120 protein-coding genes and 2 pseudogenes (1 of these 122 cut by a window edge) are annotated in these 108,204 nt (G+C 68.8%); 57 read left to right on the top strand and 65 right to left on the bottom strand.

Annotation, left to right across the window (positions count from 1 at the left end):
• The first annotated feature begins 217 nt into the window (after positions 1 to 217).
• Positions 218 to 721 (top strand): hypothetical protein, encoded by a 504-nt coding sequence (locus tag HWV07_RS00920; protein WP_178332491.1) that lies wholly within the window; start codon positions 218 to 220, stop codon positions 719 to 721.
• Positions 722 to 783: 62 nt separating this feature from the next.
• Here the strand turns inward: HWV07_RS00920 and HWV07_RS00915 are convergent, their stop codons facing one another.
• From HWV07_RS00915 to HWV07_RS00895, 5 genes are all read right to left on the bottom strand, one after another.
• A complete protein-coding gene (locus tag HWV07_RS00915) occupies positions 784 to 1,506 on the bottom strand; it encodes a bacteriorhodopsin (RefSeq protein ID WP_178332490.1) in 723 nt (240 codons plus the stop codon).
• Positions 1,499 to 3,088 carry a methyl-accepting chemotaxis protein gene (locus HWV07_RS00910; protein WP_178332489.1) on the bottom strand — a complete coding sequence of 530 codons (1,590 nt, stop codon included), beginning with the start codon at positions 3,086 to 3,088 and terminating at the stop codon, positions 1,499 to 1,501. The genes HWV07_RS00915 and HWV07_RS00910 overlap by 8 nt, the downstream gene beginning before the upstream one ends.
• Positions 3,089 to 3,688: 600 nt before the next feature.
• Complete coding sequence (locus HWV07_RS00905) at positions 3,689 to 4,774, bottom strand: ATP-binding protein (RefSeq protein WP_178332488.1); 1,086 nt, start codon at positions 4,772 to 4,774, stop codon at positions 3,689 to 3,691.
• Positions 4,775 to 4,857: 83 nt separating this feature from the next.
• Positions 4,858 to 5,037 carry a DUF7556 family protein gene (locus HWV07_RS00900; RefSeq protein ID WP_178332487.1) on the bottom strand — a complete coding sequence of 60 codons (180 nt, stop codon included), beginning with the start codon at positions 5,035 to 5,037 and terminating at the stop codon, positions 4,858 to 4,860.
• Between the two features lie 79 nt (positions 5,038 to 5,116).
• Positions 5,117 to 5,527 carry a hypothetical protein gene (locus HWV07_RS00895; RefSeq protein WP_178332486.1) on the bottom strand — a complete coding sequence of 137 codons (411 nt, stop codon included), beginning with the start codon at positions 5,525 to 5,527 and terminating at the stop codon, positions 5,117 to 5,119.
• A 119-nt stretch (positions 5,528 to 5,646) separates the two neighbouring features.
• Here HWV07_RS00895 and HWV07_RS00890 point away from each other — a divergent pair, with 119 nt between their 5' ends.
• The 3 genes from HWV07_RS00890 (at position 5,647) to HWV07_RS00880 (ending at position 7,930) form a co-directional block, all read left to right on the top strand.
• Positions 5,647 to 6,246, top strand: a complete 600-nt coding sequence (locus tag HWV07_RS00890; RefSeq protein WP_178332485.1) for a hypothetical protein — start codon at positions 5,647 to 5,649, stop codon at positions 6,244 to 6,246.
• Positions 6,247 to 6,326: 80 nt separating this feature from the next.
• Positions 6,327 to 6,560 (top strand): hypothetical protein, encoded by a 234-nt coding sequence (locus HWV07_RS00885; RefSeq protein ID WP_178332484.1) that lies wholly within the window; start codon positions 6,327 to 6,329, stop codon positions 6,558 to 6,560.
• An 86-nt stretch (positions 6,561 to 6,646) separates the two neighbouring features.
• A complete protein-coding gene (locus HWV07_RS00880) occupies positions 6,647 to 7,930 on the top strand; it encodes an MFS transporter (protein WP_246279804.1) in 1,284 nt (427 codons plus the stop codon).
• Between the two features lie 12 nt (positions 7,931 to 7,942).
• On the opposite strand, the gene HWV07_RS00875 is transcribed toward HWV07_RS00880, so the two are convergent.
• Entirely contained in the window at positions 7,943 to 8,125 is a 183-nt protein-coding gene (locus HWV07_RS00875; RefSeq protein WP_178332483.1) for a hypothetical protein, read from the bottom strand.
• Position 8,126: 1 nt separating this feature from the next.
• Positions 8,127 to 8,426, bottom strand: a complete 300-nt coding sequence (locus HWV07_RS00870) for a hypothetical protein (protein ID WP_178332482.1) — start codon at positions 8,424 to 8,426, stop codon at positions 8,127 to 8,129.
• A gap of 101 nt (positions 8,427 to 8,527) precedes the next feature.
• On the opposite strand from HWV07_RS00870, the gene HWV07_RS00865 reads away from it, so the two are divergent.
• The gene (locus tag HWV07_RS00865) at positions 8,528 to 10,141 is read left to right on the top strand and encodes an FAD-binding oxidoreductase (protein WP_178332481.1); all 1,614 of its coding nucleotides are present in this window, start codon (positions 8,528 to 8,530) and stop codon (positions 10,139 to 10,141) included.
• Between the two features lie 60 nt (positions 10,142 to 10,201).
• Positions 10,202 to 10,468, top strand: coding sequence for a hypothetical protein (locus tag HWV07_RS00860; protein WP_178332480.1), 267 nt, complete (start codon positions 10,202 to 10,204; stop codon positions 10,466 to 10,468).
• Positions 10,469 to 10,472: 4 nt separating this feature from the next.
• Here the strand turns inward: HWV07_RS00860 and HWV07_RS00855 are convergent, their stop codons facing one another.
• Positions 10,473 to 11,081, bottom strand: a complete 609-nt coding sequence (locus HWV07_RS00855) for a DUF2391 domain-containing protein (protein ID WP_178332479.1) — start codon at positions 11,079 to 11,081, stop codon at positions 10,473 to 10,475.
• A gap of 109 nt (positions 11,082 to 11,190) precedes the next feature.
• Here HWV07_RS00855 and HWV07_RS00850 point away from each other — a divergent pair, with 109 nt between their 5' ends.
• From HWV07_RS00850 to HWV07_RS00820, 7 genes are all read left to right on the top strand, one after another.
• A complete protein-coding gene (locus HWV07_RS00850) occupies positions 11,191 to 12,276 on the top strand; it encodes an SMP-30/gluconolactonase/LRE family protein (protein WP_178332478.1) in 1,086 nt (361 codons plus the stop codon).
• A 57-nt stretch (positions 12,277 to 12,333) separates the two neighbouring features.
• Positions 12,334 to 13,548, top strand: a complete 1,215-nt coding sequence (gene dinB / locus HWV07_RS00845; RefSeq protein ID WP_178332477.1) for a DNA polymerase IV — start codon at positions 12,334 to 12,336, stop codon at positions 13,546 to 13,548.
• A gap of 340 nt (positions 13,549 to 13,888) precedes the next feature.
• Positions 13,889 to 14,824: a hypothetical protein gene (locus HWV07_RS00840; RefSeq protein WP_178332476.1), complete on the top strand. Its 936-nt coding sequence runs from the start codon at positions 13,889 to 13,891 to the stop codon at positions 14,822 to 14,824.
• Positions 14,825 to 14,968: 144 nt separating this feature from the next.
• Positions 14,969 to 15,244, top strand: coding sequence for a hypothetical protein (locus HWV07_RS00835; RefSeq protein WP_178332475.1), 276 nt, complete (start codon positions 14,969 to 14,971; stop codon positions 15,242 to 15,244).
• A gap of 132 nt (positions 15,245 to 15,376) precedes the next feature.
• A complete protein-coding gene (locus HWV07_RS00830; RefSeq protein WP_178332474.1) occupies positions 15,377 to 15,811 on the top strand; it encodes an acyltransferase in 435 nt (144 codons plus the stop codon).
• 68 nt (positions 15,812 to 15,879) lie between these two features.
• Complete coding sequence (locus tag HWV07_RS00825; protein ID WP_178332473.1) at positions 15,880 to 17,880, top strand: helicase HerA domain-containing protein; 2,001 nt, start codon at positions 15,880 to 15,882, stop codon at positions 17,878 to 17,880.
• A 101-nt stretch (positions 17,881 to 17,981) separates the two neighbouring features.
• Entirely contained in the window at positions 17,982 to 18,605 is a 624-nt protein-coding gene (locus HWV07_RS00820; RefSeq protein ID WP_178332472.1) for an HTH domain-containing protein, read from the top strand.
• A gap of 49 nt (positions 18,606 to 18,654) precedes the next feature.
• On the opposite strand, the gene tpiA is transcribed toward HWV07_RS00820, so the two are convergent.
• The gene (gene tpiA, locus HWV07_RS00815; RefSeq protein WP_178332471.1) at positions 18,655 to 19,299 is read right to left on the bottom strand and encodes a triose-phosphate isomerase; all 645 of its coding nucleotides are present in this window, start codon (positions 19,297 to 19,299) and stop codon (positions 18,655 to 18,657) included.
• Between the two features lie 87 nt (positions 19,300 to 19,386).
• Positions 19,387 to 19,596, bottom strand: a complete 210-nt coding sequence (locus HWV07_RS00810; RefSeq protein ID WP_178332307.1) for a DUF7511 domain-containing protein — start codon at positions 19,594 to 19,596, stop codon at positions 19,387 to 19,389.
• A 120-nt stretch (positions 19,597 to 19,716) separates the two neighbouring features.
• Between HWV07_RS00810 and HWV07_RS00805 the strand changes: the two genes are divergently transcribed.
• Positions 19,717 to 20,856 (top strand): acyl-CoA dehydrogenase family protein, encoded by a 1,140-nt coding sequence (locus tag HWV07_RS00805; RefSeq protein WP_178332470.1) that lies wholly within the window; start codon positions 19,717 to 19,719, stop codon positions 20,854 to 20,856.
• 3 nt (positions 20,857 to 20,859) lie between these two features.
• Here the strand turns inward: HWV07_RS00805 and HWV07_RS00800 are convergent, their stop codons facing one another.
• The gene (locus HWV07_RS00800) at positions 20,860 to 22,602 is read right to left on the bottom strand and encodes a sensor histidine kinase (protein ID WP_178332469.1); all 1,743 of its coding nucleotides are present in this window, start codon (positions 22,600 to 22,602) and stop codon (positions 20,860 to 20,862) included.
• Positions 22,603 to 22,684: 82 nt separating this feature from the next.
• Between HWV07_RS00800 and HWV07_RS00795 the strand changes: the two genes are divergently transcribed.
• On the top strand, positions 22,685 to 22,873 hold the full coding sequence (locus tag HWV07_RS00795; protein WP_178332468.1) for a hypothetical protein: 189 nt from the start codon (positions 22,685 to 22,687) through the stop codon (positions 22,871 to 22,873).
• A 13-nt stretch (positions 22,874 to 22,886) separates the two neighbouring features.
• Positions 22,887 to 23,711: an alpha/beta fold hydrolase gene (locus HWV07_RS00790; protein WP_178332467.1), complete on the top strand. Its 825-nt coding sequence runs from the start codon at positions 22,887 to 22,889 to the stop codon at positions 23,709 to 23,711.
• On the opposite strand, the gene HWV07_RS00785 is transcribed toward HWV07_RS00790, so the two are convergent.
• The 4 genes from HWV07_RS00785 to hisC all read right to left on the bottom strand — a co-directional run bounded on the left by HWV07_RS00785 (position 23,695) and on the right by hisC (position 26,488).
• Complete coding sequence (locus HWV07_RS00785; protein WP_178332466.1) at positions 23,695 to 24,225, bottom strand: multiprotein bridging factor aMBF1; 531 nt, start codon at positions 24,223 to 24,225, stop codon at positions 23,695 to 23,697. The two genes, HWV07_RS00790 and HWV07_RS00785, sit on opposite strands and share 17 nt — an antisense overlap.
• Positions 24,226 to 24,291: 66 nt before the next feature.
• Positions 24,292 to 24,921, bottom strand: a complete 630-nt coding sequence (locus tag HWV07_RS00780; RefSeq protein ID WP_178332465.1) for a CDP-alcohol phosphatidyltransferase family protein — start codon at positions 24,919 to 24,921, stop codon at positions 24,292 to 24,294.
• Positions 24,918 to 25,424: an adenylate kinase family protein gene (locus HWV07_RS00775; RefSeq protein ID WP_178332464.1), complete on the bottom strand. Its 507-nt coding sequence runs from the start codon at positions 25,422 to 25,424 to the stop codon at positions 24,918 to 24,920. The genes HWV07_RS00780 and HWV07_RS00775 overlap by 4 nt, the downstream gene beginning before the upstream one ends.
• A complete protein-coding gene (hisC, locus tag HWV07_RS00770; protein WP_178332463.1) occupies positions 25,421 to 26,488 on the bottom strand; it encodes a histidinol-phosphate transaminase in 1,068 nt (355 codons plus the stop codon). Before hisC ends, HWV07_RS00775 begins: the two co-directional genes overlap by 4 nt.
• A gap of 93 nt (positions 26,489 to 26,581) precedes the next feature.
• Here hisC and HWV07_RS00765 point away from each other — a divergent pair, with 93 nt between their 5' ends.
• Positions 26,582 to 27,283, top strand: coding sequence for an SDR family NAD(P)-dependent oxidoreductase (locus tag HWV07_RS00765; RefSeq protein WP_178332462.1), 702 nt, complete (start codon positions 26,582 to 26,584; stop codon positions 27,281 to 27,283).
• Positions 27,284 to 27,289: 6 nt separating this feature from the next.
• Here HWV07_RS00765 and HWV07_RS00760 read toward each other — a convergent pair whose 3' ends face one another.
• Positions 27,290 to 28,210 carry a J domain-containing protein gene (locus tag HWV07_RS00760; RefSeq protein WP_178332461.1) on the bottom strand — a complete coding sequence of 307 codons (921 nt, stop codon included), beginning with the start codon at positions 28,208 to 28,210 and terminating at the stop codon, positions 27,290 to 27,292.
• Between the two features lie 241 nt (positions 28,211 to 28,451).
• On the opposite strand from HWV07_RS00760, the gene HWV07_RS00755 reads away from it, so the two are divergent.
• Entirely contained in the window at positions 28,452 to 28,904 is a 453-nt protein-coding gene (locus tag HWV07_RS00755; RefSeq protein ID WP_178332460.1) for a CopD family protein, read from the top strand.
• A 10-nt stretch (positions 28,905 to 28,914) separates the two neighbouring features.
• Here the strand turns inward: HWV07_RS00755 and HWV07_RS00750 are convergent, their stop codons facing one another.
• Positions 28,915 to 29,685, bottom strand: coding sequence for a fumarylacetoacetate hydrolase family protein (locus HWV07_RS00750; RefSeq protein ID WP_178332459.1), 771 nt, complete (start codon positions 29,683 to 29,685; stop codon positions 28,915 to 28,917).
• Between the two features lie 136 nt (positions 29,686 to 29,821).
• Here HWV07_RS00750 and HWV07_RS00745 point away from each other — a divergent pair, with 136 nt between their 5' ends.
• On the top strand, positions 29,822 to 29,998 hold the full coding sequence (locus tag HWV07_RS00745) for a DUF7836 family putative zinc-binding protein (protein ID WP_178332458.1): 177 nt from the start codon (positions 29,822 to 29,824) through the stop codon (positions 29,996 to 29,998).
• 39 nt (positions 29,999 to 30,037) lie between these two features.
• Positions 30,038 to 30,442 carry a DUF2267 domain-containing protein gene (locus tag HWV07_RS00740; protein ID WP_178332457.1) on the top strand — a complete coding sequence of 135 codons (405 nt, stop codon included), beginning with the start codon at positions 30,038 to 30,040 and terminating at the stop codon, positions 30,440 to 30,442.
• Between the two features lies 1 nt (position 30,443).
• On the opposite strand, the gene HWV07_RS00735 is transcribed toward HWV07_RS00740, so the two are convergent.
• Positions 30,444 to 30,869 (bottom strand): GNAT family N-acetyltransferase, encoded by a 426-nt coding sequence (locus HWV07_RS00735; RefSeq protein WP_178332456.1) that lies wholly within the window; start codon positions 30,867 to 30,869, stop codon positions 30,444 to 30,446.
• 101 nt (positions 30,870 to 30,970) lie between these two features.
• On the opposite strand from HWV07_RS00735, the gene HWV07_RS00730 reads away from it, so the two are divergent.
• The 3 genes from HWV07_RS00730 to HWV07_RS00720 all read left to right on the top strand — a co-directional run bounded on the left by HWV07_RS00730 (position 30,971) and on the right by HWV07_RS00720 (position 32,809).
• Complete coding sequence (locus HWV07_RS00730; RefSeq protein ID WP_178332455.1) at positions 30,971 to 31,690, top strand: metal-dependent hydrolase; 720 nt, start codon at positions 30,971 to 30,973, stop codon at positions 31,688 to 31,690.
• 49 nt (positions 31,691 to 31,739) lie between these two features.
• Positions 31,740 to 32,138, top strand: coding sequence for an OsmC family protein (locus HWV07_RS00725; RefSeq protein WP_178332454.1), 399 nt, complete (start codon positions 31,740 to 31,742; stop codon positions 32,136 to 32,138).
• Positions 32,139 to 32,344: 206 nt separating this feature from the next.
• Positions 32,345 to 32,809, top strand: coding sequence for a DUF5799 family protein (locus HWV07_RS00720; protein ID WP_178332453.1), 465 nt, complete (start codon positions 32,345 to 32,347; stop codon positions 32,807 to 32,809).
• On the opposite strand, the gene HWV07_RS00715 is transcribed toward HWV07_RS00720, so the two are convergent.
• From HWV07_RS00715 to HWV07_RS00680, 8 genes are all read right to left on the bottom strand, one after another.
• Positions 32,810 to 33,787 (bottom strand): isocitrate/isopropylmalate family dehydrogenase, encoded by a 978-nt coding sequence (locus HWV07_RS00715; protein ID WP_178332452.1) that lies wholly within the window; start codon positions 33,785 to 33,787, stop codon positions 32,810 to 32,812.
• The gene (gene leuD, locus HWV07_RS00710; protein ID WP_178332451.1) at positions 33,780 to 34,427 is read right to left on the bottom strand and encodes a 3-isopropylmalate dehydratase small subunit; all 648 of its coding nucleotides are present in this window, start codon (positions 34,425 to 34,427) and stop codon (positions 33,780 to 33,782) included. Before leuD ends, HWV07_RS00715 begins: the two co-directional genes overlap by 8 nt.
• Positions 34,424 to 35,848, bottom strand: coding sequence for a 3-isopropylmalate dehydratase large subunit (leuC, locus tag HWV07_RS00705; RefSeq protein ID WP_178332450.1), 1,425 nt, complete (start codon positions 35,846 to 35,848; stop codon positions 34,424 to 34,426). The genes leuD and leuC overlap by 4 nt, the downstream gene beginning before the upstream one ends.
• On the bottom strand, positions 35,841 to 36,086 hold the full coding sequence (locus tag HWV07_RS00700) for a DUF7989 family protein (RefSeq protein WP_178332449.1): 246 nt from the start codon (positions 36,084 to 36,086) through the stop codon (positions 35,841 to 35,843). Before HWV07_RS00700 ends, leuC begins: the two co-directional genes overlap by 8 nt.
• A gap of 14 nt (positions 36,087 to 36,100) precedes the next feature.
• Positions 36,101 to 37,096 carry a ketol-acid reductoisomerase gene (gene ilvC, locus HWV07_RS00695; protein WP_178332448.1) on the bottom strand — a complete coding sequence of 332 codons (996 nt, stop codon included), beginning with the start codon at positions 37,094 to 37,096 and terminating at the stop codon, positions 36,101 to 36,103.
• On the bottom strand, positions 37,093 to 37,725 hold the full coding sequence (ilvN, locus tag HWV07_RS00690; protein WP_178332447.1) for an acetolactate synthase small subunit: 633 nt from the start codon (positions 37,723 to 37,725) through the stop codon (positions 37,093 to 37,095). The genes ilvC and ilvN overlap by 4 nt, the downstream gene beginning before the upstream one ends.
• Positions 37,722 to 39,467, bottom strand: coding sequence for a biosynthetic-type acetolactate synthase large subunit (gene ilvB, locus HWV07_RS00685; protein ID WP_178332446.1), 1,746 nt, complete (start codon positions 39,465 to 39,467; stop codon positions 37,722 to 37,724). Before ilvB ends, ilvN begins: the two co-directional genes overlap by 4 nt.
• Positions 39,468 to 39,783: 316 nt before the next feature.
• A complete protein-coding gene (locus HWV07_RS00680; protein ID WP_178335953.1) occupies positions 39,784 to 40,986 on the bottom strand; it encodes a LeuA family protein in 1,203 nt (400 codons plus the stop codon).
• A 373-nt stretch (positions 40,987 to 41,359) separates the two neighbouring features.
• Between HWV07_RS00680 and HWV07_RS00675 the strand changes: the two genes are divergently transcribed.
• Positions 41,360 to 41,860 (top strand): gamma carbonic anhydrase family protein, encoded by a 501-nt coding sequence (locus HWV07_RS00675; protein WP_178332445.1) that lies wholly within the window; start codon positions 41,360 to 41,362, stop codon positions 41,858 to 41,860.
• Positions 41,861 to 41,863: 3 nt separating this feature from the next.
• Here HWV07_RS00675 and HWV07_RS00670 read toward each other — a convergent pair whose 3' ends face one another.
• Both HWV07_RS00670 and HWV07_RS00665 read right to left on the bottom strand, forming a co-directional pair.
• Entirely contained in the window at positions 41,864 to 42,565 is a 702-nt protein-coding gene (locus HWV07_RS00670; RefSeq protein ID WP_178332444.1) for a winged helix-turn-helix transcriptional regulator, read from the bottom strand.
• Positions 42,566 to 42,619: 54 nt separating this feature from the next.
• Positions 42,620 to 43,654, bottom strand: a complete 1,035-nt coding sequence (locus tag HWV07_RS00665) for a saccharopine dehydrogenase family protein (RefSeq protein ID WP_178332443.1) — start codon at positions 43,652 to 43,654, stop codon at positions 42,620 to 42,622.
• A gap of 100 nt (positions 43,655 to 43,754) precedes the next feature.
• On the opposite strand from HWV07_RS00665, the gene HWV07_RS00660 reads away from it, so the two are divergent.
• Together HWV07_RS00660 and HWV07_RS00655 are read left to right on the top strand one after the other, a co-directional pair.
• A complete protein-coding gene (locus HWV07_RS00660) occupies positions 43,755 to 44,753 on the top strand; it encodes a TIGR04024 family LLM class F420-dependent oxidoreductase (RefSeq protein WP_178332442.1) in 999 nt (332 codons plus the stop codon).
• Between the two features lie 153 nt (positions 44,754 to 44,906).
• Positions 44,907 to 45,569 (top strand): HTH domain-containing protein, encoded by a 663-nt coding sequence (locus HWV07_RS00655; protein WP_178332441.1) that lies wholly within the window; start codon positions 44,907 to 44,909, stop codon positions 45,567 to 45,569.
• 21 nt (positions 45,570 to 45,590) lie between these two features.
• Here HWV07_RS00655 and HWV07_RS00650 read toward each other — a convergent pair whose 3' ends face one another.
• Positions 45,591 to 45,851: a DUF8152 family protein gene (locus HWV07_RS00650; RefSeq protein ID WP_178332440.1), complete on the bottom strand. Its 261-nt coding sequence runs from the start codon at positions 45,849 to 45,851 to the stop codon at positions 45,591 to 45,593.
• On the bottom strand, positions 45,848 to 46,546 hold the full coding sequence (locus HWV07_RS00645) for a nucleotidyltransferase family protein (protein ID WP_178332439.1): 699 nt from the start codon (positions 46,544 to 46,546) through the stop codon (positions 45,848 to 45,850). The genes HWV07_RS00650 and HWV07_RS00645 overlap by 4 nt, the downstream gene beginning before the upstream one ends.
• Positions 46,547 to 46,666: 120 nt before the next feature.
• Between HWV07_RS00645 and HWV07_RS19875 the strand changes: the two genes are divergently transcribed.
• Positions 46,667 to 46,798 carry a hypothetical protein gene (locus HWV07_RS19875; RefSeq protein ID WP_281362324.1) on the top strand — a complete coding sequence of 44 codons (132 nt, stop codon included), beginning with the start codon at positions 46,667 to 46,669 and terminating at the stop codon, positions 46,796 to 46,798.
• 221 nt (positions 46,799 to 47,019) lie between these two features.
• Here the strand turns inward: HWV07_RS19875 and HWV07_RS00640 are convergent, their stop codons facing one another.
• From HWV07_RS00640 to HWV07_RS00630, 3 genes are all read right to left on the bottom strand, one after another.
• Positions 47,020 to 48,255, bottom strand: a complete 1,236-nt coding sequence (locus tag HWV07_RS00640) for an RNA-guided endonuclease InsQ/TnpB family protein (RefSeq protein ID WP_178332438.1) — start codon at positions 48,253 to 48,255, stop codon at positions 47,020 to 47,022.
• A 53-nt stretch (positions 48,256 to 48,308) separates the two neighbouring features.
• Positions 48,309 to 48,467 (bottom strand): hypothetical protein, encoded by a 159-nt coding sequence (locus tag HWV07_RS00635; RefSeq protein ID WP_178332437.1) that lies wholly within the window; start codon positions 48,465 to 48,467, stop codon positions 48,309 to 48,311.
• An 87-nt stretch (positions 48,468 to 48,554) separates the two neighbouring features.
• Positions 48,555 to 49,769 (bottom strand): LLM class flavin-dependent oxidoreductase, encoded by a 1,215-nt coding sequence (locus HWV07_RS00630; RefSeq protein ID WP_178332436.1) that lies wholly within the window; start codon positions 49,767 to 49,769, stop codon positions 48,555 to 48,557.
• Positions 49,770 to 50,063: 294 nt separating this feature from the next.
• Here HWV07_RS00630 and HWV07_RS00625 point away from each other — a divergent pair, with 294 nt between their 5' ends.
• The 4 genes from HWV07_RS00625 (at position 50,064) to HWV07_RS00610 (ending at position 54,626) form a co-directional block, all read left to right on the top strand.
• The gene (locus HWV07_RS00625) at positions 50,064 to 51,272 is read left to right on the top strand and encodes a cytochrome P450 (protein ID WP_246279803.1); all 1,209 of its coding nucleotides are present in this window, start codon (positions 50,064 to 50,066) and stop codon (positions 51,270 to 51,272) included.
• A gap of 44 nt (positions 51,273 to 51,316) precedes the next feature.
• Positions 51,317 to 52,834 carry a stage II sporulation protein M gene (locus HWV07_RS00620; protein ID WP_178332435.1) on the top strand — a complete coding sequence of 506 codons (1,518 nt, stop codon included), beginning with the start codon at positions 51,317 to 51,319 and terminating at the stop codon, positions 52,832 to 52,834.
• Between the two features lie 188 nt (positions 52,835 to 53,022).
• Positions 53,023 to 53,496: a helix-turn-helix transcriptional regulator gene (locus tag HWV07_RS00615; protein ID WP_178332434.1), complete on the top strand. Its 474-nt coding sequence runs from the start codon at positions 53,023 to 53,025 to the stop codon at positions 53,494 to 53,496.
• 428 nt (positions 53,497 to 53,924) lie between these two features.
• Positions 53,925 to 54,626 carry a hypothetical protein gene (locus HWV07_RS00610; protein ID WP_178332433.1) on the top strand — a complete coding sequence of 234 codons (702 nt, stop codon included), beginning with the start codon at positions 53,925 to 53,927 and terminating at the stop codon, positions 54,624 to 54,626.
• Between the two features lie 178 nt (positions 54,627 to 54,804).
• On the opposite strand, the gene HWV07_RS00605 is transcribed toward HWV07_RS00610, so the two are convergent.
• The 4 genes from HWV07_RS00605 to HWV07_RS00590 all read right to left on the bottom strand — a co-directional run bounded on the left by HWV07_RS00605 (position 54,805) and on the right by HWV07_RS00590 (position 57,213).
• A complete protein-coding gene (locus tag HWV07_RS00605; protein ID WP_178332432.1) occupies positions 54,805 to 55,863 on the bottom strand; it encodes an actin-like salactin in 1,059 nt (352 codons plus the stop codon).
• Positions 55,864 to 55,949: 86 nt separating this feature from the next.
• Positions 55,950 to 56,585, bottom strand: coding sequence for a FlaD/FlaE family flagellar protein (locus tag HWV07_RS00600; protein ID WP_178332431.1), 636 nt, complete (start codon positions 56,583 to 56,585; stop codon positions 55,950 to 55,952).
• Between the two features lie 101 nt (positions 56,586 to 56,686).
• Positions 56,687 to 56,989: a divalent-cation tolerance protein CutA gene (gene cutA / locus HWV07_RS00595; protein ID WP_178332430.1), complete on the bottom strand. Its 303-nt coding sequence runs from the start codon at positions 56,987 to 56,989 to the stop codon at positions 56,687 to 56,689.
• Positions 56,989 to 57,213, bottom strand: coding sequence for an HEWD family protein (locus HWV07_RS00590; RefSeq protein WP_178332429.1), 225 nt, complete (start codon positions 57,211 to 57,213; stop codon positions 56,989 to 56,991). Before HWV07_RS00590 ends, cutA begins: the two co-directional genes overlap by 1 nt.
• An 86-nt stretch (positions 57,214 to 57,299) precedes the next feature.
• On the opposite strand from HWV07_RS00590, the gene HWV07_RS00585 reads away from it, so the two are divergent.
• The gene (locus HWV07_RS00585) at positions 57,300 to 57,848 is read left to right on the top strand and encodes a YbhB/YbcL family Raf kinase inhibitor-like protein (RefSeq protein ID WP_178332428.1); all 549 of its coding nucleotides are present in this window, start codon (positions 57,300 to 57,302) and stop codon (positions 57,846 to 57,848) included.
• Here the strand turns inward: HWV07_RS00585 and HWV07_RS00580 are convergent.
• Entirely contained in the window at positions 57,845 to 58,297 is a 453-nt protein-coding gene (locus HWV07_RS00580; RefSeq protein WP_178332427.1) for a DUF7992 family protein, read from the bottom strand. The genes HWV07_RS00585 and HWV07_RS00580 overlap by 4 nt on opposite strands.
• Before the next feature lie 77 nt (positions 58,298 to 58,374).
• Positions 58,375 to 59,052 carry a helix-turn-helix domain-containing protein gene (locus tag HWV07_RS00575; protein WP_178332426.1) on the bottom strand — a complete coding sequence of 226 codons (678 nt, stop codon included), beginning with the start codon at positions 59,050 to 59,052 and terminating at the stop codon, positions 58,375 to 58,377.
• A gap of 1,380 nt (positions 59,053 to 60,432) precedes the next feature.
• Here HWV07_RS00575 and HWV07_RS00570 point away from each other — a divergent pair.
• The 4 genes from HWV07_RS00570 (at position 60,433) to HWV07_RS00555 (ending at position 64,349) form a co-directional block, all read left to right on the top strand.
• On the top strand, positions 60,433 to 61,938 hold the full coding sequence (locus HWV07_RS00570) for a TraB/GumN family protein (protein ID WP_178332425.1): 1,506 nt from the start codon (positions 60,433 to 60,435) through the stop codon (positions 61,936 to 61,938).
• Positions 61,935 to 62,585, top strand: a complete 651-nt coding sequence (locus HWV07_RS00565) for a zinc metalloprotease (protein WP_178332424.1) — start codon at positions 61,935 to 61,937, stop codon at positions 62,583 to 62,585. Before HWV07_RS00570 ends, HWV07_RS00565 begins: the two co-directional genes overlap by 4 nt.
• Before the next feature lie 55 nt (positions 62,586 to 62,640).
• Positions 62,641 to 63,627, top strand: coding sequence for a phosphoribosylformylglycinamidine cyclo-ligase (gene purM, locus HWV07_RS00560; protein WP_178332423.1), 987 nt, complete (start codon positions 62,641 to 62,643; stop codon positions 63,625 to 63,627).
• 179 nt (positions 63,628 to 63,806) lie between these two features.
• Positions 63,807 to 64,349 carry a CBS domain-containing protein gene (locus tag HWV07_RS00555; RefSeq protein ID WP_178335951.1) on the top strand — a complete coding sequence of 181 codons (543 nt, stop codon included), beginning with the start codon at positions 63,807 to 63,809 and terminating at the stop codon, positions 64,347 to 64,349.
• 2 nt (positions 64,350 to 64,351) lie between these two features.
• Here HWV07_RS00555 and HWV07_RS00550 read toward each other — a convergent pair whose 3' ends face one another.
• Positions 64,352 to 64,711 carry a DUF555 domain-containing protein gene (locus HWV07_RS00550; protein WP_178332422.1) on the bottom strand — a complete coding sequence of 120 codons (360 nt, stop codon included), beginning with the start codon at positions 64,709 to 64,711 and terminating at the stop codon, positions 64,352 to 64,354.
• A gap of 272 nt (positions 64,712 to 64,983) precedes the next feature.
• Between HWV07_RS00550 and HWV07_RS00545 the strand changes: the two genes are divergently transcribed.
• From HWV07_RS00545 to ligA, 4 genes are all read left to right on the top strand, one after another.
• Positions 64,984 to 65,181 (top strand): hypothetical protein, encoded by a 198-nt coding sequence (locus tag HWV07_RS00545; RefSeq protein WP_178332421.1) that lies wholly within the window; start codon positions 64,984 to 64,986, stop codon positions 65,179 to 65,181.
• A 117-nt stretch (positions 65,182 to 65,298) separates the two neighbouring features.
• Positions 65,299 to 66,540 (top strand): RNA-guided endonuclease InsQ/TnpB family protein, encoded by a 1,242-nt coding sequence (locus HWV07_RS00540; RefSeq protein WP_178332420.1) that lies wholly within the window; start codon positions 65,299 to 65,301, stop codon positions 66,538 to 66,540.
• Between the two features lie 60 nt (positions 66,541 to 66,600).
• Positions 66,601 to 67,320, top strand: a complete 720-nt coding sequence (psmB, locus tag HWV07_RS00535) for an archaeal proteasome endopeptidase complex subunit beta (protein ID WP_178332419.1) — start codon at positions 66,601 to 66,603, stop codon at positions 67,318 to 67,320.
• A 217-nt stretch (positions 67,321 to 67,537) separates the two neighbouring features.
• Positions 67,538 to 69,193, top strand: a complete 1,656-nt coding sequence (gene ligA / locus HWV07_RS00530; RefSeq protein WP_178332418.1) for an ATP-dependent DNA ligase LigA — start codon at positions 67,538 to 67,540, stop codon at positions 69,191 to 69,193.
• Here the strand turns inward: ligA and HWV07_RS00525 are convergent.
• Positions 69,190 to 69,438, bottom strand: coding sequence for a hypothetical protein (locus HWV07_RS00525; protein WP_178332417.1), 249 nt, complete (start codon positions 69,436 to 69,438; stop codon positions 69,190 to 69,192). The genes ligA and HWV07_RS00525 overlap by 4 nt on opposite strands.
• Positions 69,439 to 69,536: 98 nt before the next feature.
• On the opposite strand from HWV07_RS00525, the gene HWV07_RS00520 reads away from it, so the two are divergent.
• Positions 69,537 to 70,232 carry an MBL fold metallo-hydrolase gene (locus tag HWV07_RS00520; protein WP_178332416.1) on the top strand — a complete coding sequence of 232 codons (696 nt, stop codon included), beginning with the start codon at positions 69,537 to 69,539 and terminating at the stop codon, positions 70,230 to 70,232.
• On the opposite strand, the gene HWV07_RS00515 is transcribed toward HWV07_RS00520, so the two are convergent.
• The 5 genes from HWV07_RS00515 to HWV07_RS00495 form a co-directional block, all read right to left on the bottom strand.
• Complete coding sequence (locus tag HWV07_RS00515; RefSeq protein ID WP_178332415.1) at positions 70,221 to 70,487, bottom strand: hypothetical protein; 267 nt, start codon at positions 70,485 to 70,487, stop codon at positions 70,221 to 70,223. The two genes, HWV07_RS00520 and HWV07_RS00515, sit on opposite strands and share 12 nt — an antisense overlap.
• Positions 70,488 to 70,528: 41 nt before the next feature.
• Positions 70,529 to 71,356 carry a GAF domain-containing protein gene (locus HWV07_RS00510; protein ID WP_178332414.1) on the bottom strand — a complete coding sequence of 276 codons (828 nt, stop codon included), beginning with the start codon at positions 71,354 to 71,356 and terminating at the stop codon, positions 70,529 to 70,531.
• A gap of 122 nt (positions 71,357 to 71,478) precedes the next feature.
• The gene (locus HWV07_RS00505) at positions 71,479 to 72,585 is read right to left on the bottom strand and encodes a DNA topoisomerase IV subunit A (RefSeq protein ID WP_178332413.1); all 1,107 of its coding nucleotides are present in this window, start codon (positions 72,583 to 72,585) and stop codon (positions 71,479 to 71,481) included.
• 1 nt (position 72,586) lies between these two features.
• Positions 72,587 to 74,980 (bottom strand): DNA topoisomerase VI subunit B, encoded by a 2,394-nt coding sequence (locus HWV07_RS00500; protein WP_178332412.1) that lies wholly within the window; start codon positions 74,978 to 74,980, stop codon positions 72,587 to 72,589.
• 136 nt (positions 74,981 to 75,116) lie between these two features.
• Positions 75,117 to 75,905 carry a ZIP family metal transporter gene (locus tag HWV07_RS00495; RefSeq protein WP_211694269.1) on the bottom strand — a complete coding sequence of 263 codons (789 nt, stop codon included), beginning with the start codon at positions 75,903 to 75,905 and terminating at the stop codon, positions 75,117 to 75,119.
• Between the two features lie 116 nt (positions 75,906 to 76,021).
• Here HWV07_RS00495 and HWV07_RS00490 point away from each other — a divergent pair, with 116 nt between their 5' ends.
• From HWV07_RS00490 to gyrA, 3 genes are all read left to right on the top strand, one after another.
• Positions 76,022 to 76,567: a mechanosensitive ion channel domain-containing protein gene (locus HWV07_RS00490; RefSeq protein ID WP_178332410.1), complete on the top strand. Its 546-nt coding sequence runs from the start codon at positions 76,022 to 76,024 to the stop codon at positions 76,565 to 76,567.
• A gap of 165 nt (positions 76,568 to 76,732) precedes the next feature.
• Positions 76,733 to 78,652, top strand: coding sequence for a DNA topoisomerase (ATP-hydrolyzing) subunit B (gene gyrB / locus HWV07_RS00485; RefSeq protein ID WP_178332409.1), 1,920 nt, complete (start codon positions 76,733 to 76,735; stop codon positions 78,650 to 78,652).
• 25 nt (positions 78,653 to 78,677) lie between these two features.
• The gene (gene gyrA, locus HWV07_RS00480) at positions 78,678 to 81,227 is read left to right on the top strand and encodes a DNA gyrase subunit A (protein WP_178332408.1); all 2,550 of its coding nucleotides are present in this window, start codon (positions 78,678 to 78,680) and stop codon (positions 81,225 to 81,227) included.
• Positions 81,228 to 81,230: 3 nt separating this feature from the next.
• On the opposite strand, the gene HWV07_RS00475 is transcribed toward gyrA, so the two are convergent.
• Positions 81,231 to 81,692, bottom strand: coding sequence for a hypothetical protein (locus tag HWV07_RS00475; RefSeq protein WP_178332407.1), 462 nt, complete (start codon positions 81,690 to 81,692; stop codon positions 81,231 to 81,233).
• Between the two features lie 204 nt (positions 81,693 to 81,896).
• On the opposite strand from HWV07_RS00475, the gene trpB reads away from it, so the two are divergent.
• Complete coding sequence (gene trpB / locus HWV07_RS00470; RefSeq protein ID WP_178332406.1) at positions 81,897 to 83,060, top strand: tryptophan synthase subunit beta; 1,164 nt, start codon at positions 81,897 to 81,899, stop codon at positions 83,058 to 83,060.
• 26 nt (positions 83,061 to 83,086) lie between these two features.
• On the opposite strand, the gene HWV07_RS00465 is transcribed toward trpB, so the two are convergent.
• Positions 83,087 to 84,325, bottom strand: coding sequence for a hypothetical protein (locus HWV07_RS00465; protein ID WP_178332405.1), 1,239 nt, complete (start codon positions 84,323 to 84,325; stop codon positions 83,087 to 83,089).
• A 104-nt stretch (positions 84,326 to 84,429) separates the two neighbouring features.
• A complete protein-coding gene (gene rocF, locus HWV07_RS00460; RefSeq protein WP_178332404.1) occupies positions 84,430 to 85,329 on the bottom strand; it encodes an arginase in 900 nt (299 codons plus the stop codon).
• Positions 85,330 to 85,506: 177 nt separating this feature from the next.
• On the opposite strand from rocF, the gene HWV07_RS00455 reads away from it, so the two are divergent.
• Together HWV07_RS00455 and HWV07_RS00450 are read left to right on the top strand one after the other, a co-directional pair.
• The gene (locus HWV07_RS00455; protein ID WP_178332403.1) at positions 85,507 to 86,046 is read left to right on the top strand and encodes an HTH domain-containing protein; all 540 of its coding nucleotides are present in this window, start codon (positions 85,507 to 85,509) and stop codon (positions 86,044 to 86,046) included.
• Between the two features lie 93 nt (positions 86,047 to 86,139).
• Positions 86,140 to 87,303 (top strand): NAD(P)/FAD-dependent oxidoreductase, encoded by a 1,164-nt coding sequence (locus tag HWV07_RS00450; protein ID WP_178332402.1) that lies wholly within the window; start codon positions 86,140 to 86,142, stop codon positions 87,301 to 87,303.
• A gap of 320 nt (positions 87,304 to 87,623) precedes the next feature.
• Here the strand turns inward: HWV07_RS00450 and HWV07_RS00445 are convergent, their stop codons facing one another.
• The 4 genes from HWV07_RS00445 to HWV07_RS00430 form a co-directional block, all read right to left on the bottom strand.
• Entirely contained in the window at positions 87,624 to 88,451 is an 828-nt protein-coding gene (locus HWV07_RS00445) for a nucleoside phosphorylase (protein ID WP_178332401.1), read from the bottom strand.
• A complete protein-coding gene (cdd, locus tag HWV07_RS00440) occupies positions 88,448 to 88,840 on the bottom strand; it encodes a cytidine deaminase (protein WP_178332400.1) in 393 nt (130 codons plus the stop codon). The genes HWV07_RS00445 and cdd overlap by 4 nt, the downstream gene beginning before the upstream one ends.
• A gap of 46 nt (positions 88,841 to 88,886) precedes the next feature.
• The gene (locus tag HWV07_RS00435; protein WP_178332399.1) at positions 88,887 to 90,242 is read right to left on the bottom strand and encodes a phosphohexomutase domain-containing protein; all 1,356 of its coding nucleotides are present in this window, start codon (positions 90,240 to 90,242) and stop codon (positions 88,887 to 88,889) included.
• Positions 90,243 to 90,480: 238 nt separating this feature from the next.
• Positions 90,481 to 91,107: an RAD55 family ATPase gene (locus HWV07_RS00430; protein ID WP_178332398.1), complete on the bottom strand. Its 627-nt coding sequence runs from the start codon at positions 91,105 to 91,107 to the stop codon at positions 90,481 to 90,483.
• 179 nt (positions 91,108 to 91,286) lie between these two features.
• Here HWV07_RS00430 and pyrB point away from each other — a divergent pair, with 179 nt between their 5' ends.
• From pyrB to HWV07_RS00415, 3 genes are all read left to right on the top strand, one after another.
• Positions 91,287 to 92,189, top strand: coding sequence for an aspartate carbamoyltransferase (pyrB, locus tag HWV07_RS00425; protein WP_178332397.1), 903 nt, complete (start codon positions 91,287 to 91,289; stop codon positions 92,187 to 92,189).
• Positions 92,186 to 92,653 carry an aspartate carbamoyltransferase regulatory subunit gene (pyrI, locus tag HWV07_RS00420; RefSeq protein WP_178332396.1) on the top strand — a complete coding sequence of 156 codons (468 nt, stop codon included), beginning with the start codon at positions 92,186 to 92,188 and terminating at the stop codon, positions 92,651 to 92,653. Before pyrB ends, pyrI begins: the two co-directional genes overlap by 4 nt.
• A 231-nt stretch (positions 92,654 to 92,884) precedes the next feature.
• Complete coding sequence (locus tag HWV07_RS00415) at positions 92,885 to 93,751, top strand: hypothetical protein (protein ID WP_178332395.1); 867 nt, start codon at positions 92,885 to 92,887, stop codon at positions 93,749 to 93,751.
• Between the two features lie 3 nt (positions 93,752 to 93,754).
• On the opposite strand, the gene HWV07_RS00410 is transcribed toward HWV07_RS00415, so the two are convergent.
• Positions 93,755 to 94,999 (bottom strand): acyl-CoA dehydrogenase family protein, encoded by a 1,245-nt coding sequence (locus HWV07_RS00410; protein WP_178335950.1) that lies wholly within the window; start codon positions 94,997 to 94,999, stop codon positions 93,755 to 93,757.
• A gap of 93 nt (positions 95,000 to 95,092) precedes the next feature.
• Between HWV07_RS00410 and HWV07_RS00405 the strand changes: the two genes are divergently transcribed.
• Positions 95,093 to 96,151: a phosphotransferase family protein gene (locus tag HWV07_RS00405; RefSeq protein WP_178332394.1), complete on the top strand. Its 1,059-nt coding sequence runs from the start codon at positions 95,093 to 95,095 to the stop codon at positions 96,149 to 96,151.
• Between the two features lie 7 nt (positions 96,152 to 96,158).
• Positions 96,159 to 96,827: a 2-phosphosulfolactate phosphatase gene (locus HWV07_RS00400; RefSeq protein WP_178332393.1), complete on the top strand. Its 669-nt coding sequence runs from the start codon at positions 96,159 to 96,161 to the stop codon at positions 96,825 to 96,827.
• Here HWV07_RS00400 and HWV07_RS00395 read toward each other — a convergent pair.
• A pseudogene (locus HWV07_RS00395) lies at positions 96,828 to 97,395 on the bottom strand (NUDIX hydrolase).
• A gap of 148 nt (positions 97,396 to 97,543) precedes the next feature.
• Here HWV07_RS00395 and HWV07_RS00390 point away from each other — a divergent pair.
• Together HWV07_RS00390 and HWV07_RS00385 are read left to right on the top strand one after the other, a co-directional pair.
• A pseudogene (locus tag HWV07_RS00390) lies at positions 97,544 to 97,736 on the top strand (DUF1918 domain-containing protein).
• Positions 97,737 to 97,740: 4 nt separating this feature from the next.
• Positions 97,741 to 98,205, top strand: a complete 465-nt coding sequence (locus HWV07_RS00385) for an RNA-binding protein (RefSeq protein ID WP_178332392.1) — start codon at positions 97,741 to 97,743, stop codon at positions 98,203 to 98,205.
• Here HWV07_RS00385 and HWV07_RS00380 read toward each other — a convergent pair whose 3' ends face one another.
• On the bottom strand, positions 98,206 to 98,868 hold the full coding sequence (locus HWV07_RS00380; protein WP_178332391.1) for a helix-turn-helix domain-containing protein: 663 nt from the start codon (positions 98,866 to 98,868) through the stop codon (positions 98,206 to 98,208).
• A gap of 84 nt (positions 98,869 to 98,952) precedes the next feature.
• On the opposite strand from HWV07_RS00380, the gene HWV07_RS00375 reads away from it, so the two are divergent.
• Positions 98,953 to 99,165, top strand: coding sequence for a hypothetical protein (locus HWV07_RS00375; protein WP_178332390.1), 213 nt, complete (start codon positions 98,953 to 98,955; stop codon positions 99,163 to 99,165).
• Between the two features lie 39 nt (positions 99,166 to 99,204).
• Here HWV07_RS00375 and HWV07_RS00370 read toward each other — a convergent pair whose 3' ends face one another.
• The 5 genes from HWV07_RS00370 to HWV07_RS00350 form a co-directional block, all read right to left on the bottom strand.
• Entirely contained in the window at positions 99,205 to 99,945 is a 741-nt protein-coding gene (locus HWV07_RS00370; RefSeq protein WP_178332389.1) for a sterol carrier protein, read from the bottom strand.
• A 123-nt stretch (positions 99,946 to 100,068) separates the two neighbouring features.
• A complete protein-coding gene (locus HWV07_RS00365) occupies positions 100,069 to 100,446 on the bottom strand; it encodes a hypothetical protein (protein ID WP_178332388.1) in 378 nt (125 codons plus the stop codon).
• Between the two features lie 21 nt (positions 100,447 to 100,467).
• Positions 100,468 to 101,763, bottom strand: a complete 1,296-nt coding sequence (purD, locus tag HWV07_RS00360; RefSeq protein ID WP_178332387.1) for a phosphoribosylamine--glycine ligase — start codon at positions 101,761 to 101,763, stop codon at positions 100,468 to 100,470.
• Between the two features lie 81 nt (positions 101,764 to 101,844).
• The gene (locus HWV07_RS00355; RefSeq protein WP_178332386.1) at positions 101,845 to 102,618 is read right to left on the bottom strand and encodes a hypothetical protein; all 774 of its coding nucleotides are present in this window, start codon (positions 102,616 to 102,618) and stop codon (positions 101,845 to 101,847) included.
• Positions 102,619 to 102,653: 35 nt separating this feature from the next.
• A complete protein-coding gene (locus HWV07_RS00350; protein WP_178332385.1) occupies positions 102,654 to 103,004 on the bottom strand; it encodes a hypothetical protein in 351 nt (116 codons plus the stop codon).
• 126 nt (positions 103,005 to 103,130) lie between these two features.
• On the opposite strand from HWV07_RS00350, the gene HWV07_RS00345 reads away from it, so the two are divergent.
• Positions 103,131 to 105,239, top strand: a complete 2,109-nt coding sequence (locus tag HWV07_RS00345; RefSeq protein WP_178332384.1) for a thioredoxin domain-containing protein — start codon at positions 103,131 to 103,133, stop codon at positions 105,237 to 105,239.
• Between the two features lie 3 nt (positions 105,240 to 105,242).
• Here the strand turns inward: HWV07_RS00345 and HWV07_RS00340 are convergent, their stop codons facing one another.
• The 3 genes from HWV07_RS00340 to HWV07_RS00330 form a co-directional block, all read right to left on the bottom strand.
• On the bottom strand, positions 105,243 to 105,683 hold the full coding sequence (locus tag HWV07_RS00340) for a TlpA family protein disulfide reductase (RefSeq protein WP_178332383.1): 441 nt from the start codon (positions 105,681 to 105,683) through the stop codon (positions 105,243 to 105,245).
• Positions 105,684 to 105,776: 93 nt separating this feature from the next.
• Complete coding sequence (locus tag HWV07_RS00335) at positions 105,777 to 106,196, bottom strand: DUF488 domain-containing protein (RefSeq protein ID WP_211694195.1); 420 nt, start codon at positions 106,194 to 106,196, stop codon at positions 105,777 to 105,779.
• Positions 106,197 to 106,264: 68 nt separating this feature from the next.
• Complete coding sequence (locus HWV07_RS00330; protein ID WP_178332381.1) at positions 106,265 to 106,912, bottom strand: HD domain-containing protein; 648 nt, start codon at positions 106,910 to 106,912, stop codon at positions 106,265 to 106,267.
• A 141-nt stretch (positions 106,913 to 107,053) separates the two neighbouring features.
• On the opposite strand from HWV07_RS00330, the gene HWV07_RS00325 reads away from it, so the two are divergent.
• Positions 107,054 to 108,043 (top strand): PLP-dependent cysteine synthase family protein, encoded by a 990-nt coding sequence (locus HWV07_RS00325; protein WP_178332380.1) that lies wholly within the window; start codon positions 107,054 to 107,056, stop codon positions 108,041 to 108,043.
• Between the two features lie 30 nt (positions 108,044 to 108,073).
• On the opposite strand, the gene HWV07_RS00320 is transcribed toward HWV07_RS00325, so the two are convergent.
• Positions 108,074 to 108,204, bottom strand: the 3' end of a protein-coding gene (locus HWV07_RS00320; protein ID WP_178332379.1) for an alpha/beta fold hydrolase. 730 nt of this gene lie beyond the right edge of the window; 131 of the gene's 861 nt are visible here — the last part of the coding sequence; its start codon lies beyond the right edge, outside the window — the gene reads right to left on this strand; the stop codon is at positions 108,074 to 108,076.

Genomic DNA, 108,204 nt, shown 5'->3' with positions numbered 1-108,204 from the left:
CGAGGGTGATTCCCGCCTCCCGATCTGGGAGACGTGAAATCCAAGATACGGCCTCAGGAAGGGGTAGTCCGGCGGTACGGCGAGTTCGTGGATGGGTTCAGCGATAAGCTATCCCCTCCCGAAGTCCTATCGAACGCCTCAGTTCTCGAAGTGGGCTGATACATGAAGGGAAGCCCCCTCCTGACGACGGTAGAGGCCACATGGGGAGTTCTCGAGAATGATTCACGCGCCGAACGAGTTACGCGAGGTCGCCGTCGGAGCGCAGGTGAACCTGTTCGTCTCCGTCGGACAGACGTCGCGACGGCTGAAGGGTACCGTGAGCGCGACGCGGGAGCGCGGAACGGGCGACGAGGTCCTCGAGGTCCACGTCGCCGAGCGGTCGCCGGGGGCCGCAGAGATCGTCTTCTGGCTGGGGTTCACCGACGAGGAGACGTTCCTGCTGCCGCTCGACGACGAGGACGAGGCGCTCGTCTACGTCAAGTACAAGCACAACGGCGGGCAGACGGGGCTGTACATCGACAGCGTCCGGGAGGTCGGCGTCCGGGACCCGTCGGCGGAACCAGCCCCAACGGCAGACGATGCTACAGCGGCCGACGAGCCCGCCTCGCGGGACGTGACGGTGTCGGGTGAGAGCACGAAGTCGAAGGGGCCGGCCGCGGAGCGATCGCCCGACGACAGCGACGACCGGTCGCGGAAGAACGAGCGGAACACCCTCCAGTAGGACTCCGGCGGCAACTGCCGGGGCACTCTCCGTCGTGATTCAGAAACTGCTTCTCGCCGGATTCAATCCGCGGTAGCGACGTCCGCGGGAGTCACCCACTCGGAGCGCTCAGGCTCGTCTCCGGCCGCCGAATCGAGCGCCGAGATGTTCCCGATGAGGAAGCCGGCGAAGCCGACGCGGAGCAGCACGTCGACGTACTGGACCACGACGCTGCCGGTGAACGGGTCCAAAAGCGGCGTGAGGGACAGCAGGGCCGCGAGGATGAGCATCCCGATGAGGAACAGCAGCAGGTTCCGGAACTTCCAGAAGAGGAGCCGCCGGCGGGGCGACTGCCGGCTGGCCGTCCGCCAGACGGGGCCGAACAGCAGGTAGACGTGGCCGAAGAACCCGCCGACCACGACGAGCAGCATCGCGAGGCCGAGCGGTCCGTCGGTGAGCGCGCCGACCTCGTAGGCGAGGCGCTGGGCGATCGAGACACCGGCGACCAGGGCAACGACGCGGCGGGAACTCCCCGCGGTGAACGCCGCGAAGCCGAACAGCAGCGGATAGGCGATCAGGCCGTCGATCATCTGCGGGACGATGACCTCGCCGCCGCCGACGGCGATGGTACCGATCCCTACCGCGAAGACGGCCGACAGCAGCGCGGCGGCCCCGACCACGCCGACGAGCAGGTAGCAGTACGGCCGCAGGTGCCGGGGCTGCCGACGGGTCAGTCCGAAGTACGTCACCGCAGCGATGGCGTAGATCAGGGCCGAGATGGCGTAGATGCCGTGTTCGTCAATCATCGCTCGCCCCCTCGACGGTCGGCGCGGGGTCCGGTGCCGTCGCCGTGGCGCCGGTGCCACCCTGCGTCTCGAAGTCGTCGAGCTTCTCGCGGAGGTCGGCGGTGCGGTCCGCCAGCCCGCCGGCCGCGGTGCGGACCTCGTCCATCGTGGTGGCGGTCCGGTCGGCCGTCTCGGCGACGTCTCGGGATTCGTCGGCGATGTCGACGGCGGTGTCACGCGCGGTGTCGACCGTCGCCGCGACCTCCTCGGTGCCGGCGGCCCCCTCGTCGGTGGCCTGGGCGATGTCCTCCATCGCGACGTCGATGTCCTCGACGGTGCCCGTCAGCTCCTTGAGGGTCTCGCCGGACTCGGTGACGGTGTCGACGCTCGTGTCGAGCTGGTCCATCGTCGAGTCCATCTCCTCGGAGACGGCGGCGACGTCACCCTGGGCGTCGGCGACGATATCGTCGATCTCGCCGACGGCGTCCTGGGTCTCCTCGGCGAGGTTCTTGACCTCGTCGGCGACCACGGCAAATCCGTCGCCGGCGTCGCCGCCACCGCCGCCGGTGCTGGCGCGGGCGGCCTCGATGTTGGCGTTCAGCGCCAGGATGTTCGTCTGCTCGGCGATGTCGTCGATGAGCCCGGTCGTCTCGGAGACGTCGCCCATCTGGGCCTCGAGCTGCTCGACGAGGTCGCCGAGCTCCTCGACGGACCGGCCGATGTCGGTGATCGCGTCGATGGCGTCCTGGGCGCGCTGCTCGCCCGCCTCGCCGATATCGGCGGCCTCGGTGGCCTGCGTCGCGACCTCGTCGGTCGTCGAGGCGACCTCCTCGATCATCGCCGAGAGGTCGTTGGTCTCGTCGACGGCCGCGCGGAGCTGGTCGGCCTGGTCGCCGACGTCGGTCGCCAGCTCCCGGATATCCGTCGCCACGGCGCCGTTCATCTCGGCCACCTCGGCGGCCTGCTCGGCGACGGTGTCGCTCGTGGCCTCGACCTCGGCGGCGAACCCGGCGAGTTCGTCGACGGTCCCCGAGAGGTCCGCCACCATCCGGTTGTAGGCGGTCGCGATGCGGTCGATGGCGTCGACGCCGGTGTCGTCGTCGAGGTCGTGGGTGAAGTCCCCGGCGGCGGCCCGCTCCATCGCGGTGCCGACGGACTCGGCGTGCTCCAGCAGCGCGTCGTTGAGCTCCTCCGCCTCCACCCTCGCGGCCTCGGCCTCGGCCTCGGCGGCCTCGGACTCCTCGATGGCGTCCTTCAGCGAGACGCGCATCTCGTCGAAGGACTCGAAGAGCAGTCCGATCTCGTCCGAGCGGTCGGAGGAGGGCGAGGCCTCGAGGTCGCCGTCGCCGATCGCTTCGGCGGTGTCGGCGAGCCTGCTGAGTTCCGCGGTCACGTTCCCGGCGAGGACGAGTCCGAGCAACCCGAGGTTGAGGACGAAGACGATCGACGCGGCCACGAACCCGGGGACGGCGGCCTCGGCGGGGTTCTGGGCGACGTAGACCGCGAAGAGCCCCGTGAAGGCGAGGGTCCCGAGGAGCGTGAGTCCGATCGCGACGCCGAGTCGGCGACTGTACCGTGCTGCCACTGCATCTCTGAGGTGCATCTCTTGTCCGAGCCTTTCAGGGACGGTACATTAGTGGTTCAGACGGTTTCCACTAGTGAGGTTCGCGGGACGGCGAGGGCCCGGAGGGAGCGGCGGCACGTCGGCCCAGCGCTGAGAGTTGCACTTCAGGAGAGGGAGAGAGGGAGGGGGAAGCCCCTGTGGGGATGGGGGATAGGGCGTCGACCGACGGTGCGCCAGAGAGGTGGACGCCCGGTTCGTAGTCGCGACCGGCGCACCGTGGGCCTGTCGCCGGTGATGAACGGTCCTCTCAAGAACGTCGGTCGTCTGTTCCTCCTCCGATGTTCGAGTTCTCTGTGAGAGCCCATACGAACTACGAAGGAACTGACGGGGGCAATAGATGGACGAAGAGATCCCTCTATAGACGACCTCTCGACGCCATAATCGGCTGGTTACGTCTTGAGTACCAAATATATTAACCACTAAGTACTCCCTCCTCGGCGACGAACCATCGATTGCGCTGGTCGACGGACGGACCCTCAGACATGGTCCCCCGGGCCGTCGGCAGCGCGGCGGCGACGACTCCCCACCCCATCCCCACCCCCCTTTCCCCCATCCCCACCCCCGTTTTCCCGACCCCGTTCAGACCCGAGGCAGCCGTACCGTGAACCGCGTCCCCGACGGGTCGGTCTCCGAGACCGATATCGTGCCGCCGTAGGAATCGACGAGCTTTCGGACCAGGTAGAGCCCCAGTCCGTCACCCTCGCTGTCCGGGCGTCGCACGTCCGGGTCGAAGACGTCCTCGCGGATGTCCGCCGGGATCCCCTCGCCGTCGTCGGCCACCTCGACGACCGCCTCGTCGCCTTCGGCGCGGGACGACACCGAGATGGTCAGGCCCTCGATCGGGTTGTGGGCGATCGCGTTGTCGAAGACGTTCCGGAACAGTTCGTCGACCAGCGGGTCGACCGCTACCTCCAGGTCCGCCTCGAGGTCGGTCTCGACGGTGACCCCCTCGATGGCTCCGACGTGGTCGATCTGGTCGCGCAGCACCCGCGTGAGGTCGACCACTTCGGTCGATCGGCGGCCGGTCTCTGACTCGAGGATCGTCCCCGCGGTCCGGAAGAGGTCGCGCATCGACTCCGTCCGGCGCTCGATCCGGGCGAGGTGTTCCTTCCCCGTCTCGCTCTCGACGTGGTCCTCCAGGAGGTCGACGTACCCCGAGATGGTGGTGAGGTCGTTCTGGGTGTCGTGGCGGAGCAGCTGCAGCAGGAAGACGAGCGTCTCCTGCTGGTCGCCGTGTTCCGTCACGAGCCGTGCGTTCTGGACCGCCTGACCGCGGTTCAGACCGATGAGGACCCCCGCGGCGGCGCCGACGGAGCCGACGACCACCAGCTGGTAGAGGAACGTCAGGGTCGGGCCGTCCTCGAGGGTCGGCACCTCGGACCAGACGACGAGCCCGGTCATCAACAGCAGGCCGCCGAGACACCACTTCGCGGCGATCAGCGCCTCCTCGTAGGCCAGGTCGCTGCGGTAGATGGTGATCCCGGACATCACGACGATGTAGCCGAACAGGACGTGGACGACGATGCCGAGGACGACCTGGTTGGCCGCGGACGTCTCCGGGAACCCCCAGGCGAACCAGAAGGTCAGCCCCGCGGCGGCGAAGGCCACGCCGATGGTGATCAGGATGAGCCCCCAGTACTTCCGCCCCGGCGCGTCGCGCATCATCCCTCAGTCGGAGTCTCGGACGGTATAACTATGGTTTTCGAACTGTGCGCGCCCGTACCCCCCGGGATCGGTACCCGGGTCCGTCACCGCCAGGCGTCGAGCTCCCTCGCCTCCTCCACCGCGATGGAGAGCCACGCGTCGTCGCGGGTGATGTCCGCCACGAGGAACGACGGGGTCTCGTCGACGTCGTCGTACGCGCAGATGATCTCTTCGCCGTCTTCGATGCTCTCGGGTTCCGGGAGGTCCGGACGCTTCCCCTGCATTGCGCGTCCGTAGCACACCCATCTATACCCCTGTTCCGTCGGACTCAGCGACTGATTCGGCGGTCATGGTACCGGGAGGTCACCCGCTCCGCTGGTGGGCCCAGTTCGTGGCCGCCCTGAGCGCCGCCTCGAGGGAGTCCGTCGCCAGGATGCGCTCGCGGGTCCCTTCGAACCGGCGTCGCTCGAAGCACTCGACCTTCCCCCAGGGGTCGGCCATCTCGACCGGCTTCAGGACGAGCCGCGAGTCCTCGGAACTCCGCCGGACGACCAGCACCTCAGCCAGCGGTTCGTCGTCGAACGGGAGTACCTCCACGCCGACCCCCCAGCCGCCGGGGAGCCGTCGGCCGAACGCGGCCACGTCGACGACGTCGCCTATGGTCTCCGCCTCCGAGACGCCGTCGAGGCCGTCGTCCTCTGGGCTGGGCTCCGGTCTATCGCTCGGCTGGCTTCCCTCCTCTCCGTCGAGTCGCTCCTGATGCAGTCGGTCCATGGTCCTGTCGCCGGGTCCCGTCGAGCAGTCGTCGGCCACGTCCGGTCCGGCGATGCAGACAACTAAGGGGGTTGTGACACTCACGTCGAAACGACGGGTCGGCCCAGACCTCGCCTGACATGACCGACACGACCGATGCAGAACGGACGCGACACGTCGAAGACGAGGAGATAGCGGCCGTCATCGACCACTACGACGACCCGGAGCATCCCGACGCCCTGGACGTCCCCGAGGCCCGCGGGCTCCTGGCCAGGGTCCAGGACGCGATCGAGTCACGGTGGGACGACCTCCTGGCGGACGTCCGCCGCGGTGACCTCGAGGTGGTCCGCGACACCGGCGCGGTGGTCGTCCTGCAGGACCGCTCCCGCGGCGAGTGGGACCGGCTCCTCGACGCCGTCGAACGGTACGACCAGGTCGACCGTACCGTCCTCCGCGTCTCCCACCACCAGGCCGCGAGACGGCTGCTCGACCGGGAGTTCGACGGCGTCGACCCCGTCCTCGCGCGGAAGCCACCCGACGGGGACGCCGGCCAGCGGCTGGCGGAAGCGATACTGCAGCATCTCCAGCGCGAGGGCGTCCCCGCCGACGAGGCGTGGGCCTACTACGGCGTCGAGATCAGGGGGTACCCGGTCAGAGAGTGGGCCGACCGGAGCGGTATCGAGGACCGCGTACGGGTCGCCGACGCCGTCGACACCGCGCGCGACCGTCTCGGACGGTGACACGGATATTCCCGCCGGGGACGTCTCGGGACGCACACGCCAGAAAATCTTAACTATTTGAAACGACTAGGCCGTTGTAGATGGTCGACCCACTTCGCCTGCTACGAGAGCTCTTCACGGGCGGTGGCGACGACGAAGCCGGAGCGGACGCGACCGAGGAACGGCCGGAAGCTGCGACCGACGGCGGCCCGCCGGAGACCGGTAAGCACGTCTACGAGTGCCCTGGCTGCGGCGAGGTCTACCTCAACGACGCCCCGCACACCTGTTCGAACTGCGGGGAGACGACGTCGTCGGTGGCCCCCTCGGACGATTGACCGCGATCGGTGACGGCCTCTCGTCGGAGTGCTACGTTCCGACCGACTCCGAAACCGTCTTTACTGACTGACCGGTCAGTCAACACGTGCGGACGCTCCTCTCGAACCCCTTCGACAGGCTGGACGCCGACCACGCGACCATCGCGACGGTCATCGCCAGCACCTTCTTCGTCGGGTTCGGCGGCGGCGTCGTCTTCCCCATCCTCCCGAACCTCGGGGCCGTCCTCGGCATCTCGCCGTTCATGGTCGGGCTCATCCTCAGCGCCAACCGGTTCACCCGGCTGTTCGCGAACGCGCCGTCGGGCATCGTCGTCGACCGCGTCGGCACCCGGACGCCGTTCGTCGTCGGCCTCGCCGTCCAGGGGGTCGCCACCGCCGGCTACGTCGTCGCGGTCGCGTCGTCGTGGCCCTCTGCGTGGTTCCTCCTCGCCCGGGTCGCCTGGGGCGTCGGCAGCGCGCTCGTCTTCGCGACGGCCTACACCATCGCCGCCGACCTCAGCGACGATACCAGCCGCGGGACGAACATGGGGCTCATCCGCGGCGGCGTCATCTTCGGCTTCCCGACCGGCCTCGTCGTCGGCGGCGTCGTCAGCGAGTTCTACGGCACCGTCGCCGCCTTCGTCGTCGCGACCGCGTTCGCGCTGTTCGCCAGCCTGCTGGCGTACCTCGCCGTCCCCGAGACCCACGTCGAGGGCGAGCCCCGCCGGTCGGTCAAGCCCTGGGACGTCGACACGTCCGTCCCAGCCGTGACCGTCGGCCTCGTCAACTTCACCGTCCTCTTCGCCTACATCGGCGTCCTGTTCGCGACGCTCGTGCTGTTCCTCGAGGCCAACGATATCGGGGTGTTCGGCCTCGACGCCCAGGGCACCTCCGGGGCGTTCATGGCGGTGACCGTCCTCTCGGCCGCCGTCTTCATGTTCCTCAGCGGCTACGTCAGCGACCGCCGCGGCTCCCGGGTGCCCGCCCTCCTCGGATTCCTCGTCGTCACCTTCGTCGGGCTGGTGCTGTTCGCCTTCGCCGACACCGTCCCGACGCTGACCGCCGCCTGCCTGCTGATCGGCGCCGGTCAGGGTGGGACGAGCGGTCCCCTGATGGCGCTGCTGGCCGACCTGACGCCCGACGACAGCATGGGCCGCGCCGTCGGGACGAACAACGTCTTCGGCGACGTCGGCGGCGGGCTCGGCCCGATGGTCTCGCTGCCGCTCGTCGACGCCGTCGGGTTCTGGCCGGTCTACGTCGCCTGCGCCGTCCTGCCGCTCGTCGCGGGGGGAATCCTCCTCGTCGGTGTCCACCGCGTCACCGGACAGTTCGTCCCGCGGGTCGGCGAGGAGAAGACCGGAGCCAGGAGCGCGACCGAGTCGGTCGATTGAGGGCCCGTAGCTCTACCGGCGTTCGTCGACGATGATGATGATGCAGGCGAGCAGACACCCCAGCGCCGTGAGGTAGAGACCTCGCTCGACGACGCCCGGTGCGCCGAACTGGTACGCTACAGCCCGGCCGAGGAGGAGTACGATGGCAGCGACGAGCAGGCCGATCATCCGCTCGCGGGGCGTCTCCATGACCATCTCAGAGGTCGGTCGTGGTCGCGGACCGGGCGTCGAACAGCGCGTAGTACCCCGCCAGCGCGACGACGACCAGCGCGCTCAGTTCGAGCCCGTGGCCGAGGAGGTGGGTCGCGTCGCCGTGGACGCCGACGACGGAGAGGGCGAGCCGGCTCGCGCCGGCGCCGACCGCGACGCCGGCGAGCGCCCCGACGCGGGACCAGCCCTCGCGGGTGAGCGCGAAGGCCGCGCCGACGACCACCAGCGCGAGCGCGAGGATCACGAGCGACTCGGCCTCTCCGTGTCCGGAGTGGAGCGGGAACATACCGGGAGGTCCGGGGCCGCGATAACAACGTTTTCCCTTCGGCCTGCGACCCGTTAACGACCGGCAGCAATTTTAAGCCGGTCTCCCGTTTCCGTCGGACCATGACCGACGACCGCCGGCTGAGCTTCTGGGCGTGGGGCTACGAGGACCGGCTGCCCGACGACGAGGAGCGCCGGGAACTCGCCGCCCGCATCGAGGGGATGCTCGGCTTCCCGGAGCGCCCCGTCGTGGACTACCCGACCCTGGACGACGTCGAGATGCCGGCCCCGCGGATCGAGGTGCCCGACGACCTGTCCGAGTTCGTCACCGCCGACCGCCGTCCGCGAGCGAGTCACACCTACGGAAAGGGGTACCGCGACCTCGTCCGCGGCTTCCACGGCGACTTCTCGTCCGCGCCCGACGTCGTGGCGACGCCCCGCGACGAGGACGACGTCGAAGCGGTAATCGAGTGGGCCACCGGGGAGAACGTCGCGGTCGTCCCCTTCGGCGGCGGCACGAGCGTCGTCGCCGGCGTCGAGTGCGACGGCGACGGCTACGCCGGCGTCTGCTCGCTGGACATGCGCGAGATGGACCGGGTGCTGGAGGTCGACGAGCACTCCCGGAGCGCGCGCATCCAGGCCGGCGCGACCGGCCCGGAGATTCAGGAACAGCTCGCCGAGTACGGCCTCCAGCTGCGCCACTACCCCCAGTCCTACGAGTTCTCGACGTTCGGCGGCTGGGTCGCCACCCGCGCCGGCGGGCACTTCGCCACCCGCTACACCCACATCGACGACTTCGTCGAGTCGGTCCGGGCGGTCACGCCCGCCGGGTCGCTGGAGACCCGTCGGCTGCCCGCCTCGGGGGCCGGTCCGGACCCGAACCGCTTCCTGCTCGGCAGCGAGGGCGCCTTCGGCGTCATAACGGAGGGCTGGACCCGCGTCCAGCCACGGCCGCCGCACCGCGCCCGCGCGACGATGCGCTTCGACGACTACTGGGACGCCGTCGAGGCGACCCGCGAGATCGTCCAGGCGCGGCTCTACCCCGCCAACTGCCGGCTGCTGGACAGCGACGAGGCGATGCTGAACGAGCTGGCCTTCGACGGCAGCCACCTGCTGTTGCTCGGCTTCGAGTCCACCGACCACCCCGTCGAGGACGATCTCGAGCGAGCGATGACGATCGCGGAGGATCACGGCGGCACCTGCCCGGACGGACCGTCGGTCGAGGACCGCTCGACCGGCGACGTCGAAGAGGAGCGCGAGGACAGCGAAGAGGGGTCGTGGCGAGACTCCTTCTTCGAGGCCCCCTACATGTTCAACGCGCTCGTCTCGATGGGCGTCCTCGTCGACACCTTCGAGACAGCCGTCACCTGGGACCAGTTCTCCGACCTCCACGCGGCCCTGCAGGAGAACGTCGTCGGCGCGATGCGGGAGGAGTGCGGCGCCGGGTTCATGTCCTGCCGGTTCACCCACGTCTACGAGGACGGCCCGGCGCCCTATTACACGCTGCTGGCGCCGGCCGAGGTGGGTTCGGAACTGGAGCAGTGGCGACGGATCAAGGAGACCGCCTCGGACACGCTGATGGAGCACGGCGCGACCATCACCCACCACCACGCCGTCGGGCGCGTCCACCGCGACCACTACCACGAGGAGGTCCCGGAGAACTACCTGCAGGCGCTCCGGTCGATGAAGCGGACGCTGGACCCCGACGGCATCATGAACCCCGGCGCCCTGCTGTAGCGGGCCGCCTCGGCGGGCCACAGGACAGATTCATACCGGGGCCGGGCGAACACCGCGCCGATGAGTCGACTCGTCCGCATCCTCGGCGGCCTCGTACAGACGGTCGTGACCTTCGTGGTGCTGATCGTCCTCGCCATCCTCGCCTTCTACGTGACGGTGTTCGTCGTCTCGACGGGCGCCCACCTGGCGGGGTACGACCCCAGCGGCGACTACGTTGTGCTCTCGGCAGCGTTACTCGTCGTCGCGGCGCTGTTCGGCGGCATCCCGATCGGCCGCGCCCAGCGACAGCAGTACGAGGACAGCGAGCCCAGCGCCGGCTTCGAGTGACCTCCTAGACGACCTCGCTCAGGTCGCGCCCCTCGCTCTGCCCGGGGAGGATGTCGCCCAGGCCGGCGCCGAAGGACCCGGCCGTCCAGACGACGCTCACCTGACACAGCGAGAGGAACGGCTGCGTCGGGTTGAGCCGCCCCCACATCGCCATCGTCAGCGCGGCCGAACAGAAGGAGATGACGAGCACCGCCGCCAGGCGACGCGGGACGAACCCGAAGACGTACGTCAGCTCCACCTCGCGGAACTCAGCGTAGTACAGCAACCCCGCCGTGACCGCGACGACGAACGCGACGTTGCCGAGGAGGTACACCGGGACGCCGTAGACGAGCCCCGTCGCGAAGTGCTCGCCGATCTCGCCGACGCCGCCCTCGACTAACAGCGGGATCGAGAACACCGTCGACCCGACGAACGACTCGACGACGTCGCGGGAGGTGTACCGCTGGATGCGGCGCTCGACGTTCCCCAGCGCCTGCTGTTCGAGGTGGTAGAGCCCCTCTCCGAGTCGTCGAATCCGCCGGGCCTTCTGCTGTTCGTCCGGCGAGTCCACCGAATCCTCCAGGGACTCCAGCTTCTCGACCACCTCGGCGGCGGTCGCCTCCTCGTCGGCCATCGTCGACAAATCGGCGACGGGCGTGATAGGACTGTCGGCGGCTACGGTTCCCCGACCCGGCGGTGCCGGAATCCAAAGTTTTGACTCAGGGACGCGTGAGGTGTGGGCCATGGTACTCGGACGCATCCGGCGGCACCCGCTGGCGTCGACCGGCCTGCTGGTCGGCGCCGCGGCGGCCGTCGCCGCGAGGACCGAGCCGCGAATCGAACCCGAGGGGTGGCGGCCGGACGACCCGCCGGCGTGGGAGGGTCCCCTCGAACGGAACCGCGAACTCGAGGGGATCGACACCGTCGTCAAATGTGACGGCCCCGAGGACGTGGCCTTCGACGACGACGGGCGGCTGTACACCGGCGTCGAGGACGGTTCGGTCCTCAGGACGGCCGACCCGGTCGACGACGAGACGACCGACGCCCGCCTCGAGCAGTTCGCCGACACCGGCGGTCGGCCGCTCGGCATGGAGTTCGACGGCGACGACCTGCTCGTCTGCGCGGAGGACGCCGGCCTGCTGTCGATCTCGTCCGACGGCGAGGTGACGGCGCTGTCGACCCGCGTCGGCGGCCGCGAAATCGCCTTCGCCGACGACCTGTACGTCGCCGACGACGGGACGATCTACTTCACCGACGCGACGGAGCACGACATCTTCCAGGACGAGCTGTTCGAACTGCGGGACACGGGCCGGCTGCTCGCCTACGACCCCGAGACAGGGGAGACGTCCGTCGAGCTCGAGGACCTCGGCTTCGCCAACGGGATCTGCCCCCACGAGGACGGCGAGTCGGTGCTGGTGACCGAGACCTCTCGCTACCGGATCACCCGCTACTGGATCGACGGCGACCGAGAGGGCGACTCCGAGCGCTTCGTCGAGAACCTGCCCGGCTACCCGGACAACGTGGAGGCGGCCGACGGCGGCACTCACTGGGTCGCCATCCCGTCGGTCCGCGACGAGACCCTCGAGGCGCTCCAGCGGCGTCCCTGGGTCAAGCGCCAGCTCGGCAAGCTGCCGAAGTCCGTGCTCGAATCCGTCAGCGGCGACCCCTACGGACTGGTGCTCCACGTCGACGCCGACGGCGAGATCGTCGACAGCCTCCACGACCCGGAGGGCGGCGTCTTCGGGATCACCTCGGCGACGCCCCACGAGGGCTCACTGTACCTCGGGTCGCTGTTCGGCTACGGCGTGAGCCGGTACGACCTGGAGTGAGTTCCAGTTCCGCTCCGCTCTCACAACCTTATTACCGGTTCGTTCGAACCCTCCCGCATGGCTCGGCTCCCGGGCGTCGACTCACCCGAGCAGGTGGTCTGTCACGTCGACATGGACTGCTTCTACGCCGCCTGCGAGCGCCTCCGGGAGCCGGAACTCGAGGGTGAACCGGTCGTCGTCGGAATGGGTTACGAGGACGGCGAGAACCACGGCGCGGTCGCCACCGCGAGCTACGAGGCCCGCGAGTACGGCGTCGAGAGCGCGATGGCGATCTCCGAGGCCCTCGAACGCCTCCCGAGGCGGGCGACGGCGGACGACCCCGAGGACACCGGTATCTACCGCCCCGTCGACATGGAGTACTACGAGTCGGTGAGCCGGGACGCGAAGGCGGTGCTCGACGCGGCCGCCGAGACCGTCCGGAACGTCTCCATCGACGAGGCGTACCTCGACCTGGGCGACATCGCCTGGGACGACGCCGAGGCGTTCGGCCGTCGGCTCAAGGACGACATCGAGGACGCGGCGGGCGTGGTCGCGTCGGTCGGCATCGCGCCCAACATGACCACCGCGAAGCTGGCCTCCGACGCCGACAAGCCGGACGGCCTGGTCGTCGTCGAACCCGACGAGGTCCGGGGGTTCCTCGCGCCCATGGACGTCGCGGACCTCCACGGCGTCGGGCCGGTCACGGCCGGGGACCTCCGGGAGATGGGCCTGGAGACGGCCGGCGACGTCGCCGACGCCGACGTCGCGGAACTCGTCGACGCCTTCGGCGAGCGGGGCCGCGACCTCCACGCCCAGGCCCGCGGCGAGGACGACCGCGTCGTCGAACCCCGCGGTCGGCCGAAGAGCCTCTCCAGCGAGTCGGCCTTCGTCGAGGCGACCGACGACCCGGAGGCGAAGCGCGAGAAGGTGCGCGTCCTCGCCGCGGAGGTCGCCGAGCGCGCGACCGCGAAGGACGCCCTCTACAAGACCATCGGCATCAAGGCAGTTCAGCCGCCGTACGACGTCAACACGCGAGCGAAGTCGCTGTCCGGCCCGGTCGACGACCCGGACCTCGTCGAACGGGTCGCCCTCGAATTGCTCTCGGAGTTCGAGGGCGACCGCGTCCGGAAGCTCGGCGTCCGCGTCTCGAACCTCTCGTTCGACGACCGCCAGCAGGCCAGCCTCGACGCCTGGGAGGGGGCCGACGGCGTGGACGCGGGCTCGAGAGACGTCCGCGAACGGCACCGCCAGCGGTCCCCCACCGGTCAGGTCGACCTCTCGGAGTTCGAGTGAGCGGGAGCGTCGCTGGTAACCAACTACTACCCCGGTGGTTCTCGATGTAGCCGGGGGTCGGGATTTGCAGCACAGTGGCCTGGAAACTTCACGCGTCGAGACCGTCACCAGGGAAAGAGTGTAGACTGAATCGCGAGTGTGGATGGATTTGTTAATTACCTGGATAGCACCTACAACTATACATCTAGGAAGTGGCTTCGATATCTGATATTCTATACCCATTCGGTAGATAGGTCATATCGTCTGGCTCCTAATTCGTAGCAGGTCTATACTGAATACAAACTACCGTCTGGACTCATGCGTGACTTCCCCACTCGATACAACGGAACGACGTCGATTGGTGCTCAAACTACTGGGTGCGGCCGCGGGGGCCGCCACGTTCGGTTCGGTGGTCCACGCCCAGGAGTCGGACTCCGACCCCGAGCCCTCGTTCGTCCTCGAGCAGGGCGACGAGTGCGTCGAACTCACGCCGATGACCGGTGAGCAGCCTGTCGAGGAGCTCTACGACTACCGGTACCCCACGGACGACTACGACAGCGTCTCGGGGTCGGACGGTGACTCATACAGCTCCCACGGGACGACCCACCTCCAGAGGGACGCGACGAGCATCCTCTTCCTCTACGACGGGCCGGAGGGGCTGAGCCTGGTCGTCGTCCACGGCAAGTTCCAGGGCGACGATAACGGCGGCATCGTCTCGTTCACCTTCGAGGGGATGCCGGAGGACGCCTCGTGGTTCGTCAAGGACGACTACTACGCCGAGGACGGCGACCCGGCGGTAACTAACTACGATCAGTGGGACGGCGACGGCACCGACCACCAGGTCGACTGGGCGTACGCCGCTGGGCGGACCGACGGCGGCGCCGCCAGAGATCTCGGCGAGGAGTTCGAGTTCTCGATAACGCCGGCATTCAACGAGGAGGCAATCCTTGATGTGGATCTATCCGACGGCGGCCCGATCGAGGCCTGGGAGGCCCTCTCCGCGGACGGCGACTCGCCCGAGCGAGTCTCGCTCGAGATGGGCGCGCCGGTGACCATCCGCACGGGCACCTGCGAGGAGTCGACGGACGACGAGCCGGAAGAGGAGCCCGACGACGACGAACCAGAGGACGGGACCGGTGACGAGCCGGAAGACGAACCCGAGGACGACCCAGACGACGGGACCGAAGACGAGCCGAGCGACGAACCGGACGGTGAAGACGGGACCGACGAGGACGAACCGGACGACAAGGACGGCGAGAAGGACAAGGAGAAGGAGGACAGCGAGGACGGCTGCTGAGGTATCCGGCGACGGAGGTAGAAACTCGGCCCGCCGGTCCTCCACGAGCGGGACGGGGGCTGTGAGTAGCACCCCCGACGGCCCACCAGGGTGATCGGTATCCCGTGCGGAACGACTTTTCCGCTCGGGCGCGAACGTGTCGACGTGAACCACCTGGCCGTCGCGGGTGACGAGACGTGGCACCTCCCGCAGCACGCCCACGTCATCGTCCACGAGACCAGCGACGGCAACGAGTTCATCACCATCTACGACTGCGGCGCGGCCCAGAAACCGCCGTCCGCCCAGCTCATCGGCAACCTCGTCCGGGTCGACGCGGCTCACGAACTCCTCGACCAGCCGACGGGCTACATCGCCAAACTGCGCGAGGAGTCGACCCTCGAGCGGCAGGCCGACGACCACTGGGTCATCCGGGCGCGGTGACGGTCAGGGGCCGGTCCTGACGGGACGACGCCCCGGAGCGGATGCTGAACTATCCCCATATCGCCGAGTAGGAACCCGTTTACCCCACATCACGACCCGGACGTTGATAGGGGAACCATTCGAACCCGGGCCATGCACGTGGACGAGACGGCCCGGGTCGAGAACTCGACGGTCGACGGCGCGGAGCTCAGGGAGTACGTGACGGTCCACGATTCCACGATCGCCCCGGGGGCACGCATCTACGAACGGACCTCCGTGAAGAAGTCCGAGGTCGACGGCCCGACCGACGTGAACGCGAACTGCTACGTCGAGAACGCGCGCCTCGGCGCGGAGGTGCAGGTCGGGCCGAACACGGCCATCGTCGGCGTGACGCACGACCTCGACGACGACGGGATGACGTTCCGCGAGGACGTCTTCGAGGCGGTCGTCGTCGAGGACGGGGCGTTCGTCGGCGCCGGCGCCACCGTGCTGCCGGGCGTCACCGTCGGCGAGGACGCGGTCGTCGGCGCCGGGGTCACGGTGACCGACGACGTTCCGGCGGGCACCGTCTACCGCGGAAACCCGTAGTGGCCGGAACGGGCGCACGACAGACGTCTGACGGAGGATTATGTACGGCGACCGCCTGTGTGCCGACGATGGGCGAGGAAACGATTACCGTCGGAGAGGTGAGCCGCGGCGACGGGGCCGGGGACACCGTCGAACTGCCGATCGTCGACCTGCTGACCGGACGCGGGTTCATCACCGGGAAGTCCGGGTCGGGGAAGTCCAACAGCGCGAGCGTCGTCGCCGAGAAGCTGCTCGACCGCGGGTACAGCCTGCTCGCGGTCGACATCGACGGCGAGTACTACGGCCTGAAGGAGGAGTACGAGATCCTCCACGTCGGCGCCGACGAGGAGTGCGACCTCCGGGTGAACGTCGAGCACGCCGAGAAGATCGCCGAGCTCGCACTCGAGCAGAACGTCCCGATCATCCTGGACGTCTCCAGCTTCCTCGACGAGTCCGAGGCCCGGGAGCTGCTGACCGAGGTCACCAAGCACCTCTTCGCGAAGGAGAAGAAGATGAAGCAGCCGTTCCTGATGCTCGTCGAGGAGATCCACGAGTACATCCCCGAGGGCGGCGGCGTCGACGAGTGCGGCCAGATGCTCATCAAGGTGAGCAAGCGCGGCCGCAAGCACGGCCTCGGCATCGTCGGCATCAGCCAGCGGCCCGCCGACGTCAAGAAGGACTTCATCACGCAGTGCGACTGGCTCGTCTGGCACCGGCTGACCTGGAACAACGACACGAAGGTCGTTGGCCGCATCCTCGGCTCCGACTACGCGGACTACGTCGAGGAGATGGACGACGGCGAGTGCTTCCTCATGACCGACTGGCTAGACGACATCCGGGTCGTCCAGTGGGAGCGCAAGCAGACCTTCGACGCCGGCGCGACCCCGGGGCTCGACGACTTCGAGCGCCCGGAACTCAAGAGCGTCAGCGGCGACCTCGTCGAGGAGCTCGAGGAGATCACCGAGGAGCAGCAGTACCGCCAGAACCGCATCGAGGAACTGGAGCGCGAGCTGACGCAGAAGGACGAGCGCATCCGCGACCTCGAACGGCAGCTCTCGGAGGCCCGCGACCTCAAGCAGATGGCCGACCGGTTCTCCCGGGCGATGATGGAGCAGGTGACCGGCCGGCCGCTGTCGGTCGCCCCGGGACGCCAGAGCGAACTCGACGAGGCCGCACGCGGGAAGGTCCGGCGTGACCCCGAACTGGAGGCCGAACTCGAGGCCGTCCGCAACGGCGAGCGCGAACCCACGAGCGGACGGGTCCCCGACGCGAACGAGGAGTGGTCGAAGTCGACCGCGGCTGATTCGGACGATTCGACCGCGACCGACGAGGCCACAGCGAAGACGAGCGACGAGGCAGCGTCCCCGGACGGGGACGACGCCGACACGCTGGACGTCGTCGAGGCGATGGGCGGGAAGCCCGGCGAGTCGACCATCGTGGACCCGAGCACCGAGAGCCCGGACGATCCCGGTGCCGCGCCCGGAGCGGGCGTGGGTATCGTCGCGGACGCCGAACGGTCCGTCGACGGTCCGGACGCCGACGAGGACTCGACAACTACCGACGAGACCGCCGACGCCGATTCCGACCCGGAGGCCGAATTCGACGCCACGCCGTCGGTGGCCACGGTTGCCTCGGCGGGCGCGACGGCCGGTTCGAGCGACCCGCTGGTCGCGCGCCTCCGCGACGAGATCCACAGCCTCGACGACCTCGCCGTCGAGATGCTCCGGCACTACCGTTCGTACGGGCCGACGACGCCGATCGACGCCCACGCGGCGGCCGGCGGCTCCGGCGACCGCACGGCGGCGTACGCCACCAACCGGGCGCTCAGGCAGCGCGGCCTGGTCGAACACGTCGGCCGCGGCAAGCACGACTACGCGCTGCCGTCGCTGGTCGACGAGGAGGCCCGCGATCCCTTCGACCCCGACGCGGCGCTGCCGGACGAGGAGCGGGACCGACTCGTCGACGCCGTCGAATCGGTCTTCGTCGAGGACGTGGAGGCGCCGTCGACCGGTGACGCGGATACCCCCGCGGCGACCGACGGCGGGACCGGCGAGGACGCCCTCGCGCCCTGGCCGGATAGTTGCCGATAGCTACCGTCTCGAGGCCCGACGTAATTTTTTTCAGCCACGCGGCGATAATCCCTCCCGAACCAGAGGGACGTTTCCAGCAGTTTCCACAGGAGGGAGCCACAATGTACGATCCAGAGACAGAGACCACGGTCGTCTGTCACGCCAGGACGCCGCTGGTCTTCGATCCGGTCGAGGAACGCATCGAACGCGCACGGGACCTCGAGGACGGCGACCTCGTCGACACGGTCGTCCTCCGGAGCTGGCCCGAGACCGTCCGGTTCGACGACGACAGCCCCCACCGCGAGGTCGTCGAGGAGTTCGAGCGCTTCGACGAGTGGGCCGACCGCCGGGGAGTGTCCGTCCGCCCGCCGTTCGAGACGCGGACGCGCACCTCGATGGTCGAGGAGGGCGGCGTCGACGTCCTCGTCACGCCGGTCCTCTGCCTCGCGGTCTACCGCGAGGAGCGGCTCGTCTCGGTGTTCCCGCACTCGGACGGCGAGACGACCTACTCGGTCGAACGGGCGCTCGACCGCCTCGAGGCCGACCAGCTGCCGCGGCCGCTCATCGGGACCGCCGACGTCCCGGACGCGAGGACGTGCCCGGAGTGCGAGGCCGCGCTGGTGAACGGTCAGGGGCTGTTCGTCTGTCCGGACTGCGAGTGGTCCGGCACGCTCGCCGACGAGGGGTGGACGGAACTGGACGACGTCGAACTGGAGCCGACGACTGCACCGGCGACGGACGACTGACGGTCGGAATAGCGGGGAGGATGCCGCTTTTTGGTCGGAGTCGCGTCGCTCAGACGAGCGGCTCGACCAGGTCCTCCAGGGCCGCCTTCGGGTCGTCGGCCTTGGCGACGCCGGAGGCCAGCAGCACCCCTTCGGCGCCGAGTTCGCCGGCCGCCTCGAGGTCCTCGCCGGTGGAGATGCCGGCGCCGCAGAGCACTGGGACGTCGCCGACAGACGCCGCGGCGTCGACGGAGTCAGTGACGACGTCCGGGTCGGCCTTCGAGACCGGCGTCCCGGTGCCGATGAGCTCGGGCGGCTCGACGGCGACGGCGTCGGGTTCCAGCGCCGCGGCCGCGGCGATCTGACGGGGGTTGTTCGCACAGACGACGGTCTCCAGGTCGGCCCGCTCGGCGGCCCGGAGGCCGGCGTCGATATCTGCGAGCTTCAGGCGGTTCTCGGAGTGGTTGAGCAGCGTGCCGACGGCGCCCGCGTCGGCGACGGCCTCGGCGAGCGTCGACCCGGTGTGGGAGCCCTGCTCGACGGGCGAGACGTGCTGGGCCCAGGTCTCGACGCCGGTGTCGGCGACGCGGTCGAGGTGGGCGGCCTGCGGGGCGACCGCGATGCGGACGCCGGTGTCGTCGGCCACGTCGGCGGCCGCCTGCGCGACGGCGACCGGGTCGCACGGGTACGCCTTCAGGTTCACGAGGACGAACATACCGGCAGGGCGGCGCCCGCGGAAAAATAGCTGTCCATCCCGCTCGCCGTGCCGGGCGTCGCGGAGGGCCGAAGGGCGGGCGTCGGGTCAGCGCACGGCTGCGAGGTCGACGAACGCGTCGTCGTTCGCCGTCAGCCACGTCGACATGCGGGGGACGCCCGAGAGCCCCCGGGGATAGACCGTCCGCCGGTCCGGTCGCCGGTCGTACTGGACGAGCGTCGACTCCAGTCGCTTCGGGATCTCGCCGGCGTCCTCGAACTGGAACCTCGCGTCAGTCCGCTTGGGGATGCTCGTCATCGACAGGTGGAGACCGGTGCAGGGCGACCAAAACAGCTGCTAATTGACGTATCCAGCCCTCAATAGCAATCCGGAGCGGTCGGTCGATGGATTGACCCCCTGTCGGGCCCCTGTTACGGTATGACGTTCGAATTGACCCCCGAACAGGAGGCCGTCCGGCAGGCGGTCAGGGAGTTCGGCGACGAGGAGATCAGACCCGTCGCGAAGGAGTACGAGGCGGAGCAACGATACCCCGCGGACCTGCTGTCGGAGGCCGCGGCCCTCGACCTCGTCGCGCCGCACGTCCCAGAGGCATACGGCGGCGCCGGCATGGACGCCATCTCGACCATCGTCGTCACCGAGGAACTGTGGCGGGCCGACCCCGGGGTCGGCGGCTCCATCGCCGCCGCGGACTTCGGGACCGGGATGCTCCTCGAGTTCGGCGACGAGTGGATGAAGGAGGAGTGGCTGCCGCGGGTCACGGGCGGCGAGACGCCCATCGCCACCGGCATCTCCGAACCCGCGCACGGCTCGAACGTCGCGGGGATGGAGACCACCGCGGAGAAGGACGGCGACGAGTGGGTCGTCGACGGCACCAAGATGTGGATCACCAACGGCTCGGTCGCCGACGTGGCGATCATCATGGCGAAGACCTCACCCGAGGATGGCCACGCCGGCATCACCGCGTTCCTCACCGAGACCGACGTCGACGGCTACGAGGCGACGCCCATCCGGAACAAGCTCGGTATCAAGGCCCAGGACACCGCCGAGATCGTCGTCGACGGGCTCCGCGTCCCCGAGGAGAACGTGGTCGGCGAGGTCGACGAGGGCTTCTACCAGCTCATGCAGTTCTTCGCTGCGGCGCGGGCCGACGTGGCCGGCCAGGCCACCGGCGTCGCGCAGGCCGCCCTCGAGGAGGCCGTCGCCTACGCCGACGAGCGCGAGCAGTTCGACCAGAAGATCGCGGAGTTCCAGGCGATCCGCCACAAGATCGCCGAGATGGCGACGGACGTCGAAGCCGCCCGCTCGCTGGCCTACCGCGCCGGCGGGGCCCTGGAGGCCGGCGACGACGCGCTCGCGACGCGGCTCTGCGCGATGGCGAAGCTGTTCGCCTCCGAACACGCCGTCGACGTCACCGACGAGGCCATCCAGGTCCACGGCGGCGCCGGCTACGTCACCGACCACCACGTCGAGCGGTTCTACCGCGACGCCCGCGTCACGAAGATCTACGACGGCACCTCGGAGGTCCAGAAGAACATCGTCGCCGACTCGCTGCTGTAGGGGTCAGGTCTCGGCCAGCGGAAGTCGGACCTCGAAGACCGAACCGCGGGGTTCGTTGTCCCGGACCGCGACCTCGCCGCCGAAGTCGGTCACCAGCGACCGGACCAGGTACAGCCCGAGCCCCATCCCCGAACTGCGCTCGCCCATCGCGCCCTGCTCGAACAGGCGCTCGCGGACCTGCGGCTCGATCCCGGGGCCGTCGTCGGCGACGGTCACCGAGACCTCTCCGTTCTCGCGTACGACTGCGACGTCGACACGGGGGTGTTCGACGTCGCTGTGGACGATCGCGTTTCGGACGAGGTTCCCGAAGACCGACCCGAGGAGTTCGCTCGCCCGGACCGGCGCCTCGGGGACCGGGCCCGCCAGTCGAACCTCCGCGTCGGAGTACGTCGACCGGGCCTTCTCGACCTCGTGTTCGAGCAACGCCCCCAGGTCGACGACGTCCGTCGCCTCGACGCTCCCGCGCTCCATGGCCTTCGAGACGTCGGCGGCGACGTTCGTCAGCTCGACGATGTGTTCGCTCGCGGTCCGGATGCGATCGAGCTGCTCGAGCAGTTCCCCGGAATCCCCCCGTTCGGCGAGGTCCTCGGCCAGCAACTCGCTCCAGCCGGCCGCGACAGCGGCGTCGTTGCGGATGTCGTGTCTGAGCATCTGGTTGAGGAGGACGACCTGGCGGTTGTACCGCTCGAGTTCCGCCTCGTACTGGACGCGGTCGCTGACGTCGACGAGCGTCAGTAGCTCGCCGAGCACCCGACCGTCGGCGGTCTCCAGGGGCGCCCGCCGGACCTCGATCACGGGACAGTCGGAGCCGTCGTCGCCCAGGTGGATCACGTGAGGGGGTTCGCCGGTGTCGAGCTCTCGTGCGACCCGCGCCGCACGGTCCGAGAGTTCCGCCAGCGGCCGTCGTGCCAGCTTCGTATCGACGTCCAGGTACCGCCTCGCGACGCCGTTCAGCTGGTTCACGCGACCGTCGGAACCGAGGACGACGACGCCGTTCTGCGTCCCCTCGATGAGCGCCGTCGTCGGGATCGGCGCCTGATCGAGGAGGTCGTAGCGGTAGGTCCCCCAGGCCAGGGCGACCCCCGTGACGGCGAAGCCGATGGGGATCGTGTCGACCCGCGGGTGGACCACCGCCGCCGCGGACTCCGGAAAGAGGGTCCTGAGCAGTTCGGCGGCGAGCGGGACTCCGATACCCACGGCGACGACGCCGATCTGGCGGCGGTAGGCGGTCGTCGAGGAGACGGACAGCCGCAGCACCACCAGCAGACTCGCGACGACCACGGCGTAGGAGTAGAAGACGTCCACCGTGAGCCACGGCCCGTACGTCGGGTCCATGTACACCGCGTCGCCGACGGTCACCAGCGTCGCGTCCGCGAGGTAGAGATCGAAGAACGGGCTCATCGTCAGCACGACGCCGGTGACCGGGACGGAGAGTACCGCCGCCAGGACCGGGCGGGTGAGCCATGCCGCGTCGTCGGCGTACCGGACCGCGAAGACGAACAGCGACGGCAGGAGCACGTACCAGCCCAGCACCTGGACCCGCCACGTCAGGCGCTTGAGCGCCAGGGAGGTGACCGTCAACTCGACGGCGTACCCGGCAGCGTACAGCGCGCCCCCGGCCGCGAGGAGGGCCAGCGGCAGCCACGCCGGGTGGTCGCGACGTCGCCAGCCGACCCAGGCCACCGCCGCCAGGACCGCCGCCGAGAACGCGACGATCGGGGTGTACGGCGTGAACTGGACGGCCATCTGGACGGTCGACGCTCCCTCGACAGTTAACTCCCGCGCCGATATCGACGCTTACAGGGAGGCCGAACCGGAACCGCCGGGTATGGAAGGACGCCGCGTGTGGGTGCCGGTCGGCGGGGAGCCGCGCCTCGGAACCGTCGTCGAACGGACCTACGCGCCGAAGACGGGCGCGGAGTTGCTCGCCGTGGAACTCGACGACCCGGTCGATGACACGGAGAACGTCGTCGTCAACCCCCAGGTCGACGACGTGCTGTTCGAGAACGAACTGTAGGAGGGGTCCGACCGTGGAGACGATCACGCTGCCGGACGGCCGGACGCTCGCCTACGAGGAGTTCGGGGACCCGGAGGAGCCGCCGGTGGTCTTCTGTCACGGGACGCCCGGGTCCCGGCGCTCCGCCGCGGTCTTCGACGACCAGCAGATTCGCGTCCTCGCTCCCGACCGACCGGGAGTCGGCGGGTCCGACCCGGCGCCAGAGTCGTACGCAGAGCCCGGCGCCGCGCTCGAATCGTGGCGGCGGGACGTCGAATCGCTCGCGGCCGAACTGGGGGTCGACTCGTTCGGAGTCGTCGGCTTCTCCGGTGGCGGACCGTTCGCCCTCGCCGCCGGCACCGCGCCGTCGGCGAACCGCGTCGCCCTCGTCGCGCCGCACGGTCCGCCCGACACGCAGGAATCCAGCGGGCTGGCGCTGCTCGCCAGCTACGCGCCAGTCGTTCTGCGCGGGCTCTTCGCGATCCAGCGTCGCGTCGTCCGGCGCGACCCACAGCGGGCGCTGTCGCTGTACACCGACGCCGATCCCGAATCGCTGTCGCTCCCCCCGGACGTCGATCCCGTCGAGCGGCTGGCCGCGGACTACCTCGCCGCCACGGCCCAGGGCGGCCGGTGGCCGGCCCGGGAGACCGCGCTCTTCGTCGAGCCGTGGGAACTACCCGACCCGTCGGTGCCGGTCCGGATCTGGTACGGCGAGCATGACGGGAACGTCCCGCCGTCGACGGCCGAGGCTGTGGCCGACCGTGTCGCCGACGAGTCGGTGGCCCTCCCTACGGATCACCTGGAGACCCTCTGTGGGTCAAGAAGCAGCGTCGCGTCGTTCCTCAGTCCTTCCGCTTGACGACGTCGCCGAGCGTCGTCTCGCCGGTCGAGGACCCGCCGGACCACTCGCTGTCGTCGCCGCCGCCGCCCGCCGAGAGGGAGACGTCGAGGGCCTTCTCGAGCTTCCGCTGGACCTTGTCGCTCGGCAGGACGTCGCCTCGCTCCAGCTTCCTGATGAGGCTCGCCTTCTCGTTGAGCTGGTCGGCGAGTTCCTCCTGGGTCAGCCCCTGGCCCTCCCGGGCGTCGCGGATGCGGTCGTCGTAGTCCTGGACGACCTCGTCCATCTCGTCGAACATGTCGCGGCGGCTGCCGCCGCCACCGCCCGACGAGCCCCCGGACGGGCCCCCCGACGAAGACGACGACGAACTCGACGACGAGGACGTCGAGTACTTCGTCGACGACGAGGAGGTGTCCTGGGTCTGGACCTCCGTCCCGAAGTCCGCGCAGTCGTCGCAGACGTCGAGTTCGGCCCCCTCGATCTTGACCGTCTTCGGCGACCCCGTCTCGGCGCCGCACATCTCACACTGGACCATACCGGGTCCTTGCCCCTGGGACGCAAAAGGGTTTTCCCGCGCGGTTTCGCGGCGTTGGCTTCCGGTTCAGTCGAGCGCGGTCATGGAGTAGTAGAAGCGCTGCAGCGCGGTGACGTGTCCGACCACGGCGAGGAAGACCAGCAGCCACCCCACGAGCGACAGCCCGTAGAGTTCGGCGGTGTAGAAGGCCGCGACCAGGGTCACGCCCCCGATGATCACGAGGCGGTCGGCGCGGCCGACGACGCCGCCGTAGACGCGGTCGAGGCCGACGGCCTGGGCCTGCGTCCCCAGGTAGGAGGTCATCACGACGCCGGTGACCGCGAGGAACCCGAGGAGGTACGCCTGGACGCCCGCGGCGAGGCCGGCGATGATGACGATGTCGGCGTAGCGGTCGAGGACGTGGTCGAGGAGGTCGCCGGCCTTCGAGGCGACGCCCTGCCGCCGGGCGAGGGCGCCGTCGAGCAGGTCCAGCCAGCCGTTCACGAGGACGAACAGCGCGCCGAGCAGGTACAGCCGCGGGTCGGGCTCCCAGACGCCGGCCGGCGCGCCGGCCATCGCGTACGCCGTGGCGGCGAAGACGGCGAAGCCGAAGGCGACCACGCTGACGCCGTCGGGGGTCAGTCCGGCACGGTCGGCGGCGTCGACGAACGGTTCGAGCATCCGGTCGGCCAGGGGTCTGAATCTGTCGAGCGTCATAGGTAGTCGAGGAAGTCCACGTCTCCGGCGGACGGCTCGCGGTCGCCGGCGACGACGGCCTCGATGGCGTCGGCGACGGCCTCCGGGTCTCGGTCGGTCGTGTCGATCTCGTAGACGGCGTCGAGGCCGTGGGCGTCGACGGCCTCCGAGAGGACGACGTCCAGCGCCTCCGCCTCGGCGTTCTCGGCCGCCTTGGCGCTGTCCTCGCCGCGGTCGAGCAGGCGCTCGCGGAGCTGTCGGGGGTGACAGCGCAGGACGACCACGCGGTCGGCGTCGAGGTGGTGGGCGAGGTGGGACTCCACGAGGACGTCGTCGCGGTCCGCCATGCGCTCGCGGACGGCCTCGAGGTCGGCGACGAGGCTGCCGCGTTCGGGGTCCTCGCCCTCGGCGAGGCCCTCCTCGCGGATCAGGTCGTTGAGGTGGACGACCTCGAGGTCGGCGTCGACGCACTTCGAGGCGGTGGTCTTCCCGGTTCCGGGGGTTCCGGTGACGGCGACTCTCATAGGCAGTCGTTCAGCACCTCCACGGCCCGGCGGGTCTCCTCGCGGGTGCCGCAGGTGACGCGGACGCACTCCGGCAGGCCGAACGAGGAGGTGTCCCGGACGATGACGCCCTCGCGCTGGGCCGCCTCGGCGACCGCGCCGGCGTCGCCGACCTCGCAGAGGACGAAGTTGCCGGCGCTCTCCCAGGTGTCGCAGGCGAGGTTGTCGTACATGTACTCGCGGGCCCACGCGGCGGTCTCGACGCTCTTCTCGACGTGTTCGTCGTCCTCGAGTGCGGCGAGGCTGGCCCGGCAGGCAATCTCGGAGGCGGCGAAGGGGGTGTTGACCCGGGCGTAGGCGTCGGCCCACTCCCCTGGGACGAGGGCGTAGCCGAGGCGGACGCCCGCCAGCCCGTAGGCCTTCGAGAACGTCCGGAGGACGGCGACGTCGTCGCGTTCCTCGACGAGTGCGACGGCCGACGGCGAGTCGGCGAACTCCCCGTAGGCCTCGTCGACGACGACGAGCGTCTCCTCGTCGGTCCCGTCGGCGATGGCCTCGACCTCGTCCAGCGACACCTCGCTGCCCGTCGGGTTGTGGGGGCTGGTGAGGTAGACGACCCGCTCGCCGTCGTAGTGCGGCAGGACCTCGTCGGCGTCGATGGCGAAGTCGGTCGCCTTCCGGACGGGGTACTCGGCGACGGTGCCGTGGTGGTAGCGGGCGCTCATCCCGTAGTAGGCGAAGCCCGGCTCGGGTACGAGGACGCCGTCGCCCGGGTCGAGCATCGCGCGGGCGAGGTAGTCGAGCGCGCCGTCGCCGCCGTTGGCGAGCCACACCTGGGCGGAGTCCACGTCCCACCGCTCGGCGAGCCGCTCACGGAGGTCGGTCGCGGAGGACTTCGGGTAGGTGTGCACCCGCGGGGCGTACGCCCGGATGGCCTCGGCGGCCGCCGGCGACGGCCCGAAGGCGTTCTCGTTCGAGGAGAGCTTGACCAGCGAGTCGGGGTCGAGCCCGAGCTCGCGGGCCACCTCCTCTACCCCCCGGCCCGCCTCGTAGGCGACGTGCGCCGACAGGTCCCGTGGTTCCATATGCGACCCTCTCGGCGGCGTCGCTTAAGTAGCCGTCCATCTCTCGCCCCGGCGACGGCGAGCTTTCTTTGGTCCGTCGCCCCTAGAGGGCCTATGACGAAGACAGCAGTCATCGCTGGCGTCGGTCCCGGTCTCGGCGCAGCGCTGTCCGAACGGTTCGCGTCGGAGGGGTACGCTGTCGGCCTGCTCGCGCGGTCGGCGTCGTACCTCGAGGACCTCGCCGGTCGGCTGCGCGAGGAAACTGCGGGGGACGCCGTCGCGGTGCCGACGGACCTGGCGGATCCGGACGAGATCGAGACGGCCTTCGAGCGGGTCTACGACGCCTTCGGGCAGGTCGACGTCCTCGTCAACCACGCCAGCGCCGCGTCGTGGGACGGCCTGCTGGAGCAGGACGCCGAGGACTTCCGCCGGGCGCTGGCGGTCGGCCCGGAGGCCGCGCTGCACTGCTCGCAGGCGGCGGCCGCGGACATGCTCGACGGCGACGGCGGGACGATCATCTTCACCGGCGCGACGACGGCCGTCCGGGGGAAGGAGGGCGCCGTCGGGTTCAGCGCCGCGAAGTTCGCCTGCCGCGGGATGGCCGAGTCGATGGCGCGGGAGCTCGGTCCCGAGGGGATCCACGTCGCTCACGTCGTGATCGACGGCGGCATCCTGCCGCCCGACGGGGACGTCGACGACCCCGAGGAGTACCTGGACCCCGACGCCATCGCCGACAGCTACTGGCACCTCGTCGAACAGGACCGGTCGGCGTGGACGCTGGAGCTTGATCTGAGGCCGCACGTCGAGGAGTTCTGAGGCCACTCAGGAACGTATCTCGTAGGAGACCTCGACCTCCCGGGGTTCCCGCGGGTCGTCCGGCGGGCCGGACCACAGCTTGACGAGGATCACGTACGTCCCGTCCTCCGGGAGTTCGCTGACGTAGCCGTCCCCGGTCAGCACCGTGTCGAGGGGGTCGCCCTGGTCGAACTCCTCGGCGTCCGCCCACTGCTCGGCGACCCGCTCGTACTCGCTCTCGGTGTAGACCTTCACCCAGTCGCTGGAGTCCGCCCCGTCGACGGTGAACTGGACCTCCGAGCCGGCCGACGCCTCGAACGGGACGTCGAACAGCTCGTCGGGGCCGACCTCACGGCTGACGGTGTCGGACTGCGGCGACTCGCTGCCACCGTCGCTGTCGTCCGAGACCTCGGCCAGCGCCGCCGAGAACAGCCCGTCGCGGTGGGCGAGCGCGCCGGCGCCGACCAGCGTCGAGAGCCCGAAGAGGACCCACCGCCGGGACTTGCCCGACCCCGTCGACCCCGTCGCCGTCGACCCCGTCGTGGTGCCGCCTCGCGTCGAGCCGGTCGAACCCGCGGCCGACCGGCCCCCGGTCTGCCTCTCGTCGGCGTTCCCCCGTCCGCGACCGACGTACGTCGTCCGGTCGCCGTCGCCCGTTCGGCCGCCACCGCCGGCGGAGCCCGACCCCTGGTTCCGACCGGAACGGTACCGGTCACTGTAGTCGCCAGAATCGGTGCTGTCCGCGGCGCCCGCGGCGCCGTAACCCCCGGCACCGCCGCCCGTCCGGTCGTCGACGATCTTCCGGTAGGCCTCCTTGACGCGCTTGAACTCGGCGGCCGAGCCGCCGGCGTCGGGGTGGACCTCTTTGACGAGCTCCCGGTACCGTCGTTCGACGGTCTCCCGGTCCGCGTCGCGGTCGACTCCCAGGACGTCGTAGGGCGAGGCCATTCACCTACCCGTTGTGGAACGAAAACAATATATTCGTCGATAGTGGCCTCGTTCGGTGTGGTCAGACATTGCCTTATCACTATCATATAGTTGTATTTGGCTAGTTCCGGGGCCACATCGGTCGTAACCGTCTACCACGTTCCGGTCGCTCGTATGGTCGAGACCGCACGAGTTCGCCCGCGTCGGCGGACTCGTTGCCGATTGAGGTGCCTATTAGTGACCGGCGGGCGCCGACCACCACATGGTCGTCGACACCGTCGCCTACACCATCCACACCGGGTTCGCCGCCATCTGGGCGGGGTCGGTCCTGTTCGTGACCGCCGCCGTGCTGCCGCTGGCGATAGACGCCGACGTCACCCCGGCGGCGTTCGGGAGCGTCGTCACGAGACTGCAGTGGGTCACCCGGATCAGCGCCGTCCTGCTGTTCGCCACCGGGGGCCACCTTGCGGGCACGCGCTACACGGCGGGGACGCTCACCGGGACCCCCCGCGGCCACCTCGTGCTGGCGATGCTGACGCTGTGGCTGCTGCTGGCAGCGGTCGTGGAGATCGGCAGCGCGAGAGCCCAGCGGGGTATCGACGAGGAGAAGATCCGGGAGCCGGCTCGCGAGGCCCGACCGTTCTACCTGGCCGGCGCCGTCTTCGCCGTCGGGCTGCTCGTCGTCGCAGGGATGCTCGGGACGCCGCCGTTCTGACCCGCCCGAACTAGGGGATTCGGATCTCGTTCCTGAGGGTGCCGACGCCCTCGACCTCGACCTCGACCGTGTCGCCGTCGGAGAGCGGCCCGACGCCCTCCGGCGTGCCGGTCGAGATGACGTCGCCAGGCTCCAGCGTCATGTAGGCGGTGATCTCCTCGATGAGCTCGCGGACGGAGAAGATGAACTCGTCGCGCGAGGAGTTCTGCCGGAGGTCGCCGTTGACCCGGCACTTGACGGCCGCGTCCCGGGGCACCTCCTCGGGGGTCGCGATGACGGGGCCGATGGGCGCCGCGTCGTCGAAGGCCTTCCCCCGGACCCAGTTGGTCTCGACCGCCTGGTCGTCGCGGTTCGAGAGGTCGTTGACGCAGGTGAAGCCCGCGACGACGTCCTCGGCGCGCTCCGCGTCGACGTTCCGGCACTCCTCGGAGATGACGACGCCGAGTTCGGCCTCGTAGTCGAGGCGCTCCTTGTCCGGCAGGAGCTCGACGGTCTGGTCGTGGCTGGCGACGGCGTTCGGCGGCTTGAGGAACAGCAGCGGCCGGTCGGGGACGTCCTTGCCCTGCTCGGCCGCGTGGTCGGCGTAGTTGAGCCCGACGCAGACGATCTTCGAGGGCTCGCAGGGCGGCAGCACCTCGACCTCGTCGGCGCCGAAGACCTCGTCCTCGAGGGTGATCCGGCTGCCGTGGGTCGGGTGGGCGCGGATCTCCGCGCCGTCGTCGCCGGTCCACTCGCCGCGTCGGACCTCGCCGCCGGGGTCACGGAAGCGTACGTGTCGCATACCCGCCCGGACGGCGGGCGGCGGTATAAGCGTTTAACGACGGACCGACGGGCCGCCACGCTCACCCTCGGGCCCCACCGCCCTCCGGCGACTGCCGGCGTCATTTTTTGTGTTTCTGACGACGACATTTCAATGCATGGAGGCGTTTGTCGAGCTCGTGTGTCCGGCCTGCGAGAAGCACTGGGAGAAGGCACCGTCGGAGCTTCCGGAGCCGAAGGAGTCGTTCGACTGTCCGGACTGCGGCGAACGCCGACCGCTCTCGGAGTTCACTCGGTCCGACCGCGACCTCGAGGTCCTCCGGGAGTCGCTCTGAGAACCGTCGCGAAACCGACCCGTTCCACCAGTACGAACCATGAACTTCAGTGACTTCACCGGCGAGGTACAGCACCGGCTCGAACTGGGCACCGAGGGCGAGGCCGTCCGCGCGACGCGGGCCGTCCTCACCACCCTCGGCGAACGGATCCAGGCGGGCGAGGCGACCGACCTCGCCGCGCCCCTCCCGATGGAGATCGACTACTACCTCGAGAGCGTCGACCACGGCCAGGGGTTCGGCTGGGACGAGTTCGTCTCCCGCGTGGCCGACCGCGCCGAGGTCGAGGAAGGCGACGCCACCTACTACGCGCAGACGGTCGTCGCCCTCCTCACCGAGGTCGTCCCCGAGGGCGAGGTCGACGACCTCCGGGCGGCGCTGCCCGACGACTACGGCGACCTCTTCGAACTCGCCGAGGCGGACTCGACGCCGTGGCCCGAACCGTAGGTCAGAGCCGCTTCCGCATCTCCCGGTGTGGGATTCCGGCGTCCTCGAACTCTTCGCTCGTTATTTCGTAGCCCAGCCGCTCGTAGAACGCCACCACCGGCACCTGGGCGTGCAGGACCAGTTCCTCGTAGCCGCGATCGACGGCCGTCCCTTCGACTGCGTCCATCAGGTCGCGGCCGAGCCCCTCGCCGCGCCGCGACTCGACGACCGCGACCCGTTCGACCTTCCCGACGCCGTCCTCGTACTCGCGGAGCCGCGCGGCGCCGACGGGGTCGTCGGCCTCGGTCGCCAGGAAGTGGGTCGCTTCTTCGTCCTTCCCGTCGATCTCGCGGTGCTCGGGGACGCCCTGCTCCTCGACGAACACCGCCCGCCGCACCGCCAGGGCAGCCTCGAATTCCTCCTCGCTCGAGACGCGCCGTACGTCCATGTCCGGGGGTACGACGCCGCGGAGGTAACGCCACCGGTTTCGGGCCCCTCGGTCAGCCGACACTCACCATTAAGACGCGCACGCGAGTACGTCGACCCGTCATGGAGCTCACCTGGTACGGCCACTCAACGTGGCACGTCAGCGTCGACGGGACCGACCTGCTCATCGACCCGTTCTTCGACAACCCGAAGACGGACACCGACCCCGAGGAGCTCGACCCCGACTACGTCCTGCTGACCCACGGCCACGCCGACCACATCGGCGACGCCGACCGGTACTCCGGGGCCACGCTCGTCGCCGTCCCGGAGCTCGTCAGCTACGCGAAGGACAACTTCGGCTACGAGGACGCCGTCGGCGGGATGGGGATGAACCTCGGCGGCACCGTCGAGTGCGGCGACGCCTGGGTGACGATGGTCCGGGCCGACCACACCAACGGCATCGAGACCGACTACGGCGCCTCCGCGGGCATGCCCGCCGGCTTCGTGATCGGCGACAAGAAGCCGACCCAGGAGTCCGACGCGGACACGACCGCCTTCTACCACGCCGGCGACACCAGCCTCATGGTCGAGATGCGCGAGGTCATCGCGCCGTTCCTCGAGCCCGACTTCGCCGCCCTCCCCGCGGGCGACCACTTCACGATGGGTCCGGCCCAGGCCGCCATCGCCGCCGACTGGCTCGGCGTCGACTACGCCTGCCCGATGCACTACGACACCTTCCCGCCCATCGAGATGGACCCCGAGGAGTTCGAGCGCGAGCTGAAGGCCGCCGGCGCAGGCGCCGAGGCCGTCGTCCTCGAGGGCGAGGAGTCCTTCGACCTGTAGGGGCGAGCGACCCACCTTTTTATGCCAGCCGTGCGATAGTACGCCCGCAATGACCGACATCCAGACGACGACCGTCAACGAGGAGAAGTTCCACGCACTGAGTCGCGCCGGCGACTTCGAGCTCAGCATCGACGCGACCGGCGAGGACGGCCCCACCCCCAACGAGGTCCTGGTGGCCGACTACGCCTCCTGTTTCACCTTCGCGTGCCGCGCCGGCGCGAACCGCCAGATGGACGTCGACCTCGGGAAGGTCGAGACCGAGGCCGAGGCGGACCTCAACGACGACGACGACCTCACCGGCATCCGGTTCCACATGCAGATCGAGGCCGACCTCGACGACGAGCAGGTCGACCAGCTCCTCGAACTCGGCGAGGACATCTGCCACGTCCACGACTCCCTGAAGGAGGAGCTGTACGCCGACGTCGACGTCTCGACCGACGCGTACTGAACCCCGACTCGCCCGTTCTCTCCCGACCTCCGCAGCGCCTCCGCGACCATCCCCGCTCACCCCACGGTTCTTGTACCGGGAGGCGACCATACGGCGCGTGCCCAGCCGAGTCGCTGTCCGGCATCGGAACGCGCGCGGCCGCCGGGCAGTACCGAGCCGCCTGCACGCCACGCCACCTTAAGAGCCCGGCGTCCGTAGCCGCCGATATGAGCGACTGGCAGGACATGATCGTCGGCGACCGGATGGCAGTCGACGACGAGTTCTCGGCGCGCGTCGAGCGATCCGGGTTCTCCCGGCAGGAGTGGGGCCTCATCATGACGGCGACGGACTTCGACATCCGCGACCCGGCCGACGAGGACGCCGCGACGCTCGTCGCCGACACCTCCGAGCTCCCCGCGATCATGCCCGAACTGGAGAACGTGGTCCAGATGGGGCCGATGGGACAGCCCCAGCAACGCGATCAGTCGAGCGGCGGCATCGTCGACTCCGTCCTCGGCGCGCTCGGCCTCGGCGACGGCGGCGACAGCGGGGGCGAGACCGACCAGGAGCGGCTCGAAGAGGCCGAACGGCTGGTCCAGGCCTACGCCGACGAGCTGCAGGCGCACCTGGAGGACCAGGGACGGTGGGGAGAAGTCAGAGCCGCGGCAGCCGGCGGGGACGAACCGCGGTAGCTACAGCCGGTCGACGACGGCCGCGGTGACGTCCTCCGTGGACGCCGACCCCCCGAGGTCCGGCGTCCGGGGGCCGTCGGCGAGCACCGACTCGACGGCCTCGCGGACCGTCGCCGCCTCGTCGGCGTACTCGAGGTGCTCCAGCAGCATCGCCGCCGAGAGGATCGTCGCCGCGGGGTTGGCGACGCCCTCGCCGGCGATGTCCGGCGCGGAGCCGTGGACCGGCTCGAACAGCGCGTTCTCCGGGCCGACGTTCGCGCTCGGCAGCAGGCCGAGCCCGCCGACGAGCCCGGCCGCCAGGTCCGACAGCATGTCGCCGGCGAGGTTCGGACAGATGACGACGCCGTACTCCTCCGGCCGGAGGAGGAGGAGCATCGCCAGCGCGTCCATCAGCGCCTCGTCGTACTCGGCGCCGCGCTCGTCCCCGACCGAGCGGACCGACTCGAGGAACTGGCCGTCGGTCGTCCGCATCACGTTCGCCTTGTGGGCGACCGTGACGTCGTCGTAGCCGTTCTCCGCGGCGTACTCGAAGCCGTAGTCGGCGATGCGCCGCGAGGCGTCGTCGGTGATCACGCGCGTCAGCGTCGTGACGCCGTCGGCGATCTCCGACTCGATGCCCGAGTAGACGCCCTCGGTGTTCTCGCGGACGAAGACGAGGTCGGTCTCGGGGCGGAGCGCGTCGACGCCCGGGTACGCGCGGGCCGGCCGGACGTTCGCGAAGGAGCCGACGGCCTCCCGCAGCGGGAGGATGACGTCGGCGGCCGACTCGCCGGCGGCGCCGAACAGCGTCGCGTCCGCCTCGGTCGCCCGCCGGTAGGTCTCCTCCGGCAGCGCCTCGCCGGTCTCGACCTTCACGTGGTCGCCGGCGTCGGCCTCGACGAACTCGAAGTCGGCGACGGCCTCCAGGACCTCGACGGCCGCGGGGACGACCTCCTGGCCGATACCGTCGCCCGGGACGACCAGGACCGTCTCAGTCATCGCCGTGGCCCTTCCGCGGTTCGGGGTCGTCGACGTACGGCAGCGAGGCCGCCGTCTCGGCGATGGCCTGGGTGTTCGACTTCATCAGCGCGGTCGTGTCCCAGATGCCCTCGACGAGGGCCTTCCGCTGGGCGTCGTCCACCTCGACGTCGACGGTCTCGCCGCCGTAGGTGACGGTCTCGGCAGCGACGTGGACCTCGATCTCGCCGTCGGGGTTGGCCGCGACCCAGTCCTGCAGTTCCTCGATCGTCTCGGTGTCGGCGGTGACCGTCGGGACGCCGAGCGCCAGGCAGTTGCCCGCGAAGATCTCCGCGAAGGACTCGCCGATGATGGCGTCGATGCCCCAGCGGACGAGCGCCTGCGGGGCGTGCTCCCGCGAGGACCCGCAGCCGAAGTTCGCGTTGACCACCATGACGTTGGCGTCCTGGTACCGCTCCTCGTTGAACGGGTGGTCCTTCTCGTTGTCCTCGTCGTCGAAGCGCTGGTCGAAGAACGCGAACTCGCCGAGGCCGTCGAAGGTGACGACCTTCATGAACCGCGCGGGGATGATCTGGTCGGTGTCGATGTCGTTGCCGCGGACGGGGATGCCGGTCCCCTCGACGTAGTCGACGCTCGGGATCTCCTCGGTCGCGTCGCTCATGCTTCCACCTCCGCTTTCGGCAGCTCGCGCACGTCTGTCACTTCGCCGGTGACCGCCGCCGCGGCGACCATCTCGGGGCTCATCAGGACGGTCCGGCCGTCCTTCGAGCCCTGCCGGCCGACGAAGTTGCGGTTCGAGGAGGACGCGCAGGCCTCGTCGCCCACCAGCTGGTCGTCGTTCATGCCGAGGCACATCGAGCAGCCGGCCTCCCGCCAGTCGAAGCCCGCCTCGCGGAACACCTCGTCGAGGCCCTCGGCCTCGGCGGCGGCCTTCACGCGCTGGCTGCCGGGGACGACCATCGCGCGGACCGAGTCGTCGACCTGCCGGCCCTTCACGATCTCGGCGGCCGACCGGAGGTCGGGCAGCCGCGCGTTCGTACAGGACCCCAGGAACGCGACGTCGATGTCGTAGCCCTGCATCGTGTCGCCGGGCTCGACGCGCATGTGCTCCTGGGCCCGTCGTGCCGTCTCCTGCTTGTCGGCGGGCAGGTCCTCCGGCGCGGGGATGGGCTCTGTGATGCCGATGCCCTGTCCGGGGGTAGTGCCCCAGGTGACGACGGGTTCGATCTCGGAGCCGTCGATGGTGACGACGTCGTCGTACTCGGCGTCGTCGTCCGAGCGGATGGACTCCCAGTAGGGCTTCAGCCGCTCGAAGCGCTCGGGGTCGTCCGCGAAGGCGTCCGTCTCGGCGAGCCACTCGTAGGTGGTCTCGTCGGGGTTGACGTAGCCCGCGCGGGCGCCGCCCTCGATGGACATGTTGCAGATGGACATCCGGCCCTCCATGCCGAGGCTCTCGATGGCCTCGCCGGCGTACTCGTAGACGTAGCCGACGCCGCCGTCGGTGCCGAGCCGCCGGATGATGGTGAGGATGACGTCCTTGGCGGTGACGCCCTCGCCCAGCTCGCCGGTGACCTCGATCTTCCGGACCTTCTTCTTCTCCATCGCGACAGTCTGGGTCGCCAGCACGTCGCGGATCTGGGAGGTACCGATGCCGAACGCCAGCGCACCGAAGGCGCCGTGCGTCGAGGTGTGGCTGTCGCCGCAGACGATGGTCGTGCCGGGCTGGGTGAGCCCCTGCTCCGGCCCGATGACGTGGACGATCCCCTGGTCGCCGGTGGTGGGGTCGTCCAGTTGGATGCCGGCGTCGCGGACGTTGGTCTCGAGCTCCGCCATCATCTCCTCGGCGGCCTCGTTGTCCAGAGGCCGCGACTGGTCGGCCGTCGGGACGATGTGGTCGACCGTCGCGTGGGTCAGGTCGGGGCGGGCGACCTCGATGTCGCGCTCCCGGAGCATGCCGAAGGCCTGCGGGCTCGTGACCTCGTGGATGAGGTGGAGGCCGACGAACAGCTGGTCCTGGCCGTTCGGCAGCGTCGTCACCTTGTGCTCGTCCCAGACCTTGTCGTACAGCGTTCGCTCACTCATCGTCTACTCCGCGGTCGTAGGCGCGCTGTGCGCCGTCGTTCTCGCCGGGCGGGGTGTGGCTGACGTCCGCCAGCCGGTCGGAGTCGTCGTCGGACGCCTCCGCGTCGTCGACGGCGTCTGCCTCGCCCCCGTCCGCGGCGATGGTGTTCCCTCGGCTGTACGTCTGCGTGTCGCCGAACACCCGTCCCGTGTAGGGGTTGGTGTGGCTCATCGTTCCCAGCGTGTCGTCGTCTGTCATGTCGGTGTCGTCGGTCATTCCTCACCCCACGCGAACAGCGCGCGCAGGTCCTCACCCACGTCCTCGATGTCGTGGTTCTTCTCGGCCTTCCGCAGCTGCTTGTAGCTGGGGCGGCCGGCCTGGTTCTCGGTGATCCACTCGCGGGCGAACGTGCCGTCCTGGACCTCCTCGAGGACCTCCTCCATCCGCTCGCGGGCGTGTTCGTCGACGACCCGGTCGCCGCGGGTGAGCCCGCCGTACTCGGCGGTGTCTGAGACCGAGTCCCACATCTCGCCGTTCCCGCCTTCGTACATCAGGTCGACGATGAGCTTCAGTTCGTTGAGGCACTCGAAGTAGGCCATCTCGCGGGAGTAGCCCGCCTCGACGAGCGTCTCGTAGCCCTGCTTGACCAGCGAGGTGACGCCGCCGCAGAGGACGGCCTGCTCGCCGAAGAGGTCGGTCTCGGTCTCCTCCTGGAACGTCGTCTCGACGACGCCCGCGCGGGTGCAGCCGATGGCCTTCGCGTACGCGAGCCCGAGGTCGTGGGCCTCGCCGCTGGCGTCCTGGTAGACCGCCAGCAGGCCGGGCGTCCCCTCGTCGTTCTCGAAGTTCCGGCGCACGAGGTGGCCGGGGGACTTCGGGGCGACCATCGTGACGTTGACGTCCTCGCTCGGCTCGATCTGCCCGTAGTGGATGTTGAAGCCGTGGGCGAACTGCAGCGTGTCGCCGGGCTCGAGGACGCTCTCGATCTCCTCGTAGACGTCCGGCTGGACGGTGTCCGGGACCAGCACGCTCACGAGGTCGGCCTGTTCGGCGGCGTTCCGCGGCGTCGCCACGTCGAGGCCGTCGGCCTCGGCGGCGTCCCGCGAGGACGAGTCCTCGCGGAGCCCCACGACCACGTCCACCCCGGAGTCGTCGAGGTTCTGGGCGTGGGCGTGGCCCTGGCTGCCGTAGCCGAGGACGGCCACGGTCTTGTCGTCGAGTACGGTGCTGTCGGCGTCGTCGTCGTAGTAGATTGTCGCGTCTGTCATGTGTGCGTCTCGTCGACTCGTGCGGTCTCCTCCTCGCCTCGTGCCAGCGCCGCCTGCCCGGTCCGGGCGATCTCCCGGATGCCGAACTGCGCGTAGGCGTCGATGGCGTCGTCGATCTTCCCCTCGTCGCCGGTGATCTGGACCGTGATGGTCCGCGGGCCGGCGTCCAGCGTCTCGCCGTCGTACATCTCGGTGATGGCCTGGACCTTGTCCGGCTCGTCGCCGTCGACCTTCAGGATGACGAGCTCGCGGGCGACGGGCTCGTTGTCCAGTTCCCGGACGTGGACCACGGGCAGCACCTTGTTCAGCTGCTTCTTCACCTGGTCGATGCCGGGGTCCGGCTCCTCGACCACGAGGGTGATCCGGGAGTAGCCGTCGTTCTGCGTCGGCCCGACGGTCAGCGACTCGATGTTGAACTGCCGGCGGTGGAACAGCCCGGAGACGCGGGCGAGCGTCCCGGGTTCGTCGGCGACGTACGCCGAGATGATGGTCCGCCGCGGCTCGTGTTCGGCCTCGACCTCGGGGTCGATGCGGATGCCCTGGGAGTTCCGGCGGCCGACGGGACGCTGCCGTTCCTCCGGGGCGGGACCCTCCAGGCCGTTCCGGTGGGTGTCCTGGTTCCGGCTCATAGCTGCTCCTCCGAGAGCGCGAACTGGCCGTTGTCGCCGCCGCTCGGCACCATCGGGTAGACGTTCTCGCCGGGGTCGATGTGGGCGTCGACGACGCTCGGCCCGTCGTAGGCCAGCGCCTCCTCGACGACCTCCTCGACCTCCTCGTAGGTGTCGATGCGGAACCCACGTGCGCCGAACGCCTCGGCGAGCGTGTCGAACTCGGGGATCCACGGGTACTGGGAGGCCATGTGGCGCTCGCCGAAGAAGGCGTCCTGCCACTGCCGGACCATCCCGATGGCCGCGTTGTTCAGCACGACGATGGTGACGTCGAGGTCCTCACGGACGGCCACGGACAGCTCCTGACACGTCATCAGGAACGAGCCGTCGCCGTCGAAGCAGACGACGTCCTTCTCGGGGGCGGCGATCTTCGCGCCGATGGTGGCCGGCACGCCGTAGCCCATCGCGCCGAGGCCGTGCGAGGAGACCCACGTCCGGGGCTCCTTGTAGGTCCAGTACTGGCAGGCCCACATCTGGTGCTGGCCGACGCCGGTCGTGACGATGGCGTCGTCGGCCGTCGCGTCGTCGAAGGCCTCGACGACGTACTGCGGCTTGACCGGCTCGTCTTCCGGCGCCGCGTAGTCCATCGGGTACTCGTCCTTCCACTGCTGGCACTGCTCGCGCCACTCGTCGGCAGCCGGCGAGCGCGGCATCGCGGTCGCCAGCTGCTTGAGGACGGCCTTCGCGTCGCCGATCAGCGGGTGGTCGGCCTCGACGTTCTTCGAGATCTCCGCGGGGTCGATGTCGACGTGGACGACCTCCGCGTCGGGCGCGAACGTCTCGAGGCCGCCGGTCAGGCGGTCGTCGAAGCGCGTCCCGATCGCCAGCATGCAGTCGGTCATCGTGATGGCCATGTTGGCGTAGCCGGTGCCGTGCATGCCGGCCATCTCGAGGGATAGCTCGTGGTCCTCCGGGAACGCGCCGATGCCGGGCATCGTCGTGATGACCGGGATCTCGTGCTCGGTGGCGAACTCGCGGAGCTCCTCGCTGGCCTCGGCCTTGATGACGCCGCCGCCCGCCAGGATGACGGGCTTGTCGGCGCTCGCGATCGTCTCGGCGGCCTCGGAGACGGCCTCGGGTTCGGCGGTCTCCGGCGGGTTGTAGGTCTCCGGGAGTTCGGGCGTGCCGGGGTCGTCCTCGGCGACCCCCTTGGTGACGTCCTTCGGGAGGTCGACGAGCGTCGGGCCCTGGCGGCCGCGCTTCGCGAGCGCGAAGGCCGACCCGACCGTCTCGCCGACGGTCTCGGAGTCGTTGGCGAAGACGTTCGCCTTCGTGATCGGGCCCGTGACGCCGATGGTGTCGGTCTCCTGGAAGGCGTCGTTGCCGACGAACTCCGTCGGCACCTGGCCGGTCAGCGCGACCACGGGGTCGGAGTCCATGTTGGCGTCCGCGATGCCGGTCACGAGGTTCGTCGCGCCCGGCCCGGACGTCGCCATGCAGATACCCGGTTCGCCGCTGACGATGCCGTAGGCGTCGGCGGCGTGGGCAGCGCCCTGCTCGTGGGCCATCGTGATGTGGTTCATCTCCGAGTGGTACAGGGCGTCGTAGACGGGCATGATGGCCCCGCCCTGCACCCCGAAGAGGTGCTCGACGCGGGCGTTCTCGAGGGCGCGGACGACCGCGTCCGCGCCGGTCTCGATGTCCTCCGGGCCCGCGTCGGCCGCGTCGGTCTCCTGTGGGGTCTGCTGTGGAACGTCACTCATCGTGACGCACCCCCTGTGCGATACCGTCGATTGGTGTCTCGTGTGTACATTGTCCTGGCTGTGTGTCTCTCTGGATACGGTGCGAACTGCAGTGGAGAGAAATGTGGTGTAGGGGCTAGACGGCCCCTACGATAATGGTCGCGACGCTGACGGTGAGCGCGAGCGTGCGCCTGCCAGCGGTCGCGGGCCTCATCACTACGTCTGTAGACCGTCGGACCGCCATAAACGTTCCGCGTTCGCCGGACGAGCGGGGCGCTGCTGGCGTTGTCGCTCACCTGCCGCTCCGGCGAAAGCGTCGCGTCCGCGGGGGCCATCCCTACGCTCGGACCTCCTCGCGGCGGACGCCCACCTCTTTCGCGAACTCCTTGAGCCGCTCGAAGGTCACCTGCTCCTTGTTGGCGCCGTGGTCCTTGACCATCCGGGTCACCTCGCGGACCTCGGCGTCGGTCGGCTCGAAGCCGGCGTCTTCGAGTCGCTCGCGGACGGAGTGGGTGCCGGTGTGCTTGCCGAGCACCAGTTCGCGGGTCGCCCCGACCATCTCCGGCGTCATGACGCCGGGCTCGAAGGTGTCGGCGTTCTCGATGACGCCGGCGGCGTGGATGCCGGACTCGTGGGAGAACGCGTTGTCGCCCACGATCGGCTTGTTCGCCGGGACCGGGATGTCGCTCTTCTCCTCGACGACCCGGGCCAGCTCCGTGATCCGCTCCGTCTTGATGCCCGTGTCGACGTCGTACAGCGACTCCAGTGCCATCACGACCTCTTCGTAGGCCGCGTTGCCGGCGCGCTCGCCGATGCCGTTGACCGACACCTGCGCCTGGGCGGCGCCCGCCTCGTAGCCCGAGAGGGCGTTGGCGGCCGCCAGCCCGAAGTCGTCGTGGGTGTGGACGTCGACGTCGGCGTCCGTGTGCTCGCAGACGGCCTCCACCATGTCGTAGAAGCGCCGCGGCGTCGCGACCCCACAGGTGTCGGGGATGTTGATCCAGTCCGTCCCCGCGTCGGAGACGGCCTCGATGACGTCGATCAGGAACGATTCGTCCGTGCGCGTGGCGTCCATCGGCGAGTACATGCAGTCGACACCGGCCTCGGTGACGCGCTCGACGGCCTCGACGGACCGCTCGAGGGCCTCCTGTCGGCTGGTGTGCATCGAATCCTGCAGCTGTACGTCGCTCGTCGAACAGAACACGTGCACCAGGTCGACGCCGGAATCCAGCGCCGCCTCGATGTCCTTGTCCACGACGCGGGCGAGCCCGCAGACGGTGGAGTTGGCTGCCGCGTCGGCGATGTCCTGGACGGCCTCGAACTCGGCGTCCGAGTTCACGGGGAAGCCGGCCTCGATGACGTGGGTCCCCATGTCGTCGAGGATGGCGGCGATCTCTCGCTTGTCCTCGTAGCTGAAGGACGTCCGCGGGGACTGTTCGCCGTCGCGCAGGGTCGTGTCGAAAATTCGGGCCTCGCTTATCTCCGAGGTACTATCTAGCGTGCCCTGGAAGAACTCGATCCGCCGGCGAAGCCGACGTATCCTCGTGCTGTGTCATAGCAAGTGAGTCAAGTGCCCTACGTCTATTTAAACCTGTCCTTGCGACAGTTCTCGCTCCGGTTCGACGCGCCCCGCCGACCGACAGTATATCGGAGAATCGGGGGACGTAAACGCCTAATATCTCTATTCTCGTCCTTAGACTGTTGGGTATGCGAGCCCCTCCAAACGGCGTTTAAATAATCCTGACGTAGATTATTGCGGCCGAGATATGTAGAATCGGCCAGTCTTCCGGCTCGCGCGCGGTCCCGAACTTGACGAACATCCACCCGGCCGACGGTTCGGAGCGGCCGGTCCGGAGGAGCCACCCACCTCGGTACTCCGTAGGTTTAACTCGCCGCCTGCGGTGACTTCGGGTATGTTACGCAGTTTCGACGGCGTCGAGCCGGACGTCCACGAGAGCGCCTACGTCGACCCGGCGGCGGTCGTCATCGGCGACGTGACCATCGGGCCGGAGGCCAGCGTCTGGCCGAACGTCACGCTCCGCGGCGACCACGGGCCGATCACACTCGAGGAAGGCGCGAACGTCCAGGACAACGCCGTCCTCCACGAGGGCGCGACCGTCGGCCCGTACGCGACGGTCGGCCACACCGCCATCGTCCACAACGCCACCGTCGAGGAGCGCGCGCTCGTCGGGATGCAGGCGACCGTCCTTGACCGCTCGACCGTCGGCGAGGAGGCGATGGTCGGCGCCAACAGCCTCGTCACCGAGGACACCGAGATCGAGCCGAACACCCTCTACGCCGGCACGCCCGCGGAGAAGATCAAGGAGGTGGAAGACTCGCCGTGGGCCTACGCCGGCGACCGGTACGTCCAGCTCTCCCGAGAGCACATGGAGCACTCCGAGATCCTGGACTGAGCCTCAGTCGTCGGCCGGGACCGGTCGCTCGGCCGTGAGCGCCGCCCGGGTCGCCGGCGCGAGCGTCGTCACGACGGACTCACCGGCCCGTTCTCTCTCGACGAATCCGCGTTCCTCGAGCGTCGTGAGGTGGTGAGAGACCGTCGACGGCGCGCGGTCGGTTGCCTCGGCGAGCTCCGTCACCGAGACGGGTTCGTGCTTGGCGACGGCGTCGAGGACCGCGCCGGTCCCCGGGGCGTTCAGCGACGCGACGAGTTCGACGTCCGCGTCCGCCGGCGCGACCCGGAGTGCGCCCGCCGCCTCCGTCGCCTCGACCAGGCCCGCCTCCCGGAGGACGCGGACGTGGTAGCGGACGGTCGACTTCGTGACGCCGACGGCGTCGGCGATGTCGGACAGCGTCTCGCCGGGGGCCTCGTGGACCCGGTCGTAGACGGCCGCGCGGGTCGGCTGCGCGAGGAGTTCGTCGCGGTCGACCTCCCTCGGCGCGCGGTCGAGGGGGACGCCCGGGGAGCGTTCGCCGCCCCGGGCCGGAGCCGGCGCGGTGACCGTCGTTCGGAGTCGGTCGATGCTGATCACGTCGACGCCGTCGCCGAGGGTCAGCGCGGCGTTGTCGGCCGGCTCGTCCGCCGCGGCGACGGTTGCGGGCACGAAGAGGGCGGCGACGAACGCGGCGGCGAGCAACGCGAGGACGACCCGACTGGCCATACCTCGGCTGGGTCGGGGACCCGTGTATACCTTGTGCCGAGCCCGTCGAAAGGGCTAGTCGTCGAAGAACCCCTCGACGCCGTCGAGGTCGAGGACGAACTCGGGGGTGAACGCCGCCGCCGGCGTCTCGAAGCCGACGGGGGCGTCCTCGAGGATCCGCTCGGCGGCCGTCGTCGCCGAGTCGACGGTCAGCGCGTACGTCTCGGGGGTCTTCAGCCGCGAGGTGACGGTCGTCTCGCCGTCGGTGGCCTCCCCCCAGACGTAGCAGGCTCCCTGCTTTCGCTGGCGCTCGCTCGGCCCGGAGACCGTCGACCGGACCAGCGTCTGCAGGGACTTCTTGACGGGTTCGACGCCGAGGAGCGGCGAGACGAGGCTGCTGTACTTCAGTCCGTTCGCCGCCAGCGAGGGCATCGCGGTGTAGACCTCGATGTTCTCGATGCCGGTCGTGTAGTAGGCCGTCGAGACGTCGCCCCAGGGGATGGTCGCGGCGGTCCGCTCGCCGCGCCCGAAGTCGATCCGGCGGCTGTGGTGGGCGGGCGGCACGTCGACGATGTCGCCGTCGCGTCGGATCTTCCCGCCGCCGCCGGCGTGCTCGATGGCCGACGCGAGCGTCCCCCGGGAGATGCCGCCCGAGGGGTCGAAGCCGAGCCGGAGCTCGTCGGCCCCGGGGAGGCGGTCGTGGAGGTGGCCGGCCAGGCAGTCGGTGGGGACGACGTCGAACCCGACGCCCGGGAGGAGGCAGACGCCGGCCTTCTCGGCCTCGCGGTCCCGCTCGGCGACGGCCTCGAACACCTGCAGTTCGCCGGTGATGTCGAGGTAGTGGGTCCCCGTCTCCAGGCACGCCTCGACCAGCGGCTCGTAGGTCTCGACGAACGGGCCGGCGCAGTTGAGGACCGCGTCGACGCCCTCGAGGTTGACGCCCGCGTCGTCGACGGGGAACGCCCGGCCCTCGCAGTCGAGGGTCTCCGCGAGGTGTTCGGTCTTGACCTCGTTCCGGCCGGCGACGACGACGTCGACGCCGCGGTCGACCGCCTCCTCGGCGACGAGCTCGCCCGTGTAGCCGTAGGCGCCGTAGATCAGCAGTGTCATGTTGGGAGTGTCGACGGGGAGGGCCAAAAATCCCGACGTGGCCGGGACCGACCGCTGGCCCGCGGGTAGGCTTTTCCCGCTGCCGGACGCAGACCGCAGCATGGCGCAGCGCGACGTCGTCGTCCCCGGCGGCATGGACTCGATAACCGACATCGTGGAGATGGCCCAGCACGCGGAGGCCCACGGCTTCGGCAGGGTCTCGCTGCCGGAGGTGACGGGACGGGACGGCGTCACGTTGCTCGCGACGCTGGCCGAGCGGACGAACCACATCGGCCTCTCGAACGACGTCTTCTCGCCGTGGGGCCGGTCGCCGGCCGTCCTGGGCCAGACCGGCGTCACGCTCCAGGAGCTCAGCGACGGTCGCTACCGGATGGGGCTTGGGACCTCCTCGCCGGACCTGACCGAGCGGTGGCACCTCGCGGAGTACGAGCAGCCCCTGCGGCGGCTCCGCGAGACCGTCGAACTCGTCAAGCAGGTCACCGCCGGCGAGCGCATCGACTACGACGGCGAGTTCTTCGAGGGCGGCGGGCTGCAGCTCCGTGGCGCCGACGCCACGGAGGTCCCCGTCGACGTGGCCGCGCTCGGCCCGAAGGCCGTCGAACTCGCCGGCCGGTTCGCCGACGGCTGGGTCCCCCAGCTGTTCACGCCGGAGGCGCTCGCCGAGCGGATGGAGGATCTCGAGCGGGGAGCGGACCTCGGCGACCGCGACGCGTCGGACCTCCGGGTGGCCGTGACCGTCCGGTCGTGCGCGCTGGACGACGCCGAGCGGGCGCGAGACGTCGCCGCCCGACAGCTCGCGTTCATGATCGGCGCCTACGGGCCGTACTACCGGCAGTCGATCTCGCGGCAGGGCTTCGAGTCGGAGACCGACGCGATACACGAGGCCTGGGACGACGGCGACCGCGCGGCGGCCGTCGAGGCCGTCACCGACGAGATGGTCGAGGAGCTGGTCGCCGCCGGCACCCCCGAAGAGGTCAGGGAGACGGTCGAGCGCTTCGAGGCTGTCGACGGCGTCGACGCCGTCCGCGTCGGGTTCTTCGGCGAGATGACCGGCGACCAGCGACGGCGGACCGTCGAGGTGCTGGCGCCGGACGCCTGAGCCGAGCGGCCCTCCGGAACGACCCACCGGTCCGAACAGAGGGGCCGGTGACAACCAGTCGCCACCAACCGACACGTAACACCCCGTATCCGTAGAATAGACCTATCCGGGACCAGTAGTATTGCTAACGATACCCGAGGAGGGGGAGAACCAGTGTCAGAAGTGCATCCAGATCCGAGGCCCGAGGGGCAGGTCACCGTCGACTGCTACGTCCGCGCGGACGCCATCTCCGATCCGGTGGAGTCCAGCGTCGCGGCCGTCCAGGAACTCGAACGGGCGGGGATCGTCGACGAGTGCACCGTCCGGTCGTGGCCGTCGGAGGTCGTCGTCACGCCGCTGACCGAGGGGACGCTCGCGGTGCGGCGGTTCCGGACGTTCGAGGAGTGGGCCGCGCAGTGGGGCGTCTACATCGACCCGCCGTTCAGGCGGACGACCCGCAGTTCCGACCTCACCGGCGAGACGCGGGAGGTTCTCAGGACGCCCGCGGTCTGTCTGGCCGTCTACGTCGACGGCCGCCTCAGGGAGGTGTTCCCGCACCGTTCGGAGGAGACCACCTACTCGGTGGCGGACGCTGTCGAGACGCTCCGCAGCGGCGCCCTGGCCGTCGACGAGTCCGTCGCCCGGGAGCCTTCGCGCGCTGACCACTGCCCTACGTGTGACGTCCCGCTCTCGACCGGACAGGGGCTCTACGCCTGCCCGGACTGCGGCTGGGCCGGCATCGCGACGGGGCGCGGCGCGATCGAGCGCTACGACGTACCGGACAAAAGCAGGGACGAGCAGCCCGACGATACCGGGCGCTCGAAGCTCCTCCCGTAGCGCGGTTACGCGAGCGGACGGTCAGGCTTCATCGTCGGCCAGGTCCTCGGCGAGCTTGCGGGCTCGCGCGACACGGTCGTCGGCCTCGGTGTGACCCGTTCCGTCGATCTCTTCGAGGAGGTCGACCACCACCGAGGCGCGCTCCCGCCGGACGGCCGGCTCGCAGTCCCGGAGGTCGTCGGCGACAGCCTCGGCTTCTCCCAGGACGCGACTCGCCTGGCGTTCCACCGGGAGTTCGGCCGTCGCGGCGAGTTCGTCGTACAGCTGCTCGGCGTCGCTCATAGCTGGGCCTCCGCTCGTTCGACGTCTCCTCGCTCGTTGACGTTCACCCGCCAGCCGTCGAACCGGACCGTCTCGACCGTCCCGTCGTTCCGGAGCAGCCACCGGATCGCGTCGGTGAGTTCGTACTCGCCGCGCTCCGACCGGTCGACGGCGCGACAGGCCTCGTAGATCCGCGGCGAGAAGGCGAAGCAGCCGGTGGTGGCGAGTCGCGACGGCGGGTCCTCGGGCTTCTCGACGAGGTCGACGACGTCGCCGTCCTCGAGTTCGACGACGCCACCGCGGGCCGCGCGCTCGGGGGACACCTCGTCGACGAGCAGGGTCGCGTCGGCTCCGGACTCCCGGTGGACGTCGACGACCTCGTCGACGTTGCCCCGGAGGACGTTGTCGCCGTTGAGCTGCAGGAAGGGTCCGTCCACCAGCGGTTCGGTCTGCTGGACCGCATGCGCGAGTCCCTCGGTATTGGCCTGTTCGACGTACCTGACGGGCGTTCCCCGGTAGCTGTCGCCGTAGTGCTCGCGGATCTGCTCGCCCCGGTAGCCGACGACGACCGCCAGCAACTCGACGTGCGGCCGGAGCGTCTCGAAGACGTGGTCGAGGAGCGGACGGCCGCCGACGTCGACGAGGCCCTTGGGACGATCGTCGGTCAGCGGCCTGAGCCGCGTCCCGCGACCGGCCGCCGGGACGACACCGTGCATGTCGATGGCTCCGGCCCGAAGGCATATAATCCCGGGCGGTGCAGCCTCGCTTAACGCCTCCTTTACCGACGGCTAATACCTACATTATTATTAACCACCTTTCGCAACGTCCACCCGCCGATGTACGAGATAACCTGCGAAGACTGCGGGCAAGTTGGCTTCCACCCCTCGCGGATCGCCGCCGAGTCGCGTGCGGAGACGCACTCCCACGAGACCGGCCACGACTGCGCGGTCACCACGATGGACGTCTGACGGGAGGACTGGGGAGGCCGGGGATCTCCGATCGACCCTCGTAGCACCGCCGCCGGAAAACGAGCACCGCCTTCTTCGACGGTGACTCCGGGAGTCGTTACCGGTCGGCGACGAGGAACGTCCGGCCGCCCTTCCGCTCGAAGTGAACCGCCTCGGGGTCAAGCCCTGAGGCTTCCCGTGGTTTAGTCGGACACACCCATCCGACTATCGGCTTGGTGGCCTCAAACAGTTGGGTGGGTCACGGTCGGGGCGTCCACGGCCCCCGATGCCTGCCGTCGCACCTTCCGCACGGTGGGAAGGCTGTTGAGAGCAGGCACAGTCCAATCGAGTTTCTTCGCGCCTTTCACGGCGATATTGACGCTTGCACCACGGTCGCTGTGGTCTTGCTGCCCGCACGACCGACACTTGAACCGCTTCTTGTTGCGGTTCGCACGCTCCGTATGCCCACACATTGGACACCGCTGACTGGTGTACTCGGGGTTGATCCACACCGTCGGAATCCCCTCGAACGACGCCTTGTACGACGTATAAAACTGAAGCGCGCGGAATGGGATGTGGTGCAAGCGTCGGTTCATCCGCGTGCCGTAGTCGAGACTGTCGCGCATCGCTTTGAGGTCTTCAAAGACGATGCACGGCTTCTCGAACTGACAACTCCACTCCACGATGTGCCGAGACAACTTGTGGAGTCGGTCACGGACAAACCGTTCCTCACGCCCTTCCAAAGCATCCTGTATACTCGACTTCCCCGCGTTTTGTACGCGCTTCCGCATCGTGAAGTAGCGGTGACGCTCGAACTTGATTTCGGGGAAGTCGATAACGAGCGTGTCTTCGACGCCATCCTTGGATAGCGCCGTGAGGGCCACGTTATCCTCATTCAAGTCCACGCCAACGACCGATTGTGAGGCCTGTTTGTTCCGAACAGTCTGCTTGGTGTTGGTGACGGTGACGTGCAACTCAGCGGTGTCGTCGTGGAACAGGGCTTCTGCCGTCCCAATCTTCCACTCATTGTTCGTGAGCGCAATCTTGAGAATGTCGAGGTGAGCGTCACACCCGTCAAGGACCCCCTTGACGTGTTTGTACGGCTTCGCGCTAATGCGGAACGCCAAGCCACCGTCGTCGGTGAGCGACAGATTGTACCCCTCCTCGTAGTTCGCACGAAGCGGGTACGCGCCGTCCTTGGTATGGCTCGGTTGGCCGAAGTCGTCGTACTCGTAGTAGTTCTCCATCGCGCCGAGAGCCTTGGCGACGACGCGCTGAATCGTATTCTTCACGAGGTCGGCGTCGTCGGCCACGCGGTCGGGAATGATGTCCCAATCCACGCCTTGCTTGGCGAGGCGGATGGTTTCGTTGTACACCGATCGGGCTTCGAGGCAGGCGTCGTACAGCAGACTCTCGTTGTCACTCTGGATGTCGAGTTGGAAGTCCAGCGTCTTGACGAGAGCCTCTGCGTCGGTCATTCGTCGTCTTGTTCGGTGGGTTCTGAGGTTCGGCCTGTAGACTCCGGGAGTCGTTACCGCTCGGCGACGAGGAACGTCCGGCCGCCCTTCCGCTCGAAGTAAACCTCGCCGGCCTCCCGCGCGTACCGCTGGACGCGCGACGCGCGGAGGTCGCTGACGTCGAGAACGCCGTTGTGCGTCGGTTCGCTCGTCGCCTGGGTGTTCGCGGACATACGACGGGCTACGCAACAGGGTACTAAAGGCGCGAGCCAAGGCCGGAGTGAAAGTGAAACTACGAGACGAGAGCGGGTCGCTCCGGGTCAGTCAGTGAAGTCGCTGATGTCCCGGTCGTAGGGGATGACGCGGGGGAGTTCGCTCTCGTCGACGGTCCGGGGGTCGTCGCGCCGCGCCATCGCCTCCTCGATGTACGGCTCGAGGTCCTCGCACTTGCGGGCCAGCCGCTCTTCCTCATCGGCGTGGAACTCGGGCATCACCTCCTCGGCGAACAGCTCCAGGGACTCGCAGATGTGCTCGTGGCGGTTGTTGCCACCCTGCTGGACGAGGATGACCTGGTCGACGCCGGCGTCGGCGAACCCGCGGAAGTGCTCGCGGAGCTCCTCGGGCGTCCCGATGGCGCTGTCGACGACCTGGTCGGAGAAGGCTTCGGCGCCGCCGGCCTGCTGGAACTGCGCCCAGAGGTCCGTCTTGCCGGGTTCGTGGCCGCCCATCGCGTAGTAGTGGGCCAGCCCGTACTGGAAGAAGGCGAACCCCTCGGCGCCGCGCTCGACGGCGACATCGTGGTCCTCGTGACAGGAGAAGCCCGTCACCATCGCGATGTTCGGGTTCACGGCGTGGCCGATGGGCTCGCACTCCCGCTTGAACGTCTCGTAGTAGGTGTCGACCCACTCCTCGGCCTCGTTCTCGTCGGTGAAGGCGAAGCAGAGCGCACCGATGCCCTGCCGGGCGGCCTCCTCGATCATCTCCCGGGTCGAGCAGGCCATCCACAGCGGCGGGTGGGGTTTCTGGACCGGCTTGGGAATCACGTTCCGCGGCTCCATCACGAAGTGCTCGCCGTCGTAGCCCGGGTAGGGCTCGCCGACCATCATCTCGGTCACCTCGCGGGTGGCCTCGTGCCACATGTCGTACTTCTCCTCGACCGGGATGCCGAAGCCGCCGAGTTCGACCTGCGACCCCGACTCCCCGGTGCCGAACTCGACGCGGCCGTCGGAGACGAGGTCGAGCGTCGCCACCTGCTCGGCGACGCGGGCGGGGTGGTTGTACTCGGGCGGCATGAGCTTGATTCCGTGACCCAGCCGGATCTCCTCGGTCCGCTGGGCGGCGGCCGCGAGGAACACCTCCGGCGCCGACGAGTGGCTGTACTCCTCGAGGAAGTGGTGTTCGACCTCCCAGGCGTAGTCGATGCCGAGTTCGTCGGCGAGTTCGATCTGTTCGAGCGCCTCCTCGTAGAGCCGCTGCTCGTCCGTCTCGTCCCAGGGCCGGGGGAGCTGGTGTTCGTAGAAGATACCGAACTGCATGACGCCCACCTCGCCCAACACGACCATGTATCGTCTGCCGTTGATATGCGGCTCCATATCATGCGGGCCCATCATTCACGCCCACTTACTTAGTGAATTGTATGACGATGTCTAGCGGTTGCCTAGCAAATCGTCTAGCATCGTCATACATATCGACGTCTATCGGTTTTGTCCCGCGCTACCGTTCCCCTACCCGGCTTCGTCCGACGTGCAGTATCCTGCGCCACACCTCTATCCAGGCAGTTCGACGCCAGCGACGGAAGCTTGTAGGCGCGGGCCATCGTGGCACCGACCATGACCACCGCGGAACCGATGGCGTGGCCGAGCGCCCTCTCCGACCGCCGGGCCAAGCGGGAGCCGTTCGACTGGTACCGGCGGATGCACGAGGCCGGCGGCATCCGGTACGACGACGAGCGGAACTGCTGGGACGTCTTCTCGTACGACGCGGTGACCTCTGTGCTCACCGACGCGGAGACTTACTCGTCGGTGACGGCGCCGGAGGACAACCGGGGCGGCCTCCCCTCGATGCTCAGCGCCGACCCGCCTGAGCATACAAAGCTCCGCGAACCCGTCGAAGAGTACTTCCAGCCCGGCGCCGTCCGCCCGCTGGCCCCCGAGATCCGCGAGACGACCGAGTCACTGCTCGACGAGGCGGACGCCGAGACGGGAGGCGACCGCCTCGACGTGGTCGACGACCTCGCCTGGCCGCTGCCCATCCACACCATCGCGGCGCTGCTCGGCGTCCCCGCCGATGACCGCGCGCAGTTCAAGGCCTGGTCGGACGCCGTCGTCGCCGGGCCGCAGTTGACCGACGGCGACAGACTGGGGCTGGAGACCCAGCGCCAGGACGCGGCGCTCTCGCTGGCCGACTACTTCGCCGAGGTCTGCGCCGAGCGCCGCGAGGACCCCCAGGACGACCTCGTCTCGAAGGTGCTCGTCGAGACCGACCTCTCCGACATGGAGGTCCTCGGGCTGTTCCGGTTGCTCCTCATCGCCGGGAACGTGACCACCACGAACCTCATCACGAACACGCTGTGGTGTCTCGACGACGCCGGACTGGTCGAGGAGGTTCGAAAGGCAAGGCATTCCGGAGGGACGGCGGAGCGCCTCGACGACGCCATCGAGGAGGCCCTCCGCTACCGCTCGCCGGTTCAGCGGACGGTCCGTCGGGCCACCCGAGAGACCGAACTGCTGGGGCGGACCATCGAACCCGACGACCGGCTGTCGGTGTGGCTCGGCGCCGCGAACCGCGACCCGGAGCGTTTCGACGACCCGGACGCGTTCGACCTCGACCGCTCGCCGAACCCCCACGTCGCCTTCGGGCGCGGCATCCACGTCTGTCTCGGCGCGCCGCTGGCACGGCTGGAGGCCCGCGTCGCCCTCGATGCGCTTCTCGAACGATACGTGTCGATCGACCGTGTCGACGCCGACCCCGACCCCGTGGCGAGCCCCTTCATCTACGGCGTCCAGGAGTTCCCCGTCGCGGTCGAGCGAGCTCCATGATTCATCGCTGACGGTTTTATTACGCACCCGCCCACACCGGGTATATGGCCCTCGCCCCCGCCATCCGCGCGGCTATCGCCGTCCTCCGCAGCCGGACTGACGACGTCCTGCCGGCCTTCCTGCTGACGCCCGCCGTCGCTGCGGTCGCCCGCACCGTCGGCCTCGTCGGGGTCGCCCTCGCGTACGCCCACCTGGAACTGACCGGTGGGCTCGAGCAGTTCCGCAGCGACCTCGCCGACCGACAGCTCGATCCGCCCGATCCCAACGCGGAGCCCGAGGCGTTCGCCGAGTGGGTCGACGGCATCGCGCCGCTGTTCGAGTCGCTCCTGACGCCCACGACTGTCGGCATCCTCGTCGTGTCGGGGGTGCTCGCCCTCGCCGTCTTCGTCGCCCTATCGGCCGTCGCGACCGCCGCCCAGTTCGCCGCCTGTCGGGCGACCCTCGACGACGAGCGCGGTACGACCGCCGCGATCAGGGGAGCGAGACGCCACTGGCTCCCGATGCTCGGTGTGCTGATCGCCGAGTTCCTCCTCTGGGGCCTCCTGACCGGTATCGCGATAGCCATCGTGGCCGCGGTCGCCCTGGTCTCGCCGATCGCCGCCGCCCTCGTGGGGCTCCTCGTCGTCCTGCTCTGGTTTTTCGCCGTCGTCGCGGTCCGACTCGTCTTCGCCTTCGCGCCCGCCGCGGTGGTCGTCGACGACGCCGGATTCGCCGGCGCCGTCGGCAACGGCGCCCGGTTCGTCCGGCGCGCCCCCGTCGACGCCGTCAGCTACTCGCTGCTCGCCGTCGTCGTCTTCGGCGCGCTCGGGTCGCTCACCGCCTTCAGCGCCCAGGCAGGTGGCGTCGTCGTGGGGGTGCTCTCCTTCCTCCTGGTAGCCCCGGCGCTCTCGCTCACCAAGACGGCGCTGTACGCTCGACACGTGGACGGAATCGCGCCGCCGCCGACCCCGGATCGATCGCTCACCGACCAGCTCGGCGACGGCCTCCGTCGAGGGCTCGGGGAGATGGTCCGATTCGTCGGAGACTCGCCCGGTGCGAACCTCCTGTCGGCGGCCCTGTTCGTCGGCGGTATCGCCATCGGGTGGCTGCTCGCGGCGCCATACGAGGGCCTCATGTCGGCGTCCATCGCCGGCCGCCTGGAGGGACACTTCCCGCCGACGGCCGCACTCTTCTTCGGGGCGAACAACTGGACGGTCGCCGTCGGCGGCGCGCTGTCGGGGCTCGCCCTCGCCGTCCCCACCGCGGTCACGATGCTGTTCAACGGCGCGATGTTCGGCGTGTACGGCCGCCTCGAGGTCGACTTGCTGGAACTGGTCGCGTTCGTCGTCCCGCACGGGATCCTCGAGTTGCCGGCGCTGGTCGTCTCGGGCGGGCTCGGACTCGCCCTGGGTGCGACGGCCTGGCGAACACTCCGGGGCCGGTGGTCCATCTCTCGTCTCGCCGCCGATATCGAACGCGCGTTCTGGGTGCTGGTCGGAGTCGGCGTTCTCCTGGGTGTGGCCGCGCTCATCGAGGGGTTCGTCAGTCCGTACTACTCCCGGATCTTCCTTGCCGTCGTATAAGTTCTCGAATGCCAACGCGATGCAAAAACCGAACAGCGAACCGGGACGAAGCGCTGACGTAGGGCTATGCGGTTCGAGATTCGAGCTATCAGGTGATAGAGGCCTTTTTCAGCTCCGGAAAACGCTGTTCCTGACTTATAGGGGCTGGGGGAGACGGGTGTGTATGGACCTCAAGGGAGTGATCTCGCGTGCCTGCTGAGGGGGAGAGCGGAACCTCCATCGAACAACTCTATCAGGAGTTGACGGAAGTCGAGTCGTCGGGCTCGGCGAGCTCCGACCCCAGCCACCGATCGGCGGAGATCGTCGAGACAGTCACCGAACAGTTGTTTCCGGACTGGACGTCCCGGTTCGATGAGGACCTCGTGAAGTACTCACTCGACGAACTGCTGCTCGTGCTCATCTTGCTACGCGACGGTGAGACCCATGGGAAGGGTCTGATGGCGGACCTCTCGGATCTGTTCGACGCGCGGTTGAGCCCCGGGACCGTCTACCCCCGCCTCCACGACCTTGAGGAGGACGATGTCCTCGAGATGCACGAGCTCGTCCGGACGAAGGAGTACCGCATCGAGGATCATGATGAAGTCCGTGCCCGTCTCGAGACGGCGATGACCCAGCATCTCGCCCTCGGCTTCATATTCAGCGAGGCACTCGAAGAGTTCTGATCTTCATCCGGAACGTCTCCCACTTGATCTCTGCATCCTGCGTATCAGTACCAAGTGTGTGTCGCGGCTCGTTCACAAAATCCCATTATCGACCCTCTCGTCCGCAAGAACGCTGTATATGGTCCTGCACCTGAGTTAGGAAACCTTCTTCTCGTCCGTCAGTTGAACCCAAAATGGACAGGCAGGTAACGGCTATCACTGCAAAAACACGCCGGTGATCGACAGGAGGTAGCAAGACTGGTGGGAAGGTGTAAATATAGCGTCCATGCGAATCCATTGATAGTGGTCCACCCTTTGGTACGATATCTTGACGACCACCAGCAGTAAGAGACGACGACACATTCTGAACCACTCGGTGTAGTTGAGCGGTTCTAGATGGTTTTGAGGACCAAATTTTATATACCAGAGCTGCCAAGGTACGCATAGACATGAGCGAAAGCAACTCCCCCGTCGGCATCGTCTTCGACATCCAGCGGACCACCATCGAACAGACCCAGCGCGCCATCGAGACGGGCGTCGACCTCCAGAAGGACATCAACGCGACGGTCGTTGACACCGTCGGCCCTGCCCGCGAGGTCTCCGAGCAGAGCAACGACCTCGTCCGCACCGTCCTCGACAGCTACCTGAACGCCGTCGAGGCGGCCACCCCGCGCGAGGAGGCGGTCCTCGGCGACGTCCGCGCCAGCATCGACGAGCAGCTCGACTCCCTCGAGGAGAACCAGGCCGACGCCTTCGACGCCTTCGAAGAGAACCTCCAGGAGGGCTCCGAGTCCGTCGACGAGTTCCTCGAGGACTTCCTCGAGACGCTGGAGGAGCAGGTCGAGTCCATCCTCGAGGCCAACGAGGACCTGGAGGACCAGACCGTCGAGGCCCTCGAGAACCTCGAGGAGAGCCTCGAAGAGCTCCGCGACCAGATCGAAGAGCGCAGCGAGGAGTTCCAGGACGACGTCGAGACCCGCGTCGAGGAGCAGATCGACCGGCTCCAGGAGCAGATCGAGGACGGCGCCGAAAACCTCTCCGGCCAGGTCGAGGAGATGACCGAGCAGGTCGAGGAGGCCTCCGAGCAGCTGGAAGACCAGGTCGACGACGTGACCGACGCCGGCGACGCCGACCAGGCGACCGCCGAGTAACCGTCTCCCAGGGCTACACCCGGGACTTTCCGCATGAATCGCCGGATCGAAACCGACCCCTCGAGGACGTCAGGCTGAGCCAGCCTGCAACGTCCGTTTACCATTTTCACTGGGTAGCAATCGTTTCGATAGGCATCGAGTTGTGTCCCTGACCCAATGAGCGGCGAAGCAGTCTATCTCACTCGACCTCGATGAGACGCGCGGCGATTTCGTAGGCCCCTTGTGCAGCGGCAAGGTCCGGTCGTTCGGCGTGGGTCAGTGTGATATCGTGCTGAAGAGCCTGACCAAGGCGGGTCGCGAAGACATTTGCAAGTCCCGGGATACAAGCCATGCCACCGGTGAGCACGATGGGTCGATCAAGCGCCCGGTCATAGATGTCTGGATACGCCCGCTCGAGATCGACGAGGAACCCGGTTGTGATCGCTTCGACAGCCTGGTCGACATACTCATCAACCGCGTCCATGACGCTGCACTCTACGGTGAATTCGTGAGAGCCGCCTCCGGGCTGTTGAACAACATCTGTGAAGGGCTCATAGCTCTCAAAATCCGCGTGCCCTTCCTTATACTCCCTGGCGGTCGTTGCATCGATGTTCACACGGCCCTGCGTTTCAGCCTCGACGTAGTTGGCGATGCGTCGATCAACCCGATTGCCTGTAATAGAGCTGGTCGACCATTGTGCCAGCTGTTCGCCGTAGCGGTACGCACAGGCTTCGAAAATCGTCCCACCGAGGTTTACGGTCGCGAACACCTCATCGATGGCATCCAACCGCTCTTCAAACACTGGTAGTGCTCCACAAAGGGACTCGGGGTAACTGCGGACTGGTCCTCGTCCGATAGGGCTCTCCTCGACAACCCGCTCGAAGTGCCGCAACCCCGCCTCGTTGTCTATGGCCGGAATGGCGTAAACGACAGCGCTATTCCTCGGGATTCCGTTGCCCGCGAGCAATTCGGAAAAGAACGTCGACGCCAGATCGGTGCTCTCCGCATCTACTGGCAGTCCGTTCCGAATCATGAACTGTGATTCGTCCGGATATTCGGTCGCTGCATCCTCGCCATAGAGTCTACGCTGTTCATCGACGAGCACGTCTCGATAGGTGGTGAGGCAGGTCATCGACTCCACAGCGACCCTCTCGTCGCCGTCCGGATAGACGATGACCGTGCGGGTACTCCCGAGCTTGACTCCGACCGGCACCAGTTCCTCCGCTGGCTCACCGTCTGAAGCCTTGGTCACAGCCACGTCAGCTCACCACCGGCCGCCCCAATTGGAATGGACCCAGGGCTGGCTGTTCACAGTATTTCCGGTCGCTCGATGAAACGGAGTGGTCATTGACACCGTGCCAGTGTCGCGATGTACTGCAGACTCTCGCGGTGGTCGTCGATAACAAGCGGTCGCGAATCCGTACAGCCAGCCGTTCTCAACCCCTCTGCGAACTTCTCCAGCTGGTCGCGACATTCCGGTGAGAGCCACCCGATAGCTTCGTAGTACTTCAGAGCCTCCATCGTCCCCTGTGGCCCGCTCGCTGATAGCAGTCCGTCCATCCAATCGAGTATTTCCTGTTGGGCGGTGTAGGCGGTAGGTATCTGCGTGAGAGGGAGTACATCAGGATCGTCCGAATCAGCCGTCGGGAGAGGACGAGCCTGTGATCGCCCCTCATCGGCTTCATGCATCGAGGCTGTCGCTTCCGAGTGGCCCCTATCCGCTTGCCCACGGGCTTTCTCGGGGTGCCCCCCATCAGTCGCATTCTTGACCGGCTTCTGCGTCCGTTGCGCGCAGGTATCGCCTGCTGTCAGCCATTTCCCATCTCGTTCGAGAGCTGCCCTTTCCGAATCCGATTGGGGGACATACTGCTGCTCTAAAGCCTCTTCGCCAACAGGTTCTCTGTTCTCACCCCTGTTAGCCTGGAAGGCGGCCCGGAGCTCTTCTATATCGTAGTCCCGGGGATTCAACCGGCTCGACATGATTTACTGCTAGTTCGAAGATAACCCAGTTAAATGCCGGTTGCATTTCAGTCGATGTATCCTGCTGCGAACTGACCACCGTTCGAACGACCGGCCGGACGCTACCTGACGGCGTCGGCGATCCACGATTCGAACGAGTCGAGGGCGTCTGCCTCGTCGAAGCGCTCGATGCAGGGGACGTCGTATGGGTGGGCCTCCTCGACGCGCGCGACGAGCTCGTCGTATCGCTCGTCGGTCGTCTTTGCGAGCAGGACGACCTCGTCCTCTTGGACGACCTCGCCCTCCCAGCGGAACGTCGAATGGCAGTCGAATCGGTTGACGCAGGCCGCCAGGCGCTCCTCGACCAGCGCCGCGGCGAGGTCGGGCGCCGCCGAGGGCGGCGCCGTGATGTAGGCGGTCGGCATCAGGCGTCCGCGTCGGCGTCGGCGTCGGCGTTCACGTCCGGCTTTCCCTCGACGGGGTTGTACCGGCCGTTGATGTCCCACTCGTGGATGCAGTGTCTGTTGCCGACCAGCCGCTCGCCGTCCTCCTCGTCGATCACCCAGTTCTCCAGCTCCGCGTCCCAGACGTCCGTCCGTCCGCAGCGATCGCAGGTTCGTCGCTCCGGCGGGATGATGTTCACGCTCATAGGACGCCCCAGGAGCCCCACCGTAATCAAGAAACCGCTCGCGCCGAACCCGGAGGGGTCATGTGGACCGAGTGCCAAGCGCGGACATGCGCCGGCGAGCGCTCCTCTCGACGCTCTCCCTCGCGGCCACCGCCGGCTGTACCATCGGCGGCGAACCACCCGAGCCCGACGGCCTCACGTTGCGGTCGCCGGCCTTCGAGGACGGCACGATCCCGGTCCGCTACACCTGCGATGGCGAGGGCGTCTCCCCGCCGCTCCGCATCGAGGGCGTCCCCGACCGGACCGACTCCCTCGCCGTCGTCGGCGAGTGGCTCTACGAGTTCCTCCCCGGGACGTTCTGGCTGCTCTGGGAGCTACCGCCGGAGGACCCCATCGAAATCCCCGAGGGACTCCCCGAACGGCCGCGGCTCGACGACCCCGAGGGCGCCGTCCAGGGGACGAACGACGAGGGCGACGTCGGCTACCGCTCGCCGTGTCACGAGACGCCGGACCACGAGGAGTACCGATTCAACGTCCTGGCCCTCGAGTCGTCGCCGGACGTCGACCCCGCCGCGGACCGCGACGAGTTCGACGACGCGACCGAGGGCCTGGTGCTCTCGAGCACCTCGCTGACCGTCCGGTACGACCGCGTCTAGAACTCCGGGAGGTCGTCCGGGGCGCTGTAGTCGGCCTCCCAGTCAATGTAGTTCTCCTTCAGCGTCTCGCTGACCGTGTCGCCGAACTCCGCCAGCGACGCGTTGATCCCCGAGACGGTCTCCCAGGAGTCCAGTTCCGGGTGCAGGTCCCGCTCCCGCCAGTCCTCGGGGATGCCGGGCGCGTGGTAGCCGACCCGGTCGGCGAAGTCGTCCCAGAAGAAGTCGAACTCCTCGAAGAGGCCCAGTTCCTCGGCGATCGCGAACTCCGTCTCGTCGAGGTCGGTGCTCCCGGCCCACTCGTCGAAGGCGTCCGCCCACGCGCCCTCCGCGAGCATGTCCTCGAGTTCCTGGCGGCGGTACTCCTCGCCCTGGACCTCCACGTCGTCGTACGTCTGTGCGTCCACCTCGGGCAGTTCCGGCGGTTCGGGGGCGTCGACATCCAGTCCCATGCACGGCCCTACGAGCCCCGCGGGTAAATCAGCACGCCCGCGACGCCCCCGACCTGGAATCCCGCCCGTCCCGCTCGTCAGGGCGCCGGCGTCGGCGCCTCGGCGTCGGGGAGGACGCCGGTGAGGATCGTCGACTCAATCTTCCGCAGGTGCTCGCCGACGGTGCCCGCCGAGATGCCGAGTTCGTCGGCGACGTCCTGGTAGGTCACCCGCCGGGGTTCCTGGTAGTAGCCCGTCTCGACGGCCGCCCGCAGCGTCTCCTGCTGTCGCGGCGTGAGCTGCTCGTACAGGCTTTCGTTCGCCGGGCGGTACTCGCCCGTCGACAGGAGGTGCAGATCGACGCCGTCGGGGAGCGCGAGCGACGCGGCGCGGATATCCTCGAGTTCGCCGATGGCCGTGATCTCGAGGGCGCCGCCCCCGGTGTAGTACATCGGCGTGTCCACGAATATCTCGTACTCGTCGGTGACCTCGTAAAGCTGTCTGAGCCACTCGTCCGGCTCGAAGTGCGCGTAGACGAACACGCCGTCGTCGGACTCCGTGACGCTTGAGGAGACGACGTCGGATTGTTCGGCGACGACCCGCTGTAGCTTCTCGACCGGGCCATCGAACTCGACGAGGATGGCCAGCCCCTCCTCGGCGACAGGGTCGACCTGGTGGATCGCCCACCGGGAGAGCTCCGGGTCGTCGCGAACGACGGCGTCGAACGGGTGAAGTTCTCCGTTCCGGGGCGCAAGCTGGAAGGTGACGTGCCTCATATCAGAGGCCGCGACTCCGCGCACCCAAGAGGATTCCGCCGATAGCTACCGGGCGTTTATAGTGAGTCAAGGAAAAGCCCACGACTTCAGTCGTGGGAGGGTGCCACCTACACGCCTCGACGGCCGTCGGCGATTCGATTCTGCTCACTGGTTCCAGTCATCTTGAGACCGTCCGACACTTACCCATGAGGAGTTCCTGTTGTTCTATACTCATTGGCTTTCTCCCACTCCCTCTGGGGTGGGATTCCGCTCACTACGTGTCAACATATCCGAGATGATGAGCAGAGGTCGAAGATAGCGGATCGACAGGCGAACTACAGCGCGTAAAACACCGCTTAGAAAGAGTATACATCCCGTTCTACCGTTTTCCGCCAATCTGGATCATCCTTTCTCTGGGCAAACGCCAGAGACGCCATATAGCGGAGCCCCGAAACTACAGAGAGGCGGTCTCCCGCAAGAATACCTGCAGTAGCGCCCTGTAGTTGTGAGGAAAACCCCACTCGAAACCGTATCGAGACACCTTGCTCGAGATTCAGAGCAGAGGCCATCCCCGAAGCCAGATAGCGACGTTTCAGGCGCTGTACGCCCGATGCATGCCAGCAGGGGAACTCGGATTTCCTCGCTGTTGAACAACCCCGATCGGCGCCACTTTGCCTACTCCACCGTAACTGGCAGTGAAACGAACTACAGGGCCTTGCCGTCTTGCGATTTCTCGGTTCGAACTCGAACAGATCGGCGACCATTCGAATTCGAGAGAACGCCGGGTACAGTTGTTCTATCGGGCAGTTACGGTCAGAACGTCGGATTCCCATCGATGCTGATGCTATAACCAGACGTATGTTTCGGGACCTATCGTCGATATCTCGCCAACTACAGAGACTCTCCGTCAGGGGGTTTTCAGAAATGTGTAGTATCTATCAACTACCGTATCAGTCTGATTCCGACATCCGAGAACGCCCACTAGCGCGCCTCACACGTGAGTTACGTATCGGAGTGCGTGGCACCCAGCAAGAGATTCCGCGGGGTGAGTCGTAATCGATCCTATAACGGTGTGTAGAGCGTTTCTTCCGGGGATTTACTCGCTGTAGTTCGATATAGGGAGAGTTCACTCTACACGAATTTTATATTGAGAAACGACATGTAAGGTATGTGGTATAGTGATCCCAGTTCTCTGCGATGGTACAGATCTCGGTAGCAAGGGGTACGTCACAGCGGAGTCATGAGGGTCGGTACATCCACGACGCGAGTGCTTGTGGTCTCTGCACAGTAGTGGAGATATGTGACGATGCCGATTTGGGACGGTGTTTCTCACCATCGGCCACGTGGCTTCCCTCGCTGCGTCCCGATACACGTAAACCCCTCGCCCGTATGGTCCCGACAATGAGTGAAGACGTCGCGGAGGGCTCCGTCCGGGTCGTCGGGACGGCGCACGTCTCCGAGGCGAGCGTCGACGAGGTCGAGACGGTCATCGATGCCGAGCGGCCGGACGTCGTCGCCGTCGAGCTCGACGAGGGCCGGTACCGGCAGCTCAAGGGCGAGACGCCCGACGACCTCGACGCCGGCGACCTGCTGAAGGGGAACACGGTCTACCAGTTCCTCGCCTACTGGATGCTCTCGTACGTCCAGGCCAGGCTCGGCGAGCGGTTCGACATCGACCCCGGCGCGGACATGCGGGCGGCCATCCAAACCGCGGAAGAGCACGGTCTCGGCGTCGCCCTCGTCGACCGCGACATCCAGGTGACGATCCAGCGGTTCTGGTCGCGGCTCTCCGTCCTCGAGAAGATCAAACTCATCGGCAGCCTCGCCGTCGGGATGGGCAACCCCCGCGAGATCGGGATGGGCGTCGGCCTCGGCATCGCGCTCGTTTTCTCGATCCTCGCCGGCGCCGTCGGCGGCCCGTTCGTCGTCCCGGCGGGGATCGCACCCGGGTTCCTCGTCGGCATCGCCGACACGCTGATACTCACCCTCGGCCTCGGCCTCCTCATCGGCAGCCTCCTCATCCTGTTTCTCGAACGGTTGGCCCCCGAGGACGGCGAACTCGAGGAGTTCGACATCGAGCGGATGACCGACACCGACGTCGTCAGCGCGATGATGGAGGAGTTCCGGCGGTTCTCCCCCGGCGGCGCCGAGGCGCTCATCGACGAGCGCGACGCCTACATCGCCCACAAGCTCGTCTCGCTACGCGACCAGGGCCACGACGTCGTCGCCGTCGTCGGCGCCGGTCACCGCGAGGGCATCGAGCGCTACCTGGAGACGCCGTCGCTGCTGCCCGACATCGAGTCCATCTCCGGCCGCAACGAGGGCAGCCGGTTCTCGGTGTACAAGCTCCTCGGCTACCTGTTCACGCTCGGCTTCTTCGCGTTCTTCCTGCTGCTGGCCATCGCGACGTACACCGGCGTCGAGGGCGCCTCCAGCGAGCTGCTGTTCCGGCTGTTCGCGGCATGGTTCCTCGTCAACGGTCTGCTGGCGTTCGGCCTCGCGAAGGTCGCCGGCGCCCACTGGAGCTCCGCCGGCGTCGGCGGCGGCGTCGCCTGGCTGACCAGCGTCAACCCCCTCCTCGCCCCGGGCTGGTTCGCCGGCTACGTCGAGCTCCGCTACCTCGACGTCAACGTCGGCGACATCGCGACGCTCAACGAGATCATCTCCGACGAGGAGGCGCCGATCCGCCAGATCTGGAACGACCTCCGGGCGGTGCCGTTGTTCCGCCTCATCATGATCGTCGCGCTGACGAACGTCGGAAGCTTCGTCGGGAGCGTGCTGTTCGCGACCGTCCTGCTCCCGTACCTCTTCGCCGAGGCGAACATCGACGGCGCCGGCGGCGTCGCCCGACTGATGATCGAGGGCGCGCAGAACAGCATCGACCTCATCGTGGGGGCGCTCGCATGAGCGGCCTCCAGCTCGGCGGCATCCGGTTCTACGCCAGCGAACTGCGCGACCTGACCGTCGCCTGGATCGCCCTCGGGATCGCCTTCAGCGTCTTCTTCCTCCGGTACCTCGGGGTCCCCATCTTCCCGTACCCGGCCGACGTGCTCTCCTCGCCGCTGTTCGTCCGGCTGTTCCTCATCAGCCTGACGACCGTCGGCGTCGGGTTCCTCCTGCACGAACTCGCACACAAGGTCGTGGCCGTCCGGTTCGGCCAGGTCGCGGCGTTCCGGGCGGACTACCCGATGCTGGCGCTGGCCGTCGGCGCCGCCTTCGCGGGCTTCATCTTCGCGGCCCCGGGCGCCGTCCACCACCAGGGCTACATCACCGAACGCGAGAACGGCCTCATCTCCGTGGCCGGCCCGGTGACGAACGTCCTGCTCGTGGCGGTGTTCTTGCCGCTGGTCTCCTTCGACGGGCTCGTCGGCCAGGCCGGCCAGCTCGGCGTCATCATCAACGCCTTCCTGGCGGCGTTCAACATGATCCCCTTCGGCCCCCTCGACGGCCGGAAGGTGGTCGCCTGGAGCAAGATCGTCTTCCTGCTCACATTCGCCGGGACGGCCGCGCTGGCGGTCGGCGCGTTCCTGTTCGTCGGCCTCCCCTCGTTCTGAGCGGGCGGCCGCAGGAACCGACGCGCTTTTGCTCCGTTCGGCCACCGGTTGGCGTATGACCGAGGACGGAGACGACTCCGAGGAGGGGCTCACCTACGCCGAGACGGGCGTCGACATCGAGGCCAGCGAGGCCGCGACCGCGGCGCTGATCGGCGCCGTCGGCGAGTTCGAGGGCGACTACGCCGGCCTCGTCGAGATCGGCGACCGCTACCTCGCGCTCGCGACCGACGGCGTCGGCACGAAACTGCTCGTCGCCGAAGCCCTTGAGGACTACTCCACCATCGGCATCGACTGCATCGCGATGAACGTCAACGACCTCGTCGCGACCGGCGTGACGCCGGTGGCCTTCGTCGACTACCTCGCTGTGGAGACGCCGGACGACGCGACCGCCGAGCAGGTCGGCGACGGGCTCTCGGCGGGCGCCGAGCGGGCGGAGATCGCGCTCGTCGGCGGCGAGACGGCCGTCATGCCCGACGTCATCCGGGGACTGGACCTCGCCGGCGCCTGCGCCGGACTCGCGACCGAGGACGAACTGTTCGACGGCGAGGCCGAGGAAGGCGACCTGCTCGTCGGACTGCCCTCCTCGGGAATCCACTCGAACGGGCTGACGCTCGCCCGGGAGGCGGTGACGCGGAACCACGAGTACACCGACCCGTTCCCGTATGACGAGGACCGGACCATCGGCGAGGTGCTCCTGGAGCCGACCCGCATCTACCGGGAGGTCCTCGGGCCGCTCCACGCCGCCGAGACGCACGCCGCGGCGCACGTCACCGGCGGCGGCTGGACCAACCTCTCGCGGATGGGCGAGTTCAGGTACGTGGTCGAGGACCCCTTCGACGCCCAGCCGGTCTTCGAGTTCGTCCAGACGGAAGGCGACGTGAGTGACGAGGAGATGCACCGCACGTTCAACATGGGTACCGGCTTCGTCGCCGCGCTCCCCGAGAGCGACGCCGAAGCCGTCGCCGACGAACTGGACGACGCGCGAGTGATCGGTCGCGTCGAAGCGGGCGGCAGCGTCGAGGTTCGCGGACTGAGTCTCTGACAGGCGGAGCTCGCAGCGCTGCTGAACTTTCGGGTCTCGACCGTCCCTCGCCCCGCGCTCCCGCCTCGGGGGACGGCCACGATTCGTCAGATCACGACGGCGGTGGTCCCGTCCTCCTCCTTCAAGCCCCGGACGAGGGAAGCATTTTTAATAACCGATAGTTATTACCCTGCATGGGCATGGACCTGCCGACCCCGGCGGACCTGCGGGAACGGCGGACGAACCTGGAGCTGACCCAGAGCGAACTCGCCGAGCAGGCCGACGTCTCACAGCCACTCATCGCACGCATCGAGGGCGGCGACGTCGACCCGCGGCTCTCGACGCTCCGGCGCATCGTCAACGCGCTCGACGAGGCCGAGAGCGCCGTGATGCACGCCGAGGATATCATGCACGAGGGGGTCGTCACCGTGGCCCCGGACGACAGCGTCCGCACCGCCATCGACGTGATGGTGAAGGAGGGCTACTCGCAACTTCCGGTCGTCCGCGACGGCCGGCCGCAGGGTATCATCTCGAACTCCGACATCCGGCAACTGGACTCCGAGAACGCGGGGGAGCTACCGGTCGCCGACGCGATGCGCGAGGCCATCACCACGGTCGAGCCGAGCGCGACGCTCGACGAAGTGAACGCGCACCTGAACCACCAGGACGCCGTGATGGTCGTCGCGGACGGTCAGCTGAAGGGCATCATCACCGAGGCCGACGTCGCGGCCCACATCTCCTGACGTCAGTCCTCGTCTTCGTCTTCCATCTCCATCGTGTCGATGACCTTCAGCGGGACGTCGCGGAGAGCGCCGCCGACCTCGCTCTTGGCGATGCGGGAGGCGTGCTGGGTGCTGTCGGCGTTGAACACTTTCATCTCCAGGAGCAGGCCGACCAGCGCCGTGTCGGCGGCGATGAACGCCGAGTCGAACGCCTCGCCGCAGGCCGGACAGGGCGTCGCCCCCACCTCGAGTTCCACGTAGTCCATGTCCGCGTTGTTGAGGCGCTTGCCGGCCTCGCTGACGGCGACGCCGATGGCGTCGTCGATCTCCTCGACGTCACGAACCAGCCACGCGGCCTCCATCGCGACGAGGTAGTTGCTCATATCCGACTGCAGCGGCGCATCACGGATACCAGTATTGTTTCGGCCGCGAGCGTGCGCACGTCACCCCCATCATCGGCATAAGTTATGGCTATGGCCGCCGCGACATACCGGTCGTATCCGTTCCGGCACCGCCGGGTACAACTCCACCGACACTGGAGACAACGGAGACTGAATCGCAAGAGGGCGCCGGGGTTATTCTGGACGATTTATCATCCAGCCCCTCGATTCGAGAAGAAAGCTTATGTAACCCCATCGGCTTGACCTGGACCAAGATGGTAACCCGCCTGTACCGGGCGTTCGTGTTCGCCCTGTACCAGTTCAGCATCGTCCTCGGCATCACGCTACTCCCCGTCGCTCTGGTGGCGAAGCGAGCCGGCGTCCCGGTCCCCCTCGGCAGCGTCGTCGAACGGCTCGGCCGCGCCTACGAACGGGTGGAACAGGCGGACGCGGAAGCGGAATCGGCGGCCTGACCGGAAGGATTTATCCTAGTTACTGAGAGGGATATTCCGCCCACCACCGACGTCGATGAAGTCGGTACTTAGTGACACAAATCACTAAGTGAATACATTGTTAAATAATAGACAGCGGTGGAATACAGTCACCGGTACCGTGCTTATCCAAGCGAGGAAGTAGCGGAGCGACTGGAACATCAACTCGACGTCCATCGCCAACTCTACAACCACGTCCGATGGGATTACGAAAACAATCCAGAGGACAACAAACCGAGTGAGTACGACCAGAACAACAAACTTCCCGACTGGAAACAGAAATGGTCGTTGTTCGCTGACACCTACTCTAAAGCCGCACAAGCCACCGTCGCCCGCTTCCATCGAAACCTCTCAAACCTTCGCAAAAAGAAAGAAAAGGGATACGCCGTCGGTCGACTCAAACGACAAGCGCCCAGCGACTACCGGAGCGTGACGTACAACCAGTCTGGCTTCGACCTCGATGACAAGAGGGGCCAAGACGGGTATGCGTACGTCCGCTTCAGCAAGGTCGGGTGGCTCAAAATCCGTTACTCCCGCCCACTCCCCGAACACGCCTCCATTCAAGAGGCAACGTTCAAAAAAGAACGCACGGGCGAGTGGTTCGTCACATTTAGCCTCAAAACCGATGACGAACACCTTCCAGAGAAACCTGACGTGGACTCGCTTGACTCGAGCAACAGTGTGGGGATCGACCTTGGCATTCTGAACTATATCCACACTTCAGATGGAACGATTGTGAATTGGCTTGACCTCGAAGACGAATACGAGCGTTTGTCTCGCGATAAACGCGAGTTGTCGCGTAAAGACTATGGGAGTCACAACTACGAGAAGCAACGCCGGAAGGTAGCCTCCATTAAGCGTCGGATTCGGCGTAAGGTGCTGGATTTCCAGCACAAACTCACGACGTGGCTCGTCAACGAGTATGATGCCGTGTTCGTTGAAGACCTCGACGTTGTTGGAATGCTTCAGAGTGATGGTAACGCCCGGAAGAAGCAGGATGCGGCGTGGCGTCAGTTCCTTACGCTCCTGGAGTACAAAGGTGACCTGTACGGGACACACATCGTGCAGGTGGAAGCCGCTGGGACGACCAAGGAATGCACTCGGTGTGGTGTGGAGACAACGAAACCCATCTGGGTTCGGGAACACTCGTGTCCAGCGTGTGGATTCGAGATACACAGAGATGCTAATGCGGCGATGAACGTCCTCCAGCGAGGATTTTCAGAATTAGGGTTGGGATGGCCCGAATCAACGCCTGTGGAGACTGTGGCCGCTACGGATACCGAGGAGTTCTCCGAAGTGTCTGCAAGTCACGTCATAGAAACAGGAACTCCGTGCCCGTGAGGTAGCGGATTCCCCGCCCTAGGGAAACATTCAACAGCGGTCGGTCTGTACGAGATGGCAATGCGACAGCCAGATTCTCCGCTTCCACGGACCGGCCAGGACCACACCCTCTCGCCGTACGAACCCGAACTCGGCGAGACTCCCTCCAACGATATCTCCCAGGAAGACCTCGAGAACGTCAACAAGACGGGGACGACGACGATCGGCATCGCGACCGACGACGGCGTCGTCATCGCCACCGACATGCGCGCCTCGCTGGGCGGCCGCTTCGTCTCCAACAAGGACGTCCAGAAGGTCGAACAGATCCACCCCACCGCCGCCCTCACCCTCGTCGGTAGCGTCGGCGGCGCCCAGTCGTTCATCCGCTCGCTCCGCGCCGAGGTCAACCTCTACGAAGCCCGTCGCGGCGAGAACATCTCCATCGACGCGCTCGCGACGCTGGCCGGGAACTTCGCTCGCGGTGGCCCCTTCTTCGCCATCCACCCGATCCTCGGCGGCGTCGACGAGGAGGGCAGCCACGTCTACTCGATCGACCCCGCCGGCGGCGTCGTCAGGGACGACTACACCGTCACCGGCAGCGGCATGCAGGTCGCCTACGGGACGCTGGAGCGCCTCTACGAGGAGGGCCTCTCGATGGAGGAGGCCAAGTCCATCGCCGCAGCCAGCATCAAGGCGGCCGTCGAGCGCGACACCGGCTCCGGTAACGGTATCTTCCTCGCGGAGATCACCGACGAGGGCGTCGAGATCAACGGCCACAAGGACTTCGACGAGGTTCTGTAACGACCCCACTTTTTACTCCTCGGGTGTCCTCGCTCGCTACGCTCGCTGCGGGCACCACTCGTCGCAAAAACTTGGGGAAAAACGCTGCCGGCGACTCGGCCTGCGGCCTCGTCGCCGGTGAACCGCTCGCTCACTCCGTTCGCTCGCGGATGCTGGTGTCCTGTTTTCTTCTTCGATTCGAACCGTTTAATCGCACCTCCCGCATAGCCCGTCCAAGATGGAGTTCGCCGAGTTCGCCGAGCGGGCCGCCGAGATGGAGGAGGAGCCGGCCGACCTCGAGACCGTCGGGCTCGTGGGTGAGCTCTTCGCTGACGCCGGCGGCGACCTCGACGTCGTCGCGCGGTTCGTCCAGGGCCGGATCTTCCCCGCCCACGACGGCACGAAGCTCGACATCGGGCCGTCGCTCTGCTACGAGGCGCTGGCCAGGGCTGCCGGACCGAACGTCACCGCAGACGACGTCGAGGACCGCCTCGCCGACGTCGGGGAGATCGGCGCCGTCACCGAGGGACTGGACCTCGGCGGCCAGCAGGGACTCGCGGCCTTCGGCGAGGACGCCGGCGACGACGGACTGTCCGTCTCGGACGTGGACTCGGAGCTCCGGAACCTCGCTGCCGCCGAGGGCTCCGGCAGCACTGACACGAAGGTCGATACGCTGTTCGGGCTGTTCAACCGCGCGGAGCCGCTCGAGGCCCGCTTCCTCGCGCGGCTCGTCCTCGGCGAGATGCGCGTCGGCGTCGGCGAGGGGACCGTCCGGGACGCCATCGGCGAGGCCTTCGACGTCCCGGGCGCGGCCGTCGAGCGGGCGCTGCAGGTCTCCAACGACTGCGGGCTCGTCGCCGAGATCGCCCGCGACGACGGCGAGGCGGGACTCGAGGAGGTCCACCTCGATGTCGGTCGCCCGGTGAAGGCGATGCTGGCGCAGGCCGGCACCGCCGTCGACGCCCTCGAGGAGTGGGACGAGGCCGCCGTCGAGACCAAGTACGACGGCGCCCGGGTGCAGGTCCACTACGACGGCGAGTCCGCGCGGCTGTTCTCCCGGAACCTCGAGGACGTCACCGACCCGCTCCCCGAGGTCGTCGAGTTCGTCGAGTCGGAACTCGACGTCCCCGCAATCCTCGACGGCGAGGTCGTCGCCGTCGACGACGATGGCGACCCCCTGCCGTTCCAGGAGATCCTCCGGCGCTTCCGCCGGAAGCACGACGTCGCGGCCGCCCGCGAGGACGTCGCCGTGGAGTTGCAGGCGTTCGACTGCCTCCACGCAGACGGCGAGGACCTCCTCGACGTCCCCCTGGTCGAGCGCCACGACAGACTGACCGACCTGCTGTCGGCGGGCGTCTCGGAACTCGTCGTCACCGACGACCCCGACGCCATCGCGGCCAAGGAGGAGCGCGCGCTGGAAGCCGGCCACGAGGGCATCATGCTCAAGAACCCCGCTTCGGCGTACACGCCGGGCAACCGCGGGAAGAACTGGCTGAAGCGGAAGCCCGACGTGGAGACCCTCGACCTCGTCGTCACCGGCGCCGAGTGGGGCGAGGGACGGCGCGCCAACCTCCTGGGCACGTTCCTCCTGTCGGCCCGGGTGACCGACGGCGAGGGCTACGAAACCATCGGGAAGGTCGCGACGGGGATCACCGACGAGGAACTCGAGGACCTCCACGAGCGCCTGGAGCCGTACGTGCTCTCCGAGTCCGGGACGGAGGTCGACCTCGAGCCGGCGGTGGTCTTCGAGGTGGGCTACGAGGAGATACAGCGGTCGCCGACGTACTCGTCGGGGTACGCCCTCCGGTTCCCCCGGTTCGTGACGGTCCGGGAGGACAAGGACCCGGAGGACGCCGACTCCCTCGAGCGGGTCGAGCGACTGGCCGACGCCTAAATTCGGGTCTCGAGGTCCGCGATGCGGGACTCCAGGCTGTCGAGCCGGTCGAGCACGTCGTCCAGGGACGCCTCGTCGGCGGAACTGTCGTCGACGGCCTCGATCCGGCGGGCGAGCTCGTCGTGGATCTCCCCCGCGGTCGCCTTGTACTCGTCGAGCTCCGCCTGCACGGCCGTTCCCGTGGGGCCCCGACGGACGTCCTCGACTTGAGCGACGTGACGTGCGATCTCCTCGTCACTCGCCATACCCCCAGGCAGGCGCCGTTTGCCCATAAATGGGGGCAAGTAGTTTCAGCCAGTGAAAAATCGCCACACTGGAGGCCGCGGCCCGCCTACCGTCGACCGTGATCGAACACGACGGGCTCGAGCTCTCCTGGCTCGGCTACGCGACCCTGCGGATTGCCGACGACGACGGGACGGTCGTCTACCTCGACCCCGGCCGCTACGGCGTCCTCGACGGCTACGAAGGGAATGACGCGGACGTCGTCTGCGTCACCCACGACCACCACTACGACACCGACGGCATCCGGACCGTCGCCGGCGACGACGCCACGGTGGTCCTCTTCGAGGGCATCAACTCCCACCGCATCGAGCGAAACGTCGAGCGGCCGGCGGACCTTCCGTACGAGGTCCGCGACGTGGACGCAGAGTCGGATATCGCCGTCGACGGTGCCATCATCCGGACCACGGCCGCATACAACGAGCCCGACGGCCCGCACGTCCGCGAGAACGGCGAACCGTACCACCCGAAGGGGCTGGGCTGTGGCTTCCACGTCACCCTCGACGGCACGTCCGTCTACTGGCCCGGCGACACGGACGTCCTCGCGGGCCACGAGCACCTCGACGTCGACGTGTTCTGTCCGCCCATCGGCGGGACCTACACGATGGACCGCCACGAGGCCGCCGACCTCGCATCGCGGATGGACCCGGAGCTCGTCGTCCCGGTCCACTACGACACCTTCGAGGCCATCGAGACCGACGCCGAGGCGTTCGCCGCCGACCTCCGGGAGCGGGGCGTCGCCGTCGAGCTAGACGAGTAACACCAGCGCCAGGAGCGCGATCCCGAGGACGGACGCCGCGAGCAGGACGCGGAACGCGAGCGAGACGGCGGACTCCTCGCGCACGAGGCTCCGGTCGGCGTTCATCGGGTCGACCAGGCGCTCACGGAGCGCGAGCAGCGAGAACCGCGAGCGGCGGTCGCCCGGGTCGTCGGGGTCGACGTCGGCCGACCCGCACGCGCAGGTCTCCGGGGGTCGGTCGTAACGTCGCCCACACTGCCGGCAGCGCCACTCCATGCCGGTGCTACGGACAGGCCGAGTAAAACGGTTGGCGTCCCTCAGCGGGCGTCGGTGAGGATTCGCTCGGCCTCGTCGGCGTAGCGGGCGAGGCCGTCGAGCTGGAGGTCGGTGAAGGCGCCGGCGTCGTCGCGGAGCAGCGCCAGGGTGCCCACCGGGACGCCGTCGACAGACAGCGGACGAGCGGCGTAGGCGCGGTAGCAGTCCTGCTCGACGTGTGCGAGGCGCTCGTCGGTGCCGACGTCCTCGATGACGGTCTCTCCCGGCTCCTCGATGGCGTACGTGCAGGGCGAGTCGCCGCGGCGGAGCATCCGACGCCCGGCGTCGTCCCCTCCGGCTGCGAGCCAGACGGTGTGGTCGTCGACGACAGAGACGACGGCGGTGTGCACGCCGGTCTCGGACTCTGTCTCCGTGGTGAGTCCCTCCAGGTCCGCCCGGGCCGCCGCGAAGTCGGTCGCCTCGACGGTCTCGAGGCGCCGGTCTTCGTCGTCAGAGACGGGGTACGGCCGGTGGTACCGGCCGCGGACCGCGTCGGCGACGGCGTCGGCGACGGCCGACGGCGTCTGGCCGGTCGGGTGGAACTCACAGACCGGGAGGGTGCTGCCCTCGGGGATGGCCCAGAGGTTCCCGTGGAGGAAGCAGGCGACGTCGGGCCAGCGGTCCCTGGCCGCCCGGAGGACGGCGCTGCCGTCGCCGTCGGGGAGTGCGGGCGCGGCGACGACCGCGTCCGCCTGCTCGCCCTCCTCGGCGAGCGACTCGATGGTCTCGAGGGCGGCCGCCTGCGTGTTCGCCGTCCGGAGCCACACGGACCGGACGTCGTCCGGTCGGTGGTTGGGAGCGGCGACCCAGAGGACGCGAGCGGGAGGCATTGGTGTCGACGGACACCGTCAGACGATAAAAAGGGGCCCCGTGTTTCAGCCGGTGAACCCCCAGTAATCCGAGTCGACTTGTCTCCCAGGACCGCGCTCCCGGAAGTCGGTCGCTCGACCGCCTACAGCACGCCCATGTCGCCGAGCCGCTCGGGGAGGTAGGTATCCGTGACGAAGTCCAGGCCGCGGGAGGCCAGTGCCTGCTGTTCGGCCTTCTTCTCGATGTCGAGCTGGAGTTCGATCTGCTCGGTCCAGTAGTCGTCCTGGAACCGCGGGTCGTCGAGCTCGCTCTCGAGGGCGTTGACGTCGGAGTCCGAGAGCGGGTCGGTCGGCAGGTCGTACTCGACGATGTCCTCGGGCTGGATGCCGACGAACTCCGCCGGCGGCGTCGCGAGGTACTCCGAGAGGTGCGCGGACTTGATGGAGCCGTACGAGACCGACGCGTAGATCCGGTACGACCACGGGTCGCCGTCGGTGAAGACCACGACCGGGAGGTCGAGTTCGTCGTGGAGCCGCCGGGTGATGCGCCGGGTGGCGCGGGCCGGCTGGCCCTTCAGGTGGACGATGATGACGTTGTACTCCTCGTCGAAGCCGTTCTCGACGAGGCGGTCACGCATCCCGCCGGTCTCCACGCAGAGGACGAAGTCGGCGTCGTTCTCGAGGAACTCGATGGTGTCGGGGTTGTTCGGGATCTGATAGCCGCCCTCGCCGACGTCCTTCTGGCAGTGGATCTCCCGCTCGCCGCGGCGGGTCTGCTCGCGGAGGTACAGCGGCCCCATGATGGTCGCGCCGGACTCCTCGGGCCGCATGTGGAAGTCCTCGCGGGTGACCTCGCTGACGATTTCGAGGTCCTCGACGAGCTGGTTGGACTCGTCCTGGCTGTTGAACTGCGCGCGCTCCTCCTCCCAGGACTCCGAGAGGTAGTAGAGTTCACGCAGGGTCGACGAGCGGTCCTCGTCGAGCTGGTCGGCGAGGAACTCGATGGTGTAGACGGCCTTCAGCAGCTTCTGGGCGCCGCGGACGCTGTTGGCCGAGCGGGTGGAGTGGCGATCGCCGTACACCCACACGTTCTCGTCCTCGTCGAAGACGATGTTGCTCTTCGTCCGGGTGGGGATCTCCATCTGCGGGACGCTCCCCCCGGCGAACTGGTCGTAGAACTCCGCCGCGAGGTCGATGAGTCGCTCGCGGGCGAGTTCGTCCTTGACTTCCGGGTCTGATTCTGTGCTCATGTCAGGCGTTGACTGTCAGTTTCTCGGCTTCGATACCCTCGACGGAGACGTCGAAGTCGGCGTCGCCGTCGATCTCGTAGGCGAGGGTGGCCTTCTCGCCGCCCTCGACGGTCGGCGACCACTTCAGGAACCACTCGCCGTCCATCTCGACGACGGTGGCGTCCTCGTGGTCGCCCGGGTCGGCGGAGACGATCTCGGTGACGTCCGGGGAGACGTTCGCGTCCCCGAAGTTGTGGATCGTCAGTTCGACGGTCGACCCTTCCACGCTGCGCTCGACCAGCACGTTGTTCATGATGCGGGCCAGCGAGTCGTCGATGTCGAGCGGCTCGCGGCCGGTGACCTCCGAGAGCTTCTCGGCCATCTGCGGGAGGATCTCGGCGATGACGTTCTGCTTGCGGCGGCGCTTCTCGAGGGAGCGCCGCTTGTTCAGGTAGGACTTCAGCTCTCGGGCCGCCTCCCGGAGGGCGAGTTCGATCTCGTCTTCGATCTCCGGGATGTTCGCGACGGCGTCCTTCGACTCGCTGGTGAACGGGACGTTCGTCGACGCGATGTGGATCATCAGGACGGCGGGACCGTTCGGCATCCCGGTGCCGCCGGGCTGGTCGAGGCCGTAGTTCCGCCAGTTGATGTCCTTGACGACGTCGACGGTCGAACAGGCGCCGCGCTGGTAGACCAGCGGGACGCGGTTGGCGAACCGGAGGACCTCCACCTGGCCGTCCTCCTTGAGGTCGCCGCCGTAGGCGACGCCGGCCTCGACGACGAAGGGGTCGCCGCCGTGGACCTCGGCGTCGCGGGTCGAAGCGGCGTAGAAGTCGGCCTCGTACTCCTTCTCGAGGCCGGCGTGGACGAGCTCCTCGGAGATGGGGGCCAGACACCCGGTCGGCGGCGCGAGGATGTCCGTCTCGCGCATCGCCTCGAGGAGCCGGGCGGCCGCGTCGCGGTCGTCGGCGACGGCGCTGACCTTCGGCACGTCGTCGGGGACGGAGACGGCCCGCGACCAGACGGCGTCGGTGACCTTCTCGCGGGCGGTGTCGCCGAACGTGGCGTCGTCGTACTCCTCGGTGGCGTCGGCCGCGCGGTCGACGTAGTCGCGGAGCTTCTCGCGGGTGACCCGGTTGCGCCAGTCGTCCTGGCTCTCGAACTTGTCCGAGAGGCGGCTCGCCAGCCCCTCGACGACGGCGTCGTCCTTCCGGCTCGTGGTGGCCTCGTCGACCAGTTCGTAGCAGTCGGCGGTCCGCTCGTCGATGACCGCCTCCCAGGCGGCGTCGACGGCGTTCTCCCGGACGGTCGTCCCGAGCGTCTCGTCGAAGTCGTCCTCGACGCCGTCGGCGACGTTGCCGACGATCTCGTCGACCTCGGAGTAGGCGACCCGCGTGCGCCCCTCGACGACGTCGGCGACGCGCTCGGCGAAAGCCTTCGTCGCGTCGGCGCTCTTGTTCGCGACGGCGCCCCGGACCGCCGCGGCCACGTCCGCCTCCTCGTGGGACTGCGGGGGCTTCCAGGCGACCTCGCGGCCGAAGTGGCGGTCCCGGAGGTTCTCGATGACGCTCCCGGCCGTCTTGCTGCCGACGCGGGTGAACTCCTCCTGGAGGAAGCCGGAGACGGAGTAGGAGTCGGTCGCGTCCAGCATCTTCAGCAGCGTCCCGAGTTCGACGCCGTGGGGATGCGGGCGGATCTCCTCGGTCTCCGGCGGGAGCTCGTCGGTCGCTCGCTCGAACTTCTTGGACTCCTTCGGCTCGTGGAACTCGATGCGCGCGTGGGGGTTGACGACAGCCGTGTACTTGATGTAGTCGTGGAGCTGCTGGCGGGCGCGCATGTTCGCCTCCATCTCCAGTTCGATGCGGGTGCCGTGGGAGGGCCCCCACGTGGTGTCCTCGGCGACCTCGATCTCCGGCTCGTTGGTGTCGGTGTCGATGGTCAGCTCGAAGTACCGGGCGCCGCCGCTCTCGGTCTTCGAGGTGATCTTGGCGGGCTTACCGGAGGTGAGCTGCGAGTAGAGGACGGCGGCGGAGATACCGATACCCTGCTGGCCGCGGGACTGCTCGCGGGCGTGGAAGCGCGACCCGTAGAGGAGCTTCCCGAAGACCTTCGGGACCTGCTCCTTCGTGATGCCGGGGCCGTTGTCCTCGACGACGAGCCGGTAGTAGCTGCCGGCCTCCTCGATCTCGACGTAGATGTCCGGCAGGATGCCGGCCTCCTCGGTGGCGTCGAGGGCGTTGTCGACGGCCTCCTTGACGGCGGTGACCAGCGCCTTGGCCCCGCTGTCGAAGCCGAGCATCTGCTTGTTCTTCTCGAAGAACTCGGCGATAGAGATGGAGCGCTGGCTGGCGGCGAGCTCCTCCGCGATGGGCTCGCTGCCGCCGCCCTCCGCGAGTTGCGACTGATACGAGGTCATTCACTCTGAGGTAATCCCCCGGGGACGTAAAACCTCGTCGGCAGCAGGGTGAAAGTGAAAGACGCAGACGGCGCAGCGCCGATGACGCGCGTCTGACGCGGCCGATCGGGGGTGTTCGACGGTCGGACCCCGGCGGTCAGACCGCCACCACCGCGTCGACGACGACCAGCAGCACGAACCCGACGAGGAAGGCGGCGGTCGCGGCGTCGGCGTAGCCGTGACCGTGGCTCGACGGAATCATCTCTCGGAAGACGACGCCGAGCATGGCGCCGGCCGCGAACCCCGCGGCGACGGGGAAGACCCCCTCCGCGACCGCGACGAGCCCGTACCCGACGGTCGAGGCGAGGACCTGGGGGACGGCGCCCGACAGCGTCGTGTAGGCGACGACCTTCCGCGTGGAGACGCCCGCCTGGTGGACCGGGACGGCGAAGGCGAAGCCATCCGGGACGTTCTGGAGGCCGATGACGATGGCGAGGACGTAGGCCACCTCCTCCAGGCCCGAGGCGAAGGCGATGCCCATCGCCAGCCCCTCCGGCGCGTTGTGCAGCGTGATGGCGCCGCCGACGAGGACCGCCCGCCGGAGCCGGTCGTCGATGGGCCGGTGGTCGTCCTCGTCGTCGGCGCCGCCGTGGCCCTTCCAGCGGGCGTACTCGACGTGCAGGTGCGGGATGAGGCGGTTGCCGACCAGGAGGCCGAACCCGCCGACGAAGACGCCGGCCGACACCTGCCAGATGGTCCCCTGGTCCAGACCGGGGATGATGAGCCCGAACACCGACGCCGCGACCATGATACCGGCCGCCAGGCCGAGCGCAGCGTCGTAGACGCGGTGGCTGACGCGGGTCCCGAGGAGCGTCGGGACCGCCCCGAGGCCCGTCGCCAGTCCGGCCACGGACGTCACCAGCAGCATGGTCGCGAACGGGTCCAGCTCCATCGTCCCGGAGACCACACACGGGGAGGTAAAAGGCCATCCGGTGCGGGCGGTCCGGCTCGGCTGCCGACGGCTGACCGAACCCTTTTGGCCGCGCCGGGTGGCGTACCCGCATGGCCGTCGGATTCCTGGTTCGCGTGGTCGAGTTGACGCTGCGGGAACTGATCCAGGGGGTCGAGGCGGCGATCCCCCGGGCCGTCGCCGGCCTCGTCTTCGCCGCCATCGCTTACGTCGCCATCAGGGTCGTCCTGGCCGTCCTGCGCCGGCTGCTCGACCGGATGTACGAGGAGCGGCAGGCGCTCGTCGTCCAGCTGCTGGTCACCATCGCCGGGCTCTTCCTCTGGTTCGGCGCGGCGCTGGGCTTCCTGAAGGTCGTCGGCATGGGTCAGATCGCCGCCAGCCTCGGCACCGCGACCGGCTTCATCGCGCTGGGGGTCTCATACGCCCTCTCGGAGATGATCGAAGACACCGTCGCCGGCGTGTACCTCCTCCGGGACCCCGACTTCGAGATCGGCGACCGCGTCGAGGTCGACGGCGTCGAGGGGCGGATCGCCGCCATCGAGCTCCGGAAGAGCCGGTTCAAGCTCGACGACGGCGACACGACCGTCGTCGCCAACCGGGACGTCGAGTCCCGCTGGACGAAGCGGGGAGAGCCGTAGGAGCCCGACCGCGGCAGGGTACGGCTATCTGTGCGCCGTCTCCCGGTTACAGGGATCCTGCAGGCATCCACGACCACCCCTGGAGGGGCGCGAAACATGGAACACGCGCCCGCGCGTGCGGGGGATTTATAGCCGCCCAGTGGCAAAGGGCGGACAGGTACCCAGATGTCTCAGGATAGCGACTACAGTGCCGGTCAGATACAGGTCCTCGAGGGGCTCGAGGCCGTCCAGAAGCGCCCGGCGATGTACATCGGGTCGACGGACGGACGCGGCCTCCACCACCTCGTCTACGAGGTCGTGGACAACGCCATCGACGAGGCCCTCGCCGGCTACTGTGACACCATCGAGGTCGTCATCAACGACGACGGCTCCGTGACCGTCAGCGACGACGGTCGCGGCATCCCCGTCGACACCCACGAGGAGTACGACCGCCCCGCGGTGGAGGTCATCATGACCGTCCTGCACGCCGGGGGCAAGTTCGACAGCAAGTCCTACCAGGTCTCCGGCGGCCTCCACGGCGTCGGCGTCTCCGTCGTCAACGCCCTCTCGAGGGAACTGGCGGTCGAGGTCAAGCGGGACGGCGCCGTCTGGCGCCACCGCTTCGACCACGGCGAACCGCAGGGCGACATCGAGCGGGTCCGCGACATGGAGCCCGACGAGGAGACCGGCACCGAGGTCACCTTCTGGCCCAACGTCGACATCTTCGAGACCGGCGAGTTCAACTTCTCGACGCTGGAGTCCCGCCTCCGGGAACTGGCCTTCCTCAACCCCGGCGTCGCCATCACCATCCGCGACGACCGCCCGGAGGACCCCCAGGAGTCCACCTTCGAGTACGAGGGCGGCATCCGCGAGTTCGTCCACTACCTCAACGAGACCCGCGACGTCCTCCACGAGGACGTCGTCTACTTCTCCACCGAGGAGAACGACATCCAGGTCGAGGTCGCCATCCAGGCGACCGCCGGCGTCCAGGGCTCCATTCACGCCTTCGCGAACAACATCAACACGCGCGAGGGCGGCACCCACCTCACGGGCTTCAAGACCGCGCTGACGCGCGTCGTCAACGACTACGCCGCCGACAACGGCATGCTGTCGGACCTCGACGGCAACCTCAAGGGCGAGGACATCCGCGAGGGGCTGACAGCCGTCATCTCGGTGAAGCACCCCGACCCGCAGTTCGAGGGCCAGACGAAGACCAAGCTCGGCAACAGCGAGGTCCGCGGCATCGTCGAGGGCGCCATGCACGAAGAGCTCTCGACGTACCTCGAGGAGCACCCCGACGACGCCGAGGCCATCATCTCGAAGGCCGTCGAGGCCGCCAAGGCCCGGATGGCCGCCCAGAAGGCCGAGGAGCTCACCCGCCGGAAGTCCGCCCTCGAGTCGACCAGCCTCCCGGGGAAACTCGCCGACTGCCAGACACGCGACCCCGACGAGGCGGAGCTGTTCGTCGTGGAGGGCGACTCCGCCGGCGGTTCGGCCAAGCAGGGCCGCAACCCCGACTTCCAGGCCATCCTCCCGCTGAAGGGGAAGATCCTCAACGTCGAGAAACACCGGCTCGACCGCATCCTGGAGAACAACGAGATCCGGAACCTCATCACCGCCATCGGCACCGGCATCGGCGACGAGTTCGACATGGACGAGGCCCGCTACAAGAAGATCATCGTGATGACGGACGCCGACGTCGACGGCGCCCACATCCGGACGCTGCTGTTGACGTTCCTCTACCGGCACATGACGCCGCTCATCGAGGCGGGCTACGTCTACGCCGCCCAGCCGCCGCTGTACCGCATCCGCAAGGGCGGCCAGACCTACGACGCGATGACGGAGGCCGAACGCGAGCGGATCATCGAGGAGAAGTGCGACGGCAATCCGAGCCAGGTCCAGCGGTTCAAGGGCCTCGGCGAGATGAACCCCGAGCAGCTGTGGGAGACGACGATGCACCCCGAGAACCGCATCCTCAAGCAGATCACGATCGAGGACGCCGCGGCGGCCGACCGCATGTTCTCCGTGCTCATGGGCGACGCCGTCGAGCCCAGAAAGCAGTTCATCAAGGAGCACGCCGAGGACGCCGAGTGGGTCGACATCTGACGGACGCCGAGACACGAGTTCATCTATGAGTTCAGATCTACCCGACACGCCGGACGTCCCGGCAGAGGAGGTAACGCCCGTCCGTATCGAGGACGAGATGGAGCAGTCGTACATCGACTACGCGATGAGCGTCATCGTCGGGCGCGCGCTGCCCGATGCCCGCGACGGCATGAAGCCGGTCCAGCGGCGCATCCTCTACGCGATGCACGAGATGGGGATCACGTCGAACACCGGCCACCGGAAGTCCTCGTCGATCGTCGGCGAGACGATGGGTAACTACCACCCCCACGGGGACAGCGCGATCTACGACGCCCTCGCGCGGATGGCCCAGGACTTCTCGCTGCGCTACCCGCTCGTGGACGGCCAGGGGAACTTCGGCTCCGTCGACGGCGACCCGCCGGCGGCGATGCGGTACACGGAGGCCCGGATGGCGCCGCTGGCCGAGGAGCTGCTGGCCGACATCGAGAAGGACACCGTCGACTTCGAGCCGAACTACGACGACCGGCTCACCGAGCCCGCGGTGCTGCCGTCGAAGGTGCCGAACCTCCTCGTGAACGGCGCCTCCGGCATCGCCGTCGGGATGTCGACGAACATCCCGCCGCACAACCTCGGAGAGGTCGTCGACGCCGCGATCCACCTCATCGACGACCCGGACTGCTCGGTGCGCGACCTCATCGACACGCCGGAGACGGACGGCTACATCAAGGGGCCGGACTTCCCGACGGCCGCCAACATCGTCAACCGCGAGGGACTGTGGGACGCCTACACCGAGGGCCGCGGCCGCCTCCGCGTGCGGGCCGACATGGACGTCGAGTACGCCGACACGGGCGGCGACCGGATCATCGTCAACGAGCTGCCCTACCAGGAGAACAAGGCCCGGCGCATCGAGCGTATCGCCGAGGACGTCCAGGACGGCAAGATCGAGGGCATCTCGGACATCCGCGACGAGTCCGACCGCGACGGCGTCCGGATCGTCATCGACTGCAAGCGCGGCGCGAACGTCGACGTCGTGAAGAACCAGCTGCTCGAGCGACACCTCGAGAACACCTTCTCGGTCATCTCGCTGGCGCTGGTCGACGGCCAGCCGCGCGTGCTGAACCTGAAGGAACTGCTCGAGCAGTTCGTCGACCACCGCCGGGAGGTCGTCCGCCGCCGGACCCAGCACGAACTCGACGAGGCCCAGGACCGCGTCCACATCCTCGAGGGGCGGCTCGTCGCCCTCGACAACGTCGACGAGATGGTCGAACTCATCCGGAACAGCGCGGACCGCACGGAGGCCATCGAGGGGCTCCGCACGGAGTTCGACCTCTCGAAGGACCAGGCCGAGCACATCGTCCGGATGCAGCTGGGCTCGCTGACGTCGATGGAGGCCGAGGAGGTCATCGAGGAGTACGAGGACGTCGAGGCCGAGATCGAGCGGCTTGTGACCATCCTCGAGGACGAGTCCGTGCTGCTGGAGGTCATCAAGGACGAGCTCCGCGAGATCAAGGAGGAGTACGCCGACGAGCGCCGGACGCACGTCATCGAGGACGCCGGCTCCGTCACCCGCGAGGACCTCATCGCCGAAGAGGAAACGGTCGTCGTCGTCACCGAGGACGACTACGTCAAGCGGATGACCCTCTCGGACTTCGACCCCCAGCACCGCGGCGGGAAGGGCATCATCGGGACGCGCCCCAAGGAGGGCGACCGCGTCTCGACGGTGTTCACCGCCTCGACGCACGACTACCTCCTCTGCTTCACCGACCAGGGGCAGGTCTACCGGCTGAAGGTCTTCGAGTTGCCGGAGATGGGGCGGACGGCCCGAGGCACCTCCGCCGTCAACATCGTCGACCTCGACGACGGCGAGGAGATCACCGCCGTCGTCAACACCGACGACATCGACTCGGGCTACCTGGCGATGGCGACCCGCGGCGGCTACGTCAAGCGGACGGCAGTCTCCGAGTTCGAGAACGTCCACTCCGGCGGCATCCGCGCGGTCCGACTGGAGGACGACGACGCCCTCGTCGACGTGGAGGTCACCTCCGGCGACGGCGACCTGCTCGTCGGCACCCGCCAGGGGATGACGATCCGGTTCGCCGAGGCGGACGCCCGCCCGATGGGCCGGTCGGCCCGCGGCGTCAACGGCATCGAACTCGAGGGCGACGACCGGGTCGCCGGCCTCGTGGCCGCCGAGAGCGACGACGACCGCGACCTGCTGACGGTCACGCGGAACGGCTACGGCAAGCGGACGCCGCTCTCGGAGTACCGCCAGCAGTCCCGCTACGGGAAGGGCCTCATCGACATCAAGACCGACGAGCGCAACGGCGAGGTCTGTGCGATAAACGCCGTCTCCGAGGGCGACGGTCTCGTCATCATGAGCGAGGCCGGCCAGATCATGCGCAGCCACGTCGACGAGGTCTCGACGGTCGGCCGCAACACCAAGGGCGTCGTCGTGATGAAGCTGGACGACGACGACTACGTCGCCGGCGTTGACGTCGTCGACAACTCCGACGAGGAGGACCAGGTCACGGACGCCGAGGGTGCCGAGGGAGAAGCCGAATCCGACGGGAGCGAATCCGACGAGACCGCGGCGTAATCCTCAGAGCTGGTCGCCGGGAATCCACTCGTTGGGCCAGTCTTCTTCGTCGTCCGCCTCGCTCGCGAGCCGAGCCTCCGGTCCCGACGGATCGTCCCCGCCGTCGCCCGTCTTCACGGAACGGTCGGTCCCGACCGTCCGACGGTTCACGGCGCCGCCCGGCCCGACCGTCGATCGCCGGCCGGTGCGGACCCGCGAGAGCGGGTTCGCCTCGTCGAGCGCCCCGACCACCGAGACGCTGTCCATGCGAGCCACGACGATGGCCGTCGTGAGCACCATGGCGACGGAGAGGCCGACCAGGGCGACGCTGACGCTCCGGGGGAGGCCGAACCGGGCCGCCAGCGGTCCCCCGACGAGGTAGTCCAGGACGACGTACACCGGGAAGTAGACGGCCGCGAAGAGCCACGGCAGCCACCCGCGGACCGCGCGGTACTCCTCCCTGATCGTCGTCGTTCGTTCACTCATTGTCCGGTGACGTCTGGTCCCGCTCAAGGCGACGTTCGGTCGACACGGTCGACCGTGTCCACACACCTCCGGTACTTGTTTATGACGGCGCTAAACACCGTTTCAGGCGGTTTAGTAGCCGACAAACGGTCGGTAGCAACTGGATATCGGGTCACTCCCGGCCGGTCCCGAACAGTTTTGGCCATCTGTGTCCGTATCCGAACCATGGCCGACACCGGAGACCACGAGTTCGGAGAGTTCGGCGGCCGGTACGTCCCGGAACCGCTGCAGGAGCCGCTCGACCAGCTGGCGGGCGCCTTCGAGGAGATCGTCCCGACCGAGGAGTTCCAGTCGGAACTGCGCCGCCTCAGCGAGGAGTACGCCGGCCGGCCGACGCCGCTGTTCCACGCCGAGAACCTCAGCGACGCCTACGGCGCGGACATCTACCTCAAGCGCGAGGACCTCCTCCACGGCGGCGCCCACAAGATCAACAACACGCTGGGGCAGGCGCTGCTCGCCAAGGAGGCCGGCAAGGAGCGGCTCATCGCCGAGACGGGCGCGGGCCAGCACGGCACCGCGACGGCGATGGTCGGCGCGCTCCTCGGCCTCGACACGGAGATCTACATGGGCGAGAAGGACGTCCGCCGCCAGCAGATGAACGTCTTCCGCATGCGGTTGATGGGCGCGGAGGTCAACGAGGTCACTCGGGGTGACAAGGGGCTGGCCGACGCCGTCGACGCCGCCCTCGAGGACTTCGCCGGGAACGTCGAGGACACCCACTACCTGGTCGGCAGCGTCGTCGGCCCGGACCCGTTCCCGCGGATGGTCCGGGAGTTCCAGTCCGTCATCGGCGAGGAGGCCCGCGAACAGATCCAGGAGCGGATCGGCGGTCTGCCGGACGCCTGCGTCGCCTGCGTGGGCGGCGGTTCGAACGCCATCGGCCTCTTCGACGCCTTCCGCGACGACGACGTCGCCTTCTACGGCGGCGAGGGGGGCGGCGAGGGCGCCGACTCGAAGCGACACGCCGCGCCGCTTGCCGCCGGCGACGAGGACGTCATCCACGGGATGCGAACCCGCGTCATCGGCGACGACGTCGACGTCCACAGCGTGAGCGCGGGACTGGACTACCCGGGCGTCGGCCCCGAGCACGCTATGTTCCGGGCGGTCGGTCGCTGCGAGTACCGCGGCATCACCGACGACGAGGCGATGACCGCGTTCCGCGACCTCTCGGAACTCGAGGGCATCATCCCGGCCCTGGAGTCGGCCCACGCCGTCGCGCTCGCCGGCCAGCTGGCCGACGAGGGCGACCACGACACCATCGTCGTCAACCTCTCCGGCCGCGGCGACAAGGACATGCAGCAGGTCGCCGAGATGCTAGACCTCGGGTAAGCCCGCCGCGTCCCTTCTGCAGCCGTTCAGATGTAGCCGAAGGCGGGCAGCGCGAGCGCCGCGATCCAGCCGATCAGGCCGATGACCAGCGGCAACCGGTCGTCGTCCTCCGCGAGGAACGTGCTCCCGACCGCGATGAGGCCGATCGAACTGAGCACGGCGACCCGGTGGAGGACGACCGGCATCGGGACGACCGAGACGCCCATGACGGCGAAGTCGACGATGAAGGCGGTCCCGAGCGCCCCGACCGCGTGGGTGAACGCCCAGACGCGGTTCGTCCCCCGCCCGAAGTGGTAGGCGAGCCCGGGGAGCCCGACGACGAGCGCGACGTACAGCGGCGCCGCGATGATCTTCGGGTTGACCCAGGGGAGTGCGGTCTCCAGCCCGATTCCGGCCGCCCGGACTCCGAGGTAGAGGGCGAACAGCGTGGCCCCGAGCGTCACCTCCCGGCGGTGCCGTCTGACGAGCTGCTCGGCGGTCCGGAACGCCCGTTCGGAGCGACCCGAGAGCGCAAGCCCGAGCCCGGCGAACAGGAACGCCCACAGGCGGATGACGGTCACCCAGCCCTCGCTGTCGGCCGACCCGTTCTCGTAGGGCTTCCGGGAGACCTCCTCGACGAACGGCGCGTCCATGAAGTCCTGCTCGACGTCCCGCTGGGCGTCGGAGATGCCGGTGACGGTGTGGCGGAGCCGGAACCAGTCCCAGTGCTCGGTGTGGGCCTGCATCGCCGTCCACTCGCCCTTCGGGTCCTCGTAGGCCCGGACGTGCATCCGCTGGCCGAGGTAGGTCCCGGAGTGCAGCTGGTAGGACTCGTCGACCCACCGGCGCTGGCCCTCGACGATCACCTGCGTGTACCGGACCGCCCCGCGGGCCCGACCCCAGTCTATCGACTCGCCGAGCTGTTCTCGGTCCGGATTCGAGCGGTTCTGGGTCTCCTCGCTGCCGGTCTCGGGGTCGTCCGGGTCCCGCCACTCGAGTTCCGAGCGCTCGACCATCGCCTGGTGGACGTTCTCGGTGTCGCCGACGATGACGACGTTGATGCCGAGCGTCCGCTGGCTGTACGAGGTCCCGCGAGAGGTGTACGGCCACAGCTCCGAGCCGTTCTCCTCGGGCTGGACGATGTTGGGTTCGCTGGGGCCGCCACCCCCGACTCCCCACAGCGGCCATTCCGAGAGGACGACCGCGCCGGTCAGCGCCGCGACCAGCAGCACCGCGGCTGCGGTCCAGGCGGCCTTCGGCCCCGGCTCGTACTCGACGTCGGTCACTACACGGGATATGTTACAAGAGCTGAAATATATATTGGCAAACAGCATGGTCCACGGCGGACCGTTTGTCGACCGAGCCCTACCGAGCGGGGCGCCGTGCTACGTCAGAGGATGCGCTTGCCGAGACAGCTCGAGACGAGTTCCACCGCGAGGTCGGCGGTCCGGTTGTGGGAGTCGAGGATGGGGTTGACCTCGACGACCTCCATCGACCCGAGGGCGCCCGTCTCCGCGACGAGTTCCATGGCCGCGTGGGCCTCACGGTAGCTGACGCCGCCGCGGACCGGCGTCCCGACGCCCGGCGCCTCGTCGGGGTCGAGGAAGTCCATGTCGAGGCTGACGTGCAGCGTGTCGACCCCATCGAGGGCGGCCTCGATGGCCTCCTCGACGACCGGGACGAGCCCCCTCGTGTCGACGTCGCTCATCGTGTACGCCGTCACGTCGCTGTTCCGGAGTGCCGTCCGCTCCTCGCCGTCGATGGACCGCAGCCCGACCATGGCGACGTTCTCCTCGTCGACGTCCGCCGTCGCCCAGCTCATGTCCCCGAAGACCCCGCGGCCGAGGAACGCCGCGACGGGCATCCCGTGGACGTTGCCGCTCGGCGACGTCGCCGGCGTGTTGAAGTCGCCGTGGGCGTCCAGCCACAGCACCCCGACGTCGTCGGCGGCGCTGGCGCCGTTGACGCTCCCGATGGCGATGGAGTGGTCCCCGCCCAGCACGAGCGGGACCGCGCCGTCCTCGATGGCGTCCGCGACCGCGCTCTCGACGCGGCGGCAGACCCACCGGGTCTCCCGGAGGTACTTCGCGCTGCCCTCGGCCGGCCGCTCGACGTTCGGGTCGCGGCCCTCCGGCCGGGGGACCGGCAGGTCGCCGGCGTCGTCGTAGGACACGCCGACCGAGCGGACCGCGTCGGAGAGGCCCGCGTACCGCAGCGCGGAGGGACCCATGTCGACGCCCCGCCGGTCCGCGCCGAGGTCCATCGGCGCGCCGATCGCTCGCAGTTCCATGCCCCCGCTTTTCGTGCCGCCCCCTTAATGCAATCGTTGCCGCGACCGGTCTCCTCCCCTCCGGAGCCCACCCCGCGCGCGAACGGACGAGACGGCCGCAGACTACGGTCTGTGCCGGCGGAACCGCCGCGACGGGTCACCGTCGGGTTTAAGGACGGAACTACCAAATGATAGTTCATGTCATCGATAGAGCTCACTCCCAGTCAGAAGACGATTCTGCAGGAGCTCATCAACCTCTACCGGGAGTCCGAGAGCGCAGTGAAGGGCGAGGACATCGCCGAGAAGGTCGACCGCAACCCGGGGACCATCCGCAACCAGATGCAGAGCCTCAAGGCCCTGCAGCTGGTCGAGGGCGTACCCGGGCCGAAGGGCGGCTACAAACCGACCGCGACGGCGTACGACGCACTGAAGATCCAGGAGATGGACCAGGCCGCCGACGTCCCCTTCCAGCACAACGGCGACCTGATCGAGGGCGCCAACGTCCAGGAGATCGACCTCACGAGCGTCCACCACCCGGAGCTGTGCCGGGCCGAGATCAAGCTCCAGGGCTCCATCGCCGACTTCAGCGAGGGCGACGACATCAGCGTCGGCCCGACGCCGCTCTCGAAGCTCCTCATCCGGGGGGCCCTCGAGGGGAAGGACGACACCACCAACAGCCTCATCCTCACCATCGACGAGATGCGGGCGCCGGCCGGCGACGAAGACCCGCTCCACTGACCGCCGAGATCGCCGGATTGCGGCCGATTCGGCAAGTTTCGCCGCCCGGACAGTTCCAACAGCTTTGTATCGCAGGCCGTGCCAGCTTTTTGTATGACGGACGACGTCGTCGTGCTCGGGTCGGGTTACGCCGGCACGGGCGCGGTCAAGAAACTCGAATCGGAACTCGACGGCGAGGCAGACGTCACCTGGGTCTCTGACGTCGACCACCACCTCGTCCTCCACGAGTCCCACCGCTGCATCCGCGACCCCGACGTCAAGGAGAAGATCACCTTCGACGTCAACGAGATCAAGTCCCCCGCCACGCGCTTCGTCGAGGGCCGCGTCGAGTCCATCGACACCGACGACCGCCGCGTCACGCTGGCCGACGACTCCACCATCGAGTACGACTACCTCCTCGTCGGCTTCGGCTCCCGGACCGCCTTCTTCGGCATCGACGGCCTGGAGGAGCACTCCCTCACCCTCAAGACCCTCGAGGACGCCCTCGAGATCCACGACGAGGTCGGCCGGGCCGCCCGCGAGGCCTCCCGCAGCGACCCCGCGCAGGTCGTCGTCGGCGGCGCCGGCCTCTCCGGCATCCAGTCGGCCGGCGAGATCGCCGAGTTCCGCGACAACCACCGCGCCCCCATCGAGATCCACCTGGTCGAGGGCCTCGACAACGTCTTCCCGAACAACGACCCCGTCGTCCAGGCGAAGCTCCGGAAGCTCCTCGAGGAGAAGGACGTCGAGATCCACACCGGTGAGTTCATCGGCGAGGTCGACGAGGAGACCGTCTACGTCGGCGACGAGAAGGAACTCGACTACGACGTCCTGCTGTGGACCGGCGGCATCACCGGCCAGGCGGCCGCCGAGACCGCCGACGTCGACAAGGACGAGCGGAGCAACCGCATCGAGGCCGCCACGGACTTCCAGACCTCCGACGAGCGCGTCTTCGCCATCGGCGACGCCGCCATCGTCGACCAGCCCGGCGACAACCCGGCGCCGCCGACCGCCCAGGCCGCCTGGCAGGCCGCCGACGTCGCCGGCGAGAACATCGCCCGCAGCATCCGCGGCCAGCCCCTCGAGGAGTGGACCTACGACGACAAGGGGACGCTCATCTCCGTCGGCGAGAAGGCCGTCGCGCACAACGTCAAGGGCCTGCCGATCGACACCTTCGGCGGCCCCGCCGCCAAGGCGCTGAAGAAGACCGTCGCGGCCCGCTGGATCCGCCGGGTCAACGGCTTCGCCGACGCCGCGAAAGCGTTCCCGGACATGTAACCCCACTTTTTGCACGCGGAGCGCGGCAGGGCCGCGCTCCGCGGCAAAAACTTGGGGAAAATATGCGCGCCCTCCTCCTGTCGCGCGGCCTCACTGCGTTCGGCCGCGCGGTAGTCGTCGGGCGTCCTCAGAAGTGCGAAGCACTTCTGATGGGCTGCGAAAATCGCCAAGGGCGATTTCCGAACGCTACGGCGACTCGACGCTTCGCGCCTCGTCGCCGCGAACCGCGCTCGCTCAGGAAGACTCGCTCCGCTCGTCTTCCAACGCTCCCGTTCACTCCGCTCACGGGACCTCCGCTCGCGCGGATGCTTCTCTTTATCCTACCAGTCGTCGAGGGACAGGCCTGCGTGCCAGCGGTCGGCGCCGGCCTCCGCCTTCGTCCGGTCCATCTTCGCCAGCAGCGCGGCCGCCATCGAGGCGGTCTCCGCGGCCTTCTCCTCTCCCTCCGTCCGGAACTCGCCGGTGACGCGGTTGGCATAGACGGTGCAGACCGCGCCGGCGCGGAGCCCGTACAGGCCGGCGAGCGTCATGATGGCGCTGGCCTCCATCTCGAAGTTGAGGACGCCCGCCTCCTGGAGCTCCTCGAGGCGTTCCTCGGCGCGGGCACGCTGGAACCCATCCAGGCCCGGGCGGGACTGCCCCGCGTAGAAGGAGTCCGTCGAACAGGTGACGCCAAGGTGGTAATCGTAGCCCAGCCGCTCGGCGGCCGTCACCAGGGCGGTGACGACCTCGTCGTGGGCCGCCGCGGGGTAGTCCTCACGGACGTACTCCTCGCTGGTGCCCTCCTGGCGGACGGCGGCGGTCGTGATGACCAGGTCGCCGACTGCGACCTCCTCCTGGATCGCACCGCAGGACCCGACTCGGATGAACGAGTCGGCGCCGACCCGGGCCAGTTCCTCGACGGCGATGGCCGCCGAGGGCGCGCCGATGCCGGTCGAGGTGACCGACACCGGCTCGCCGTCGTAGCTGCCGGCGAGCGTCCGGTACTCGCGGTGGCGGGCGCGCTCCTCGTAGTCGTCCCAGCACTCCGCGATCACTTCCACGCGGTCGGGGTCGCCCGGGAGCAGTACTGGCCCGTCGACGTCGCCCTCCCCGAGTTCGACGTGGTACTGCACCTCGTCGTTCGGGTCCTCGCTGTCGCCCGTCATTCGAGGTGCTCCCGGGTGATGGTGTTCGGCAGCAGTTCCCCGAGGGTATAGCTCTCCGGCTCGTCGTCGCCCTCGCAGACGACGCGGAAGGCCCCGTCGCAGAACTCCGCCAGCGATTGCCGGCACATCCCGCAGGGCGTCACGCCGTCCCGGCGGTTCGAACTGACGGCGACGCGGTCGAACGAGCGGTGGCCCTCCGCGACGGCCTTCGAGAGGGCCAGTTCCTCGGCGTGGATGCTGTTCGAGTAGTTGGCGTTCTCGACGTTACAGCCCGTGTACACCGTCCCGTCGCCGGTCTCCAGGGCGGCGCCGACGCGGTACTCCGAGTACGGCGCGTAGGAGCGCTCGACGGCGTCGCGTGCGACATCGAGGAGCTCGGTGTCGTCCATACCGGCTCCTCGGGAGCCGGTCGCAAATACCTGGCCCTGCCCGACCCTATCCGGCGTCGGTGATCGCACCCTCGACGGCGGTGACGACCTCACCGACGAGGCCGTCGACGTCGTCGCTCTCGGCGTAGACGCGGACGTACGGCTCCGTGCCGCTCGGGCGGACGAGCGCCCACGAGGCGTCGTCGAACGCCAGCCGCACGCCGTACTCGGTGTCGACCTCGGCGTCCGGGAACGCCTCGGGGAGGCGTCGCTCCAGCATCGCCATCGCGGCGCTCTTCCGCTGGTCGGCGCACTCGACGCTCACCTTCCGGTACGGCCGCTCCGTGATGGGGGCTCGAAGCTCCGGGAGTCCGTCGCGTGCGGCGAGGGCAGAGACGACCGCGGCGCTGGCGACGCCGTCGATCCACGGGCCGAAGGCGGGGTGGACGTGCTTCCACGGTTCCGCGGCGAAGACGACCTCGGTCCCGGCATCGCCGCGGCCCTGGAGCGCGGCGATGCCCTCGTGCAGCGCACCGAGGCGGACGCGCTCGACGCGACCGCCGGCGGCATCGACGCGGTCGTCGATGCGGGCGGAGGCGTTCGGCGTCGTGACGACGACCGGGTCGGCGGCGTCGCTCGATGCCGTGTAGAAGGAGGCGGCGATGGCGACGACGGTGTCCTCGTGGACGACCTCGCCGTCGCCGTCGAGGACGACGAGACGGTCGGCGTCGCCGTCGTGGCCGATCCCGAGGTCGAAGTGGCCGTCGGCGACGAACGCCCGGAGGTCCGCGAGGCTCTCCGGCGTCGGCTTCGACTCCCGGCCGGGGAAGTGGCCGTCGACGTTGGCGTTCAGCGCGACGACCCGGGCGCCGAGTTCACGGAGGACCTGCGGGGTCGCGACGCTGGCGACGCCGTTGCCGCAGTCGACGGCGACGTTGATCCCTTCGCAGTCGCCGACGGTGCCGCGAACGTACTCGACGACCGCACTGCGGTAATCGTCGAGGACGGCCTCCCGGCTCCCGGCGCCCCAGGCGTCCCACTCCGCGGGGGACTGGTCGTCGGCGACGCGCGCCTCGACGGCGCTCTCGGCCTCGCGATCGTACTCGGTCCCGTCGACGAACAGCTTCAGCCCGTTGTCGGCCGGCGGGTTGTGGCTCGCGGTGACCATGACGCCGCGCCGCCCCCGCGAGGCGAACGCGAGGGCCGGCGTCGGGACCTGCCCGACGCGCGCCACGTCGGCACCGCCGCTCTCCAGTCCCGCTTCGACGGCGGCGGCGAGGGCGGGCCCCGTCTCCCTGCCGTCCCGTCCGACCACGAACTCGGCGCCGTCGTCCGCCGCGGCCCGACCGACCGCGAGCGCGAGCGAGGGCGTCACCTCCGACCGGGCGTCCCCCCGGATGCCGGCGGTTCCGAACAGTTGCATACACGGACCTGTGGGTGCCGACTACTTGACCGTTGGCGAACCGACGGCGCTGCGCTCGCGGCCGACGCCCGGCCGGGTCACTCCGCGCGGCAGTCCTCGCGCCGTACGAACGCCCAGGCGGACTGCCGGTGGTGGGTCAGAACACGGGTCGCCTGGCCGCGGTCCCGTATTTGAACCTTCGGCTGGGGGAGTGCGGGCAAAGTCGGGGCGGTGAGGACCTGGAACGCAGCGGAGGCGATCAGGCAATGTCCCGGCTGGTGTCGATCTCGACTTCGTCGGCCAGTTCGAGCTTGATGATGTCGGTGAGCGCCTGGCCGCCGCGGAACTTCGGGACGGCCAGCCGGTTCTCGATGCGGTCGCCCTTGACCGTCGTCTCCAGCTGGAAGACGATGTCGGCCATGTGCTCGGTGGTGTCCCGCATCTCCGGGACGTTCTGGCCGTCGAGGCAGTGGAGGATGGCGAGACCGTCCGTGTTGTAGATGTGGTTCTGGAGCTCGTTGAGGAAGTTGCGGTACCGCGTCGGTTCCTGTCGCTCCAGGACGTCCGCGGGGTCGATGATGAGGTTCGACTCCTCGGGGAGCGCCGAGACGAGCTTCGAGGCGTTGTCCAGCGGCGCGTCCCCGGTGACGTCGCGGACGGTGGGGTCGCCGGTCCGCGTCGGCGCGGAGGCGATGCTGTTCGAGACGGAGTCGCCCGTCCGGTCAAGCGAGATGTAGAGCGTGCCGCGGGTGGCCGTCAGCTCGTAGAGGAACAGTTCTGCCTGGCTCGCGGGCTGTGCCGTGAGCGCCACGATGCTGCCACCGGGGATGCCGCCCTCGAGCTTGCGGTCGAGCACGTCGATCCCGGTGTTGAGGCGCCCACTCATCGCTGACCACCCGTTTGTTGTCCAGGTGATTAAACTTTCTGGCAAACGCAGCCGGTGCCACCGAGACCGGATTCGGGGCACGAAGGCCGGCGTGACGACGGTAGCCCCTCCCGCGGGAGCGATTCGCGAACCCGGGGGCGGTCGGGAGATTCAAGAGCGTGCGTTCCGGGGTACCGGTAATGCGCCACGACCACCTCATCAGCGCCAAACAGTTGTCGCGTGGCGACATCGAGGCGGTGCTCGACCGGGCCGCCGAGATCGCCGACGACCCAGGCGCGGTCGCCGACGCGCGCGACGGCGCGCTGCTCGGGCTGTGCTTCTTCGAACCGAGCACGCGGACGAAGATGTCGTTCGACACCGCGATGAAGCGCCTCGGAGGCGACACCATCGACATGGGGAGCGTCGACTCCTCGTCCGTCAAGAAGGGCGAGAGCCTCGCGGACACCGCCCGCGTCATCGAGGGGTACGTCGACGCGATGGTGCTGCGCCACCCCTCCGAGGGGTCGGCGAAACTCGCCAGCGAGTTCGTCGACGTCCCCATCATCAACGCCGGCGACGGGGCCGGCCAGCACCCCACCCAGACCCTGCTCGACCTCTACACCATCCGCGAGAACGCGGGCTTCGATGACCTCACGGTGGGGATCATGGGCGACCTGAAGTACGGCCGGACGGTCCACTCGCTGGCCCACGCGCTGACGAACTTCGACGCCAGCCAGCACTTCATCAGCCCGGAGAGCCTGCGGCTGCCCCGGAGCGTCCGCTACGACCTCCACGAGGCCGGCGCGCAGGTCCGCGAGCACACCGAGATCGAGGACGTCCTCGAGACGCTGGACGTCCTCTACGTCACCCGCATCCAGCGCGAGCGGTTCCCCGACGAGAACGAGTACCGCCAGGTCGCCGGCGAGTACCGCATCGACGCCGAACTGCTGGAGCGGGCGAAGGAGGACCTGACGGTGATGCACCCGCTGCCGCGGGTCGACGAGATCGCGCCGGACGTCGACGAGACGACCCACGCGACCTACTTCGAACAGGCACACAACGGCGTCCCGGTACGGATGGCCCTGCTGGACGAGATGCTATGACAGACACCGACACCGAACTCCGCGTCTCCAAGATCGAGAACGGCACCGTCATCGACCACATCGCGGGCGGGCAGGCGCTGAACGTCCTCGCCATCCTCGGCATCGACGGCGCCTCCGGCGAGGAGGTCTCCGTCGGGATGAACGTTCCCTCCGACCGGCTCGGCCGCAAGGACATCGTGAAGGTCGAGGGCCGGGAGCTCAGCCAGAACGAGGTGGACGTGCTCTCGCTCATCGCGCCCGCCGCGACCATCAACATCGTCCGGGACTTCGACGTCGTAGAGAAGCACCGCGTCTCGCGGCCGACCGAGGTCTCCGGCGTCCTCTCCTGTCCGAACGCGAACTGCATCTCGACGGGCGACGAACCCGTCGAATCGCGCTTCGAGGTACTCGACGACGGCGTCCGCTGCGCCTACTGCGACACCATCATCCGCGAGTCGCTGGCCGCACACATCAGCGTTGCCTGAACTCCCGGCGAGGCCGAACGCAAAACGATTCCGCCGGAACGGGGAGAAAACCTATGGTAGTGCCCGTCATACAGTGGCACCGCATGTCGAAGAAGACCCTCGCTCTGGTCCTCGTCGCCACCGCAGTCCTGCTGTACGCACGGAAGCGATAACCAGACCCGGACGCCCGGCCGTATCGCCTCCCGACCACTCTTCCGAACGACTTACCCACCGCGAGCGACGACCCCAGGTATGTACGGCGTCGTGACGCGGAACGAGGAGGAGACGCGGTGGCCGGAGTTCGACCGCGCCTTCTACGAGGTCAAGGACGTCTCCGGCCGCTCCGCCGAACCCCTCGAGTCGGCGGTGAGCATGGTCTCCTGCTTCGGCGACAACGCCGCCGCCGAGTCCGACCCCGACCTCGTCCCCGTCGACCCGGAGGGCCAGCGGGCGACCCGCGACAGCACCTACTTCGACTGGGCGTACGTCTGCCCGACCCACGACGACTACCGCGCCGGTCTCCTGGAGATCGTCGAGGACTGCGCCGCGGTCAACCCCGACGTCCGCCTCGACGACGTCGGCTTCCCCCGGCCCGAGTACTGCTACTGCGAGCGGTGCAACGAGCGCTTCGAGGCCTGGGTCGACGCCCGCCACGAGGACGGCGAGGGTCCGCCGCCCGAGGAGACCACGGTCGACGACCGCCACGAGTGGCGCGCGGACGTCATCACGGAGTTCGTCGCCGACGCCGCCGACCGCATCCCGGGGCAGACGTACATGACGCTCTACCCCGACCCCTACGAGGGCCACCTCTACGAGCGGGCCGGCATCGACCTCGACGCCGTCGAGCCGTACGTCGACGAGTTCGTCGTCCCGCTGTACGACACCCATTACGGAACGACCTACTGGCTGGAGTCCATCGCCAGTGGCTTCGTCGACCGCCTGGAGACGCCCGTCAGCATCGAGCTGTACGCCGTGGAGGTCGACGTCGACGACCTCATCCACGCCGCCGAGGTGGCCGGCGAGTACGGCGAGTCCGTGCTGTTCGGCTACGACGCCTCGAACGCCCGGGCGGCCCTCCGGCGGATGGACGCCGACGCGCGCGACGGCGTCGAGTGGTGAGGTTCAGCGCTCGCCGAAGCGGGTGACGTGTTCGATCTCCTCGGGGACGATCTCCGCGTCGTCGAGCGCCGACCGCGCGATGGAGCGCTTGTGGACCTCGTCGGCGCCGTCGATGATGCGGAAGCAGCGGACGTTCTCGTAGAAGTCCGCCAGCGGGAGGTCCTTCCCGATGCCGTTGCCGCCGCATATCTGCACGCAGTCGTCGATGACCTCCTGGACGGTCTCGGCGGCGAACACCTTCGTCATCGCGACCTCGGTGCGGGCCTGCTCGCCGGCAGCGATCTGCCGGGCGGCGTGGCGGACCATCGACCGGATGGCGTGGAGCCGCGTCTCCGCGTCGGCGATATCGAACCGCAGCGCCTGCTTCTCGATCAGCGGGTCGCCGAAGGCGTTCCGCTCGTCCATGTAGGCCTTCGCGACGTCGAGCGAGCGGTCGGCCATCCCGACGAACCGCATGCAGTGGGTGAGGCGGGCGGGGCCGAGTCGCTGCTGGGCGATGGCGAAGCCGGCGTTCTCGGTGCCCAGCAGGTTCTCCTCGGGGACGCGGACGCCGTCGTAGAATATCTCGGAGTGGGCCAGCCCGGCCTCGCCCATGTGCGGGACGTCCCGGACGATCTCGACGCCGTCGGCGTCTGCGTCGACGACGAACAGCGAGGTGCCGGTGTAGGGGTGGGCCTCCTGGTCGGTCCGGGCGACGACGATGAGGAAGTCGGCGTCGCTGCCCTGCGTGGTCCACCACTTGTGACCGTCGATGACCCACTCGTCGCCGTCCTTCTCGGCGGTGGTGCGGATCTGCTTGGGGTCCGACCCGGAGCCGTCCATCGGCTCCGTCATCGAGAACCCGGAGTTCACCTCGGCGTTCGCCAGCGGCCGGAGATACTCCTCCTTCTGCGCCTCGGTGCCGGCGGCGTCGAGGACGTGGATGTTCCCCTCGTCGGGCGCGGCGACCTGCAGGGCCCGCATCGCGAGGATGCTCCTCCCGGCCTCCTCGAAGACGGGCAGCAGGTCGTCGAACGCCATCCCCAGCCCGCCGTACTCCTCCGGAATCTGGGGGCCGTAGACCTCGCGGTCTCTGGCCTCCTCGCGGAGGTCGTCGATGATATCGCGGGCCTCCTCCTGCCGATCGGCGGCGTCGCGCTCGTCGCGCTGGCCGAGCAGTTCCCGCTCCTTCGGCAGGACGACGTCGTCGACGAACTCCCGGGTGCGCTCCGCGACCTCGCGGGCGCGCTCGGAGTCCTGGTAGCCGATGTCCATGCCGTCGAGCCGCCCGGGAGTCGTTTAAAAATAGTGCCACGCAAAGAAGGTGCAAGCCTTTACCTCGCGGCCGCCGGCGTCCACGCCATGCCGAGCGAATCCGACCTCGTCGACCCCGAGCGCCTGCGGGAGTTCCTCGCCGGGTACCTCGACGAGGCCGACTCCTTCGACGTAGAGCGCCACGACCAGGGGTTCTCCAACGAGACGCTGTTCGTCGAGTGGGGCGACCGCGACCTCGTCGTGCGGCGGCCGCCGCCGGGCGAAACCGCCGACACCGCCCACGACGTCATGCGCGAGTACCGCGTCGTCGACGCCCTCCAGGGGACCGACGTGCCGGTACCCGAGACGATTGCCGCCTGCGAGGACACCGACGTGATGGGCTGTGAGTTCTACGTGATGGCGCGGCTCCCCGGAGACGTCCTCCGGTTCAGTGAGCCGGACCGCTTCGGGACGCCCGACCACCGCCGCGCTATCGGCGCGGAGATGGTCGACACGCTCGCCGCCATCCACACCGTCGACCACGAGGCGGTGGGGCTGGGCGACTTCGGCAACCCCGAGGGGTTCACCCAGCGACAGGTCGAGCGCTGGACCGACCAGATCGAGTGGGCCTTCGAGGAGACGACCGAGCGGCGGGAGGTGCCGCAGCTCCGCGAGGTCGGCGACTGGCTCGCCGAGAACGCCCCCGACGAGCACGCCTACGCGCTCGTCCACGGCGACTACAAGCTCGACAACGTCGTCTTCGGACCGGGGACGCCGCCGGAGCTCACCGGCGTCCTCGACTGGGAGATGTCGACGCTCGGCGACCCCCTCTGCGACCTCGGCTGGCTGCTGTTCTTCTGGCCCGACCGGTCGGACTCCATCCCGACCATCATGCAGACCGTCGCGCCGGTGTTCCTGGCGAACGACGACTACCACTCCCGCGCGGAGCTGATCGAGCGCTACGAGGAGGCCACCGGCGTCGAGGTGACGAACCAGCGGTTCTACCGCGTGCTCGCCGTGTACAAGATGGCCGCCCTCGGCGAGATGTTCTACGCGCGCTACCTGATGGGCAACAGCGACAGCACCTTCTACGCGATGATGGAGGACGGCGTCCCGGCGCTGGCCGAGCAGGCCGTCGAGATAATGGAAGGCGAGCAGCCGCTGTGAGCCGCCGATGACCGACCTCCGGACCGTCGACCGACTGGAGGACCTCCCCGAGCCGCTGCCCGAGGACGCCGACTTCGTCGTCGTCGACGTCATCATCTCCTCGACGAGCATCGTCCGCCTGCTGGAGGCCGGCGCAGAGTACGTCCGGCCGTTCGCGGACGTCGACCGCGCGCTGGCGTTCAAGGCGGAGACGGGCGCCGTCCTCGTCGGCGAGGAGCACGGCCAGCCCGTCGAGGGGTTCGACGGGTCGCCGCTGCCGTCGCTGGTCCGCCAGCGCGACCTCGACGGCGAACCCGTCGGCATCCTCACCTCCAACGGGACGCGCGCGATGGACCGCATCGGCCACGACCGCTCCATCTTCGTCGGCAGCACCGTCAACGCCCGCGCTGTGGCGGAGACCCTCGCCGGGCGCGACCGCGAGGCGTGGCTCGTCGCCGCGGGGCGTCGGGGCGAGCCAGTCGCAGAGGACCTCGCGGGCGTGGAACTGATCGAATCGCACCTCCGCGGGGAGTGCACCGACGACGTCCGGTCGCGGCTCGCCGACGACATCGAGAACTGCGGCACCGCGGCGTGGCTCTGCGACCTCGGCTTCGAGAACGAGGTCGAGGACCTCCTGGCGTTCGACTCCTCGGAGACGGTCCCGCGGCTCCGCGACGGCGTGCTCGTCGCGGAGTGACTACGCCACCGCCCGCGCGGCGGCCAGTACGTCCTCGCGGTCCCGAGTGTCCTCGGGGAGCGCCGTCGGGTCGAACCAGCGGGCGCTGCTGATCTCGTCGTCCGGATCCGCGACGGACGGGTCGGTCGTCTCGGCGCGGGCGCAGAACACCGGGAGGACGCCCCAGGTCTCGCAGCTCCCGCAGGTGATCTCGACGCGGTTGAGCATCGCAAGCCCCTCGTAGTCGGCGGCGATGCCGGCCTCCTCGCCGAGTTCGCGTTCGGCGGCCTCGCGGTAGGACTCCGAGCCGTCGACGCCGCCGCCGGGGGAGCACCCACATGTCGACGCCCTCGTGGCGGACCAGGAGGAGGTCGCCGCCGTCCCGGTAGACGAGCGTATGGGCGCCGTAGGGGGCGCCGCTGCACTGGATGCGCTCGGCGAGCGTCCGGAAGCGGCCCCGGGAGACGTACTTCTCGTAGGTCCGTTCCAGGGGGGCGTCGCCGTGGACGTCGGCCGTCCGGTGGTAGGCCTGCGCGGCGCGCTGGGCGGCCTCGTCGGCGAGGTACCAGAGCCCGTCGACCGCGGTCATGGCCGCCCCCGCTCCGTCGCGTCGGTCGGCGGTCGATCCAGGGCGTTGGTGGAGGTCGGGGTCATATCCGTCCGTTCGACCGGCGGCTGCAAAAAGCGTTCGAACGGGGAAGCGACGGGCTTTTTCCCCGGCGGCGAGAAGCGCGGATATGGCATTCGAGAAGGGAGACACCGTTGTCTTCAACGACAAGCACAGCGAGTACGACGGCGAGGTCGGCGAGGTGACGCAGGTCTCCGAGACCATGTTCGGCGACAACACCTACATCGTCCAGTTCGAGGAGGGCCAGGAGGCCGGCATCCCCCGAGGACGCCCTGGACGCTGCCGACGAAGACGAGGAGTGAGCGGATGAGCAGCGTCCCCTTCCACTACGTCGACCTCCGGACGTTCTGCTACGCCACGGAGGACGAGAAGCGGGTGGAGGCGGCGCTGCGGACGTTCCTCCCCGAGGACACCGAGATCGAACGCGAGGTGACGGAGGGCCACCACGGCGACCGCATCCTCGTGCTCTCCGTCCGCCTCGAGCGGGCCGACGAGGTCCGGTACGTCCTCTCGACGCTCGCCGGCCTCGAGAACTTCGCGGGCCTGATGGACGAACTCGAGGACCGCATCGACGAGAACTGCGCCTTCTACATCCAGCTCGACAAGCAGGCAGCCTTCCACGGCGACGTCGAACTCGGCTCCGGGCTCATGCTCCGCGGGAAGGTCGAGGCCTACCCTGCCAAGAAGGAGCGAGCCCTCGAGACCGCCGAGGAGGCACTCGCGGGGCTGGCCGACGAGACGCCGGGCGCCGACCGCGACGCCGACGCGTAGTCAGGGCTCCGGGTCTACCGCCGCTGCCAGCGCGGCCCGTTCGGCTTTCCTGAGGTGTTCCGACGCCGTGCCCGGCGCACAGCCCAGTTCGTCGGCGACCGCCTCCAGCGACCCGGACCGCGGCACGTCGTAGTACCCCACCTCGAGCGCCGCGGCCGCGGCCTCGCGCTGCCGGTCGGTGAGGTCGGCGCCGGTCCCGGGCGGCGACCCGTCGTACTCGCCGATCCGCTCGACGTCCACGCTGGCCTCGGCGGGGACGTCCTCGAGGGCCGCCTGCAGCGCCGCCGGTTCGCCCACGACGGTCAGCCGGGCGGTGCCGTCGCTGCGGAACTCGACCGGCGGCACCACGAGCAGCCCCGGCCCCTCGAAGGCCTCCTGCAGCCGGACGTCGAACTCCGACATGTCCTCGCGGACGTACGCGTAGCAGGACGACTCGTCCAGCGGCCTCACCTCGTGGTCGACGATGCGGTCGGTGGCCGCCAGGGCGTCGGCGAACGCCTCGCAGTCCCCCTCGGCGTAGAACAGCATCGTGTCGGGGCCCGCCTCCGACCGGTGGCCGAAGAGGAGCTGGTCGCGGACGAAGGCGTCGTCCTCGGCGATGCGGCGGTGGACCGGGTGCATCGCCGACTCCTCGAACCGGAGGGTACAGCGCATCGACTTCATCGTCGATGCTGGTGACCTGCTGGGTATAAATTCCCTAGGTCCTTCGGCGACATTCAGACCGGATTCGCGCCCGAATCCCCGCGTATGTCGAGCGACGCCGTGGCGCGACAGCCGCCCAAGTCCGACCGCCTCCCCGACGCCCTCCGGGAGTACGCCGTCGACACCGACGACCACCTGAACGCCCCGGCGGTGGTGGTCCGCGCCGACGAGGTGGCGGCCGGCGCCGGCGAGGTCGACCGAGGGACGTTCCTCCGGGCGTTCCTGCGTCGATGCGAGGGCGAGGAGACGAGGTCGTAGCTCGACCGCTCCGGAGCGGCTCCGGGTCGGCCCGGCCGGTCAGAACAGGTCGAACGTCCGTTTCAGGTGTCGGCGGGTCTGCCGCTGGACCCGCGCGTGGCCCCTCACGGCGGTGTCGAGGACCGGCGTCGACGACGCGCGTCCCTCGAAGAGGTGGACGGTCTCGACCTCGGCGGCGAGTTCGCCCAGGAGCTGGAACATGGGAGCGTACTGCACCCGCCGGACGGTGCTCCCCTCGAACGCCAGCTCCCCGGTCAGGACGGCCGCCGTCGAGGGGCGCCCGTCGACGACGGAGCGCCAGGTCCCGTATTCGCCCCTGAGCACGAAGCCGACGTCCGCGGCGTCGGGGTCGTCGAGGACCTCGACGCCGGTGCAGGCGCCGTCCTCCAGGCCGATCCGCGCGTACACCGCGTCATCGTGGACGTAGGTCTCGAGCTGGTCGAGCTTCTCCTCGACCGAGGCGGGCAACCCCTCGCGGATGGGCGCGAACGTCTCCGGGGCCTCGGCGAGAGGGACCTCCGCGACCCGCTCCCGGACGTGTTCCGGGAGGTCGGAGAGGACGCCCACCGGCAGGTCGCCGAGCCTCGTCTCCGCGAGCGGCAGGTCCTCGACGACGTAGCACACGTCGCCGTCGAAGCCGTCGCCCCAGCCCTCGCCGAACTCCGAGAAGGCCTCGCTCTCGTCGAGCAGTCGACCGTACGCCTCCAGCCACCCCTCCGTCGGGAAGTACTGCCCGCCACCGTCGGCCGCGTCACCTCGCTCGTTCCTGTCCATCGTCATGGCTGCTATCGGGCCGGAGGACCGACCGCCGCATATCCCCACTGCCTCGTATAGGCGGGGAGCGACGGCCGCGCCGACCGGGTGCAGCGTGCTTCCGGCCGGTCGGGACGTGGACGGTCGGTCTCACTCACCATCACTCCGCCTCGAGACAGCAGAGAGGGGGTTGCCGAGGCCCGCCAGCACGCAGGCCAGCAACGCGAGGTACGTGACGAGTCCCCAGGCGAGCGCGCCCACCAGCACCGGCGCGAACAGGACCGCGAGGGAGCCCAGTCCGAGGACCACGAGGAGGCCGACGAGGGGGACGTAGCGGCGTTCCCACGCGGCGAGCAGTACACCCGGATACCGCAGGAAGGCCACCTCGAGGAGGCCGGCGCCGGCCACGCCGACCGCGGCGGCCGCGGGGTCGAGGAGCGGTCCGGCACCGACGGTCGCCAGCGACCCGGCGAGGAGGACGCCCAGACCGGCAAGCGCGAGCAGACCATCGCGGTGACGCGGGTCCACGGTGTGGCGGCCTCGGTCGCTTCAGTTCCCGCGGATCTCTCGCATGTGGTCGATCCGCCGCTGGACGAGGTCGGACGTGCCGATGTCGTGGCGGACGCGGAGGCCCTCCTCGCCGGCACGCTGCAGGGCGTCCTCGGCGATCGCCTCGGCCTCGGAGACGGTGTCGGCCAGTCCGACGACGGCGAACGACCGGGACGTCGTCGTGTAGACGCCGTCATCGCGGGCGTCGACGCTGGCGTAGAAGAGGAGCGCGTCGCCGGCGCTCTCCTCGTCGATCTGCACCTTCGCGCCCGCCTCGGGGTCGGTCGGGTAGCCCTCGGGGACGGCGTACTTGCAGACGGTCGCCTGGCCGGCAAACTCCAGTTCGGGCAGCTCGTCGCCCTCGCGGGCGGCCACGAGCAGTTCGACGAAGTCGGTCTCCATGACGGGCAGGGTGTTCATCGCCTCGGGGTCGCCGAAGCGGGCGTTGAACTCCACGACCTTCGGGCCCTCGGCGGTGAGCATGAACTGGCCGTAGAGGATGCCCTTGTAGTCGGGCATCGCCTCGACGACGGCGTCGATGACCTCGACGGCGGCGGCGTAGTCGTCCTCGGTCATGAACGGCAGCGCGAACGCGGCGTCGCTGTAGGAGCCCATGCCGCCGGTGTTGGGTCCCTCGTCGCCCTCGTAGGCGCGCTTGTGGTCCTGGACCGCCGGCGAGACGCGGTACTCGCCGTTCGCGACGAACGCCTGGACGGTGAACTCCTCGCCGACGAGGCGCTCCTCGAGGACGAACGCGTCGTAGTCGCTCTCGAGGACGTAGTCGACGCCCTCCTCGGCGGTGATCTGGTCGCCGATGACGCGGACGCCCTTGCCGCCGGTGAGCCCGCGCGGCTTGATGGCGAGGTCGCCGTCGTACTCGCGGATGTAGTCGGCGGCGGCCTCGGCGTCCTCGAAGACCTCGAAGTCCGGGCAGCCGGGGACGTCGTGCTCGGCCATGAACTCCCGCTGGAACGCCTTGTCGGTCTCGATGCGGGCCTCGGCCTCGCGGGGGCCGAAGGCGTACACTCCCGCGTCGTCGAGCGCGTCGGCGACGCCGGCGTTCAGCGCCGACTCCGGGCCGATGGCGGCCAGCGTCGCGCCGACCGACTCGGCGTAGTCGACGACCGCGCCGGCGTCGGTCTCCTCGACCTGCTCGAACCCCTCGGCCAGCGACGCGATGCCGGGGTTGCGGTTCGACGCGCAGGCGTACAGTTCCGCGTCGGCCGCGCCGGCGACCGCGCGGGCGATGGCGTGTTCGCGACCGCCGCCGCCGACGAGGAGGACCGTCTCTGTCATGGGCGGAACCGGGACGCACGGAAGTGTAAGCCTTGCTGTTCCTGCAGCGTGGAGTGTGCAGATCCGTGGATACCGAAGACCTCAGCTCTGCTCGGTGTAGGTGTAGCCGGCCGCGATGCGCCAGAAGAAGTCGTGGGCGCCGTCGCGCTCCTCCTCGCAGACCCCGTTGACGGACTGGGCGCCCTCGACGCCGCCGCTCCAGTCGACGCCGTAACTGGGGTCGTCTTCCTGCTCCTGTTGGCTCGTCGATTCGACGCTCCCCGTCGTCTCCTTGAGCGGGAAGCTCCCCTCGGGAGCGCCGCCGAGGGAGACGGTCGCCTCGTCGCCGTCGCGTTCGACGTCCGCCGCGCCCGAGAGCGTGCCGTTCCGGAAGACGACCCGCGCCGAGAGGACGGAGACGTCGACGTTCCGGACGAGCCGGTCATCGGTGCCGTCGGCCGCGGCCCACAGCCAGTAGCGGTACACGCCGTCGTCGACCTCGTAGACGGCGACGGCGGCGTCTGCGACCAGCAGCGGTGACTCGAGGTCGAGGGAGTCCGGGTCGAGCGACGACTCCCCGGGCTCGTCCTCCGGGATGCCGAGTCGCTGGACGTACGCCCCCTCGAACGAGTCGGCGGGCTCGGCGTCCAGCCCCCAGACCCCGCTGTCGTCGTACGTGTCGGCCATCTCGTCGACGTACTCCTGGAAGGCCGATTCGCCGAGCGACGCGTCGACAGCGGGCGACAGCGCCCACGACGAACTGTCCTGGACCCGCGTCTCCCGGCTCGTGATCCGCCGTTCGACGCAGCCCGCGGCCCCGGCGGTCGCCAGCAGACCGCCGCCGACCCGGAGGGCGTCTCTGCGCGAGAGTCTCATGTACGGACCCTCAGGCGGGTCGTTGAAATAAGCCGCTATCGACGCCGACCGGAGGCGTGGTCGAGGGTCGCTCGGCGGAACGGTTCCAGCGCCCGCTGGACGCTGTCGGTCCGCGGGGAGTCCTCGTGCTGGTAGCTCGCCCGGACGAGCCCGTCGCCCTCGGTATCGCCGGCCGTCGTCGACGCCTCGCCGACCGCCTCGCGGTGGTGCAGCACCGCGATGTGGGCGTACGTGCCTGACGCCTGCGTGCTCTCCAGCAGCGCCTCGTCGCCCGAACGGGTGATGGCGACGTGGTCGGTCTCGTACCGGACGGCCTCGAGGAGGTCCTCCAGGCGGTCCTCGAGCAGCCAGGTCTCGGTCGGGTCGAACTCCACGGGGACGCTCACGCCTCGGCTAGGTGACTACCGGGTAATAAGGTACACAGCGTTTCGACGCCCGAACGGCGGCTATCGGCGGCCGCTCGACCGGGCCCGAGTCCTGACGTTTAGTAACGTGGCGACCCGAGCTAGCGCATGGACAACCGCCTCGACGAGGCGTCGTCGCCGTACCTCCGCCAGCACGCCGACAACCCGGTCGCCTGGCAGCCCTGGGACGAGGAGGCCCGCGAACTCGCCCGCGAACGGGACGTCCCGATCTTCCTCTCGATCGGCTACTCGGCCTGCCACTGGTGTCACGTGATGGAGGAGGAGAGCTTCTCCGACCCGGAGGTCGCGGAGGTGCTCAACGAGCACTTCGTCCCGATCAAGGTCGACCGCGAGGAGCGACCGGACGTCGACAGCGTCTACATGACCGTCTGCCAGCTCGTCCGCGGCCAGGGCGGCTGGCCGCTGTCGGTGTGGCTGACCCCCGACGGCCGGCCCTTCCACGTCGGGACGTACTTCCCGCCGGAGTCGAAGCGCGGGATGCCCGCCTTCGGCGACCTGCTCGAGGACATCGCCGAGTCCTGGCAGCGCCCGCAGGACCGCGAGGAGATGGAGCACCGCGCCGACCAGTGGACCGACGCCGTCGCCGGCGAACTCGAGGACACCCCCGACGCCCCCGGCGACGCCCCCGACGCCGAGTTCGTCGACGCCGCCGCGAGCGCGGCGGTCCGGGGCGCCGACCGCGAGCACGGCGGCTGGGGCCGCGGCCAGAAGTTCCCCCAACCCGGCCGGCTCCACCTGCTCCTGCGGGCCTACGACCGCACCGGCCGCGAGGAGTACCGCGAGGTCGCCGTCGAGACGCTCGACGCGATGGCCGCCGGCGGGCTCTACGACCACGTCGGCGGCGGCTTCCACCGCTACTGCGTCGACCGCGACTGGACGGTCCCGCACTTCGAGAAGATGCTGTACGACAACGCGGAGCTCCCCCGGGCGTTCCTCGCCGGCTACCAGCTGACCGGCGACGAACGGTACGCCGAGGTGTCGCGGGAGACCTTCGCGTTCGTCGAGCGGGAGCTCACCCACCCGGACGGCGGCTTCTACTCGACGCTGGATGCCCAGAGTGAGGACGAGGCCGGCGAGCGGGAGGAGGGCGCCTTCTACGTCTGGACGCCCGGAGCAGTCCACGATGCGGTCGACGACGGCACCGACGCCGACCTCTTCTGCGACCGCTACGGCGTCACCGAGGCCGGGAACTTCGAGGACGGGCAGACCGTCCTCACCGAGTCCGCGTCGGTCGAGGCCCTCGCCGACGAGTACGACCTCGACGCGGAGACGGTGGCCGACCGGGTCGAACGCGCCCGCCAGCAGGTCTTCGAGGCCCGCGAGGAGCGTCCCCGGCCGCCGCGCGACGAGAAGGTCCTCGCCGGCTGGAACGGTCTGATGGCCTCGGCGTTCGCCGAGGGTGCCATCACGCTCGACCCTGAGTACGGCGACGTCGCGGCCGAAGCCATCGACTTCGCGCGGGAGTACCTCTGGGACGAGGACGAGCGACGCCTGAACCGTCGGTTCAAGGACCGGGAGGTCGGCATCCCGGGGTACCTCGAGGACTACGCCTTCCTGGGCCGCGGCGCCCTGGACACCTACCAGGCGACCGGCGACGTCGAGCACCTCGTCTTCGCGGTCGAACTCGGCCGCGTGATTCGCGAGGCCTTCTACGACGAGGACGAGGCGACGCTGTACTTCACGCCGACGGGCGGGGAGTCGCTTGTCGCGCGACCCCAGGAGGTGACTGACGCCTCGACGCCCTCCAGCACGGGCGTCGCCGTCCAGCTGCTCGGCGCCCTGGAGCACGTCGCGCCCGAGGAGGGCTTCGGCGACGTCGCCGAGACCGTCGTCGAGACGCACGCCTCGAAGCTGGAGTCCGACCCGCTGTCCCACGCCGCACTCGCCCTGGCCGCGGACGACCTCGCCGTCGGCGCCCTGGAGCTGACCGTCGCCGCCGACGGGCTGCCCGACGAGTGGCGGGACGCCCTCGCGGAGACCTACGTGCCGTCGCGGTTCCTCACCGTCCGCCCGCCGGACGAGGCCGGCGTCGAGGTGTGGGCCGACGAACTCGGCCTCGACGGCGTCCCGCCGATCTGGGCCGACCGTGAGGCCCTCGACGGCGAGCCGACGGTGTACGCCTGCCGGTCGTTCACCTGCTCGCCGCCGAAACACGACATGCGCGAGGCCCTCGCGTGGGCCGACTCGGGCCGCTGAGAATCAGTCCGCGTACTGCTCGAGCCGCTCGGCGAGGTAGACCGCGATGGGGCGGTCCTCCTCCTCGACGAAGCGGGCGAGTTCCTCGCCCGTCTCGGCGTCGGCGAGCGGGTCGCTACGCTCCCCGCTCGCCCCGTCCGCGCCGCTTCGCGGTGCGCGCTCCACGACGACGGTCGGGATGAGTTCGATACCGTACTCCTCGACCTGCGGGCCGACCTTCGAGCCGTCGTCTTCCTTCTCGACGGGATAGTGCTCGACGTTCTCGACGCCGGCGGCGTCCAGCGCGGCGCCGAAGTCGGGTAGCTGCGAGCGGCAGTCCTTGCACCAGTCGCCGCCCCAGACCTTCACGACGACGTCGCCGGCGAGTGCTTCGAAGACCTCTATCTCGTCGTCGTAGACGTTCTCGTCGAAGACGGGGTTGGGGCGCATCGTCTCCAGTTCCATACCTACCGATTCGGCGCGCGGTTCATAAGGACGCCGCTCGGGGACGGGTCCCGTCCAGTTTGCTCTCGACCGCGTCGCCCATCGCCTGCCGGGTCACCCGACGTCGATGTACTCGAGCAGGGTGTGGCGGTGACACCGCTTGTCGTCGCCCTCGAAGCAGACGAGCGCGACGTCCTCGCCGTCGCGGACCCGGTCGCGGAGCTCTGCCAGGGCCGCCTGCGCCTCGGGGTCGGAGTCGACGTGCTCCCGGTAGCGCGCCTCGAAGTCGGTCTCCTCCCAGGCGGCGTTGTGGGCGCCGCTGTCGCACATGCCGGCCATCGCGAGGTCCTCCTGGCGCTCCTTGACCTCGTCCAAAAGCTCCTGGGGCGGCCCCAGCTCCGGGACGTTCTCGTCGACGACGCCGTGGAACCAGCCGGTCGGGCGCCGGACGACCCCGACGGCCGTGGCTCCCTCGAGGTCCACGAGGTCGTGCTGGATGGCGGCGACGTAGGTCTCCCCGACGGTTCCGGTCACGGGGGTGGGTAACGGCCCGGCGAGCAAAAGTCTATCCGCCGGACGCCTGCGGCGGGCCGTCCGACTCCTCAGGCCCGCCCGTACCACTCCGCCTCGAACCGCTCGAGGAACGCCACGAGGAAGTCGTGGCGCGACTCGGCCACCTCGCGGGCGGCGTCGGTGTGCATCTCCTCGCGGAGGTGCAGCAGCTTCTCGTGGAAGTGGTCGACGGCGGAGGGGTCGTCCGAGTCGGGCGTCCACATCGGGCGGTCGTGGGCGCCGGAGTACGCGAAGCAGCGCGCGACGCCGACGGCGCCCATCGCGTCGAGGTTGTCGGCGTCCCGAAGCAGGTCGACCTCGATGCGGTCGCCGTCACGGCGGTCGCCCCGGTACTCGTACTCCTCGTGGAGCGCGACGCAGTGCAGTACCGCGTCGCGCTTCGCGTCGGGGAACCCCGCGTCGTCGAGCACCGCCGCGACCTCTTCGAGGGAGTCCTCCGGGTGGACGTACGCGTCCCTTCCGGCACCCATCGCGCGGTGGACGTCGTGGACGAGCGCGGCGGCCCCGAGCACCTCGCGGTCGGCCTCCGGGTACGAATCGGCCAGCTCCATCGCGGTGTGGAAGACCCGCCAGCCGTGCGCGAGGTCGTGGCCCGTCGCGTCGTCGCCGAGCCACGCGGCCATCTCCGCGGCGACGGCCTCGAAGAGCGGGTCGACGTCCGCCGGCGGGTGCGACATGGCCGTCCGTCCGGCGGCGGTAGTCTTGACTCCTGCGGAGCGTCTCTTCGAGAGGTCGTCCCGGACCGCCCGGTCACCGACGGCGGCATCCGCTCCCGCCTTCACGGGGGTTTTATACCCGCCAGCCGAACCGGCGAGCAAATGCAACGGGGAATCCTCGGAACCGTCGGTTCGCCGCTGGTGCAGGTCGAATCCCCGCCCGGCGCCGTGATCGCGGCGAAGGTCGAATCGAAGAACCCCGGCGGCTCGGCGAAGGACCGCCCGGCGCTGGCGATGATCGAGGCCGCGGAGGCGGCCGGCGAACTCCAGCCGGGCGACCGCATCGTCGAGCCCACCTCCGGGAACACCGGTATCGGCCTCTCGATGGTCGCCGCCGCGAAGGGCTACGACGTCACGGTCGTGATGCCCGGCTCGAAGTCCCCGGAGCGCCGGCAGATCATGAAAGCCTACGGCGCCGACCTCGAGCTGGTGGAGGGGACGATCTCGGCGGCGAAGGACCGAGCCGACGAACTCGAGGAACAGGAGGGGATGGTCCAGATACGGCAGTTCGACAACCCCTCGAATCCCGAGTCCCACTACCGGACGACGGGCAAGGAGATCCTCGAGCAGGTCGGCGACCGCACCGTCGACGCGCTGGTCGCCGGCATCGGCACCGGCGGGACCATCACCGGCACGGGGCGGCGGCTGAAGGAGGCGTTCCCCGAGATGACCGTCGTCGGCGTCGAGCCGGCGGGCAACGCCGTCCTCTCCGGCGAATCGCCCGGCGACGACGACTTCCAGGGGATGGGTCCCGGCTTCGTCTCGCCGAACCTCGACCGCGAGATGCTCGACGACGTCGAGATCGTCGACATCGACGACGCCGAGGCGGAGTGCCGCCGCCTCGCCAGCGAGGAGGGCATCCTCGTCGGGCAGTCCTCCGGCGCCTCGCTGCTCGCCGCCAAGCGGGTCGCCGAGCGCCTCGCCGAGGAGCGCGGCGTCGACCCCGACGCTGTCCCCGGCCCGAGCAACGACGTGGGCATCCTCTCGGACGACCCCGTCGCCCACGAGTCCATCCCGGAGGACGCGCCGCTCGTCGTCACCGTCTTCTGGGACTCCGGCGAACGCTACATGTCGACCGGGATGTTCGACTAGGGCGAGCCCGTCGCTTCGCGACTGGCGCTGTTACTTGTCCAGCCACGCCTCGAGCCGCGAGACGAACACGTCCGGGTGCTCGCGGGTCGTCCAGTGGCCGCACTTGTCGAGGGTGAACAGGTCCGCGACGGGCGCCCGGTCGGCGGCCCGCTTCGAGAGCT

The sequence above is a fragment of the Natronomonas salina genome (assembly GCF_013391105.1).
Taxonomy (GTDB): Archaea; Halobacteriota; Halobacteria; order Halobacteriales; family Haloarculaceae; genus Natronomonas; species Natronomonas salina.
This window is presented reverse-complemented; position numbering and strand designations above follow the sequence as displayed.

Coding starts and splice junctions, on each gene's coding strand:
- HWV07_RS00375 (WP_178332390.1), top strand. CDS start 98,953: ATGTCGAGCGACGCCGTGGCGCGACAGCCGCCCAAGTCCGACCGCCTC.
- HWV07_RS00435 (WP_178332399.1), bottom strand. CDS start 90,242: ATGCAACTGTTCGGAACCGCCGGCATCCGGGGGGACGCCCGGTCGGAG.
- HWV07_RS00370 (WP_178332389.1), bottom strand. CDS start 99,945: ATGACGATGGACAGGAACGAGCGAGGTGACGCGGCCGACGGTGGCGGG.
- HWV07_RS00855 (WP_178332479.1), bottom strand. CDS start 11,081: ATGGCCGACGAGGAGGCGACCGCCGCCGAGGTGGTCGAGAAGCTGGAG.
- ilvN (WP_178332447.1), bottom strand. CDS start 37,725: ATGAGCCGGAACCAGGACACCCACCGGAACGGCCTGGAGGGTCCCGCC.
- HWV07_RS00810 (WP_178332307.1), bottom strand. CDS start 19,596: ATGACGAGCATCCCCAAGCGGACTGACGCGAGGTTCCAGTTCGAGGAC.
- HWV07_RS00600 (WP_178332431.1), bottom strand. CDS start 56,585: ATGTCGAGCCGGTTGAATCCCCGGGACTACGATATAGAAGAGCTCCGG.
- HWV07_RS00905 (WP_178332488.1), bottom strand. CDS start 4,774: ATGATGCGCGACGCGCCGGGGCGGAAGTACTGGGGGCTCATCCTGATC.
- HWV07_RS00760 (WP_178332461.1), bottom strand. CDS start 28,210: ATGGCCTCGCCCTACGACGTCCTGGGAGTCGACCGCGACGCGGACCGG.
- HWV07_RS00590 (WP_178332429.1), bottom strand. CDS start 57,213: ATGAGCGTGAACATCATCCCGCCGGAGCGACGAACCTGCGATCGCTGC.
- dinB (WP_178332477.1), top strand. CDS start 12,334: ATGGCTCGGCTCCCGGGCGTCGACTCACCCGAGCAGGTGGTCTGTCAC.
- ilvC (WP_178332448.1), bottom strand. CDS start 37,096: ATGACAGACGCGACAATCTACTACGACGACGACGCCGACAGCACCGTA.
- HWV07_RS00625 (WP_246279803.1), top strand. CDS start 50,064: ATGACCACCGCGGAACCGATGGCGTGGCCGAGCGCCCTCTCCGACCGC.
- ilvB (WP_178332446.1), bottom strand. CDS start 39,467: ATGAGTGACGTTCCACAGCAGACCCCACAGGAGACCGACGCGGCCGAC.
- HWV07_RS00755 (WP_178332460.1), top strand. CDS start 28,452: ATGGTCGTCGACACCGTCGCCTACACCATCCACACCGGGTTCGCCGCC.
- HWV07_RS00500 (WP_178332412.1), bottom strand. CDS start 74,980: ATGACCTCGTATCAGTCGCAACTCGCGGAGGGCGGCGGCAGCGAGCCC.
- trpB (WP_178332406.1), top strand. CDS start 81,897: ATGGCCGACACCGGAGACCACGAGTTCGGAGAGTTCGGCGGCCGGTAC.
- gyrA (WP_178332408.1), top strand. CDS start 78,678: ATGAGTTCAGATCTACCCGACACGCCGGACGTCCCGGCAGAGGAGGTA.
- HWV07_RS00510 (WP_178332414.1), bottom strand. CDS start 71,356: ATGCCTCCCGCTCGCGTCCTCTGGGTCGCCGCTCCCAACCACCGACCG.
- cdd (WP_178332400.1), bottom strand. CDS start 88,840: ATGGACGACACCGAGCTCCTCGATGTCGCACGCGACGCCGTCGAGCGC.
- HWV07_RS00830 (WP_178332474.1), top strand. CDS start 15,377: ATGCACGTGGACGAGACGGCCCGGGTCGAGAACTCGACGGTCGACGGC.
- HWV07_RS00330 (WP_178332381.1), bottom strand. CDS start 106,912: ATGTCGCACCCGCCGGCGGACGTCGACCCGCTCTTCGAGGCCGTCGCC.
- pyrI (WP_178332396.1), top strand. CDS start 92,186: ATGACAGACACCGACACCGAACTCCGCGTCTCCAAGATCGAGAACGGC.
- HWV07_RS00800 (WP_178332469.1), bottom strand. CDS start 22,602: ATGGCCGTCCAGTTCACGCCGTACACCCCGATCGTCGCGTTCTCGGCG.
- HWV07_RS00875 (WP_178332483.1), bottom strand. CDS start 8,125: ATGGTCATGGAGACGCCCCGCGAGCGGATGATCGGCCTGCTCGTCGCT.
- HWV07_RS00640 (WP_178332438.1), bottom strand. CDS start 48,255: ATGACCGACGCAGAGGCTCTCGTCAAGACGCTGGACTTCCAACTCGAC.
- HWV07_RS00765 (WP_178332462.1), top strand. CDS start 26,582: ATGACGAAGACAGCAGTCATCGCTGGCGTCGGTCCCGGTCTCGGCGCA.
- HWV07_RS00890 (WP_178332485.1), top strand. CDS start 5,647: ATGACCGACACGACCGATGCAGAACGGACGCGACACGTCGAAGACGAG.
- gyrB (WP_178332409.1), top strand. CDS start 76,733: ATGTCTCAGGATAGCGACTACAGTGCCGGTCAGATACAGGTCCTCGAG.
- HWV07_RS00525 (WP_178332417.1), bottom strand. CDS start 69,438: ATGGCGAGTGACGAGGAGATCGCACGTCACGTCGCTCAAGTCGAGGAC.
- purD (WP_178332387.1), bottom strand. CDS start 101,763: ATGACAGAGACGGTCCTCCTCGTCGGCGGCGGCGGTCGCGAACACGCC.
- HWV07_RS00750 (WP_178332459.1), bottom strand. CDS start 29,685: ATGCGACACGTACGCTTCCGTGACCCCGGCGGCGAGGTCCGACGCGGC.
- HWV07_RS00325 (WP_178332380.1), top strand. CDS start 107,054: ATGCAACGGGGAATCCTCGGAACCGTCGGTTCGCCGCTGGTGCAGGTC.
- leuD (WP_178332451.1), bottom strand. CDS start 34,427: ATGAGCGACGCGACCGAGGAGATCCCGAGCGTCGACTACGTCGAGGGG.
- HWV07_RS00645 (WP_178332439.1), bottom strand. CDS start 46,546: ATGCACGGTGTCGTCCCGGCGGCCGGTCGCGGGACGCGGCTCAGGCCG.
- HWV07_RS00715 (WP_178332452.1), bottom strand. CDS start 33,787: ATGACTGAGACGGTCCTGGTCGTCCCGGGCGACGGTATCGGCCAGGAG.
- HWV07_RS00675 (WP_178332445.1), top strand. CDS start 41,360: ATGTTACGCAGTTTCGACGGCGTCGAGCCGGACGTCCACGAGAGCGCC.
- HWV07_RS00445 (WP_178332401.1), bottom strand. CDS start 88,451: ATGACGGGCGACAGCGAGGACCCGAACGACGAGGTGCAGTACCACGTC.
- HWV07_RS00430 (WP_178332398.1), bottom strand. CDS start 91,107: ATGAGTGGGCGCCTCAACACCGGGATCGACGTGCTCGACCGCAAGCTC.
- HWV07_RS00565 (WP_178332424.1), top strand. CDS start 61,935: ATGAGCGGCCTCCAGCTCGGCGGCATCCGGTTCTACGCCAGCGAACTG.
- HWV07_RS00780 (WP_178332465.1), bottom strand. CDS start 24,921: ATGACGCTCGACAGATTCAGACCCCTGGCCGACCGGATGCTCGAACCG.
- HWV07_RS00555 (WP_178335951.1), top strand. CDS start 63,807: ATGGACCTGCCGACCCCGGCGGACCTGCGGGAACGGCGGACGAACCTG.
- HWV07_RS19875 (WP_281362324.1), top strand. CDS start 46,667: ATGTACGAGATAACCTGCGAAGACTGCGGGCAAGTTGGCTTCCACCCC.
- HWV07_RS00570 (WP_178332425.1), top strand. CDS start 60,433: ATGAGTGAAGACGTCGCGGAGGGCTCCGTCCGGGTCGTCGGGACGGCG.
- HWV07_RS00865 (WP_178332481.1), top strand. CDS start 8,528: ATGACCGACGACCGCCGGCTGAGCTTCTGGGCGTGGGGCTACGAGGAC.
- HWV07_RS00355 (WP_178332386.1), bottom strand. CDS start 102,618: ATGAGACTCTCGCGCAGAGACGCCCTCCGGGTCGGCGGCGGTCTGCTG.
- HWV07_RS00725 (WP_178332454.1), top strand. CDS start 31,740: ATGACCGACATCCAGACGACGACCGTCAACGAGGAGAAGTTCCACGCA.
- HWV07_RS00610 (WP_178332433.1), top strand. CDS start 53,925: ATGAGCGAAAGCAACTCCCCCGTCGGCATCGTCTTCGACATCCAGCGG.
- pyrB (WP_178332397.1), top strand. CDS start 91,287: ATGCGCCACGACCACCTCATCAGCGCCAAACAGTTGTCGCGTGGCGAC.
- HWV07_RS00635 (WP_178332437.1), bottom strand. CDS start 48,467: ATGTCCGCGAACACCCAGGCGACGAGCGAACCGACGCACAACGGCGTT.
- HWV07_RS00550 (WP_178332422.1), bottom strand. CDS start 64,711: ATGAGCAACTACCTCGTCGCGATGGAGGCCGCGTGGCTGGTTCGTGAC.
- HWV07_RS00670 (WP_178332444.1), bottom strand. CDS start 42,565: ATGGCCAGTCGGGTCGTCCTCGCGTTGCTCGCCGCCGCGTTCGTCGCC.
- HWV07_RS00730 (WP_178332455.1), top strand. CDS start 30,971: ATGGAGCTCACCTGGTACGGCCACTCAACGTGGCACGTCAGCGTCGAC.
- HWV07_RS00900 (WP_178332487.1), bottom strand. CDS start 5,037: ATGCAGGGGAAGCGTCCGGACCTCCCGGAACCCGAGAGCATCGAAGAC.
- HWV07_RS00735 (WP_178332456.1), bottom strand. CDS start 30,869: ATGGACGTACGGCGCGTCTCGAGCGAGGAGGAATTCGAGGCTGCCCTG.
- HWV07_RS00650 (WP_178332440.1), bottom strand. CDS start 45,851: ATGAGCGACGCCGAGCAGCTGTACGACGAACTCGCCGCGACGGCCGAA.
- HWV07_RS00455 (WP_178332403.1), top strand. CDS start 85,507: ATGTCATCGATAGAGCTCACTCCCAGTCAGAAGACGATTCTGCAGGAG.
- HWV07_RS00795 (WP_178332468.1), top strand. CDS start 22,685: ATGGAAGGACGCCGCGTGTGGGTGCCGGTCGGCGGGGAGCCGCGCCTC.
- HWV07_RS00895 (WP_178332486.1), bottom strand. CDS start 5,527: ATGGACCGACTGCATCAGGAGCGACTCGACGGAGAGGAGGGAAGCCAG.
- HWV07_RS00775 (WP_178332464.1), bottom strand. CDS start 25,424: ATGAGAGTCGCCGTCACCGGAACCCCCGGAACCGGGAAGACCACCGCC.
- rocF (WP_178332404.1), bottom strand. CDS start 85,329: ATGGAACTGCGAGCGATCGGCGCGCCGATGGACCTCGGCGCGGACCGG.
- HWV07_RS00805 (WP_178332470.1), top strand. CDS start 19,717: ATGACGTTCGAATTGACCCCCGAACAGGAGGCCGTCCGGCAGGCGGTC.
- HWV07_RS00545 (WP_178332421.1), top strand. CDS start 64,984: ATGGTAACCCGCCTGTACCGGGCGTTCGTGTTCGCCCTGTACCAGTTC.
- HWV07_RS00665 (WP_178332443.1), bottom strand. CDS start 43,654: ATGACACTGCTGATCTACGGCGCCTACGGCTACACGGGCGAGCTCGTC.
- HWV07_RS00505 (WP_178332413.1), bottom strand. CDS start 72,585: ATGAGCACAGAATCAGACCCGGAAGTCAAGGACGAACTCGCCCGCGAG.
- tpiA (WP_178332471.1), bottom strand. CDS start 19,299: ATGTTCGTCCTCGTGAACCTGAAGGCGTACCCGTGCGACCCGGTCGCC.
- HWV07_RS00740 (WP_178332457.1), top strand. CDS start 30,038: ATGAACTTCAGTGACTTCACCGGCGAGGTACAGCACCGGCTCGAACTG.
- HWV07_RS00660 (WP_178332442.1), top strand. CDS start 43,755: ATGGCGCAGCGCGACGTCGTCGTCCCCGGCGGCATGGACTCGATAACC.
- psmB (WP_178332419.1), top strand. CDS start 66,601: ATGCGACAGCCAGATTCTCCGCTTCCACGGACCGGCCAGGACCACACC.
- HWV07_RS00450 (WP_178332402.1), top strand. CDS start 86,140: ATGACGGACGACGTCGTCGTGCTCGGGTCGGGTTACGCCGGCACGGGC.
- HWV07_RS00630 (WP_178332436.1), bottom strand. CDS start 49,769: ATGCAGTTCGGTATCTTCTACGAACACCAGCTCCCCCGGCCCTGGGAC.
- HWV07_RS00400 (WP_178332393.1), top strand. CDS start 96,159: ATGACCGACCTCCGGACCGTCGACCGACTGGAGGACCTCCCCGAGCCG.
- ligA (WP_178332418.1), top strand. CDS start 67,538: ATGGAGTTCGCCGAGTTCGCCGAGCGGGCCGCCGAGATGGAGGAGGAG.
- hisC (WP_178332463.1), bottom strand. CDS start 26,488: ATGGAACCACGGGACCTGTCGGCGCACGTCGCCTACGAGGCGGGCCGG.
- HWV07_RS00870 (WP_178332482.1), bottom strand. CDS start 8,426: ATGTTCCCGCTCCACTCCGGACACGGAGAGGCCGAGTCGCTCGTGATC.
- leuC (WP_178332450.1), bottom strand. CDS start 35,848: ATGAGTGAGCGAACGCTGTACGACAAGGTCTGGGACGAGCACAAGGTG.
- HWV07_RS00700 (WP_178332449.1), bottom strand. CDS start 36,086: ATGACAGACGACGACACGCTGGGAACGATGAGCCACACCAACCCCTAC.
- HWV07_RS00850 (WP_178332478.1), top strand. CDS start 11,191: ATGGTACTCGGACGCATCCGGCGGCACCCGCTGGCGTCGACCGGCCTG.
- HWV07_RS00915 (WP_178332490.1), bottom strand. CDS start 1,506: ATGATTGACGAACACGGCATCTACGCCATCTCGGCCCTGATCTACGCC.
- HWV07_RS00490 (WP_178332410.1), top strand. CDS start 76,022: ATGGCCGTCGGATTCCTGGTTCGCGTGGTCGAGTTGACGCTGCGGGAA.
- HWV07_RS00380 (WP_178332391.1), bottom strand. CDS start 98,868: ATGAAGTCGATGCGCTGTACCCTCCGGTTCGAGGAGTCGGCGATGCAC.
- HWV07_RS00585 (WP_178332428.1), top strand. CDS start 57,300: ATGCGCCGGCGAGCGCTCCTCTCGACGCTCTCCCTCGCGGCCACCGCC.
- HWV07_RS00860 (WP_178332480.1), top strand. CDS start 10,202: ATGAGTCGACTCGTCCGCATCCTCGGCGGCCTCGTACAGACGGTCGTG.
- HWV07_RS00885 (WP_178332484.1), top strand. CDS start 6,327: ATGGTCGACCCACTTCGCCTGCTACGAGAGCTCTTCACGGGCGGTGGC.
- HWV07_RS00820 (WP_178332472.1), top strand. CDS start 17,982: ATGTACGATCCAGAGACAGAGACCACGGTCGTCTGTCACGCCAGGACG.
- purM (WP_178332423.1), top strand. CDS start 62,641: ATGACCGAGGACGGAGACGACTCCGAGGAGGGGCTCACCTACGCCGAG.
- HWV07_RS00620 (WP_178332435.1), top strand. CDS start 51,317: ATGGCCCTCGCCCCCGCCATCCGCGCGGCTATCGCCGTCCTCCGCAGC.
- HWV07_RS00920 (WP_178332491.1), top strand. CDS start 218: ATGATTCACGCGCCGAACGAGTTACGCGAGGTCGCCGTCGGAGCGCAG.
- HWV07_RS00415 (WP_178332395.1), top strand. CDS start 92,885: ATGTACGGCGTCGTGACGCGGAACGAGGAGGAGACGCGGTGGCCGGAG.
- HWV07_RS00405 (WP_178332394.1), top strand. CDS start 95,093: ATGCCGAGCGAATCCGACCTCGTCGACCCCGAGCGCCTGCGGGAGTTC.
- cutA (WP_178332430.1), bottom strand. CDS start 56,989: ATGCCGACCGCCTACATCACGGCGCCGCCCTCGGCGGCGCCCGACCTC.
- HWV07_RS00785 (WP_178332466.1), bottom strand. CDS start 24,225: ATGGTCCAGTGTGAGATGTGCGGCGCCGAGACGGGGTCGCCGAAGACG.
- HWV07_RS00575 (WP_178332426.1), bottom strand. CDS start 59,052: ATGAGGCACGTCACCTTCCAGCTTGCGCCCCGGAACGGAGAACTTCAC.
- HWV07_RS00745 (WP_178332458.1), top strand. CDS start 29,822: ATGGAGGCGTTTGTCGAGCTCGTGTGTCCGGCCTGCGAGAAGCACTGG.
- HWV07_RS00475 (WP_178332407.1), bottom strand. CDS start 81,692: ATGAGTGAACGAACGACGACGATCAGGGAGGAGTACCGCGCGGTCCGC.
- HWV07_RS00340 (WP_178332383.1), bottom strand. CDS start 105,683: ATGGAACTGGAGACGATGCGCCCCAACCCCGTCTTCGACGAGAACGTC.
- HWV07_RS00825 (WP_178332473.1), top strand. CDS start 15,880: ATGGGCGAGGAAACGATTACCGTCGGAGAGGTGAGCCGCGGCGACGGG.
- HWV07_RS00385 (WP_178332392.1), top strand. CDS start 97,741: ATGAGCAGCGTCCCCTTCCACTACGTCGACCTCCGGACGTTCTGCTAC.
- HWV07_RS00720 (WP_178332453.1), top strand. CDS start 32,345: ATGAGCGACTGGCAGGACATGATCGTCGGCGACCGGATGGCAGTCGAC.
- HWV07_RS00515 (WP_178332415.1), bottom strand. CDS start 70,487: ATGGAGTGGCGCTGCCGGCAGTGTGGGCGACGTTACGACCGACCCCCG.
- HWV07_RS00910 (WP_178332489.1), bottom strand. CDS start 3,088: ATGCACCTCAGAGATGCAGTGGCAGCACGGTACAGTCGCCGACTCGGC.
- HWV07_RS00345 (WP_178332384.1), top strand. CDS start 103,131: ATGGACAACCGCCTCGACGAGGCGTCGTCGCCGTACCTCCGCCAGCAC.
- HWV07_RS00580 (WP_178332427.1), bottom strand. CDS start 58,297: ATGGGACTGGATGTCGACGCCCCCGAACCGCCGGAACTGCCCGAGGTG.